We start from the raw sequence: 115343 nt of genomic DNA, 5'->3' as shown, positions 1-115343 counted from the left end.
GCAAAAGTTGTACGATGCTTGCGCAATTGATGGAGCAGATGTATCAATTGGTTCACGATATATTACGGGTGTAAATGTAGTAAACTGGCCTATGAATCGCGTTTTAATGTCGTATATGGCATCAAAATATGTGCGCTTGATTACAGGAATGAGAATACAGGATACTACTGCAGGTTTTGTATGTTATAAACGTGTTGTTCTTGAAACTTTGGATCTAACAAAGGTTAAGTTTATAGGTTATGCATTTCAAATTGAAATGAAATTTAAGGCTTATATCAAGAAATTTAAAATTGTAGAAGTCCCTGTGATTTTTACAGATAGAACAAGAGGGGAATCTAAGTTAAGTTCAGGAATTATTTCTGAAGCTGTATTTGGTGTAATCTCCATGAAGATGAAGAGTTTATTTAAAAAAGAAAAAAATGAAAGTAAAACAGACACTTATAAAAAATGCTAAAATTGTAAACGAAGGTTCAATTTTTAGTGGAGATATATTGATTGAAGGCGAGTTTATCAAAAAAATAGATACATCTATTAGTGCAAAATCTGCCGATGTAAATGTTATAGATGCCGAAGGAAAATATGTTTTACCAGGAGCTATCGATGATCAAGTTCATTTTAGAGAACCTGGCTTGACACACAAAGCAGATATAGAAACTGAATCTAAGGCTGCAATAGCAGGAGGAATTACTTCTTTTATAGAAATGCCTAATACGAGTCCGCAAACCACAACTGTTGAAAAATTAGAAGAGAAATTTGAAATTGCAGCGAAAACTTCATCAGCTAATTATTCATTCATGTTTGGTGGTACTAATGATAATTTAGATGAAATATTAAAGGTAGATGAAACAGCTGTTGCAGGGTTGAAATTATTTTTAGGGTCTTCTACAGGAAATATGTTGGTGGATGATCCAAAAGTATTAAAAAAGATATTTGAAAGTACTAATATGGTAATTTCTGTACATTGTGAAGATGAAGCTACTATAAAAAAGAATTTTCAAGAATACTTAGATGAATATGGTGAAGATATTCCTATTGAGAAACATCCAATTATCAGAAGTGAGGAAGCTTGTTATCTATCATCTTCAAAAGCTATCGAATTAGCTAAAGAAACTGGTGCGAGATTACATGTTTTTCATCTATCAACAGGTAAGGAAACAAATTTATTTTCAAACAAAATCCCCTTAAAAGATAAAAAAATAACTGCCGAAGTTTGTGTACATCATCTTTGGTTTTCTGATAAAGATTATAAACAAAAAGGGACCGCCATTAAGTGGAACCCTGCTGTTAAAACTGAAAAGGATAGAGATCAATTATGGGAAGCTTTGCTAGATGACAGAATAGATGTTATTGCGACCGACCACGCTCCACATACAATAGAGGAGAAGAAAAACGTTTATACTAAAGCGCCATCAGGCGGTCCATTAGTGCAACATGCTTTACCAGCATTGTTAGAAATGTACCATAAAGGTAAAATTTCAATCGAAAAAATAGTTGAAAAAATGTGTCATAATCCATCTATTTTATTTCAAGTAGAGCGCAGGGGGTATGTTAAAGAAGGTTACTTTGCAGATTTGGTTATTGTGGATTTGAATAGCCCATGGACTGTAAAAAAGATAATATTTTATACAAATGTGGTTGGTCTCCTTTTGAAGGGGCAACATTTAAATCAAGAATTACACATACCATTTTAAATGGTAGTTTAGTGTATCAAAATTTTAAATTTCCGAAGGTAAAAGCTGCAAGAAGATTAACATTTAATAGATAATGCTAAAAAAATAAGTTTACTTTTTTGTATTTTGATAGGTTTTACGTCTTGTTACCAATACAATAAACCAGATAAGCCAGATAATCTCATTTCTAAAGATGAAATGGTAAATATTCTTATTGATTTAAGATTGATGGCAGCAGTAACTGGACGTGATAAAAAAATTTTAGATAGTGTTAATGTGATACCTGAACATTATGTATATCAAAAATATAATATAGACAGTACTAGTTTTGCTGAGAGTAATGCATATTACGCTTATTATATGGATGAGTATACTGATATATATGGGCGTGTAAAAGATAGTTTGTCTACACTAAAAACTCATTACAAAGAAATTCTTGAAGAAGAGCGTAAGGCAAAAATTAAGAGAGATTCTTTAAAACGTTTAGAGAATGAATTAGAATTAATTGAACCTAGTGGTCCTATGGAATTAGAAATAGAAGAAGGACTTATACCTCCTGTTACCCATAAAGATTTGACACCCGAGTAATTGTATTAGAAATAGATTCAAATTTATAGCCAAGTTCTTTTTCTATCTTTTTACTACTGTATTCTTTTTTTGTAACTAATGAATTAGCCATGTGTTTAGTTAAAACACGTCGTTTCCCTATAATTTTACGTTTTAACCAATCTAATCGCCATGCAATATTTAGCAACCAAGGTTTTGCGATTTTGTTAGGTGGTTTTACTTTCAAACCTTTGGCTATAGATTGTAAAAATAATTTATAAGACCAGTTTTCGGCAACCAAAATATAGCGTTCATTTTTAATGTCACTTTTTAAAAGAAGTGTCATAATTTCTACCACGTCTTTTACAGAAACAAGTCCAACACTTCCTTCAGTATAGTATTTTAATCCTCTAGATACTTTTTTAAAGATGTTCCCAGAACCATAACGCCAAATGCCAGCTCCTAAAATAACGCCTGGGTTCACAATTACAGTATCTAAACCTTCTTGAGTACCTCTCCAAACTTCAAGTTCAGCACCATATTTTGTGATAGCATAAACGTTATTATCATCTTCTGGATTCCATTTTGTTTCTTCGGTAATCGCTTCATTTTTTATAGGATTACCAATAGTGGCGATAGAACTTACATAACACAATTTCTTTACATTTTTAGAAATACATAAATTAACCATGTTTGCAGTTCCATCAATATTTGTTCGCCTTAGTAGTTGGTATTTATCAGGCTCAAAAGATACAAATGCAGCACAATGGTACACAAAATTTATGTTTTTAAGTGCTTCGTCAAGTGAAGGTATATCTAATAAATCAGCTTTTATCCAATCAATTTTATCAAATAAACTTTTGTAGTTTTCTGTGTAACAAGAAAATACGTTTTTTACGTTTTGAAGTTTCTTTTCATTACGGAAAATAGCCCTAACAGGTTCATCTTCTGAAACCAATTTATAAAGTAAATGCGCACCTACTAAGCCTGTGCCTCCAGTAACTAAAATCATAGAACGAAAGTAAAGAATTATTGAGAATCGCTGCCTATTTGTATGCGTATTTTTATATTTGCGCTAGTTTTCTAAAATTAGATATGATGATAAAGAATTTTGTAGAAGAATTAACTTGGAGAGGCATGATACACACCGTTATGCCAGGAGCTGAAGAACACTTGATGGAAAGCATGCGAAGTGCTTATGTTGGTTTTGATCCTACAGCAGATTCTTTACATATCGGTAATTTAGTGCCTATTATGTTGTTAGCGCATTACCAACGTTGCGGACATAAACCTGTGGCTTTAGTTGGAGGTGCAACAGGTATGATTGGAGATCCGTCAGGAAAATCTAGTGAGCGTAATTTGTTAGATGAAAAAACCTTACGCCATAATCAAGAAGCTATAAAAAATCAATTGGCTCATTTTTTAGATTTTGAAAGTGATGCTGAAAATGCTGCTCTTTTAGTGAATAATTACGATTGGATGAAAGACTTTTCATTCTTAGAATTTATTCGTGATGTTGGAAAGCATATTACTGTGAATTATATGATGGCTAAAGATTCTGTAAAGAATAGAATTTCTTCAGATTCTGATGCATCTACAGAAGGAATGAGTTTTACAGAATTCACATACCAGTTAGTACAGGGGTATGATTTTCTACATTTATACAAAGCTAATAATTGCTCTATCCAGATGGGAGGGAGCGACCAATGGGGAAATATCACAACGGGAACAGAACTTATAAGAAGAGTTGGTGGAGGAAAAGGCTATGCTATTACGTGTCCGTTAATAACTAAATCTGACGGTTCTAAATTTGGAAAGTCAGAAGGTGGTAATGTATGGCTGGATGCGAATAGAACATCGCCTTATAAATTTTACCAATACTGGTTAAATTCAAGTGATGAAGATGCTGAAAAGTATATTAAAATATTTACGTTTTTAAAAGAAGATCAAATCAGCGGATTAATCTCTGAACATAGTGAAGCGCCACATTTACGCATCTTACAAAAGCGTTTAGCTGAAGAAATCACTAAAATGGTACATAGTGAAGCAGATTTAGATAATGCTATTAAAGCTAGTGCTATTCTGTTTGGAAAATCTACAGGGGATGATTTAAAACAACTTAATGAACAAACTTTTTTAGATGTTTTTGAAGGTGTGCCGCAAACTGAAATTGATAAATCAGAAATAGATAACGGATTAGATATGATTGCTGCATTGGCTGAAAAAGGAGGTTTTTTAAAATCTAACGGAGAAGCAAGACGCGCGCTTAAAGAAAACTCAATATCAGTTAATAAAGAAAAGGTAAAAGAAGATTATAAAATTACCCAATTAGATTTAATAAACGATAAGTTTGTACTGTTACAACGTGGTAAAAAAAGCTATTTCGTTTTAATTGTAAAATAAAAAAAAGCCCGATGTAAAAATCGGGCTTTCAAACTAACCAACTTACTAAAATAATCTTTCTTTATTCTTAGCTTCAGTTTTGTCGAGATTGTTTTCAATAACTTTCGGTTGCTGAAAGTTATTTAACAAATTTTATGACTTCCCAGTTGTCGTCAGCTTTCTTTTTTTAGAGCATCATGATTTTCATTTTGCCATAATTCCAAAGTATTAGTGCCCCAAGCATTATAAAACAAATACAATTTATCATCTTTAATTAAAAACGATTTCGGATTAATGGACACTTTATTGTTTTTCAAAGCTACGGCATAAGCACAATAGCCACCATATTGCGGTAAATACTTTTCTGGATTTTTAATAAAGGTGTTGCGGTTTTCTTCCGAAGAAAATTTATAATTCACGCGATCAAAAGTAGATGTGTAGTTTTTATTGCCTTCAATAACTATATTACTAAAATAAGCCACAACATCATAGCCGTTAACTGCGTAGCCTTTTTTTGAGTTGTAATCTATGGTTTGAGAAAAAAGCGATGTTGAATAGAGAAGAACTAGGAGAACAACTATTTTCATACTTAAAGTTTAATGCTAAGTCGAAAAACAATCTATAACTTTACTTTAGAATACCATTAAATTACAACCACGAATATCAGAATTATCAAAGCGTCCAATAACTTCAAATGAATCATCATTGTAAATTTTTCCTAAATCTTGAGTTGCAATAAAGGCACAAGAGTAAGTATTCGCCAAATCGATAACGTTAATACCTCCTGTTTTTCCTTCCTTTTGAATAGTTAGCGGATCCTCAGTATCTCGAGTTAAAATTTTCATCCAACTTGGTGTTTTAAAAATACCATTTCCGTTGGAGTACGCCTGACTTAAAAGTTCAGTCATACCATATTCGCTGTGGATATTATTAACCCCAAATCCGCTTTTTAAAATTTTATGTAATTCTGTTCTAATAAGTTCCTTTCGGCGTCCTTTCATACCACCAGTTTCCATAATAATGGTGTTTTTTAAGTTGAGTGTTCCAGATTCAACTAAATCCAATAGAGCAAAAGAAACACCAATTAAAAGTACTTTTTTTCCTTCGGAATCTAAGCGAACAAGCTTGTTTTTTAATTCTGTTAGGTTGTCCAAATAAAAACCACTTTCAGAAGATTTGGATTTGTTAATTAAAGCATCGACCATGTAAATAAGTGACGAACCTTCTCTTTCTAAATAAGAAGGTAGTAATGCTAAAACCACATAGTCTTCAACGCTACCATAAAATTCTTGAAACCCTTTTTGAAAACTTTTTTTATATAAATTCAAATCAGTAACATGATGTTTACTAGTTATAGAACCAGTAGTTCCAGAACTTGAAAAAATGGTTTCCGTATCTAAATTTTCACAAATTATTTTATGAGATTTAAAAAATTGAATCGGCAGGAAAGGAATGTCTTCAAGCGTTTTTACATCACTTGGATGTCTGTTTATTAAATCGCAAAATGAACGGTAAACGCTATTGTTTTCAAATTGAAATTTAAACAGGTTTAGTGCTGAATTTTCAAATTCAATAGCATCTTTAATATTAAAAATTGCACTATGATCAATCATTCTTTAAAGCAAATTGTACTTGATAATTTAAGAAGTTTAAAATCAAGACAAAAATATGCAAATAAAAAAGCATTGCTTCATGCAATGCTTTAAATTAAATTTTATGTGGAAATTAGCGTATCACTAGCTTTCTAGTTTCACTAATCGAATTTTCAGTAATTTTTAAAATATAGACACCAGAAGTTAAAGAAGAAATGTTCAATTCTTTACGTGTAGAAACAGCCGATGCTATTTGCTTTCCTAAAACATTGTAAATAGTAACTTGTTTTAAAGCGTTACTTTTTGTAGTGATAAATACAACAGATTTACCATTGTTTACTGGGTTTGGGAATACCGAAAGCCCTTCTATACTTTGGTTATTAGGCGTGTTAAAGTCTGTATTCTGCGAAAACCCATTTTGAGTTGTCATGAATAAAAAAGCCAAAAACAAGTAAAAAAAGTAGTGTTTCTTCATAGTAAACTTTGGTTTAATAAAAGTAGTGCATTATCATCAAAAGCCATACCAAAAAGGTGTTAAAAGTTTGCGTTTTTCGTCGAAAAGTTAATTTTTAATAAGTTGTAGTGTTATCATATTGTTATTAATGTTTTTATTTTTTAAGAATTAAAGCTAATAGTTTTATATTTACTTTCGGAATATAAAACCACAGATTCAGCAATGAATAAAAAAGACATAAAAATACTTTTAGTAGATGATGAACCTGATATTTTAGAGATAGTTGGTTATAACTTATCTAATGAAGGTTATCAAGTAATTACTGCTGAAAATGGTGCTGAAGCTGTAAAAAAAGCAAAAGAATTACCACAATTAATTATTCTAGATGTGATGATGCCTGAAATGGATGGTATTGAGGCATGTGAGATTATCAGAAAAAATTCTGATTTAAAAGATGTTGTTATTACGTTTTTAACTGCTAGAGGCGAAGATTATTCTCAAGTAGCTGGATTTGATGCAGGTGCTGACGATTATATTACAAAGCCAATTAAGCCTAAAGGTTTTAGTTAGTAAAGTAAAAGCTTTATTAAGACGTTTCAAAGATGATGTTAAAGATACCATGAAAATTGGAAACCTTGTTATTAATAGAGACGAATATAAAATAATCCTAAAAGGAAAAGAGATAATTTTACCTAGAAAAGAGTTTGAATTATTATCTTTATTGGCGTCGAAACCAGGTAAAGTTTTAAGAGAGACGAGATTTTAGACAAAGTTTGGGGTAATGAGGTTGTTGTAGGTGGCAGAACAATCGATGTACATATCCGTAAACTTCGTGAAAAAATAGGAGATAAAAGCTTTAAAACGGTAAAAGGTGTCGGCTACAAGTTTGTAGACTAATGCAGCAGATAAAATTTAAAAAATCTTATAAGTTTGCGATAAATACATCGCTTTATATTACCTTATTATTTACACTCTTAATGAGTGTTTTTTTGTACTATTATTTCTCATTTAAAAGGTTGCCCGTTTTAGTATTTGCAATTACTTGCTTCACTTTTTCTTTTTTTATTATTCAATATAGAGTACAGCGCCATATATACAGACGCGTAAAAGCTATATATGATGATTTAACGCTTTTAGAATCTACAAGTTTAACAAGAGGTGCTATAACTACCGATATGGCAACACTTACCCAAGAGATTGATAAATTTGCACGTGATAAAAAATTAGAGATTGAAACCTTAAAAGTAAGAGAGCAATACCGTAAAGAGTTTTTAGGGAATGTATCTCACGAGTTAAAAACACCTCTGTTTACAATTCAAGGTTATATTTTAACATTGCTAGATGGTGCAATGAACGATAAAAATATCAGAAAAAAATACTTAGAAAGGGCAAATAGTGCAGTAGAGCGGTTGAGTTATATAGTTAGTGATTTAGATTTAATAACAAAGTTAGAAGCAGGCGATTTAAGACTAAAACCAGAAGTTTTTGATGTAGTTGAATTAGTAAAAGAAGTTTTTGGTATGGTAGAAATGCGTGCCATTGATAAAAAGATAACCTTAACCTTTGATAGAGATTATAATAAAAATGTAATGGTACGTGCCGACAAAGAACGCATACAGCAAGTGCTTGTAAATCTTCTCATCAATTCTTTAAAATATGGACGAGAAAAAGGTACAACTGAGGTAAGTATAGAAAATCTTATTAAAAATAAAGCCATTGTTCGTGTAACTGATAATGGAGAGGGTATCGAGAAAAACCACTTAGCCCGATTATTTGAACGTTTTTACCGTGTAGATAAAAGTGGTTCTAGAAATGAAGGAGGTTCAGGTTTAGGATTGTCAATAGTAAAACATATTATCGAGGCACATGACGAACGTATATATGTAGAAAGCGAATACGGTGTAGGTAGTGAGTTCTCATTTACGCTAGAAAAGGCTAAATAAATCTTTAAAATCTGTTTCAGTATTAAAAGATTTTAAGCCTTTAAATTCTGAAATATCATCTAATAATTTTATAGAAAACTCATCTTGAGTTGCACTTGGTACCAAACCTTCTCCTTTGAATCGCTCAGCTAGATATTCCTGTTCAGCTTGTCCGGGAGTTGGGATAAAAAAGCTTTCTTTTTTAATTTAGCTAAATCCATAATAGTTGTGTAACCCGACCTGCACAGTACTAATTTGCTCTCATTCAGCGTTTTTTCTAATAATTGAGAAGTCATAAAATTATACACGGTTACTCTGTCTTTAAACTCAACAATTTGCTCATTTTCCATGACGCCTCTAACAAACACAATTTTCCCGTTATAGTTTTTAGTTTCCTCAAAAAGTTTTTCTTCAAGTAAAGTACGTTGCGGCTCAGGTCCAGAAAGTAAAACCAGTAAATCAATAGTAATATCTGTGTTTTTGATGTCAAACCTACTCAATGCTCCAATATATTTAATAGGGATTCCAAAACTCGCTTTGTGTCCTAATTTTCCCGAAAAATTTAGAGACCCTTCAAAATCAGGTACCCAACACACATCAAAACGGCTAATGAATTTCTCATGAACTTTTGTACTCAACCATGTTGTGTTTCCGCTTAAAACATTCAATTGGTGCGTCATAAAAACAGAAGGTACATTTTTATTATAAACCCCTAATCGGTTGTCCGAAATAATTCCCGAAATATTATAAGTTTCCAGAATATTTTTAACAGCAAGCTTTTCTGCGGTAAAGGCTTTCAATAATTTCGGGGAGTCTTTCAGAAGTTTTAGCTTAAGGTGTTTCCCTTTTTTGGAATAGGTAATATTGTAAGACGGCAATTCAATAGCGAAAAACTCTGGAAATTCTTTCTTTAATAATAACAATGCAGCTCCGTCACTAGCAATTACCGGTTCAAATCCATTGGTGTATAGTGTCTTTATAATTGGTATGCATCGCGTAGCATGTCCCAATCCCCAATTTAAAGACGCAACTAAAATTCGTTTTTTCATTAGTAATAATTAGGCGTGCCCAAGGGTCGGGCTTTCACTACTCTCCCGATTATCATCGGGATCAAACATGCCGTTCAATCCCCCACGCATATTTTTGCTAAAATCATTATTTTTTCAAAGTTAAATGACTTTTTATCAAAGATAAGATATTAAGGCTCTCATATATTTGTTTAATTTTACCAATTCAAAATTAGAATAAGAAATCTTGGGAAGTAAAAATAAGCTTAAGCGATTTAGAGAAAACGATTCATTTACCAATGTATTCCAACCAACTAGGGAAGAATTAGTGAATTCAGAATTCAATTTAAAAGGAAACTGGAGAACAGAAATATTTAAAAATAATAACCCCTTAGTTTTAGAATTAGGCTGTGGTAAAGGTGAATACGCTATAGCATTAGCCAAAAAATATCCAAACAAAAATTTTATTGGTGTTGATATTAAAGGCGCACGATTTTGGCGTGGTGCAAAAACAGCCATTGAAGAAAATATTCCAAATGTTGCATTTTTACGCACACAAATAGAATTAATAGATCACGCTTTTGCCGAAAACGAAGTAGATGAAATTTGGATTACCTTCCCAGACCCTCAAATAAAATACAAGCGTACCAAACACCGCATGACAAATGCTACTTTTTTAGAGCGTTATAAACTAATATTAAAACCAGACGGCGTGGTGAACCTAAAAACAGATAGTGAGTTTATGCACGGTTATACATTAGGACTTTTGCATGGTGCAGGGCATGAAGTGTTGTATGCAAATCATAATGTGTACAAACAAGAAGGGAGTCCAGAAGAAGTAACCAGTATTCAAACTTATTATGAGTCTCAATATCTAGAACAGAACAAACCAATTACGTATATTCGGTTTAAAATTAAATAAGTGGACATCACCTTTATCTTTTTCTTAGGATTATTTTTTGCTTTAATAGGCGTTATTCCTCCTGGACTGTTGAATATGACGGCTGCAAAAATCAGTTTAAAAGAAGGCCACGTTCGAGGTATTATGTTCTCTTTAGGAGTTTGTGTAGTGGTTTTGATTCAAACGTATTTAGCTGCAATTTTTGCACGTTATTTAAGTAAACATTCAGAAGTTATAGATATACTTAGAATTGTAGCTTTAATCATTTTTATACTAATTACTGTCTATTTTTTATTTATAGCTAAATCTGAACCTAAGCAACAAATAGATCCTAAAATAAAGAGTAAACACAGTCGTTTTTTTCAAGGCATTTTTATGTCGGCAATAAATGTATTTCCAATACCATATCAAGCTTATATGACAATTACTCTTGCATCATTCGGTTGGATGACGTTTGAGAAAACGAGTATTATGGCATATGTTATTGGAGCAGCTACAGGAACATTTGTAACCCTTTACATGTATATTTTCTTCTTTGATAAAATAAAAGGGAAATCATTCACTTCTCAAAAAAACATGAACCGTATTATTGGGGGAATTACAGGTGTTATTTCCATTGTGACTTTAATCAATATCGTTAAAGATTTCTAAGATGAAACCCGAAACACTTAATTTCTTTGATAAAGTTTATGAAGTTGCTAAACAAATTCCCTACGGAAAAGTAACAAGTTATGGCGCTATTGCAAAATATTTGGGAGCGGCAAGAAGCGCAAGAATGGTAGGTTACGCCATGAATGGTTCTAGCGGAAAAGATGTGCCAGCGCATAGAGTTGTGAATAGAAAAGGCTTGTTAACGGGAAAACATCATTTTGATGGTACAAACTTAATGCAACAACTTATAGAAAGTGAAGGTATTGAGGTAGTTGAAAACCAAATTCAGAATTTAGATGAAATTTTTTGGGATCCTTCTAAAGAACTATAGTTGTTGTATTGTCTCAAAGTTCTAGGGGTTTAAATATCTCATCCATTTATCCTAACTATTTCCTAATTTTTGTAAAATTTACAAATATAAACCCTATAACCAAACCCAATATCTGCATCAATAAAACTTCTAACTTCCGCCTTCATTCTTCAAGCTTTATTACCTATCTTTGCCTTTAGAATGATTCTTAATAAAAGAAATGAAGTTAAATAAACAAGATATATATAAAGCGCTTGAAACTATTACTGTTCCTGGCGAAGGACAAAACATGGTAGAAAGTGGCGCTGTTAAAAATATAGTAACATTTGCCGATGAGGTTATTGTAGATATCACGATTAAAAATCCGAGTTTACAAGCTAAAAAACGTACTGAAGTAGATATTCTTAAAACCATTCACGAAAAGGTTTATGCTAAAGCAAAAATCACTATAAATGTTAAGGTAGAAGCTCCTGAGAAGCCAAAAACGAATGTGATAAAAGGAAAGCCAGTTCCAGGTATTCGAAATATAATTGCTGTAGCATCGGGTAAAGGTGGTGTTGGAAAATCTACGGTTACAGCAAATTTAGCAGTAACTCTAGCTAAAATGGGCTTTAAAGTTGGTGTTTTAGATGCCGATATTTACGGGCCATCCATTCCAATTATGTTCGATGTTGCAAAAGAAAAACCATTGGCAGTAAACATCGATGGGAAATCTAAAATGAAACCTATCGAGAATTACGGTGTAAAAGTATTGTCTATAGGATTCTTTACGCAACCCGATCAAGCTGTAGTTTGGAGAGGGCCAATGGCAGCAAAAGCCTTAAATCAAATGATTTTTGATGCACATTGGGGCGAATTGGATTTCTTGCTTTTAGATTTGCCTCCGGGAACGGGAGATATCCATTTAAGTATTATGCAGTCGTTACCAATTACTGGAGCGGTTATAGTTAGTACACCACAAGTTGTTGCATTAGCAGATGCTAAAAAAGGCGTAGCGATGTTTCAACAAGAAAGTATCAATGTTCCTGTTTTAGGAATTATTGAAAATATGGCGTACTTTACACCTGACGAGTTGCCTGATAATAAGTATTACATTTTCGGAAAAGAAGGTGCAAAAAACCTAGCAGAAGATTTAAAAGTACCGTTTATAGGAGATATTCCGTTAGTACAAAGTATTAGAGAGGCTGGAGATGTTGGACGCCCTGCTGCATTACAAACAGCAACACCATTAGAGCAAGCATTCGAGAAAATAACGCAAAATGTTGTACAAGAAGTTGTAAGGCGTAATGATAATTTACCACCAACTGAAGCTATTAAAATTACCACTATGGCTGGATGTTCAGCGGTTAAAAAATAAAATATGACATCAGAAGAATTAAGACTAAATGTTGAAAAAGCCCTAGATGAAATTCGTCCGTTTTTACAAAGTGATGGAGGAGATATTTCATTATTAGCGATAGAAGATGGTAAGTTGGTTAAAGTACAATTACAGGGTGCTTGCGTTGGGTGTAGTGTTAACCAAATGACGTTGAAATCTGGTGTTGAAATGACAATTAAAAAACATGCACCGCAAATAGAGCAAGTTATTAATATAGAAGCATAATTTTTTCTTTATAAAACAGCTTTCTTTCCTATTTTTTAGATTAATACCATAATAAATAATATTTTTGGCACGCAAAATGCAATGCAATTAGCGTAACAATAAATTTCACAATGAGTCAAGACATAAACATAAAAATAACAGATAGAGACGGTGTAAAGCATGAAATTGTAGCACCTACCGATATGGCAATGAATTTAATGGAAGTAGTGCGTTCATACGAGCTAGCTCCAGAAGGTACCATTGGTGTTTGTGGAGGTATGGCTATGTGCGCTTCTTGTCAATGTTATGTGTTAAGCGAAACCGAATTGCCTGAAATGAGTGATGATGAAGAAGCTATGTTATCTGAGGCTTTTGATGTAAAAGATTCAAGTCGCTTAGGTTGCCAAATTCAAATGACTCCAGACATGGAAGGTTTAGAAGTAGAGTTGGCTCCAGAGAGTTAAATTATTATGTGACTTATCGTAAATTAAGTGTCCAATTAATTAATCAAGCAGGTTAATGGCACTTCTAAAAATTTTTCAGGATAAGGATAGTCATTTTAGGTTTTTTTTGAAAACTAAAAATGATATACTATTTTTTAGTGAACCATTTTCTTCATTACAATTATGCTTGAAAAAAGTGAACTATTTTAAAGTTTATTCAAGAGCAGAAAAAAACTTTAAAAGACTAAAAGCTGAATGTGGAAGTTATTATTTCGTTTTTGTAAATTACGGAAATAATGAAATAATAGGCACTAGTAAAAGTTATCTTAATAAAAGTTCAATGGAAAATTCTATTTCATTAATTAAGCTTGGAATTAATAAATTTGAAGTTGATTATGAAGTGTCTTTGGTTTAGGTATTATGGATACTTACCACCAAACCAAAAACACTTTCTTCAGTTCTCCAGTTTTAAATTTCATCCAACACAACGCAGAAAATTTTTGAGCAATATAATCTTTAGTTATTGCTTTAAAACTTTTAAAATTTAACCAGTCTACATTAGTATTTGGTATTAACAACCAATCCTTTTTATTAGGAATGTAAAACTTACATGCTGTAAGAGCATTCAAATCATGGATATTTATATAAAACCCAACAATACAATCGTTATTTAAAGTTTTAAGTTGATGGTCTTGATTTGAAAAAGGCGCAAACAGCTGTGCTTTAAAATAGACTTGTTGAGAAATACCTTCAGGTTTTAAGCCAAGTTCGTCTAAATATGGTTTACAAGCATCAGAATAGAGTAGAGGTAATTGTTTTTCTTTAAGCTTTGTTAGTTTTTCTATTAAAGAGTCTTTTCTGTTAGGACCAATAAAATGTTCTATTTCAGTAGTGCCAACAGAATCATCATACAGGTAAAACTTATAAATAATTTCTAAGTGAATGGGGGTGTTATTTCTCAAAAACAAACAATCTAATTCTCCTAAAGTAATTTTCTCATTTTGAATTTGAATATTTTTAGCTAAAACAGAACTGTTTTCTTGTTGCTCTAATTCAAAGGAAACAAATCGCTCAACATATTTCCCTAAACGCAATGTTTCATCAACTGAAATATCAATTTTTTGAGATTGAGAATGGATTTTAAATGCATGCAAATTAAATACAGCATTGTCTTTCCATAAACAAGATGTTTTTAAAAAGCCTTCGTATCTTTTTTGGAGCATATTTGTCATTCCTGCGAAGTTAGGAGTCTAGTATTTAATTTCAATTAGTTTTATAATCCAGTAACTTTCTGGGGCCTTCCAATAGCACCCTTACAATTTGAAGTGTACCATCATCTTTAGTAGCAATTTGCCATTTAATCAATGAAATTTTACCGTTTTCAATTTCAATGCCTGTAATACTTCTTGGGTGTACACAACTACCATCGTTAAAAAAAGCAATATCTCCAGGTTCAGGAAAACGTGGGCGATGGGTGTGCCCAACAATGGTTAATAGGTTGTTGTTTTCAGTAATCCATTTTTTTGTTCTGCGTTCAACTTTAATAAGTTCTTTATAATTTTTTGCAGGGCTTGTGGGGTCTGCAATTCCCATAACGTTTAGTGGTTTCCATAATACACGCACCATAAATCGGCTCCATTTCCAAAATAAGAAATTCCACCAATCGGCTTGATGACCGTGAGTTAAAAGAGTTCTTGCCCCGTCATGCAATGTTTTAAAACGAGGCCTTCATTGTATTTTATATCTCCAAAAAGTTCAACATCTTCTCCTACTTTTGGATCAAAATAAGTCGATAAATGTTTTTTTACATAGTTTGGGTCTCTGTAAACCATATCATGATTTCCCCATATCATATGTAATCTATCACTTTTATGAAATAACTTCATAAGCATGTAAACATTCTTATGAGCATTCAAAATAGAGTCAAAAGAGAGGTTTTCCCAAAGTTCATCGCCATCACCCAACTCGCAATATTGAAAACCCTCAGCATAATAATGCTTTAAAGCATGAAAGTAGATGTTTCGGTTATTTGCAAAATCATCTGCAAAACTGTTGTCGCCCCGGTGGCAATCGCTAAAAAGTATAAATTTGCTATCGTCATCAAAATCGACAACTTTTGCTTCTTTATAGGCTTTATCTAATCTTTTTTGGAGGAAAACATTTGGTATTACTTTAGGCGAATATAAAAATAATTACTTAGTAGTATATCCTATTTTTTCTAAAGCATCGGGTAGCATTCTGCTAACAAATTGAGTATAAGCCAACGTAGATGGATGTAAACCATCAGATGCCACCAAATCGGGTTTATCTAAACCTTGTCTGGTAATATCAGTAATGTATATATAAGTAATGCTATATTGTTTGCAATACTTTTCGATAAAATCATTGTATTTATCAATATCTTTGGTGATTAAATCGTTGCCATTACCAAAAGGTGTAAAGGCATAATCTGGGATGGAAACTACAATTACGTTTTTAGATTTAAAATTAGTAAATTCTATGGCTTTACTAACAAGTTCTGGGAACTCAATTTCAAAAACATCAAAAGAGCCTTGTTGGTATTGGTTGTTAACACCAATAAGAAGCGTAACTAAATCATAATCTTTAGTGATGGTTTCATTTGCAATTGCTCCTTTAAGAGCACTAGTTGTCCAACCTGTTCTTGCAATTACTTTTAAATCGATATTACTTTGTCCCGTTTTTTGGCTAATACTATCTTTAAGTTGTTCTGGAAACCTACATGCGGAGCAAACGCTCTCTCCAATGGTATAACTATCTCCGAGAGAAAGAATTTTTAACATGTTGTTTGCTGGAGGGGTAATTTCTTTTTCATCGTCTTTAATTTCCATTTCTTTTTCATGCTCATCCATTTGAGAATTAGAGGAGCACCCAAAACATATAAAGAAGCCCAAACTGAGGTATAGCAAAGGTATTTTCAATTTTATTTTTTTATTTTAAAGATACGGTTTTAGACTGAAAACTTAAAATGTATAAAAAAGCATTCCGTTCTAAGAATTATCAGAACGGAACGTTTTCTAAAATAAAACCTAAGAATTGACTCTTCAGTTTTAATAGATGCTATCATTTGGTATAATGTAATTATGGATTAGTAGACCATAAGGCTGCACTTTTAAGCAATGCTCTTCTTGGAAGTTTTAAACCTGCTACTATCAATTCTGCAAAGTCTACTGGTTGTAAAACACTTTCTTGAGAGCCTTTAGTAGCTATTCCAGCATTAATTGACATGTCAGATTCAAATGTACTTGGCGTATAGGTGGAAACTCTAATATTGTCTTTACGAACTTCTTTCATTAGTGATTCTGACATTCCCATGACTGCAAATTTTGAAGCTGAATACGCTGAAGTACTAGCATTTCCATTCAAGCCCGCCGTAGAAGAAATGTTTATGATATCACCTTCATCTAGCTTTAATAAATGGGGTAAAACCTCTTTAGTTACATAATACATGCCCATTAAATTAGTTTGAATAATATTAGTCCAAACAGAAATGGCCATATCTTTAAATAGTCCAAATCCGCCAATACCTGCATTATTTACCAAAATATCAATAGTGCCTAATGTATCTGTAATACTTTTGATACCACTTTTAACGTCTTCATAATTCCCCACATCGAATACCGAATAGATAGCTTTAACTCCAAAGGTTTCTAATTCAGAAATAGTTGCTTTTAATGCTTTTTCGTTTCTACCTGTGATAGCTACATCAACACCTTCTTTGGCAAAGGCTATTGCGATTGCTTTTCCAAGTCCTCGGCTACCTCCTGTTATAATTGCTTTTTTGTTTCCTAAATTATTCATTTTCTTTTTTTTTGGAATTTTATTTTGTCCAATAATCTAACACTAAAACATCGGCAATAATGGGGCCAATTTTACTTACCAAATCTAAATGCGCTTTATGGAATAGGTAGATTTCTCTGGCGTGTTCATCATTAAAAGTTAAAGTGAAGCAATGGGTTAAACCTTTGCTATGACCTTCGGTACTATCATTTAATCCCCATTCAAGGTTTGCAATTTCTGGAATTTCTTTTTTAAGATTTACAAAAGCCTCAACAGCATTATTAACCTGCTCTTGTGTGGCATCTTCTTTATACGTTAGGTTAACCATGTGTCTTAAAACTTTGCCATCTCTATTAATTTTAGGCCCAAGTTTATAGCTAACTATCTTTTTTAAATCAGACCGAAAAGAACCTGCAATCAGGAAGTTGTCTTCGCCTATTTTATGAGACCTTAAACCGTAATAAATAGAGTATCCAGTTTCTAAATAATTTATAGGACTAAGAACACCTTCTTTATTTAATTTAAGTAATTGAATACTTTCGTCGTCTCTTGTGCCTACTGCCAATACGGCTTCGTTATTATCAGTTGAAACCACTTCAATTCTTGTTTGCCCTTGTAGTTTTGTGGTTTCATCATCCTTTAAAACGGAATGAGGAATTAAAGCACCTTTTTTATTCACTTTAAAAATACTTACACCGTCACCGTGATATACAAAATCGGGTCTTTTTATAAAACCTCCTCTTTTGTAATATTTATGATGTCTGTGACCAACGATTACATAATTATTACCGCCAAGAGTGACACCAGTTACAGGGTATGCTCCTGTTAAATATCTATCTGTGGTATTGTCACTTATGTTATTGATATTTTTAAATTTACCATTTTCATAAACCCTGAAACTACTCACGCCATTATCTTGAAATCCGCCTGTATATAAAAAAGTTTTTCCTTTAATCTTATGAGTAAACATCCCTATGATACCATCAGTATGAATGGTTTCATCATCTTTCATAGACTGCACGTGAGTTAGTTTTCCATCGTTTTCAATCTTAAAACTACTTAACCCTGGTGTTTCTTCTAAGCCACCAACAAAGAGATAAGACGATGTTTTCATGTGAACAACTTGCAGCGTAATGGCAGTTCCGAGGTGCGTTTCGTCTGTATCTTCAACTAAAGCAACACGTTCAAGAGACCCATTGTCTAAAATTTTAAAGGTTTCAATAACATTGCCATGCTTGTTTGCTACAAATAGAAAATCTGTACCGTTAATATTATCAGCAACCATACCTCTTGAAGGGCCTTTTTTCATGTGAAGTTCATGATTGCTTATAGGGGTAAGGATACCTTGTTTATCTAAACTATAAACATCAACATTCCCAATACCGCCAGCAAATACATAATGAGAACCGTCTTTTTCATAACTCGTTATAGAAACGGTATTGGTTCCTGATATGTTTTTGAAATCTTGCCTGTAAAGCATCAAGTCATCGGAAACTTGAGCTAAACAAATTTGCGACATAAGTAATGTTATTGCGAGAATTCCTTTTTTTATAGTATTCATAATTTTAGTCTTTTTCAAGTTTAATTAATCTATAATTGCTTTTGCTCCAGCAACAGCTATAGCTCTATCTTGATCTATGGTGCCGCCACTTACGCCAATTGCACCAATAATTTTGCCATCTTTATTTTTAATGGGTATGCCGCCAGGGAAGGATACAAGTCCATTATTGGTCAATTCTATATTATAAATAATACCTCCTGGTTGGGTTAATTCTCCCAATTTTCCCGTGTCAATATTAAAATAGCGTGCTGTTTTTGCTTTTTTAATAGCTACATCAATACTACCTAAATAAGATTCGTCCATTCTTATGAAAGCTTTTAAGTTAGCACCAGCATCCACAACTGCAATGTTTACTAAAACTTTTGAATCTTCTGCAATTTTCTTTGCTGCTAAAAGTGCTTTCAGAGCTTCTTCATGTGTAATGTCGTTAGTTATTTGGGCATTTAATATATTTGAAAATAATGATAGTGTTAATGTAAAAACACAGATTTTTAATAGTTTAATAGAGTTCATAATGTTGTTTATAATTTATAAGCACAAAAATTATAAACCATTTTGAGAAAATAGTTGAACAAGTTCAACTTAATATAAATTTAACTTAATTTAAGACTGTTTCTTGATTTTACTTAAAAATTCGTGGGTAATGCCTAAATAACTAGCAATTTGTTTGTCGGTGAGTTTTGAAGCTATATTCGGATAGGTGTTTGCGAAATATTGGTAACGTTCTTTAGCGGTTTGGCTGTGGTTACGAATTAAGCGACGTTGCCATGCAACTATTGCTTTTTGAGACATGACTCTAAATAGTTTTTCAACAACGGTAACTGATTCGTAAAGGACCAATTTATCTGTTCTATTAATTAAAAGTACTTTACTGTCTTCTAGAGCCTGAATATTTAAGTTTGATGGTGTTTGGTTCATAAAACTATCTATATCCATAAGCCACCAATCTTTAGCTGCAAAATGTAGGGTGTTTTCATTGCCTTTTTTGTCAATTGAAAAAATTCTGAAACAACCTTCTAAAACAAACCCTTCAAATTTACAGATGTCTCCTTGAGAAAGTAAAAACTCTTTTTTATTGATGGATTTTGGACGAAAATAATTGCAAAACGTATCCAGTTCCTCATTAGAAATTCGGATATTTTTTTAATATTTTCTTTTAGTAAATCGTATGACATTTTAGCTTAAAAAATTATAGCAATCTAAAGTATCGCTTTTTTGTGTGATAATGAAGTGTTTTTATTCTGAAATTAGAAAACAAAAAAGCGTTTCAGTTTTGAAACGCTTTTTAAAATTAAGGCAAAAAGGTGTTTAATGTATAGCGTATTGCAGCCCAAACATTAGGTTGTAATTTTGTTTTAATTGAATACCATTTAGGTCTTGATACAGCGGTGTTGAAATTTCGGTTGCAAAACGTAAACCTTTTAATCCTCCATTTGTAACTAAATAATTTAGTCCAAATCCTGAATTTATAATTGTTCCGCCAGAATTTGTAATATCGGCTGTAGTTACCATCATTGGGTTTAATAGCTCACTTGTACCATCAATTTCATCGACAACAATTCCTTCTAATCTTAGAGAAATACTTAAATTGTCGCCTGCTTTTGCTGCTATCCAGTTGTTAAATTTATATCGGTTTCCGAATTTATAGTCTTGGTCATTATCATTAATGTTTATTAGTCCTGTCAATTGATGTCCCCAGGAAAATGTATCGCATTGTCCTAAATACGTCAATCCTAATTTTGCACTAAAAGACCCTGTCCCCAATTGCATAGGGTAAGGCAATTGTACAGCATTACCCATAGAAACTGGAAGTACATTTTTTTCTTCTATACTACCTGTTGGAATAGTTACACCAATCTGAGCATGCATTGCTTGTCTGTTTTTATTAAATAAACTGTATAAAGCGCTTACCATAACATCACCAAACCCAGAGGTGTTTGTTGAAAATTGATTACCATTTCGCATTTGTAAATTCATATCGTTTTCTAGATAATTAGCCATTACCATAATGGTAATCTTATCTGATGGCGCATACATAGCTCCAAGCATGTGCATGTTCATAACCATGTCAATTGGTGCTACCATATAGTTGGCATGAGCATCTGCATTTGTAGCATCATCGGTTCCTTGTCTTAATTGACGCATATCCATTGTCATGTAACGGTAAGAAAACATTATGCCACCTTTATGATGTGTATGATCTCCCATTACAAAAATTGGTGCATGCCCATCTACTCTACTAGAAGACCATTTATTTGAATCTGATTTGTGATCAGCATTATTTTCATGTTGAGCAAAAGTTAATGATGTTGCAACACATAGTATTGCAATGATTATATGTTTCATTGTATAATTTTAAATAATGTGTAATTAATTGTTCTTCTTTTTTTATAAATAAGATTTCAAAAGAAGTTTTTCATTTGTCGTGAAAATTATACGAAATCGGGTGGTTGAAAAGTACTATAATTATAATCGAAATAATATAATATGTGGTATGGGGTATTTGAGTTTTTCCGGTGAGTTATAAAACTATTTGTTGTTTCAATTTTGTAAATGATTACAAATCCAATAGGATAGTTTTCTAATGAAATGGTTAGGGCTGAAAAAGGGTCTTGCTCTTGTTGTTTTTCAATTTCTTTAACCAAATGGCATTTTCCATTACATTGCAATTCTGGTTTGTCTTTATTGATACACAAAAATTCAGCGATGTAATCTTGATTCAAAATATATTCAACATAAGGTTGCACGGGTCTTAACATGGATAAAATGTAGAGGAAAACAAAAAATATGGCAGAAAATTTGTGCAAGACTGATTTTTTTGAGCAAATATAATTGCGTTAGTGATAACAAAAAAATCTGGACGACATTAAATCACCCAGATTTTAAAATAATAATTAAAGACCATTAATTAACTTTTCTGTATAATGGGTCTGCCCCAATTGTGCCAATTAAGCTATTTAGATAAGCATCAGATTTTACATTTTTATAAGATGCTTTTACAGAATCTAACTTACCTTTAATATTCATTTCGTCAACCAAAATTTTGTTTTGTGGATTCGAAATAAAATCTTCTAAATACCCAATTTGCGAATCATAGAAGCTAATATCCTTTTGTTGTTTTAGCTTTAAGCGATCCTTGTACCAATCGCTATTTAAAACATAATCTCTGTCAAAGAATTTACGCAGTTCGGGATCGCTTATGCCTTTACCTTCATAATTACCATAAGCCATAATGTGCAATAAGATTTTTAAAGGAGGAATTGCACTCTCTACGCTGCCGTCTTCAAAATAGTTGAGAGCTACTTTTTGTTGTGCTTCAACAATATTTTTAATACCATCTACATAGTCTTCTAATCCTTGTAGTTCTGGTTTTAACATACGTTCACTAAATACAGCGGTAGGTTCATCAAAAATTCTGTTTAAACATCTGTAGTTAAAAGTTTTCGTGATTCTATAACCTAATCTGCTTGCTAAAATGGTTTCACCTTCAAAATCAAAATCATTAAGTTTTTCTAAAGAACCATTTTCAATTAAAGCTTTAGGATCTCTGTCTACAGGTTCTAACCTTGCCCAAATTTCAGGAATCAATAAACTAACATCATGATCAATCTTATTTTCTGCACCAACATAGCCAGCTGCGAGTGCTAAACCCGTTAGATTCAGTTAGAATATGAGAAAGTAAAGCATTGTTTAAGTCAGTTGTTGGCGTTAACATGTTAAAAGGGGCTTTAGTTAACGCGCCCTCAGAACCTGCTCCAGTAGTTGATGGTGATTTACCCGTAAGACTACAAATAAAATCCATAAACAACTCGGGTGTTTCTTGATAATGAATTGGACTATAAACAGCCAACGGACGAATACCAGCAGCTTTATCCACAGGGTTATTTCGTCGTCCTGGTAATACAGCATTCACAACATGTATTACGGCATCGTCAATTTTTACTTGTCTGAATAACCGAACACCTAAATCTGCCAAGTATGATGCTTCTGTTTCATTATAGAACCTGTTTGGCTCTAAGTAACGTGGGTTTTTTGTAGGTTCCCCATCTACAATTCTTGTATGAGAAGGCACAACAAAATATTCCTCTTCCTTGTTACTTTTTACAATACTTTCTAAAAAGTCTTGTACTGGTTTTGTGTATTTATCAAAGTTGATGGTATCTTCATAAAGTGCAATAGCATCTTCTTTTTTCATTAACTCATAGTTTGTTAAAAAACGACCATCAGTTATCAAATCTAACTCTGCACCTTTATCATAACCTCTAACAACTGCTTCATCTGGTCTTTGAAATAAGTGTGCTTCACAGTTAACCAGTACCTTCAAACTTTTATTTGTAAACTCGGGGTTTTGATTGTTTAATTGCTCTCTTGGTAATGTGATGGATGCGGTAATATCATCTTCTGTTTGTACTTTTTCACAAGGTGAAAAATCTGAACGTAGCTTGTTAAGCATCCAATTGCCTTGTGGATTAAAACCAATACGAACATAACTACCCATTACAGGTGTGTTGTTGTATCTTAATCCAGTACCTTTTTTTCCATTGATAATCTCAACAGACATGTACTCTTTCCAGTTTAGAGTACCGTGTGCTTGGCGGTATAAACGCTTAACAAATAATACCAAAGAGCGAATATGAACAGGGATGCTTTTTAAGAATTCATTGAATTCATCTGAGTTTTCTTCGGAAGGAATTAGTAGCTTCACAGCAGAACTCAAAGTCCTTTTTTCACTAAGAAAGTGTCTTGATTTTGGTCTGTTAGGGTCTTTTACTTTCCAACGTGTTGAGTAATTAAATTCTATAATTTCATCTGCTTTTTTGAAATCTTCTTCAATATCTATAATGTTGAAATTACTGTATGTAATGGCATTTTGCATAGATTTTGAAATCTCAGATTTACCACCACCAGAGACCGTGCATGGTTTGTGGCAAAATACGCCTTCTGCAAAGGTGTCAACAATACGCCATAAGTCTACAGCTTTATGTTTTTCTAATCTGAATTTATTTCCTGTAGGATGCACATAGGTTTTATATGGAGATAAGGTTAACTTCTGATGCTTACCATCATGTTCCCAAGTAATACTATTGGTATTAGTATTTACATAGGCCAATTCTGGAATGTAAATAATATTCGGATATTTTTTATCAATAGCGTAGCCTTCAGGTTGTACTTTAATACTATCTCCTAAAAGTTGTTTTACTTCTTCAAAACTATGTCTGTAATTATGAAATTCAGTATAGTCTTTTCCATCGAGTGTATCACCCATTACTCTTCTTGCAAAAGCAATGGCACCACCAGCATGTTCTTCTTCAACTAAACCAAATAAATTGGCAGAGTAACTAATTTGAGTTTTAATCTCTTTCTTAGAATATCCATAGTAGTTATCGGCAATTAAAGTCACTACAACACCACTATCGTCTCTACATGTAATTTTAAAAGCACCTCCATCGTTGTATAATTCGTTTTCATCTTTCCAACACATGCCATCTCTACGCTGACGTTCTGTAGCATCATCATAATGCGGTAGCCCTACGTCTTTTTTCTTTAATGTTATTAGTTGGGGTGCTAATACTATACAGCCTGTGTGTCCTGTCCAATGCCCCGTGTCTAAAGCAGCGTCGTTTTGAGCTAGGTTTGGGTCACCTGCATTACCAAAAATAGACTCTACAAAATCTAAGTTACTCGCTAAATTACCTGGTGCAAAAAAGCGAACTTCTAAAGATTTTTTTGGTGTTACACCTTTAACTTCAGGGCAAACCGTTGGTCTCAGCAACATTGAAACCATAACTTTTGCTTTGTTTTCTTGGTTTGAAGTGAATGGTAAAACTTTTAAATCATTTGAAGGATTAAATGCTGAATTTAAAAAATGTGCAAATGCAATTTTTGGTACCTCTTTTTTATCTAAAGGCACAGGTAAACCTCCTCCCACAATATGAAATGTACCTTTTGTAGTTCTTTTATCATGTAAAGGATTATTTAAAATACCTTGTTTTACTCTATTTGAAGTTACCAAATCACTCTTGAAAGTATTTCCATCTGGAGGTAAACTTACTTCTCTAGCTTGACCTTTTTTTGATAATACTAAAGTGTTGTTTGGAAGTGTGTAAGACTTGTTAAAAGAAACATCCTTTAAATACTCATTTAAGAAGTTTTGAATTCTAGAATCGGCAGGACAATGATGACTTGCTAAAAGTCGAGATTTTTCTTGGATACTTTTAATTAATCCACTTGTTAACTCCTCAAATTTTGGATTACAAAATTGTACTTCGCTGTTGTTTTTGTCTTTAAATGTAGGTTGTCCGAGGGAAGCTAATTGTAAATTTGTGAATTGGATGATGTCTTTTCTTAATTCTTTCATGATACTTTAAACTGTTGAATGTAATACAACTACATTGTTGTTTAAAGCAAAATTAACCCAAGAATAGTTTAAAAAACCTGTCAAATGTCATTAAATGAGTAGTTTTTAATCTGCAAGACTTCAAGAATTATGGCAAAAATAGATATAAAATTTATCTAATTATTTATCTGTCCAAACAGCTAACTCATTTCCTGATGGATCTAAAAACTGAAATCTTCTACCTCCAGGAAAAGAAAAAGTATCTACAGAAATAATGCCATTGGCACCAATGATTTTACGCTTAATCAAATCCAAATTTACATGATACAGAACCACTAAAACACCGTTTATTATTTGTTCTTCTGTTTTTTCGAAACCACCTTCAAGACCGCTTTCTGAAAATGCAATGTAAGTGTCTCCATAATCTGTAAATACCCAACCAAAACATTCTGAATAAAATTGTTTAATTTTTTTAAGATCATGAGCTTTAAACTCAATGTAATTAATGTGTGTATTGCTCATTTTATTTAAAGGCATTAAGTCCTGTAATATCCAATCCAGTAATTAATAAATGAATGTCATGGGTGCCTTCATAAGTAATCACGCTTTCTAAATTCATTGAATGACGCATTATAGAATACTCTCCTGTGATACCCATGCCTCCTAAAATTTGTCGGGCTTCTCTAGCAATATTAATTGCCATATCCACATTATTGCGTTTAGCCATGGATATTTGAGCTGAGGTTGCTTTACCTTCATTACGTAGTACACCTAATCTCCAAGTTAAAAGCTGTGCTTTAGTAATTTCGGTAATCATTTCTGCAAGTTTTTTTGTTGTAGTTGAAACTGACCAATTGGTTTGCCAAATTGCATACGCTCTTTGCTATATCTTAAAGCTGTATCGTAACAATCCATTGCAGCTCCAATAGCACCTAAGCAATTCCGTACCGAGCAGAATCTAAGCAACCAAGTGGTGCACCTAATCCAGATTTGTTAGGTAATAAGTTTTCTTTAGGGATTTTTACATTATCGAAAATAAGCTCGCCAGTAGCTGAAGCACGAAGTGACCACTTATTATGTGTTTCAGGAGTAGAAAAACCTTCCATTCCACGTTCAACTATAAGTCCGTGAATGCGTCCAGTTTCATCTTTAGCCCAAACTACTGCAATTTGTGCAAATGGGGCGTTACTTATCCACATTTTTGCACCATTTAATAGGTAGTAATCGCCTTTGTCTTTAAAATTAGTTAACATTCCAGAAGGATTACTACCATGATCAGGTTCGGTTAATCCAAAACAGCCTATCGATTCACCAGAAGCGAGTTTTGGTAAATATTTTTGACGTTGCACTTCATCGCCATATTTCCAAATAGGGTACATAACTAAAGATGATTGTACAGATGCTGTAGAACGAACACCAGAATCACCACGCTCTATTTCTTGCATAATTAAGCCATAGCTAATTTGGTCTAAACCAGCTCCTCCATATTCTATAGGTATGTAAGGGCCAAAAGCACCAATTTCTGCTAAACCATCAATAATTTGTTTTGGGAATTCTGCTTTTTGAGCATATTCTTCAATAATAGGAGATACATTACGTTTTACCCATTCACGAGCCACATTACGTACTAATTTATGTTCGTCAGTTAGTAACTCATCTAAGTTGTAATAATCTGGAGCTTCAAATAAATCTGGTCGCATAAAGACTGAATTTAAAGTAATTTAAAGAAAAATAATTAATAAAACGATGATTTTTTTATCAAATCATCAATATAATCCCTCAAATTTAAATAATCTTTATTGATTAAATTACATTTTCAAATAGAAATCTTTAGTTAAGTCTATATAATCTTTGGTGTATTGATGTCTTTTGGTTTCAATAATTAATTCATCACTTTTAATTTCGCTTTCGCTGAAAGAGAATTTAATAAAACTTCGTTTAATTTCTGAAGTTGGATTACCTTTTGCCTGAAGTATTTTGTTTGGGAATAAATTATGCTTTGAAGCTAAAGCAATAAATTTAGCTTCTTCTTTAAAAGGAATAACTACTGAAAATGAACCATTTTCTGAAAGTAATTTTGAAACACTTTCAAGTAAGTGTTCAAAGGGCATCGCATCTTGAAAACGGGCTAAATCTCTTTGTTTATCTTTAGATTTATAATTTTCGTTAAAAAAGGGAGGATTACAAATTATAAGATCGTATTTATCTTCAATTTCATCAACAAATTCATCAAGTGAAGCATGGTAACAAAACAAGCGGTCGCCCCAAAATGATTGCTCAAAATTTTCAACACATTGTTCGTAAGCATCATTATCAATTTCCAAGGCATCAATAACTTCTGCATGACTTCGTTGTGCTAGCATAAGTGAAAGCAGCCCTGTTCCTGCACCAATATCTAAAACAGAAAAAGGGTTTTTATCAAGTGGAGTCCAAGCACCTAATAGAACACCATCAGTTCCAATTTTCATCGCGCATTTATCATGTTCGATTGAAAATTTCTTGAATTTAAAAGTGGGTGATTTTTTAATCATTAAAAAGTGTTATACTTAATTGGAGGTGCATTTTACCGTATATGAAAAGCTAAAATCCGCTATGAAGTAACAAAAATATCCGATAAAATACATTTTTTTAAATTATTTTCTTAAATTGTTGGAGCTTTTCCCATTCTAATTAAACAACTTAAGTCTAATCTACTGAATAAAACATGAAAATTATGGTGCAATTAAAACAAAAAATCGGTCAGCTCAATGAATTGTTAGTAATTAATTATAATGCTGAAAGAGTTTATCTAGAAGCTCTAGAAGCTACTGATAGTGAAGAATTAAAACAATTTTTAGAGCTAGAGCTTTTGAGACGAAATGAGTTTTCTAGATATTTGGGAGCTGAAATAAGGTTGTTGGGAGGAATTCCAGATTTTAATGATGATATAGAATCCCAAACAAAAATTAATTGGCCAGATTTTAAAAAGGCCATTGCATCAAATAACTCACGTACTTTATTTAGTGAAATTAATAGACTCAAAACATTATGTTTAACTCACTATAATAGAGTTTTGAATAATTTTGAATTTTCTGAAGGATTATCAACGTTGTTAGAAAAACAAAGACATATTATAGGAACTTCAATAAGTCTTATGAGATATCAAGACGGCTTATCTTCACAAAAACATGTGGCTTCCAACGGGTAAAATATAAAAAACTAAAATATTTTGAGTAACACTTGTTAAATGTTTAGCAAGTGTTTTTTTATGAATTAAGTTTTTGAAATTTTAATATCTGAGTGTTGTTTATTAGTTAAAAACTCATAAATAGTGCTAAAATATGTTAAAAATCATCTTATGAAGATACTTAATGTGTAATGTTTACGTAGTTGTATTATAACCAACTTTAGTTGATAAATAAAATACGAACACTAGATTATTGCTATATGAAACATTTAGAAAGAAACTTAGACAAAATGAACAGGTTGTTACATTTAAATTTTGAAGTTGAAAAGATATATTTAGATGTATATGAGGATGTTAATGATGAAGATTTAAAAGTATTTTTTAGGAATACCAGTTTTTTAGAAATGAATTTAGTAGGATTTTAAGAGCAGAAATCATCAAATTGAATGGTACTCCAATACATTTTGAAACCTTGAGTAATGAACTAAAAAAATCTTATTTAAGATTTAAAAAACTTCTTGATGCTGACCTTGAGTCAGAATTATTGGATCAAGTATGTATAATTAAAAAATTAAGTATTTCGGCTTACAACGAATTGTTACAACAAAGAAATTTACCATTAAATGTTTGTAAAATATTAATTGAGCAGAGAGACGAAATTCAAAAAACATTAAATACTATTAAAGTAGAGGAGCAGTTGGTTGCATAATGTACCTCTAGTTTGATATATTTAAAAGCTAACCTTTTAAGGTTAGCTTTTTTTATGTTATGAATAAATTAATTCTAATTAAGGTATAAATCAATCAAACCCTGAGGCGTTTCAACAAGAATAGTTTTGTTGTCTCTATCTACTTTTAAAATGAATTCATCATTCATTGGAATTAGAATTTCTATACCATCTCTATCAATTTCAAAAAGAGATTGAGCTGTAGAGTCGTTTATGGCTTTAATAACACCAACCTCTCCAAAGTTTTTATCAGTAATGGTAAACCCAATGACCTCATGGAAGTAAAATTTATCACCATCAAGCTTTGGTAATAAGTCTAAGGGTAAATACAAACCGCTTTTAATGATAGCATCCGCATCAGCTTCCGTATCAACATCTTCAAATTTAATACGAAGTAATTCAGATTTGTGTAATTGAGAACGTTCAACAAAAAAGGGGACAAGGTTGTTTCTTAATTCTAAAAAGATAGCGTCAAGATTTTCGTATAGTTCTGGTTGGTCAGTATCTAGTTTCGCTAAAACCTCGCCTTTAAAACTATATTTTTTTACAATTTTACCTAAGTAAAAGCAATCTTCTTTTTTCATGTTTGAATTTATAATTATCAAATATTATGAATACGACCTTTAAGTTTTCGTCTATTGAAATCACTAACACGCGTTTGGTCTTGTTTGTTTAAAAGAATATAGACAAAAATGGGAACTAGCAAAAAACCACCAACTACATAAATTACATAATGGCTTTTACTAGACTCAAAAATTGGGTTAATGAAAAAGAAAGCTAACGGCGTGCCTACAACTAAGACTAAGCTAGCTATGATTTGAGCTGTCTTAGATGGGTTAGCAAATAAATCATCAACATGGCAATTATTTCGTGTGTTACAATGTTTACAGTTTATTACAATATTTTCTCCATGCTGCATCGCAAATTCAACTCTTGTATTAACATCTGTTTTATATGCTATTTCTGCAGAGCATTTTTTGCATTTACCATAAACTTTCGGCATCATAAATAATGTTTAAATAAAAAACTCCGATATTTCTATCGGAGTTTAAAAGTATAAAAAATTATTTTTTTATTCTTCTTCGTTTGAGGCTTCAGCCTCAGCAGCAGGAGCTTCTTCAGCTACCTCTTCTTCAACAGGAGCAGGAGCAGCCGCAGCTATTCTTGCTTCATTAACAGCTTTTTCAGCAGCTAGAGCATCAGCTTTAGCTTTAGCTTCAGCTGTAGATAAACCATCAGCTTTAGCTTGGATTTTGGCTTCTTTTTCTTCTAACCAAGCAGTAAATTTAGCTTCTGCTTGCTCTTCAGTTAAAGCACCTTTTCTAACACCTCCTGCAAGGTGATTTTTTAACATTGCACCTTTGTAAGACAATAATGTCTTAGCAGTATCAGTTGGTTGTGCACCATTTTGTAACCATTTTACAGCACCATCAACGTTTAATTCAACAGTTGCTGGATTTGTGTTTGGATTGTAAGCACCTAATTTTTCTAGGTATTTACCATCTCTTTTTGAACGTGCATCAGCTGCTACGATCCAGTAGTAAGGTTTTCCTTTTTTACCGTGTCTTTGTAATCTAATTTTTACTGGCATAATAATTAATTATTTGAGGTTCTCGACCTCGGTTATTAATAAGAGCGCAAATATACTATGTTTTTTTGAAAATCAAAGTCTTTTTTAGTGATGAAATTTTATTTTTTAAATACTGATTTTCAGTAGTTTATATGGTTAAAATAATAAACATACCGGACTTGGTAATTCAATGGAATGCATAAAGGTTAATTTACCTGTTCGAGTGTCAATTTTAAATACCGAAATATTTTCGCTGTTTTGGTTGGCAACTAACATGAACTTTCCTGTTGGGTCTAAAGTGAAGTTTCGTGGCCAATCTCCATGAACACTCATGTTTTGAATTTTATCAATCATACCAGTTTCTGTATTTCTTTCAAAAACAGCAATCGTGTTTTCGCCTCGGTTAGAACCGTATAAGAAACGTTCATCTTTAGATAAATGAATGTCTGCACATTTGTTTTTGCCTTTATAATTTTTATCTAAAGTAGAATCAAAATCTATTTGTTCAAATCCTGATGCTACTCTTTTAACTGAAGTTATAGAACCTCCATATTCATTAATATTATAAATAAAATTTCCATTTTTAGAAATAGCAAAATGCCTTGGTCCCGGATTACCTTCAATATTAATTATTGATTTAGATTCTAGTTGATAAGCGTTATTATCGAGTTTGTATTGGTACAATCTGTTTCTACCCAAATCTGAGACAAATAAATCATCTTTATAAAACTGAGCTGAATGTGCTCGTGCTGGTTTTTCGCCTTCTTCATTATGGTCAAAAACTTGAGACGCTTTATTCAAACTTCCATCGGTATTAATATCATAAATTGAAATTGTACCGCCTCCATAATTAGAAACAACAGCTTTATTTCCGGTTGTATTTATAGAAACATGACATGGGCCTTTTCCGTTACTGCTCTCAGAATTTATAAATTCTAACAAGCCATCATCTTTTAATTTAAAGGCTGTAATTGCACTTGTTTGTCCTTCACCTACTGCATATATATAGTTTTTGTTAGGTGAAAAAGTGATGAAAGAGGGGTTTTCAACTTTAACTGCTAATTTTTTATTGGAGAGTTCTCCAGTTTTCGTGTTAAAATCTAACTTATAAATACCTTCACTATTGCCTTTAGTGTATGTGCCCACATAGAGTGATGTGTTTTGAGCTTTACAGTTGAAAAGAAAAAGAACAGGAAAAAATATATATAAGAGGAATTTCATATTGAGTTATTTTTGATTTATAAAAATAGAATAAATTTAAGTAATTACATCAAAAAAAGTTAAAACACTTTTTTGTTTACAACTGTTTATAACTTCATTTTAAAAAAGTACAAATTCTACCTATTTTTATATGCTCGTTATTCTCGAATCAACGAATACACACATCAACAAATAAACTTACTGCATGTACTTAATCTTCGATACTGAAACCACCGGATTACCAAAACGTTGGGATGCGCCAATTACAGATACTGACAACTGGCCAAGGTGTATTCAAATCGCGTGGCAACTCCACGATGGTATGGGTAATTGTATCGAGAGTCAGGATTATTTAGTGCAACCTGAGGGGTTTAATATTCCATATGATGCTGAAAAAATTCACGGTATTTCTACTGAATTGGCAGAGGAACAAGGTGTGCCTTTAGCTGAGGTTTTAGAGAGGTTTAATGAAGCTTTAGGTAAAACCAAATTTGTTGTTGGGCAGAATGTAAAGTTTGATTTAAACATTATGGGTGCGGAGTTTGTGCGTGGTGATGTAGCAAACCCTTTGCAAGAGCTCCCTGTTTTAGATACTTGTACAGAGCATACAGCAAGTTTATGCCAAATTCCAGGAGGGCGTTATGGTAAATTTAAACTGCCTACGCTTACAGAATTACACGAGTTTTTATTTAACGTACCTTTTTCAGAAGCACATAATGCGACTGCCGATGTTGAGGCAACTACACGTTGTTTTTTCGAGTTGGTACGTTTGGGTGAATACACAAAAGAACAGTTAGATGTTCAGCCTGATTATTTTGAAAATTTCAAAAAAGAAAATCCTGATACAGTTCAAACCATTGGTTTAAAGCACATCAATCTTAAAAAAGAAAGTGCTAAAATCCGAGAACGCATTGAAAAGGCGAAATCAGGAATTTCTACTGAAGATATTCAACAAAATGTATCTGATTTAGCAGATGTCAATTTTGTGCATTTGCATAATCATTCTCAGTTTTCGGTATTGCAATCCACAATGAGTGTTTCGGATATTGTTGCAGCAGCAGTAGAACATAACATGTCAGCGGTTGCTTTAACCGATCATGCTAATATGATGGGAGCCTTTCACTTTGTAAATGCCGTAAATAAAGCGAATAAAAGCATTAAAGAAAAAATAGCAGTAGCTGAAGAAAGCGGAGAGGCTACAGATGCAAAATTGATTAAACCTATTGTAGGTTGTGAGTTTTTTGTGTGTGAAAACCATACAGATAAAACCAGAAAAGACAATGGTTACCAAATTGTGCTACTGGCTAAAAATAAAAAAGGCTATCATAATTTGGCGAAGTTATCATCGCATGCTTTTGTTGATGGCTTTTATTATTTACCAAGAATTGATAAAAAACTGATTCAGCAGTACAAAGAAGATTTAATTGTACTCACAGGCAACTTATATGGTGAAGTACCTAGTAAAGTATTAAATATAGGCGAAAATCAAGCTGAAGAAGCTTTATTATGGTGGAAAGAAGAATTTGGAGATGATTTGTATGTAGAGCTCATGCGGCATAATCAAGAGGATGAAAATCGTGTGAATCCAACTTTAATTAAGTTGGCAAAAAAACATGATATTAAGCTAGTAGCATCAAATAATACGTATTACAGAAAACAAGAAGACGCCAACGCACATGATATTTTATTATGTGTTAAAGATGGAGAAAAACAAGCTACACCAATCGGAAGAGGCCGTGGTTATCGTTACGGGTTGCCAAATCAAGAATATTATTTTAAGTCGCCAGACGCCATGAAAAAATTGTTTCAGGATGTTCCTGAAGCGATAAAAAATGTTCAAGAAGTTGTTGATAAAGTGGAAGCATTTCAGTTAGCTCGTGATGTGTTATTACCAGCTTTTGATATTCCTGATGAGTTTAAACATGAAGAAGATGAGCTTGATGGCGGTAAACGAGGCGAAAATGCCTATTTGAAACATTTGGTATATGAAGGCGCAAAGAAACGTTATGGTGAACCACTTTCTGAAGAAGTAACTGAACGTCTAGATTTTGAATTAAGTGTAATTGAAAACACCGGTTATCCGGGGTATTTCTTAATAGTTGAAGATTTTATTCGCGAAGCTAGAAATATGGACGTATCGGTAGGTCCTGGGCGTGGTTCTGCAGCGGGTTCTGTTGCTGCCTATTGCCTTTGGATTACCAATATTGACCCATTAAAGTACGATTTGCTTTTTGAGCGTTTCTTGAATCCAGATCGTATTAGTATGCCTGATATTGATATTGATTTTGATGATGAAGGTAGAAGTCGTGTGATGGACTATGTGATTGAAAAATACGGGTCCAATCAGGTAGCGCAAATTATCACCTATGGTACAATGGCTGCAAAATCGTCTATTCGTGATACAGCACGTGTATTGGATTTACCATTATTTGATGCGGATAGAATTGCGAAATTAATTCCAACGATGTCTAAACTCGGAAAGATTTTTGGTTTAGATGAAAAGGAACTCGGGAAGAAATTTAGGGCTGAAGATTTAGAAAAAGTAAACGAGCTTTTGAATATAGCAGATGGCTCTGATTTACAAGCTGAAACGGTAAACCTCGCTAGAAGTCTTGAAGGTTCAGTAAGAAATACGGGAATTCATGCTTGTGGTGTTATTATCACACCAGATGATATTACCAAATTCGTTCCGGTTTCGGTGGCAAAAGATTCAGATTTGTACGTTACCCAGTTTGATAACTCGGTTGTGGAAGATGCAGGATTACTGAAAATGGATTTCTTGGGTTTAAAAACGCTGACTTTAATTAAAGACACCGTTAAAATTGTAAAAGCAAAACATGGGATTCAATTAGATCCTGAGAGTTTTCCTTTAGATGATGAAGAAACGTATGCGTTATTTCAACGCGGCGAAACGGTAGGGGTGTTCCAATATGAATCTCCTGGGATGCAAAAACACCTTCGGGATTTAAAACCAACGGTTTTTGAAGATTTAATTGCGATGAACGCCTTGTATCGTCCAGGACCTATGGAATATATTCCGAGTTTCGTTCGTAGAAAACATGGCGATGAGGAAATCGAGTATGATTTACTCGCAATGGAAGAATACCTAAAGGAAACTTATGGTATTACGGTATATCAAGAGCAAGTGATGCTGCTCTCTCAGAGTTTAGCAGATTTTACCAAAGGTGAAGCCGATGTACTTCGTAAAGCAATGGGTAAAAAGCAAATTGCTGTACTTGATAAAATGAAGCCTAAGTTTATCGAGCAGGCCAGCGCTAACGGACATGATGCTAAAATTCTAGAAAAAGTTTGGAAAGATTGGGAAGCTTTTGCGAGTTACGCCTTCAACAAATCGCACTCCACATGTTATGCATGGATTGCTTACCAAACGGCTTATTTAAAAGCACATTATCCTGCAGAATATATGGCTGCGGTGCTTTCAAATAACATGAACGATATTAAGCAAGTGACATTCTTTATGGAAGAATGTAAACGCATGAAGTTGGACGTTTTAGGACCAGATGTAAATGAAAGTTACTATAAATTCTCTGTAAATAAAGATGGTGCGGTGCGTTTTGGTATGGGTGCCATAAAGGGTGTTGGTCATGGTGCGGTCATGACGATTGTTGAGAACCGAAAAGAAGATGGACATTACAGTTCCATTTTCGATTTTGCAAAACGTATTGATTTAAGAGCGGCCAATAAAAAAGCCTTTGAAAATTTAGCCTATGCAGGAGGTTTTGATGGCTTCGGCGATATACATCGTGCGCAATATTTTCATGATGATGGCGATGGTATTACCTTTTTAGAAAAGGCGATAAAGTTTGCTCAAAAGTATAAAGAGAATAAAAATTCTGCACAAATAGACATGTTTGGGGAGCAGAGTAGTGTGCAATTTTCTGAACCCGAAGTGCCACCATGTGAAGAATGGGGCACCATGAAAACTTTGAGTAAGGAGCGTGAAGTAGTGGGGGTTTATATTTCTGGTCATCCGTTGGATGATTTTAAAACCGAAATGAAGACCTTTTGTAATGCCACGGTTGGGATGTTTAATAATTTAGAGCCTTATGTGAATCGTGAATTGGTGTTTGGTGGTGTGGTTACTGATGTGCAACATCGTGTGAGTAAACAAGGAAAAGGTTGGGCATTGTTTACTATTGAAGATTACACCGATAGTTATGAGTTTAGAATTTTTGGTGAAGAGTATTTAAAATACAGGCACTTTTTACTGCAAAACAACTTTGTATTTGTAAAAAGCTTTGTGCGCGAGGGGTGGACCAATAAAGACACAGGTAAAAAGAGCGACCCAAGATTGCAGTTTAATAGTTTCCAATTGTTACATGATGTGATGGAGCAGTATGCTAAAAAATTGTCTATACAGGTTGATATAAAAGATTTAACGGAGCAAAAAATAATAGCTTTAAAAGAGTTGTTGCACATGCATCCTGGGAATCAAGCTTTGAATTTTTTAGTGTATGACACAAAAGAAAAAATGAAATTAATTATGCCTAGTCGTAGACAAAAGGTTAAAGTGTCTCAGGAGTTGTTAAATGAGTTGGAGGCGCAGGATGTGAGGTTTAAGTTGAATTAGGTTTACTTTCCCTCAAATTCGGGACAATCAATCCGTATTTCAGAATTCAATAATTCTTTTTCCAACAAATTACAAAAATGTTGATTGTTGTTTTTTTGATAAAACTTACAGGCATAACACGTACGTTGCACCGTTAAAACACCTATTTTATTCAACTTATAAATTAATGTGCTTAAGGTTTTGAAAGTTTGTTCTAAGTCATCATTATCAATTTCATTAAGTTGTTTTTTTAAAGGATGTGCAAAGTTTTCAGTTTCTAAAACTATTACTTTTCCTTGCTCTGATAGTTGAATCGCATAACTTCTACTATCTGAAGAAGAAGTTACTTTTTGAACCAAACCTTTTTTGACCAGCACACGAACCGCATCACTTATCGTGGGTTTGGTAACGTTAAATTCTTTGGCTAAATGGCTCACGTTGCAATACTCCAATTTATGGTATTGGATAAAAATGAGGATTTGAATTTGAATAGGACTTAACCCCAGCAACTTTGCTTTTTCCCAAAGTAAAACTTTGAAAGCTTCAGAAATACGCTCGAGTCCAACTACTATTTTACTTGAAATATCGGTTTCTTGATGATTTGGATTAAAAATACTATCGCTCATAACTAAAAAAGTCCCGCCAATTTTGACGGGACTAAGTTAGTAATCCTAACTATTAAAACCAAAATTAAGCTTTTACATCTGCCATGGAAGCACCAAAGTTGATGTGTAGTACATTACCTGTGGGTGTTACTAATGCCGGTACTGATTTTACTCCTGCGTTTTCGGCTTCGGAAATTCGTGATGAATCCTCGCCAAAGTGGACGATGTCTACATTGTCTTTTCCGATAAGTTCAACGATGTCATGTTCTGCACTAACACATACTGGACATCCTGCGTGATAAAAAACTGATTTACTCATGATTATGTTTTTTTTAGAGATTAAACGATGTGTAAATATAGTAAGGAATCCTAACTAAATAAAATATTTTGAACATTATTTTAAAATTTAGAGAGAATACCAAACTATTTAAATTGGTTTACCATCCAAATAATCCCCTAAGCTACCCAATGTATCATCCCAGAATTGCTCGTAGAACTTAATCCATTTATTAAGGTCTTGAAGTTCTTTGGGGTTGGCATTACAAAAACGTTCTCTACCTTGAGAATTAATGTAAACTAATCCCGCTTCTTCTAAAGTTTTAATGTGTTTGGTGACACCTTGACGCGTCATTTCAAACTGATTTGAGATTTGAGTGATTGATAATGCCGAGGTTGCAATAACCAAGGCGTGAAATATATCACGCCTTGTTGGGTCTGCAATGGCTTTAAAAAGTCTGGTGATTTTATCCTGCATTAACTGATTCTTTTAAATAGTTAGTTAAACCATTAATACAATTGTCCCATCCACCATTAAAGCTTTCGAACATTTCAATAGCAGTTTCGCCTGCGTAGTTTGAAATACCGGTGTGTTCTAGAGTTAGTTTTGTGCCTTCAGCGGTGGATTCTAGTTCCCATTTTACGGTGGTTTCGGTTTCGGTTCCACCAACAATCCATGTGTAAACTAAAACATAAGGATTTGCTTCTAAAATTTCTCCACCAATGGTGGTGCAGCCTTTTTCGTTTGGCGGGGAAGTGAATAGGTATTTATATCCTTTTACGGCTTTGAAATCGGCTGGGATAAACCATGTAGATATTTCTTCGGCTTTTGAAATGGCATTCCAAACTTGGTCTATAGCGTTGTTAAAGGTCACTTCTTTTTTGATTGAATCTTTCATAAGTGTATTCGTTTTTTTGATTAATATGCGACTTTGAGGTTGCTAAATTAAAGTAAATAAATTTAATATGCAACTTTTTAGTTGCGTATTAAATTTCAATTGGTGTTCTGCACCCACGCAAGGGATAGTAGAGGAAAGCTCAAAGCCTGACGAAGTAAGTGCGAGGACTTTAAACGGATAGCCTGACCCTTGTGGTTGCGCCCAAATTATAGAAATAAACCTAACTGATGCCGTTATAGGGAAAACAAATTGACGGTTTGTAAGCTTTGGAATATTTTTTGACTAAATTTGTGTAATTAAAATGAATTAAGAACTTATTAAATAAATATATTATGGCATTAGAGATAACAGATGCGACGTTTGAAGAAACGGTATTAAAGAGTGAAAAACCTGTTTTGGTTGATTTTTGGGCAGCTTGGTGTGGGCCATGTAGAATGGTTGGGCCAATTATTGAACAAATTAGCGATGAATATGACGGGAAAGCTGTTGTAGGAAAGGTTGATGTTGATGCGAACCAAGAGTTTGCTGCTAAATATGGTGTGCGTAATATACCTACTGTTTTGGTGTTTCAGAACGGAGAGGTTGTTGGTAGACAAGTTGGAGTTGCTCCTAAAAATGCATATACTGAGGCGATTGACTCGCTTTTATAGATTTATAAGAAAAGAAAATTGAAAAGGTTTGCCATTATGGTAAACCTTTTTTTATTTTAGACTAAAATTTAAAACATATTATGAGTAAACCAATAAAAGTGCAGGATGCTATTGATAGCAAATTAATTGAAGAACGCAAAGTGTTTTTGTGGGGTCAGGTGGATGATAAGTCGGCTAAACATGTGATTGATAGATTATTGTATTTAGATGCTCTAGAAACTAAGGATATCCAATTGTATATTAATAGTCCTGGAGGTTATGTAACATCTGGATTTGCCATGTACGATTGTATAAAATCTTTAAAAAGTGATGTATCTACTATTTGTACTGGTTTAGCGGCTTCTATGGGGTCTATTTTATTATCGGTTGGTACAAAAGGAAAGCGTTTTATTCAACCTCATGCGCGTGTGATGATTCACCAACCTAGTGGTGGCGCTCGCGGACAAGCTAGTGATATTGAAATTACAGCTCAAGAGATTTTAAAAACCAAAGAGTTAAGTGCTAAAATTTTAGCAGATAACTGTGGACAGGATTATGAAAAAGTAATGAAAGATTTTAATCGTGACCATTGGATGGGTGCTGAAGAGTCTGTGGCTTACGGTATTGTTGATAAAGTGATATAATTGAATCTACAAAACGAACTTAATAAAGCAGAAGGATTTAAAAACCTTGGATTACTTGCAAAACAGGTAGTTGAAGGTTTTATTGCTGGTATGCATAAAAGTCCGTTTCATGGATTTTCAGCAGAATTTGCGGAACATAAAATCTATAATCGGGGTGAAAGTACCCGACATATAGATTGGAAATTGTTTGCAAAAACAGATAAGCTATACACAAAGCGTTATGACGACGAGACAAATTTACGTTGTCATATTATACTGGATAATAGTAGTTCTATGCATTATCCTAAGCTAGATACATTTTCAATTGATAGTTTAAATAAGGTTGGGTTTTCGGTATTGGCAGCGGCTTCTTTAATGCAAATTTTAAAGAAGCAACGTGATGCTGTAGGGTTGAGTATTTATAGTGATAATTATGATTATTATGCACCTGAAAAGGGAAGTGAACGCCATCATCAAATGTTGTTGAGTCATTTGAGTGATGCTGTAGGTTCTATACCTCAAAACAAAAAAACAGAAACGTATAAATATTTACATGAAATAGCTGAAAAGATTCATAGGCGTTCTATGATTTTTTTATTTACAGATATGTTTCAAACTTCTGAAGACGATGTGAAATTGTTTGAAGCATTACAACATTTAAAATACAATAAACATGAAGTGATTTTATTTCATGTGTTTGATAAGCAAAAAGAACTTCAGTTCGATTTCGATAATAAACCCAAACGTTTCATAGACGTTGAAACTGGTGAGTATATTAATTTATATGCAGATACTATAAAAGAGAACTACAGTAAAACGGTTGATGCATATTTTGAAAGCCTACGCCTAAAATGTGCGCAGTATAAAATAAAATATGTTGAAGCTGATATTAATAAAGATTTTAATGCCATCTTAACAACTTATATGGTGGAACGACAGAAGTTTGGTTAAGGTACAATTAAGTTGAAAATTAAACAATTATTAAAGCCTTCCTTTTTAGAGAAAATATAATGGAAATATTATTTAAAAAACTTCAAAAAAGGTTTGACATATAAAAAAAGGCGTGTATATTTGCAACCGCAATAACGCAACGGTCTGGTAGTTCAGTTGGTTAGAATGTCGCCCTGTCACGGCGAAGGTCGCGGGTTCGAGTCCCGTCCAGACCGCAAATATTGCAAAAAAGCTCTGAGAAATTAGAGCTTTTTTAGTATTAAGATGTTGTGTTGTTCACGCCCTTAGGCGTGATGTAGTTTACCAATTTTATTGGTAACCAATGGAAAGCTTTCCTTTTTTCTGAATAAGAAGATTGGGATGCTTTTTTGTTTTGAAGAGGTTTAATCGACATAATCATACCATTTTAAACGTTTCTCCGTTAAACGTTTATATTAGTCATTTCAGCGAAAACTAGTATTGATGAAATGTTAAAACAAAATAATCTCTTACATTTAAACTGCTATTATCAACATAATCAGAACAATACTTATATTTTAAACTGTTTTTATCTGTTTAGAAACTTAAAAATTATTCTCCTCCCTAAAGTAAATTTAATAGTGTTTTTAGTTGATTAATGGTCTTCAACCCAAATTTACACTAACCATGTAACCTGTAAGTGTTTGGTTTAATTGCTAAAACCAATCATTATGCACAATTTTACGTTCTACAAAAACCAGTCTTGTCACTTTTTTCGCAATACATTATTCTCAAAGTTTAAAGTTAAAAGGCAGTTGTTGCTGTTTTTGACTTTTTTGTTTTTAGGAATTCCTAATTCTTTTGCACAATGCCCTGCTAGTTACCGAGTGTATTAATCATATGGGTGATTTGGCATTCACATTTGAGTTTGATGCTGGTAATACAGCAGCCGATCAAAATGTGGCTTGTGATTTCGTGACTCGGAACGGTGGTAATCTCATAGGTGGAAATGAGGAAAATTGTTCAGGAGGATCTATTACTATAAATGGTGTGGTTTTTAGCTTTACTGGAGATGATGGAGGAAGTAATGGGAATAATTCACCAATAACGCTTACATATTCTTCAGGAATACCTCATGATCCAGGGGATTGTCCAACAGATTATGATATTTCTGAAGCCATTGGTTGTGGACAAACTTCTGATAATGGATGCTTAAGTATTATTTTTCAAGATGAAGAAACTGGTCAAAATTGTACTTCTAGTAATAGTTATTTCTCAATGACCTTAAATGACATAGGCGGATGCGGACCTTACACATTACAACAAAGCGGAAATTCAGCTTTAGTTTTTGGAACAAGTAGTTATACAACTGGAACATATGCTACTGCAACTATAAAGGCTGGTATTTATATTTTAATATTTACTGATTCAAATGGTAATGAATCTACATTTATTTATAATCATGTAACAGAGAATGGAACATGTGTTACGCCATCTAATTTATATATAACTAAAACCATAACCTCTGGAGATCCATTTTCTAGTATTGGGGATATTGTAAATTATCAATATGAAGTTACATCAGATGTAGATATTACAAACCCTACCGTTACTGATGATGTTATTGGTTCAGGAACTTATGTGTCTGGTGACGATGGTGATAATATCCTAGAAACTTCAGAGACATGGATATTCACAGGGTCTTACTCGATTCTTCAGGCGGATATAACAAGAGGATTCATAACAAATCAAGCGTTTGCTAAAGGGCAGGATGGTATTGGTCAGGATGTTTTTTCTGACGTTGTTGATGCTACAGCGACTTTAGTTGTGTGTACAGTTCCAAATTTAACTACAGATAATGGCTCAGTTTGTGCAGATAATCAGGGTAATATTGATTTATCAACATTAGTCACAACGAATGGAGTTGTTGTAACTTATCATTCTACTCAAAATGATGCAGATAATGATACAAACCCTATTGCTAATACAACCATAAGTTCAGATGATGCGGGCGATTATTTTGTAAGAAGTGAAGCTGCTGAAGGGTGTTTTGTAACTGGTATGATTACTATTTCGGTTAATCCAACAGTAATCCCAACGTTCAGTTTTGAGACGACTTATTGTGAAGACGCTACGGCAGATGTTTTACCAGGCACTTCAGATAATGGTATTACAGGTACATGGGCAGCATCGAGTATAGACACGAGCATCACGGGAGATACGGACTATGTATTCACACCAGATACAGCGAGTCAATGTGGTGCACCCTTAACAGTAACAGTAACGGTTAATCCAACAGTAATCCCAACGTTCAGTTTTGAGACGACCTATTGTGAAGATGCCACGGCAGATGTTTTACCAGGCACTTCAGATAATGGTATTACAGGTACATGGGCAGCATCGAGTATAGACACGAGCATCACGGGAGATACGGACTATGTATTCACACCAGATACAGCGAGTCAATGTGGTGCACCCTTAACAGTAACAGTAACGGTTAATCCAACAGTAATCCCAACGTTCAGTTTTGAGACGACCTATTGTGAAGATGCCACGGCAGATGTTTTACCAGGCACTTCAGATAATGGTATTACAGGTACATGGGCAGCATCGAGTATAGACACGAGCATCACGGGAGATACGGACTATGTATTCACACCAGATACAGCGAGTCAATGTGGTGCACCCTTAACAGTAACAGTAACGGTTAATCCAACAGTAATCCCAACGTTCAGTTTTGAGACGACCTATTGTGAAGATGCCACGGCAGATGTTTTACCAGGCACTTCAGATAATGGTATTACAGGTACATGGGCAGCATCGAGTATAGACACGAGCATCACGGGAGATACGGACTATGTATTCACACCAGATACAGCGAGTCAATGTGGTGCACCCTTAACAGTAACAGTAACGGTTAATCCAACAGTAATCCCAACGTTCAGTTTTGAGACGACCTATTGTGAAGATGCCACGGCAGATGTTTTACCAGGCACTTCAGATAATGGTATTACAGGTACATGGGCAGCATCGAGTATAGACACGAGCATCACGGGAGATACGGACTATGTATTCACACCAGATACAGCGAGTCAATGTGGTGCACCCTTAACAGTAACAGTAACGGTAGGAGATACAATCATCCCAACGTTCAGTTTTGAGACGACCTATTGTGAAGACGCTACGGCAGATGTTTTACCAGGCACTTCAGATAATGGTATTACAGGTACATGGGCAGCATCGAGTATAGACACGAGCATCACGGGAGATACGGACTATGTATTCACACCAGATACAGCGAGTCAATGTGGTACACCCTTAACAGTAACAGTAACGGTTAATCCAACAGTAATCCCAACGTTCAGTTTTGAGACGACCTATTGTGAAGATGCCACGGCAGATGTTTTACCAGGCACTTCAGATAATGGTATTACAGGTACATGGGCAGCATCGAGTATAGACACGAGCATCACGGGAGATACGGACTATGTATTCACACCAGATACAGCGAGTCAATGTGGTGCACCCTTAACAGTAACAGTAACGGTTAATCCAACAGTAATCCCAACGTTCAGTTTTGAGACGACCTATTGTGAAGATGCCACGGCAGATGTTTTACCAGGCACTTCAGATAATGGTATTACAGGTACATGGGCAGCATCGAGTATAGACACGAGCATCACGGGAGATACGGACTATGTATTCACACCAGATACAGCGAGTCAATGTGGTGCACCCTTAACAGTAACAGTAACGGTTAATCCAACAGTAATCCCAACGTTCAGTTTTGAGACGACCTATTGTGAAGATGCCACGGCAGATGTTTTACCAGGCACTTCAGATAATGGTATTACAGGTACATGGGCAGCATCGAGTATAGACACGAGCATCACGGGAGATACGGACTATGTATTCACACCAGATACAGCGAGTCAATGTGGTGCACCCTTAACAGTAACAGTAACGGTAGGAGATACAATCATCCCAACGTTCAGTTTTGAGACGACCTATTGTGAAGACGCTACGGCAGATGTTTTACCAGGCACTTCAGATAATGGTATTACAGGTACATGGGCAGCATCGAGTATAGACACGAGCATCACGGGAGATACGGACTATGTATTCACACCAGATACAGCGAGTCAATGTGGTGCACCCTTAACAGTAACAGTAACGGTTAATCCAACAGTAATCCCAACGTTCAGTTTTGAGACGACCTATTGTGAAGATGCCACGGCAGATGTTTTACCAGGCACTTCAGATAATGGTATTACAGGTACATGGGCAGCATCGAGTATAGACACGAGCATCACGGGAGATACGGACTATGTATTCACACCAGATACAGCGAGTCAATGTGGTGCACCCTTAACAGTAACAGTAACGGTTAATCCAACAGTAATCCCAACGTTCAGTTTTGAGACGACCTATTGTGAAGATGCCACGGCAGATGTTTTACCAGGCACTTCAGATAATGGTATTACAGGTACATGGGCAGCATCGAGTATAGACACGAGCATCACGGGAGATACGGACTATGTATTCACACCAGATACAGCGAGTCAATGTGGTGCACCCTTAACAGTAACAGTAACGGTAGGAGATACAATCATCCCAACGTTCAGTTTTGAGACGACCTATTGTGAAGACGCTACGGCAGATGTTTTACCAGGCACTTCAGATAATGGTATTACAGGTACATGGGCAGCATCGAGTATAGACACGAGCATCACGGGAGATACGGACTATGTATTCACACCAGATACAGCGAGTCAATGTGGTACACCCTTAACAGTAACAGTAACGGTTAATCCAACAGTAATCCCAACGTTCAGTTTTGAGACGACCTATTGTGAAGATGCCACGGCAGATGTTTTACCAGGCACTTCAGATAATGGTATTACAGGTACATGGGCAGCATCGAGTATAGACACGAGCATCACGGGAGATACGGACTATGTATTCACACCAGATACAGCGAGTCAATGTGGTACACCCTTAACAGTAACAGTAACGGTTAATCCAACAGTAATCCCAACGTTCAGTTTTGAGACGACCTATTGTGAAGATGCCACGGCAGATGTTTTACCAGGCACTTCAGATAATGGTATTACAGGTACATGGGCAGCATCGAGTATAGACACGAGCATCACGGGAGATACGGACTATGTATTCACACCAGATACAGCGAGTCAATGTGGTGCACCCTTAACAGTAACAGTAACGGTTAATCCAACAGTAATCCCAACGTTCAGTTTTGAGACGACCTATTGTGAAGATGCCACGGCAGATGTTTTACCAGGCACTTCAGATAATGGTATTACAGGTACATGGGCAGCATCGAGTATAGACACGAGCATCACGGGAGATACGGACTATGTATTCACACCAGATACAGCGAGTCAATGTGGTGCACCCTTAACAGTAACAGTAACGGTAGGAGATACAATCATCCCAACGTTCAGTTTTGAGACGACCTATTGTGAAGACGCTACGGCAGATGTTTTACCAGGCACTTCAGATAATGGTATTACAGGTACATGGGCAGCATCGAGTATAGACACGAGCATCACGGGAGATACGGACTATGTATTCACACCAGATACAGCGAGTCAATGTGGTACACCCTTAACAGTAACAGTAACGGTTAATCCAACAGTAATCCCAACGTTCAGTTTTGAGACGACCTATTGTGAAGATGCCACGGCAGATGTTTTACCAGGCACTTCAGATAATGGTATTACAGGTACATGGGCAGCATCGAGTATAGACACGAGCATCACGGGAGATACGGACTATGTATTCACACCAGATACAGCGAGTCAATGTGGTGCACCCTTAACAGTAACAGTAACGGTTAATCCAACAGTAATCCCAACGTTCAGTTTTGAGACGACCTATTGTGAAGATGCCACGGCAGATGTTTTACCAGGCACTTCAGATAATGGTATTACAGGTACATGGGCAGCATCGAGTATAGACACGAGCATCACGGGAGATACGGACTATGTATTCACACCAGATACAGCGAGTCAATGTGGTGCACCCTTAACAGTAACAGTAACGGTTAATCCAACAGTAATCCCAACGTTCAGTTTTGAGACGACCTATTGTGAAGATGCCACGGCAGATGTTTTACCAGGCACTTCAGATAATGGTATTACAGGTACATGGGCAGCATCGAGTATAGACACGAGCATCACGGGAGATACGGACTATGTATTCACACCAGATACAGCGAGTCAATGTGGTGCACCCTTAACAGTAACAGTAACGGTTAATCCAACAGTAATCCCAACGTTCAGTTTTGAGACGACCTATTGTGAAGACGCTACGGCAGATGTTTTACCAGGCACTTCAGATAATGGTATTACAGGTACATGGGCAGCATCGAGTATAGACACGAGCATCACGGGAGATACGGACTATGTATTCACACCAGATACAGCGAGTCAATGTGGTACACCCTTAACAGTAACAGTAACGGTTAATCCAACAGTAATCCCAACGTTCAGTTTTGAGACGACCTATTGTGAAGATGCTACGGCAGATGTTTTACCAGGCACTTCAGATAATGGTATTACAGGTACATGGGCAGCATCGAGTATAGACACGAGCATCACGGGAGATACGGACTATGTATTCACACCAGATACAGCGAGTCAATGTGGTGCACCCTTAACAGTAACAGTAACGGTTAATCCAACAGTAATCCCAACGTTCAGTTTTGAGACGACCTATTGTGAAGATGCCACGGCAGATGTTTTACCAGGCACTTCAGATAATGGTATTACAGGTACATGGGCAGCATCGAGCATAGACACGAGCATCACGGGAGATACGGACTATGTATTCACACCAGATACAGCGAGTCAATGTGGTGCACCCTTGACAGTAACAGTAACGGTTAATATATTAATGGTAGACATATCTGGAACAAACATAAGCTGCAACGACGAATTTACTTCATCTGAAGACGGTACAGCAACAGTAAACGTAACAACTGGTAAAGCACCATATACATATAATTGGAGCAACGGTGATACAACACAATCTATTGCAGGATTATCTGTAGGGACTTATAATGTTACAGTAACTGATGCAAATGGCTGTACTGCTACTGGAAGCTATGAAGTACATGCTCCACCAATATTATTAGTAACAGCTACTGGAATTGATGTATCATGTGTTAATGGAGGTGATGATGGATCAATTGATGTGCATATGAGTGGTGGATCTTCACCATATACATTTGCTTGGACAGGTCCAGATGGCTATACAGCTAGTACAGAAGATATTGATAATCTAAAAGCTGGAGATTATAATTTTACAGTAATGTATGGTAGCAACTGTTCGTACACTACAACTTTTACCATAGAAATAGATGAGCCATTATACGCTGGTGGGGATAATGGTACAGAAGTTTGCGAAGGGACAGTTGTTGATCTAAACACTTTAACATCGGTTTCTGGAGGAATGTTCTCTACTTCTGGTAGCGGATTGAACGGTTCAGACTTTGATACTACAGGACTAGCGGCAGGCGATTATGAAATAATCTATACGGTTTCAAATGGTGGCAATTGTCCAGATGATACAGCAACCATTACTGTTAAAGTTATTGAGGATATTATTGATAGAACATGTAATGTAATTGGCGCAGATTTTTGTCATTCAGATGGCATACCATATTATAACTTCTATTGGTTTGAACAACAAAACTTTGATAGCAATTCAGGGTTTTTCTTAAGTGATGTTAGTCAAACAATGACTTTTACCGAATATAATGATGGTACTGCTTTATTAACAGGTACAACCCGAAGAGGAAATTGTGATGTTGAATTATATGTGGTTTTAAAAGATAAAAAAGATTGGAATGCTTGGAGTGCTTCGGGTGGGACACTCAAAGAAGAAGGTTGTTCGGGGATAACAGCAAATCCTTTATCATATTATCTAATAGACGGAGATAAAAGTTTTGCCGTTGCAACGGGAGGAGACTGTTATGATGCAGGCACCTTTAAGATAACACATAGACCAGACCCTACTCCTTCACCAACTTATGGGGTACAAGTTGGTCCAGGAGCAGCACTTTTTGATAGTAATGTTGGTGCAGATGGTGTTTCCGGATGGGGTTGGATGGGACCAGATGGAGATGAACGTAAATGGAAGATAGATTTTAACTTTAGATTAGACTGTCAAGATGAAACGGAGTGTATTATTACAAATCCAAATACACTTGAATGTGAAATAAATAATGTTGTTGATGTTACATGTCATGGAACTGATGATGGATCTGCAACTGTAAATGCTTCTGGAGGAGCAGCACCATATTCTTATATGTGGAGTAATGGAGAAACCAATGCAACAGCTATTGCATTAGTGTCTGGGGAGAATACAGTTGTAATTACGGATGCTAATGGAGCTAAATCATATTGTAGTGTGACTATTTCAGAACCTGATATTTCTATAGATTTAGACTTGAAAGCATTTCTGGAGGTGCATATGACCCCAACTCAGGATTAATGACCGATTATTTAAGAGTTAGTGGTTTATTATCTATAAACAGTCCTTATCTTGATCAAATCAATACTACACTTGATGTGCTTGGTGTTGCAGGGGAGAATGCAATTGTTGATTGGGTATGGATAGAGTTACGTGCAAGTAATAAGATAGACGTTGTTGGTGCGGTTTCTGCATTAATTCAGAGAGATGGAGATATTGTTAGTGCAATAGATGGAATTTCGCCAATTAGTTTTGACGTTCCAGATGATCAATATCATATAATGATAGCGCATCGTAATCACTTAGGAATATTAACTTCTCTAGCGCAAAATTTAAGCTATTGTTTAACGGTTAGTTTAGACTTTACTTATGACCTAGGTTTTATTAACGGAGGTATTAATGGTGCTTGGAAATTTACAAATGGTGCTGTTGCTTTATACTCTGGAGATTGCGATGGAAATGGTCAAATACAAAATTCTGATAAAGTAGATACTCAGGCCTTACTAGGAACAGGTGGCTTATCGGATGCAGATTTGGATATGAATGGACAGGTTCAAAATTCTGATATTCAAAATCAGTTGAATCCTAATTTAGGAAGAGGTTTCCAATCGGGGACTACTTCTAAATCAGTAAATTTACAATTATATGCTAAGCGTAAGAAAAAATAAATTTAAGAATCTCTAAATAAACTAAAATGAAAAAATATAATATATCAATAATGAAGACTTTTATTTTAAGTATCATATTATTTACGGGATTAGTAGGTTTTTCCCAAGAAGATATACTATTTACTTTTGCAAATAGTGAAATTACGAACAATGGTGTTGATAGTTTTTATGAAGTAGACATCATGATTCAAACAGATAATACTGCTATAGGATCATTTAAGTTAGGTTCAGGGCAACTCTATTTTAATTATAATACGGCTGCATTTAATAGTAATATATCTGGAAGTAGTGCTGTTACAGTTACTAGTCCAGATGGTTATATTTGTGATCAAAAAGTTGATTTTTTTGTGCCTGGGTCGCCTCCTACTTATTTTACACTTTATAAGCCTTTTGTTATTGCAGATAATTCTAGTTCAAGGCTGTCAGTAGCTTTTGATCACCAATATAGTTCATCTACTATTGCGAATGATAATGTGTTGCCAAGTTCTAAGCCGTTATTTCATTTGAAGATTAAATTCGATGATGTGAATGAAAATCCTATGTTAACATTTGAAAGTGGGGCAAGCTTCGATGATCAATTTTTTACAGCATGTGGATCTGCTGGAGGAGGCGTTTTGGATAGTGCCGATTGCACAGGGTTTCCAGGAATTCAACTAGTCAATGATTCATTTGATAATGGAGGAGCTACGTTATCAAACGATCAAATAGTTAGTGAAGTAGATTTTAATGTTTATCCAAATCCAACAAAAGGATTACTAAATATAGATATCAATAAGGCAAGTAGTTATGCTTTAATTGATATGCTTGGTAGAGTTGTTAGATCTGGAACTTTTATAGCAGGTAAAAATGAAATGTATCTTAGAGATTATGATTCTGGTGTATATTTTATAAAAATAGAAAAGGATAGAAAAACATACTCAAAAAGAATTATTCTTGATTAATCAAAAATAGTTTTCATTTCATAAAGTAAAGCGCTCTCCATATGAAGAGCGCTTTACTTTTACTTATTCTTCAATGTAATCTCCACTACACCATTTGACCCTTGTATACCCCAATGATCTGCTTGGTTCCCAGTTAAAACTTTAACCGTAGCTATTTGAATAGGTTCGATTCCAGAAATATCGTCTACAACAATATTATCAACAACTAATAAAGCATAAGGACTTGCCATAATAGAGTTAATCCCTTTAGCATTAAGTATTACTTGTCTGCCCGAAACTCCAAAAGTATTAGTTTGGTTTGCATCATTATTTTCAACTGAAGTTACTTTAGCATTAGGGTAAACAAGTTGTATAACATCAAAAACAGTAGGAAGTTCGTCGTAATTATTGTTTTCTTGAATTAAATTAGCAACACAATAATCTAAATCCTGTTGAGTCATATGATTATTTGCAATAATATCTTTGTAAGCATTCTGGTTTTCAATAATGATTAAATTCACTTTAACCGTTTCTTGATTTTTTATTTTGATACTTTTTAGGTTGAATCCCCAGGCATCAAATGTTAATGCGTCCGACTTTTTACGGCATTCAATACTAAAATTCCCTAGTGAGTCCGTAGTTGTTTTTATCTTAGTTTTTTTGAGGTAATAGAAACATTATTCACGGGATATGCTTTAAAAGCAACCACGCGACCTTTTACAGTATGAGTTTTTTGAGCGTAGATATTATTACTAAATAGATATAATAAAAAAGTAAATGTTAGAGCTATATGTTTCATGGGTAATAAGTAATACTGGTTTCCAACCACTAAGATACTCGTAAAAAAAGTGTTTTAAGAAATTAAGTCTTTTAAAATATTGTTTTTAACAGAATTTTAAAAAGAAATCCCTAAAATTTAGGATATTTATCAAAAAAACTTTTAAAACAGGTTGTCTCTATAACCACAAAATAACCTGTCTATTTTAGTCCAAACAATCTTGGTAAATACATCGATATTTCAGGGATAAAACTTATAAACATAAGTACCGTTACCATAATCGCTAAAAATGGTAGTAAGGGTTTTATAACCTGTGTGACCGAAACTTTTGCAACACCACTACCCACAAAGAGCAGCGTGCCTACGGGAGGTGTACAAATACCAATACATAAATTTAGTACGATAACAATTCCAAAATGTACAGGATCCATTCCTAAGGTGGTTACTACAGGAAGAAAAATTGGAGTAAATATTAATACAGCAGGTGTCATATCCATAAATGTTCCAATGACTAGTAAAATAAGATTAATAGCTAAAAAGATGGCGAACTTGTTATTTAAACTTTCTAGTAAAAATGTACTAATCATTTCTGGAATACCTTCAAAAGAAAATAACCATGACATAGCCATAGATGTACAAATTAAAAACATAACAACAGCTGTTGTTTTTGCACTAGTTAATAATACTTCAGGAAAATCTTTTATTTTCATATCACCATAAATCAAAGACAGTACTGCTGCATATAAAACTGCAATTACAGAGGCTTCGGTAGCTGTAAATATGCCTGCTACAATACCACCAACTACAATAACCAATAATAGTAAACTAAAAAAGGCTTTTCTGAAAAAGGTCCAAACTTCAAATAAAGTAGCACGTTTTCCTCTCGCATAACCTTTGCTAATAGCAATAAAGGCCACGTAGCCCATAATTGCAAAACCTAATAAAATACCAGGTAAATATCCCGCAATAAAGAGTGCTGCTACAGATGCTGTTCCTCCACTAGCTAAAGCATATACAATTAAAATATTACTTGGTGGAATTAATAAACCTGTTGTTGATGCGGTAATATTAACAGAAGCACTTAATGTACGTGGATAACCTTCGTCTTCCATTCTGTCGGTCATAATTGAGCCTATAGCTGATGCAGCTGCAAGAGCAGAACCCGATATGGCACCAAATAGCATGGATGCTAATACGTTAACGTAAGCTAATCCTCCGGGAAGACTAGCTACTAAAGATTTTGCAAAATTAATAAGCCTATTGGCGATACCTCCACGTTTCATAATATCTCCTGCTAAAACAAAAAATGGTATTGCTAATAAAGCAAAACTATCAATACCAGTTGTCATGCGTTGAGCAATGGTTGTTAATCCTGGTAGTTTATCGATATTTAGCAATAAACTTAATGTTGTAGCGATACCTATACTGTAAGCTACTGGTACCTTTAATAATAAAAGGCTAAAGAAACTTACAAACAAAACGATAATACTTATAACTTCTATACTCATAATTAATTATTTATTTTGTTTTTGTAAATATTTGAAATGTGATATATCGAAAAGCACATAATTAGAAATCCACTAAAAGGCATAATGGCATAAACATACCCTAAAGGGATACGAAGCGTACCAGAAAGTTGTTCTAAGTGTAAGGTTGTGTAAACTAAATTAAGACCTCCAATTACCATAACTATTAAGGCAAAAAGGAACACAAGTATTTCAATAAGAATAGATGCTTTTCTTTTATTAGAGCTAGATAGTTTTTGGTATATAAAATCCATCGATAGATGTTCTCTTTTTGCATTAAGATATGCTGCGCCTAAGATAGTCATCCAAATAAGAGAGAATCGTGCAAACTCTTCAGTCCAAGTAAAGGATGTTCCTAAAAGATATCTTGAAAATACTTGAAATAACACATCTAGAACTAAAAGAGCGAAAATTGAAATTAAGAAGACCTCAAGAATTTTAGTTACTTTATTAAAGATTACTACAGATTTACTCATAATTACTGTTTTTTAATTTGTTGGATAATAGGAGTCATTTCGGGGTGTTCTTTCATAAACTCTTCAAGTACAGATTTTGATTTTTCTGCGAACAAAGATTTTTCTGGAATAATAATTTCTACACCCGCTTTTTTTGCAATAGCCATAGACTCTTCAACAGATTCATTCCAAAATACTTTTTGTGCTTGTGAAGATTCGTCTGCAGCTTCTTGTACCCAAACCTTTTCATGTTCAGATAAATTTTCCCAATATTTAGTACCTATTAAAAGCACATCAGGAACAGATGAGTGTTGATCTAAAGTATAATATTTACTAATTTCATAATGATTTGACGATACAAACGATGGCGGATTATTTTCGGCACCATCTACAACACCTTGCTGAATAGCAGTATATAATTCGCCATACGCCAATGGCGTAGCAGAACCTCCCATAGAATTAACCATATTAATTGCCATTTGGTTGTTCATCACTCTAATTTTGAGTCCTTGTAAATCATCTGGCGTTCTAATAGCTTTATCGCTGGTGTAAAAACTTCTACTGCCTGCATCATAATAACAGAGACCGCGTAACCAAAACTTAGAGCCTTTTTCTAATATAGATTTCCCTACTGGACCCTCTAAAACATCAAACTGATGTTGTTTGTCTCTAAACAAATACGGTATGCCTAAAACATGATATTCTGGAACAAAATTAGAGAGTGTTGCTGCACTAACTTTAGTGGCTGCAACACTACCAATTTGTAATAATTCTAGGACTTCACGTTCTGAACCTAACTGGGCATCTGGAAAAATTTTAACCTTTAAAGTGCCTTTAGATTTCAACTCTAAAGCTTTCTTAAATTCTAATATACCTTTATGTACGGGGTGTGTTTGAGGTAAAGTATGTCCTAAATATAATACTTTTGTACCATCGTCTTTTTTACAGGATGTGAATGTCAATCCTATCATTAAAATCACTATCAGTAATAGTCTATACTTCATGATACACTTTTTATTTAATTAAATTTAAAATAGTTTACGGCATTATAATAACAAATATCTTGAATCATTTTTCCAAGAAATTTAATATCGTTAGGAATAAGTCCTTTGTTTAAATCTTCAGCAATTAGATTACATAATATACGTCTAAAATATTCATGTCTTGGAAAAGATAAAAAACTCCTGCTATCGGTTAGCATACCTACAAATCTGCTTAAAAGACCTAGGTTTGAAAGTGTATTCATTTGCTTCTCCATACCATCTTTTTGGTCTAAAAACCACCAAGCAGAACCCCATTGCATCTTTCCTGGCACATCACTATTGTTAAAATTACCCATCATGGTTGCAAATACTTCGTTTTGTGACGGGTTTAAATTATAGCTTATTGTTTTTGCTAATTGATTGGTTTCATCTAGTTGACTAAATAACTTAGACATAGCTTCTGCCATAGAATAATCGCCAATAGAATCGCAGCCAGCATCAGCACCAAATTGTTTTTGTAAACGCTTATTATTATTTCTTAGCGGTCCTAAATGGTATTGTTGCACCCAGTTTTTCTCGTGGTATTTTTTTCCTAAATGAATGTAAATACTAGATTTGTACTTGTTTATTTCTGAAGGAGAAAGCGTTTCGTTATTCAATTTTTTATTGAAAATAGAAGTAACTTCTTCCTCGGTATAATCTACAATAGTAAATGCACCACTAACACCATAATCAGATAGTCTACAACCTTGTTCATGGAAGAAATCGATTCGCGTATCTATTGCTTTTATAAATTCTGAATAAGAAGAAATAGTAAAACTTACTGAAGTCCCTAATTTTTTTAAATAAGAATGAAAACTATCTTGATCTATAAAAAACAGATTATCTGAACGAAATGTAGGGAATACTTTGGTGTAAAAATTCTGTTTAGCAATCTGCTGATGGTATTCTAAACTATCGGAAGGGTCATCTGTAGTACAAACCACTTCCACTTTCATCTGTTCCAACAATTGAGCAGGTGTTTTAGTTTCTAAAATAGCATTCGTTTTTTTATAAATTTCTGAAGCGGTATTAGGTTGCAGAATAGCATCTATATTAAAATACCGTTTTAACTCTAGTTGCGTCCAATGAAATAAAGGGTTTCTTAAAGTGTAAGGTACGGTTTCAGCCCATTTTTCAAACTTATCTTCTAATGAAGCACTACCAGTTATGAATTTTTCTTCAATACCATTGGCGCGCATGCCTCGCCATTTGTAATGGTCTTCTTTTAACCATGCCTTGGTAATATTTCCAACAGGTTTGTTTTTAGCAATGAGTTTAGGCGATAAATGATTGTGATAATCTATGATAGGTAAATCTTTGGCATATTCATGATAAAGCGTTTTTGCTGCTTCAGATTCTAACAAAAAATCATCGGTAATAAAGCCTTTTGATGTTATTGAACTCATACAATCCCACTTTTTGAAATCCCAAATTCTAAGCCACGTAATTCTGCTAAACCACGCAAACGACCAATTCCAGAATATCCTGGATTTGTTTTTTGTTTAAATCGTCTAGCATTTGGTGTCCGTGATCTGGACGCATTGGGATAGCAGCGTCTTTTCTACCTTCGTTATGTCTTCGCTTTTGCTCAATAAGCACTTCTTTAACAATGCTGAACATGTCAACATTACCTTCTAAATGATTGGCTTCGTAAAAGTTACCAGCATCATCGCGTTGCGTACTTCTTAAATGTAAAAAGTGAACACGATCTGCAAACCGTTTGAATATTTGTACCAAATTATTATCTGCTCTTACGCCTAAAGATCCTGTGCAAAATGTAATTCCATTAGAAATATTAGGTGCTTTTTCAAATAAATATGCATAATCTTCTTCGCTGCTCACAACTCGTGGCAACCCTAAAATAGGAAATGGTGGATCGTCTGGATGAATACACATCAGCACATCATTTTGAGATGCCGTTGGAATAATTTCTTTTAAGAAAGCAACTAAGTTTTCTTTTAGTTTTTTTGCATCAATATCTTTATAAGTATCTAAAATAGTTTGAAACTGTTCTAGAGTATAGCCTTCTTCAGCACCAGGTAAACCAGCAATAATATTATTTATAAGCTTTGTTTTTTGTACTTCAGAAAGTGTTTCAAAATAGGCTTTCGCTTTAGTTTTTTGCTCATCTGAAAAAGAGTTTTCTGCTCCTGGTCTTTTCAATAAAAACAATTCAAAGGCGGCAAAAGCGGTTACGTCATAGCGTAATGCTTTAGAACCGTCTTCAACTGTATGGTCTAAAGATGTTCGTGTCCAGTCTAAAACAGGCATAAAATTGTAACATACAATGTGAATGCCACAACTGGCTAAATTTTCAATACTGGTTTTGTAGTTTTCTATATATGCTTGAAAATTACCAGAACGTGTTTTTATAGATTCGTGTACTGGGATACTTTCAACAACAGACCAAATAAGACCACTAGCTTCTATAGTCTCTTTACGTTTATTAATTTCTTCTATAGTCCAAATTTCTCCATTCGGAATATGGTGTAAAGCCGAAACGACACCAGTTGCTCCTGCTTGTCTTATGTCTGTTAATGATACAGGATCGTTTGGTCCATACCATCTCCATGTTTGTTGCATTTTCATTTGTAAATTTTTTAATAACTATTATTAAACACCACTAAAAGCACTAAATCCACCATCAATAGGAACAATTGTACCAGTAACGAACGATGCAGCATCACTCATTAACCAATGAATAGTGCCATTTAATTCATCAGCATCACCAAAACGTTTCATAGGAGTATTGCTTATTATTGTATGTCCTCTTTCTGTGAAACTACCATCTTCGTTAGTTAATAATGCACGATTTTGATTGCCTATAAAGAAACCAGGTGCAATAGCATTTACGCGAATTTTATCGCTAAATTTAAGAGCCATTTCTGTGGCCATCCATTTTGTAAAAATATCAATTGCAGCTTTAGAAGCAGAATATCCAACAACTCTTGTAATAGCTCTTGAGGCTGTCATAGAAGAAATATTAATAATACTACCAGCACCTTGTTTTGCAATAGCTTCTCCAAATATTAACGAAGGCAATACAGAACCATCTAAATTTAATTCAGAAACTTTTCTGAAATCTTCCATTTTAAGATCAAAAATAGTTTGATCTACACCAATAGTTGCTCCAGGCATGTTTCCGCCAGCGGCATTAATTAATACGTCAATACGTCCAAAAGTTTCTAATATTTCAGTTTTGGCTTTTTCTAAATTTTCTTTATCCAAAACACTTCCTGAAATTCCTATTACATTATCGTTTATTTGTTTCAATTCCGCAACACGGGTTTTTACCATATCTGGAATTAAATCTAATATTACAATTGTTGCTCCAGAACTTAGTAGGTAAGAAGCCATACTTCCGCCTAAGGCACCGGCACCACCAGTTATTACTATTACTTTTCCTTTAATGTTAAATAGATTTATTGTACTCATTTTTTTGTTATTTTAACTGTTAATGGGGTATTCATTTTTTTAGCAAAGTTGCTTAAATACTGTTCCCATTCATATTGATTTTTAAACTGCTTGCTTTTTTGCCACGTAAAACCTGCGTAATATTCTGTTTTGCCATTAATGACTTTTAAATGCGCAAAAGCATTACTCAAATCTTTTTGTTTGGTATCATATTTTTCATAACCTGTGTAATACATAGGTATAGAAACTATGGCTGTACCAATCTCAGAATCGGCATGTGGCTGCCAATAATTTACCCAAGTTTCATCTTTATGAGAGGTTACCACACCATCTTTTTCATGGAGTGTTAAACCTGCAGAAATAGAATCTACACCTTGAATAGATATTTCAAATTTTGAAAGATTATTACCGTAATCTAAACTGATGGTTTTAGATTCTTTTATTAGTGTACCATCAGCATCCCATACACCATAATCTAAAATGAAGCTGGCGCGTATAGGGCCATTTGTAATTGTTTTATAGTTGATAAAGTTTTTTGAAATATAATACGTACTGTCTTTTTTATAAGCAGTACCACCAACGCCACGACTACTACCTACATGAAAATTATCTAAACCTTCGCCTGTATCTTCATGATAAGTACCTGTTTTTTCGGTGTATTTTTTATACCATTTATCAATTATGGAATAATCTACTCGTTTTAACCAAGCATCAATACCACTAGAAAGTGTGCCTTCTTTTAGCTTGTTTTCAAATCTATATTGCGCATTTGGGCCGTAAGTTCTAAAAGCTACTTTGTTGTTTTCCCAAGCATAATCATCGGTGCGTTCTGGTACAAAACGAGAATAACATATTTTTTCTTCAGCTGAATTTGTGTCTTTAGGAAGAGTTACCAATTGATAATCTGCAGTTGCATTAGCTTCAATACTCGGCTGAAATAACAATACATCATTACTACCGTCGCCATCTGTATCAACCAATTGTGATGTCAATAATTTATTAGTTGAAACATCTTTAACTCCCAAGTTATCGATAGTTTCAACACCCAAATTAGATTTTGAAATTTCAACAGTTTCAAATTGTCTGTCTAAATCCAGAGCATTTGAAATTTTGATCGTAATAGAATTCTCTTTTTGAGAACAGGATAGTATTGAGAGCAAAAGAATGCCGATTGAAAAAATCTTAATTAGTTTCATTTATTGAAAATTTATAATTAGCTTATTCAAGTATTAATTGGTTTATTTGATAAATGCCATTATGGGCTTATCTTAAATCAGGTATGTTAGCAACGTCCATATCAGAATAGTCTAAATTCTCGCCAGCCATTCCCCAAATAAATGTGTAATTACTTGTTCCTGAACCTGAATGGATAGACCATGGAGGAGATATTACAGCTTCATCACTTTGCATCCAAATATGGCGTGTTTCATCAGTTTGTCCCATAAAATGGCATACAGATTGTCCTTCTGGAACTTCAATATAAAGATACACTTCCATACGTCTGTCATGAACATGTGCTGGCATAGTATTCCAACAACTTCCGGATTTTAGTGAGGTCATTCCCATTTGTAATTGGCATACATCTACAACACTATTCACAATATATTTTCTTAAAGTCCTAGCATTTGCAGTTTCTGGCGCACCAAGCTCTACGACTTCAACATCGTTGATTCCTATTTTTTTATTTGGGTAAGCTTTGTGAGCAGGCGTAGAGTTAATGTAAAATTTGGCAGGATTATCTGCTGAATCGCTAGAAAAAGATACATCTTTATTACCTTGGCCTATATATAGTGCTTCTCTATTGTCTAGATTGTATAAAGTACCATCTACCGAAACTATACCACTACCTCCTATATTTATTACGCCTAATTCTCTTCTTTCTAAAAAATAAGATGCTTTTAAGGGATCAATAGTTTCAAGTTTAATATTTTGTTTTACGGGAATAACACCAGCAACAATATATCTGTCGTAATGTGAATAGACAAAATTAAGTTTGTCATTTTCAAATATATTCTGAACTAAAAATTCATCTCTTAATTCTTGAGTGTCCATTTTTTTTACTTCTCTTGGTGAGGCTGCATATCTTACTTCAAAGTTTTGTTCCATTGTATTGATTGTTTTTTATGAAATTTCAGTAAAAATAGTAATTTTATTTTAAAATACAATCGATTGTATTTTTATTTTTTTATATATCTTTACAGAGAATCTCATTATATATTAACTTTAACTTTTAAATAGTTTTAAATGAATTGTTTTTTTATCGTTTGCCAAAACAACTTTTGTTATCTATTCTAGTGACTGTTTGTTTTGTTTTGCCTAGTCTTGGGCAGTCTATTAATTCTAAGTCTGTTAGAAAAGAAATGAAACGTGTTGCAGATTGGCAAATTGAACATTTTAGAGATACTTATAGTGGAAGGGAAAAACCACATCATATTGCAGATTGGACCAATGGTGCACTTTATGTTGGTATGGTTAAGTTTGCTGAAATGGCTAAAGACGACCGATATTATAATTGGTTAAAATCTGTTGGGGATGAACAAAACTGGAAATTACACTACAGGAAATATATGGCAGACGACCATGTTGTTGGACAAATGTATCTAGAATTATTTAGAAAATATGGAGATACAGCCATGGTTAAAGGTGTGCAAAAAGGATTAGATTATATTTTAGAAAACCCAAGTAAGCAACCCATTACTTTAGATAAATATAAGCATTTACAGCGCTGGACATGGTGTGATGCACTATTCATGGGGCCTCCACTTTGGGCGAAATATGCTAAAATTTCTGGAGAGCAGAAATATACCGATTTCATGATGCGTGAATACAAAGCCACTTACGACCATTTGTTTGATGAAGCTGAGAGTTTGTTTTACCGTGATAACAGTTACATTGGAAAACTAGATGGGGGTAAAAAAATATTTTGGTCTAGAGGAAACGGATGGGTTTTTGGCGGTTTAACTTTGTTAATGGATGAGTACGAGCCAGATTCTAAGGAATACAACTATTTTAAGGATATTTATTTAAGAATGGCTAAAAAGTTGATAGAAATACAAACTGAAGACGGGCATTGGGCAATGAGTTTACTGAACGATGATTCGTATCCAACACCAGAAACTAGTGGTACTTCTTTTTTTGCCTTCGGATTAGCATGGGGTGTTAACAATGGTTTATTGGATAAAACCACTTATGAGCCACATGTAAAACGTGCTTGGAATACTTTAAAAAATTATATTACAACAGACGGTATGCTAGGATATGTGCAACCTATTGGTGCTGCGCCCGGAGAAGCTTGGGCAGATAAAAGTGAAGTTTATGGTTCAGGGGCTTTTTTGGCGGCTGGGGCAGAAGTTTATAAACTGTATAAAAAATAGTTGACAATAATATGCACTCAGGAAAAATTACTATTCATGACATTTCAAAAGCACTAGAAATAGATAGCTCTACGGTATCGCGAGCATTAAATGATAGTCCTAGGGTTTCTGAAAAAACAAAAGCAAAAATACTAGCAAAGGCAAGTGAATTAGGGTACCAACGTAATATTTTAGCTTCAAATTTACGAACCAATAAAACCAATACAATTGGTGTTGTGGTACCTAGAATTTCTAGGAATTTCTTTTCTAATGTAATTGCTGGAATTGAAGAAACTGCTTATGAGTCAGGGTATAATGTTTTGATTTGTCAGTCACTTGAAAGTTTAAATCGAGAACAAAAAATAATGGATACATTACTGTCAAACAGGGTTGATGGCGTTTTAATTTCTATTTCAATGCAAACTACGTCTTTTGAGCATTTGAAGCCTTATAAAAGTTTTGGTGCTCCTATAGTTTTTTATGACAGACCATGTGGTTTTGAAAATTGTACCAGTATAAGTATAGATGACTTTGATGCTAGTTTTAAGGCTACTGAGCATCTAATTCATCGAGGTTGTAAAAATATCATTCATTTTGGTGGGCCACAAAACATAGAATTATATCAAAATAGAAAAAAAGGGTATATAGCTGCTTTAGAAAAACATGGATTAAAATATGATGAATCATTTTGTTTGATTTCAAAACTAACGGAACTAGATGGGACTTCAATGGCTAAAAAAGTTTTGAAACTTAAAAATGTTGATGGTATTTATTCAGGAAATGACACATCTGCAATTAGCGCTATTCAATATTTTAAGCAGAAAGGTATAAGAGTTCCTGAGGATATTGCGATAGTTGGATTTAATAACGATCCCATTTCTGCGGTAATAGAACCATCTCTTACAACCATAGATCAACCCGATTTTGAGATGGGAAAAAAGGCAGCTACAGTATTGATCAATCAAATAAAAAATAAAACTATTGTAGTAGAATCTGTGACTTTAAAATCGAAATTAATCATTAGAAATTCAACTAAAACTATATAAAGACAACTATATGAAAACATTTAAAATACTTGCATTCGTAATTATTTCTTTTTGCCTTTCGTGTAAAAAGGAGGTTAAAAATGAAAGTAAAACTGAACGAAATCCGCTAGAAAAAGCGGAACAACAATTTTTGCTATTATTGGCAGAAGCAGAAAAAATAATCGAATTCCGAGAACTGTTAATAAAGAAGGCGAGATGCATTGGACAAACCCTAAATTTGATTGGACTGAAGGGTTTTTCCCAGGAAGTTTATGGTATTTATTTGAACATTCAAAAAATGAAAAATGGAAAGCTGCTGCCGAAAAATTTCAAGCTCAATTTGAAGACCATAAATACAGAACGAACAATCACGATTTAGGATTTATATTTAATTGTTCCTATGGGAATGGTTATCGACTAACAAATAATAATGCGTTTAAAAATGTGATGATAACCGCAGCAGATTCTTTGTTAACAAGGTTTAATCCTATTGTAGGTTGTATTAAAAGTTGGGATGTAGATGGCGGTTGGCAACAAAAAAGAGGGTGGCAATTTCCAGTTATTGTTGATAACATGATGAATTTAGAATTATTGTTTAAAGCAAGTGAATTTACCGGAGATTCTAAATATAAAGAAGCAGCGATTACTCACGCTAATACAACTATGAAAAACCATTTTAGAGCCGATAATAGTTCTGTTCATGTGGTAGATTATAATCCAGAAACTGGAGAGGTAAGAGGAAAACATACGGCGCAAGGTTATGCAGATAATAGTTCTTGGGCTAGAGGACAGGCTTGGGGTGTTTATGGTTACACCGTTTGCTATCGCTATACAAAAGATGAAAGATACTTGCAGCAAGCTGAAAAAATAGCGAAATACATTATGAACTATAAAGGCTTACCTGAAGATGGTATTCCATATTGGGATTATAACGCGCCAAATATTCCAAATGAACCACGAGATGTTTCGGCTGCAACTATAACAGTTTCTGCGTTGTTAGAATTAGATGAATATTCTCAAGAATCGTATACATCATTCATAGATAAAATAATGAATGCGTTAGCCTCTGATGCCTATACTGCAGCATTAGGAGAAAACAATAATTTCATCTTAAAACATAGTGTGGGAAGTATTCCTCATGGAAATGAAATTGATGTGCCACTTAACTATGCCGATTACTATTATTTAGAAGCATTGTTAAGATATAAATCGAATTAATATGAAAAAAATTATAGGATATTTAAGCTTAATTTCAATTTTGATTTTTAGTTGTAACGCACAAAAAAACAGTTTGGGAGGATTTTGTTGCAGCAAAAAAAACTGGAGCAACTCCAATTTTGCCAGATTTCTCTTATGCAGGTTATAAACATAGCGAAGTGGCGATCCCAACTCTAGATTACCCTGTGTTTGATATTACAGACTTTGGTGCAAAACCTAACGATGGTATTTCTGATAAAAACGCTATTAAAAAAGCAATTGTAGCAGCATCAGAAAAAGGAGAGGGCATTATTTATTTTCCAAAAGGCACCTATCATATCAATACAGAAGACGATGATCAAAGTATCATTAGAATATTATCTTCTAAAATAGTGTTTAGAGGAGAAAATCAAAACAATACAGTTCTGTTTTTTGATAGAGATTTACCACCTGCAGATCCTAAAAAATTATGGACATGTCCTTCTGCCATTCAAGTAAAAAGTTTGCAGAAAGATGAGTTTATCACAAAAATAGTAGCCAATTCTAAAAGAGAAACCAAAAGTATCAAGGTAGAAGACGCCACAAAACTAAAAGCTGGAGATTGGATAAGTATAGAAGTTCTCAATACAGATAAAGATTTGGTAGCTTACGATATTAGTCCGTTGGAAGTTGACAAAGCTTGGAAACGGTATTTAAATGAGGGTGTTGGCGTGAAGGAGCGTCATCAAGTAGCCTCAGTAAAAGGTAATACGCTAGTGTTAAAATCTAACATTCATTTCGATATTCAATCAAAGCACAATTGGGAAGTTCATTCTTTTAAAAACGTCAACCATATTGGTTTTGAAAATTTAACATTCGAAGGCAATTGGACCAAAAAATTTGTACATCATAGGTCTGCACAAGACGATGGTGGGTGGAGTATTTTAAAAATAGGAGACGCCGTAAATTCTTGGATTAAAGATTGTAAATTTAAGAATGTAAGTAATGCAGCCAGTTTTTCAAATTCTGCAAATTGTTCAGCATTAAATGTTGTGATTGATGGAAATCTGGGGCATAGTGCCATTCATTCATCACGGTCTACACATATTTTAATTGCTAACTGTAACGACATTGCAGGTATGCACCATTCTTTTGGGGTTGACGGCAATACATCAGGAACGGTAATTTGGCGTTCTAAATATGCAGCACATACCTGTTTTGAAGCACATGCCTCTCAACCAAGATGTACACTTTTTGATAAAGTTGAAGGTGGTTTTTTTCAAGGAAGAGCAGGAGGAGCAAGACAAAATCTTCCCAATCATGGGAGGTATTTAGTACTTTGGAACTATAAAGAAATAGATGAAGGGGAAGAAGACTTTCGGTTTATTGCCACAGATACATGGTATTGGAGAATTGTACCTCCAATTATAGTAGGATTTCATGGTGCTGGAACTACGTTTCATGAAAATGAAGTTCAAATATTAGAGAGTGTAGGTGCTCCTGTAGAGCCAGAATCCTTATTTGAGGAACAGTTAAAATTACGATTAGGAACATTACCAAATTGGATTAAAGACATTAAAAAGTAAAAAATGAATTTTAAACACATCATTTTAATCGTAATTCTAGGGAGTTTTTTCAACTGTAAAAACAAAGCAGAAGTAGTTGAGAGTATTGATGATAGACCAAATATTTTAATCGTCTTTCCAGATCAATTAAGACGGTATAGTGCTGGTTTTTGGTCCGAAGCTCCATACAAGGATTTTGCACAGGGTAAAGGCGACCCTGTGGTTACTCCAAACTTTGATAGGCTTGCTAAAAATGGTATTGTATTTACTAATGCCGTAAGTAATTTTCCGTTGTGTAGTCCGTATAGAGGGATGATGCTTTCTGGAATGTACCCAGAACAAAATGGCATTTGGAACAATTGTAAAGTAGGTAGAAACCATAGCTTAAGAAATGATATAGAAATAATTCCAGATTTGTTTTTTAAAGCAGGTTACAATACTTCTTATTTCGGCAAGTGCCATTGGTTAAAAAACGACCCATTATTTGATGAAAACGGAAATTATATGGGGACAATGGAAGCTCCAGGCGGGCACCATGTTAATCTTTACGACACCTATATTCCGCCAGGAAAAACAAGACATAATATTGAATATTTTTATCAAGCCTTAAAAGATGAACATTTTAATCCGAGAGTTTACTCCAACGACCCAGATGCTATTGAAGGTAAAAAGGATGGAGAATTACATTTGCCAAAGATATTTTCTGCTAAAAATGAAGCTGAAAAAATTATTTCATATTTAAAAAATGAAAAAGGGAAACGAGATAGTAATAAGCCCTTTTGTATGATATGGTCTATGAATCCGCCACATAATCCATGGGATGATGAAAATACAGATATGGAAACGTTGCATAAATATTATGATACAGATAAATTTCCGGAAATAGACAATGATTTTGTGGTCAGAGAGAATGCCAATTTGGAAGTGGCAAACTATGCACGCCATTATTACGCCAATGTTACAAGCGCAGATAAATATATAGGGCAGGTTTTGGATGAGCTTGAAAAAATGGGAGAATTAGATAATACTATTGTGATGTTTAGTTCAGATCATGGCGAGATGATGGGAAGTCATTCCAAAACTGGAAAGAATGCGTTTGAAACGGAATCTTTAGGTATTCCATTTATTGTGCATTGGCCTAAAGGATTAAAGTCTGGAATTGAAGATGTTTTGTTTGGAGCTCCTGATGTTTTACCAACTGTAATGGGTTTAGCGGGATTAAAACATAACATTCCTTCAGTAATTGAAGGAATTGATTATTCATCATTATTACTAAATCCTGAAGGGAATACTATAGAAAAACCAGAAGCAGTTTTATTAATGTTAGGTAATTCAAGAGGCGTTTTAACTCAGAGGTATACACTTTGTCTTAAAGAGAATAAAAAGCCATGGGATAATCATGGCGTAAAAAAATTGATGAAGCCTATTTTTATGACAATCTTAAGGACCCTTATCAGCTCAATAAAATTAAGATTGAGGAGCAACCTGAAGTTTCTAAAGAGTTACTTGTTAATTTAGGAACGCTTTTGAAAAAGACCAATGACCCTTGGTTTAAACAGAAGAAGTATGCTGATTTGATTGGTTATTAAAAGTTAGTATTTGAGTCCATATGTGAGTTAGGTTTTAAATAAAAATCGTATTATTGTATTTTGTATACAAAATACAATAATGTTATTATGATAGAATATACAGATTTAAGTCAACCTATATACAAGCGCTTAAAAGAAATGATTCGCAATGGCGAATTAAAGCAAGGCGAAAAAATAATTCAAGAAAAAATAGCTGAACAATTAGGAGTAAGCAGAACACCTTTAATGAAGGCATTACTAGCTTTAGAAAATGAATATTTAGTAGAAAGTATTCCAAGAAGAGGCATGTATTTGAGGGTTTTAGACTATAAAGAAATTATAGATATTTATGTGTGTAGAGAAGCATTAGAAGGTATGGCAGCGCGATTACTTGCAAATAGAAAAGATCCTTCTATAGTAAAAAAGTTGAAAGGATGTTTTACACCATTTATAAATAATGAAACAATTGATGAAAATGATTATGCAGAAGCTGATGAGGTGTTTCATTCTTTACTAATAAAATTAACAGGAAATGCACCTTTAGATAATATTTATTTTTTCAGCAACATTCATGATAAAGTTGTGGGGCATGGTTTGGTGCGACAACCAGAAGAAACGCTAAATGAACACTTTGAAATTATAGAAGCTATTGAAAAAGGAGAAGCAGATAAAGCGGAAAAATTAATAAGAGCTCATATTAACAGATCAAAAGAATTATTAATAAATCAATATAAAAACCAAGAAAGTGAATAATTACAAAATTGCAGTTGTACCAGGAGATGGTATCGGAAACGAGATTGTACCAGAAGGATTAAAAGTTATAAATGCTGTAGCAAAAAAGCATAATTTTTCAATTGATACTGAAGAGTTTGATTGGGGAGCTGGTTATTATTTAAAAAACGGTAAATTTTTACCAGATAATGGCATGGAAAAACTTAAAAATTTTGATGCTGTTTATTTTGGTGCCGTTGGGTTACCAGCCGTCGACGATACACTTCCTGCAAAAGATTATACTTTTAAAGTAAGAACAGATTTTAATCAGTATGTAAATTACAGACCTGTTAGAACCTATCCTGGTGTTACACGTCCTCTAAGAAGTGAAAAGCATATAGATTTCGTTATTGTTAGAGAAAATACTGAAGGCGAATTTGTACAAGTTGGAAGCCAATATTTGCCAGATTCTGAAAATGGAATGGGTGTAGATACTAGTATTTTTACAAGAAAAGGGATTGAGCGTGTGGCACATTATGCATTTAAATTAGCGCGTACTAGAAGAAAAAATGACTCATATTACAAAGTCAAATACTTTAATTAATAGCTTATCGTATTGGGATAGAGTGATTAAAGAAGTAGCTGTGCAATACCCAGATGTAGAGCACCAACAAATGTATATTGATAATTCTACTGCAATGTTTGTTTTAAAACCTGAACAGTTTGATGTGGTTTTAACAACTAATTTGTTTGGAGATATTTTAAGTGATTTAGGTGGCGCAATTATGGGAAGCCTTGGTTTAGGTGGAAGTGGAAATATCAATCCAGAGAAAGAATTTCCATCAATGTTTGAACCTATTCACGGATCTGCACCAGACATTGCAGGGAAAAATATTGCAAATCCTTACGGGCAAATTTGGTCTGCTGCCATCATGTTAGAACATTTAGGTGAAGTAGAGGCTGCTAATAATATCATGGAAGCAATTGATAAATCTACTTCGGCAGGTGTATTGACTGTTGATTTAGGCGGAAATGCAAGTACTTCAGATGTTGCTGATGCTGTAGTTTCAAACCTATAAATAATATAAAAATGAATAAGGTTGTAGATCTTACAATGTCATATTATAATGGTATTAATGGTTTTTCAAAAGAAATTGCGAAAACCAAAGATAAAGATGGATGGAATGCTAGTACGTTAACCTTCTATTCTCATGTTGGAACTCACATGGATGCACCCTTTCATTTTAATGTTAGTCATCAAACTATTGATGAAATCCCTGTTTCAGATTTTTTAGGACGCGCTTGGGTTGTAGATGCAAGACAAGTTGGTTCTAAAGGATTGATTACGGTTGAACATATTCCAGAAACTATCACTAAGAACTTTGTTCCTGGTGATAGTTTAATTATTTGGACAGATTGGTCGCAATTTGCAGGAACTGCGAAGTATAGAGATGGGTTACCTAGAATAAGTGAAGATTTAGCATATTGGTGTATAGATAATAAAGTGAAAATGATTGCTGTTGAACCACCGTCGGTAGCTGACGTAAATAATCTATCAGAAGTCACTAAAATCCATGAGATTCTACTAAAAAGCGTAGTAATTATTGAAGGGCTTACAAATATCGATAAGCTGGAATCTGAGTGTGTGGAGCTTATAGCACTCCCTTTAAAAATTAAAGACGGCGATGGAGCTCCTGCAAGAGTAATAGCAATTGAAAGGTGTTAATGAGCATAAGTTTAAAACATATTTCCAAAGGTTTTCCAGAAGAGGATAAGTATGATTATCGCACTAAGAATAGGCAACTATTCAAAGAGTTAGATAAGGTGTGCATTGTTATTGATGATGACCCAACTGGAAATCAAACAGTATACGAAATTCCATTACTTGCAAATTGGAGTTTGGAGACATTTATTAAAGAGTTTATTGAAGATACTCCCGTGTTTTTTGTTTTAACTAATTCTAGAAGTTTAGGTACAAAAGAGGTTTCAATAATTTATAAGGAAATCGCGGAAAACATCTTAAAAGCTTCAAAATTAACACAACGGCAATTCTCAATAATTAGTAGAAGTGATTCTACGCTAAGAGGTCATTTCCCTTTAGAGCCATCAACGCTTCAAAAGAATTTAAAATTAGAAGAAGCTATTACCGTATTTATTCCTGTGATGTTTGAAGGAAAGAGGGTTACGGTAAATGATGTTCATTATATTCAGGATGATGATGTACTTACTCCCGTAAACGAAACACCTTTTGCTCAAGACCACTCCTTCAAATATTCAAAAGGAGATTTGAAGGAATATATAGAAGAAAAATCAAAAGGAAAAGTGAATGCTTCTGATGTATTTTCATTTTCATTGAAAGACATTAGAAATTTAGATGTTAATATTTTAGCCGAAAACATTCTAGAAATACCATCGCAATCTTACTGTATTTTCGATAGTTTGAATTATTACGATTTAGATAAAGTGGCACAAGCACTTTTGTTGGCTGAAAAAAACGGTAAAAGCATAATATACAGAACATCAAGCTCTTTTGTGCCTTCATTTATTGGACAAGAACCTCAAGCATTATTAACTGCAGAAGCTATTTTGGATAAAAGAAATACTAATGGAGGTTTAATTATTGTTGGGTCGTATGTAAAAAAATCTTCAGAACAATTGCAAAAAGCGGTGTCTCTTTTTTCAAAAGGAAATACCGTAGAAGTTGATGTTGAAAGAGTTTTATCTGAAGATGCTTCAAATTATATACAATCAATAATTGAAAGTATAGATTATAGTTTAAAACAAGGCCATGATGTGATTGTCTATACCAGTAGAACATTAATAACTGGAAAGAATGAAAATTTAACCATTGAAATTGCTAGTAGAATTTCCCAAACATTAGTTGATTTAGTTAGAGGTATTTCTACTAAACCAAAATACCTTTTAGCAAAAGGAGGCATTACATCACACGATTTGGCGACCAAAGGTTTGGATATGGAAAAGTCTCAAGTTTTGGGGCAAATTCATCCCGGAATTCCATTATGGGAAATGGGTACAGAAACTAAATTTCCTAATTTACCTTACATAGTTTTTCCGGGAAATGTAGGCGATGAAAATACACTTAAAGCAATCATTCAAAAGTTAACCAATTAACGGACTAACCATCCACTAACTAAACTAAAAGAGATATGATTAAAAATTCTAAACGTTACCGATTTTTTAGGTTCCTTTCTTATCACATTACTTCTGTATGTAGATAGGGTTTGACATCTCTTCAGCTAAAGATTCAAATTACAACCGATTTAAGTTTAACCGATATACAGATGGGTTGGGTTTTGAGTGCATTCGCTTTGGGCTATGCTTTATTTCAAGTTCCAGGTGGCGCTTTGGGTGACAAGTATGGCGTTAGAAAAGTAATGACGGTAATTATGGTATTATGGTCTATTTTTACATCTTTAACAGGTGCAGCATGGAATTATATATCAATGCTATTTTTAGGTTTATTTTTGGAGCTGGAGAAGCAGGAGCATTTCCAAATATTTCGAGAGCCGCTTTTTCGTGGGTTCCCACTAAAGAACGTGGCGCATTTCAAGGTATAAATTTTTCAGGTTCTAGATTAGGCGCTGCATTTGCATTACCATTAGTAGCCTATTTAATTGATGCTTGGGGATGGCGAAATATCTTTTACTTTTTGGTGTTGTAGGTATTTTATTTGCTGTTTTATTCTATGCGTTTTTTAGAAATAAACCAGAAGATCATTCAGGATTGTCAGATGTAGAAAAAGACTTTATTGTTAAAAATAGACAACAACAAGTTGAGAAAAAAGGGGGTAATTTAGCTTTAAGTACAATCTTGGGTTCAAAAAATGTTATTCTAATAATGATACAATATATTGGTAGTAACTTTATTTTCTTTTTTATGCTAACATGGTTGTTTCCTTACATAAAAGATAAATACAATTTAAGTTTAGTAGCTACAGGCTTTTATGCAATGTTACCTTTATTGGCTGGTGCACTTGGGAATTGGGTGTCTGGATTTACCGTTGATGCTATTTACAAAACAGGAAAATGGAAATTATCCCGTCAATTACCTGCAACTATTGGATTTATTTTAGTAGTAATTGGTATACTTTCTAGTTTGTACATGGAAACTGCTTTAGGCGCTGTTTTGTGCTTATCTATTGCAATTTTGGTGCAGATATGACCTTGAGTCCTTCTTGGTCATTTTGTATGGATATTGGCGAAGAAAATTCGGGAAAAGTTTCAGGTATGATGAATATGGCAGGAAATATTGGTTCATTTACAACAGCCTTGGCATTCCCGTATTTACAAGAGTGGACAGGGTCTAACGAACCATTTTTCTATGTCGCGGCTGCACTAGGATTTGTGTCAATATTCTGTTGGTCATTTATGAATCCTAATAAAAAATTAAGTGATGCAAACTAAATTGAAAGGGGTAGCTATTGGGGCAGGTTATTTTAGTCAGTTTCAATATGAAGCATGGAATCGTATTCCTGAGGTGGAAATTACAGCCCTTTGTAATTCTAATGCTGAGAGAGCTAATGGGATTATGACGAACTATGGTGTTAAAAATCATTATACGGATTATAAGGAAATGATTCTTAAAGAGAAACCCGATTTTGTGGATATTATAACGCCTCCAGAAACGCATTTTGAAATGTGTAAGTTTGCTGCAGATAATGGAGTCCATATCATTTGCCAGAAACCATTAGCCCCAACTTACGAGGAATCTAAAAAAATTGTGGATTATGTATCCACCAAGAATGTGCGTTTTGTAGTGCATGAAAATTTTAGATTTCAGCCATGGCATAGAGAAATAAAGCAATTAATTAAAAATGATGTTATTGGCAATTTATTCAATTTAAATTTTAGATCTAGAATGGGAGATGGTTGGGGAGAAGATGCCTATTTATCAAGACAACCTTATTTTAGAGATTATAAAAAGTTATTGATTTATGAAACTGGTGTGCATTTTATAGATACATTCAGGTATCACGCAGGCGAAGTAAAAAATGTATTTGCCATTTTAAAGCGATTAAATCCAGTCATAAAAGGAGAAGATTCTGGTTTGATGATTTTGAATTTTGATTCAAATGCAACAGCAATTTGGGATGCTAATCGTTATAATGAGAATAATTTTAAAACCTCTAGGTATACTTTTGGTGAGTACTTGATTGAAGGTTCCAAAGGTACAATTCGCTTATATTCTGATGGAAAAATAACCATTCAAAATTTGGGAAAACCAGAAGCAGAACACAGTTATACTCACAATAATATAGGTTTTGCAGGAGATTGTTGCTATATATTTCAGCGTGATTTCATAGATAATTTAATATCGAATAAGCCCTTTGAAACAGATGGGTTAAATTATTTAAAAACATTACAAGTACAAGAAGCTGTGTATGAATCTGCAGAAAAGAATACATCTATTTCTTTAATTTGATAATACTAAATCTTACAGAGATGTTTTAAGCTCTATTTTTGTAAATTGCGTATTCTTTAAATGAATCGATAACCTCATGGTAACCTTAAAGCAGCTAGCAAAAGAATTAAACGTTTCTATTTCAACAGTTTCTAAAGCGCTAAATGATAGTGAAGAGATTGGAGATGAAACAAGAAAGCGGGTTAAAGAATTAGCTGCTTCATATAATTATAAACCTAATAAAGTTGCGCTGAGTTTAAAACAAAACAAAACCAAAACTATTGGCGTAATTATCCCAGATATTTTAAATCACTTTTTATCTAAAGTTTTGTTTGGTATTGAGCGAGAAGCAAATTTATACGGCTATAATATTATAACTTGCATCTCTAACGAATCGTTGCAAAAAGAAAAAGATAGTTTAGAGCTTTTGGCTAACGGAAGTGTTGATGGTTTTATTATGAGTTTAGCAGAAGAGACTCAAGTTAAAAATGAAATTCAACATTTTAAAGATACTATTGCTCAAGGCCTACCTCTAGTAATGTTTGATAGAGTTGCTCATGATGTTTTGTGCGACAAAGTAATTGTAGATGATTTTGAAGCGACTTATAATGCTACCAAAAGTTTATTTGCAGAGGGCAGAAAGCATATTGTTTTTATAAGTAATATAGATGATATTAGCGTTGGAAAGTTAAGAGAGAGAGGTTATAATAAAGCCATTTTAGAATCTCAAAAGTTTGAACCAATAGTTTTAAAAATAAAGAAAGGAGAAGATACCCAGCAGAAGATAAAAAACTCTTTAAAAAGAATAAGGGAATTGATGGTGTGGTAGCTGCCGATAGTGCATCAGGCGTTATTGCAATAAATACAGCAGTTAATCTAAAACTGAAAGTACCAAAAGACATATCGGTTGTTGGTTTCTCTAGTAAATCAGTTTCAAACCATTCTATTCCAAAATTATCAATAATAAGACAACATGCTAAGAAAATAGGAGCAAAGGCTGCTCAACTTCTCATAAAAAGACTTGAAATGAATTCAGGGGAGGTAATAGATTATTCTACTAAAATTGTAAAAACCAGTTTTGAAAAACATAAATCTACTTTGTAATACTTGCTTGAAAAGTATTATTAGTCTTAGAGTTAAAAACACACTCGATAATAGTTTATAAGCCTAAAATATCGACGAAAAGTAATTTTAAATGTTTTTTATCGATTAAAATGGTATTTCAACGATTTTATTGTTATGTCACTATTCTTTAATACTACTTTAGCACCAGTTATTAGGCACACATTTTTCCCCTCAGCCAAATAACATAATTAATCCTTTTTTGACCCAAGGTCTAATTCCCCTCAAAAGTATAATAGCTTCGTTTGTTTAATAGACATTCGATTTTAAATTAATTATTCCATTTTTCCCTTGTTTAAGATTTAGAAAACTAAATCCTATTCGATTTTACATGTATTTGTAATAAAAAATGAAATATAATTAACCTTTAAAATTGAATATTTATGAAAGCCCTAAAAATTACATTAATCATGGCATTATTGTTTGCATCTTTTACGTCTTGTGTAAAACAAGATTTAAATGAAGATGATTTATTAAAAGATAAAGAAACTGAAACAGCTTATACAGGAGGAGGAGTTGATCAATAATAAATAATTTACTTAAATAGTTAAAAAACTCATTGCCAAACGCAATGAGTTTTTTTATTGATATTATTAAAAATTATAGATACATTTGAAGGAATCGCAAATAGTATTGAGTTTTTGAAATATACAATACCCCTTATAATCGTTTTATTATTCACGCTTTCTTTTTTTGCGCAAGAGAAAACCAATTTGCAGAAAATAGATTCGCTTAAAAAACTAGTTTCTTATAATAAGGTTAACGATTCTTTGTCAATAGCTAAGATTAATTATGATATTGGAGAGTTTTACAGATTTAATTTTTTAGGAGATAGTGCATATTACCACTACTTTAAAGCCGAGAAAGTTTTTAAAAAATTGAGTGATGATTTTCTAACTGCAAAAACACTTTATGGAATAGCGGTAGTCCAAAAAAATGAAAAAGATTTTACCGCTAGCGAAGTAACATCATTTGAGGCTTTGACATTATTAAATCGTTTACAACAGTCGAAAGAAGTTAAAAAATACAAATCGTATGTTTATAATAATCTAGGATTACTCTTTGGAGAATTGGGACAATTTAAGGAGTCAGTATCCTATCATAAAAAAGCAATTGAATTAAAAAAAGAATATGATTCTATTAATTCGTTTAACATTAATATTTCAATAAATAATCTAGCACTTTCTTACAAGAAATCTGGTAATTATGAATTGGCATTGAAATACTACGAGTGAAATTTTATCTAACAGTAGCTTGGTTAAGCTAAATGCAAATTTTTATGCTTTGGTTCTTGATAATTTTGCACATACAAAGTATTTGTCTAAAGATTATAATGAACTTCCTCAATTATATTTCAAAGCCTTAAAGGTTGCAGATAGTGTTAACCCAAAAGGAGGCTACAACTCTATCATAATTAATCAGCATTTGGCTAAATACTTCTACGATAAGGACTTGAAAGATTCAGCTAAAAATTATGCTTATACTGCTAAGCGAATTGCCGAAAAATATTCTAAAGATGAACTATTAACTTCAATGTTTTTATTGTCTGAAATTGAAGAAGGAGAAAAAGCAACACAACATTTAAAAGATTATGTAAAACTTAGTGATAGTTTACAAAAAGCAGAGAGATCAATTAGAAATAAATTTGCAAGAATTCGATTTGAAACGAAACAAATTGAAAATGAGAATATACGTATTGGAAGAGAACGTTTATGGCTTATAATTATCTCTGTTATTTTAATGGTTTCGGCATTACTTATTTATGTAATTATTTCGCAACGCTCAAAAAATAAAGAATTAGTGTTTACCAAACAACAGCAAGAAGCTAATGAAGAGATTTACAATCTTATGCTAGGAGAACACGAAAAAATTGAAGAAGCTCGAGCCTTAGAGAAAAAGCGTATATCTGAAGAGTTGCATGATGGCGTTCTGGGGAGACTATTTGGTACGAGATTAAGTTTGGATAGTTTAAATATGAGCAATTCTAATGAAGCAATTACTACCAGAGGTCAATATATAGCTGAACTTAAAACAATCGAAGATGATATTAGAAAGGTCTCTCATGAATTAAACACCGATTTTATTTCAGGATCAGGATTTATTGATCTAATAAAAACATTAATTAAAACACAAACTACTGTTTATAAGTTAGATTATGATTTTAGTGACGATGATAATATAAATTGGGATGCAGTTTCTAACAAATATAAAATTCATATTTATAGAATGTTACAAGAAACGTTGCATAATATTTATAAACACGCAAATGCTACTATAGTAGATATTAGTTTTAAATTAAAAAATGATGTAATTTGCTTGTTAATAAAAGATGACGGTTCTGGATTTGATGTGAATAAAGCCAAATCTGGAATAGGATTAAAAAATTTGAATTCGAGAATTAATGAGGTAGAAGGTAAACTTCATATTGATTCCGAGAAAGATAAAGGTACAACAGTTATTATTGAAGTACCTATTAATTACCAACAGTATGGCGACTGAAACTATAAAAATATTAATGATAGACGATCACCCTATGATTATTGAAGGGTATCAAAATACATTACTATTCACTAAAAAGGAACACCAAGAATTAAAAATAGATATTGCAAATAATTGTGATGAAGCTGTTACTTATATGGATAAATCTGTTGAGTCAGAAACACCATATGATCTTTTATTTGTAGACATTAGTTTGCCGCCTTCAACTGATGGTAAAATGAGTTCTGGAGAAGATTTAGCTGAGTATGCTCGAAAGGTTTTACCAGATGCTAAAATTGTTATTCTCACAATGTTTAACGAGTCTTTTAGAATTCATAACATCATGAAAAATATTGACCCAGAGGGGTTTTAATAAAGAGTGATTTAACATCTAGTGAATTAGCAAGCGCATTTCAAGCAGTACTTAATAACCCACCATTTTATAGTGGCACAGTTAATAGTTTTATAAGAAAATCTATTACTAGTGATATAGTTATTGATGATAGAAATAGAAAAATTTTGCACTTACTATCTCAGGGTGTTAAAACTAAGAGTTTAGCTACTCATCTAGACATTTCTTTAAGTGCTGTAGAAAAACGAAAAAAACAATTAAAAGAGATATTTTCTATTGAAGATGGCAAAGATGAAACACTATTAAGTGAAGCTAGAAACAAAGGATTTATATAGCTATTATTATTATTCATCTAGTGTAAATTTTAAAATAAATAAAAAAAAGTTGCTTTTTTTTGACTTCAAAAAGGTCTCTTTTAGTACATTCTACCTAGAAACCGTAAACATGTTACGGTTTTTCCACAGTTCAAAAGAGAAACTTATCAGTACATTTGTAATATCAACATATCAGATTAATTAATCCCTCGATTTTTTTGTTGATAATAGCAATTTACAAAAAACCCCGTGGAGGTGAGAGACCCACGGGGTTCTTCTTTTTATAAATTAAATAATGTATTACTATAATCTATAAGTTTACCAATATATAATCCAAAGAAAATTACTGCCACTATAAATTTTAAAAAGGTTGAAGTTAAAAAACCAATAAAAGATCCAAAAGCTGCTTTTACTGCCGTTTTTGAGTCGTTTTTATTTATCAATTCTCCAACAAGTGCTCCAAAAAAAGGACCAATGATTATGCCTCCTGGAATAGGAGCAATTAAACCAATAATCAATCCAATAGTTGTACCAACCATTCCGTATTTAGAGCCTCCAAATCGTTTAGTACCAATAGCAGGAATAATATAATCTAAAATCCATATAAACCCTGCAATTATAAAAGTTATAATTAAAAACGATTTGTTCATGGGGATTGCATCTGTAAAATGCATGATAAGAAGACCAATCCAACTTGTAATTGGTCCTGGTAAAACAGGTAAAAAACTACCTATAATACCAAGTAGCATAAATAATAATGCTATGATAATTAAAATAATATCCATAAAAATGTTTAATGTTTCTACTTTTTAGACGCAATAACCATGCTATTGTTACAGTTTAAACTAAAAAATTAGTTTAAACTAATTTTTTAGTTATATTTGTATAACTAAATATTTAGTTGAATTGGTTAATTAATATTGAAATGAAACAACTTACTAAAGCAGAAGAGGATATTATGCAAATTCTTTGGCAACTGAAAAAAGCCAATGTAAAAGCAATTATAGAGCAGTTTCCAAAACCTAAGCCAGCATATAATACTGTATCTACAATTGTTAGAATTTTAGAACATAAAGGATTTGTAGATTATGAAAAACAGGGCAAGGGGCATATTTACTTTCCTATGGTTAAAAAACAAGATTATAGTAATCAATCTATAAATAAATTGGTTGATAATTATTTTCAAGGGTCGTTTAAGAGTATGGTTTCGTTTTTTGTAAAGAAGAATGATATGAATATTAAAGATTTAGAATCTGTACTAAAAGAGATTAATAAAAAAGACTCATAATTATGATGCATTATGTCATACAGACCATAGCTTATCAGCTTTTTTTATTATTGTTTATGAGATGGTTTTAAAAAGGAGACGTTTTTCAATTGGAATCGTGCATATTTATTAATAACTGTAGCCTTGTCTTTTATTATCCCTTTTATCAAAATATCCAGTTTTAAAACTATTATCCCTCAAGATTATATCATCAAATTACCAGAGGTTTTTATCGGGAAACCTACTGAAATAGCAATCCAACCTGTTAGCTTAAAATCATCAGTAGTTTTAGAAAAATCTTTTTGGTCTTGGGAACTTGTTTTTTATTTAGGTATTGGTATTGCCTCCCTCTTATTCATTTATAAATTGCTAAAATTAATCCAACTCCTTTATAAGAATCAGAAAGAAAGATTAGATGGTGTGTTAGTAGTTAATTTACCAAAAAGCGACGTAGCATTTTCTTTTTTCAATTATATCTTTTTAGGGGAACACCTTAAAAAAGAGCAAAGAGCAGCTGTTTTAAAACACGAACTGGTTCATGTAAAGCATAGACATACTTTAGATTTACTGTTCTTGGAACTTTTAAGAATTTTATTTTGGTTTAATCCTCTAGTTTACATTTATCAAAATAAAATCGTAGCACTTCATGAATTCATTGCAGATAATCAAGCTTTAAAAACCTACAGTAAACCTCAATATTATCAAAGCTTGTTATCTCAAGTTTTTGAGACTAAAAACATTTCATTCATCAATCAATTTTTAAACAATCATTAATCAAAAAACGAATTATTATGTTACAAAAAACAAAATCAAAACAAGTTAATTTATTAAAGTTTGCTCTTTTAATTCCATTATTATTTGTAATGCTTATGTATTCCTCCTGTCAAAATGAAGGAGATGTTCACATAAATAAGGAGCTTTCTTTAACTGATCAAATTAATAATTTAAAAATGGCTATTGAAGCTAAAGGAGAAATTACTTTAGAAGAAGAGAAGCAGGCTATGATAAGTTTATCTGAAGTTCTAAAAAAGTCGAATAAGTATCTTGAATCCGGAGACGTACCATTTGGTGTTATTGAACAAGTGCCATTATTTCCTGGTTGTGAAAACTCAAACGAGCAAAAAAGATGTATGTCTGATAATATAGCAAAACATATCAACAAAAATTTTAACACCAAACTGGCTAGTGAATTTGAGTTAACTGGAAGACAGCGCATCAATGTGATATTTAAAATAGATACTAACGGTAGTATTGTAGATGTAAGAGCAAGAGCACCACATCCAGCTTTAGAAGAAGAAGCAAAAAGAGTTGTTAAAACCTTGCCTAAAATGATTCCTGGAAAACATAAGGGTAAATCGGTAAATGTACCATACTCATTACCAATAATCTTTCAAGTAGCTGAATAAATGATTAGAATTCCAGTTCTATTTTAGTATTTTTTAAAACCGAAGCACAAACTTCGGTTTTAAATATTGTAGATAGTTTATAACCAGTAACTAATACTTTTGTGGTTTACTCAAGGGATAGTTGGCTTCAAGAAATTCTTTTATTTCCAAAAAATTGTACTTTTCGGTTTCAGTTTAACCCATGAAACGAATTTTAGTTTTTTTAGCAGTTTTAAGTCTCACGTCTTGCGAATATTTCAACGTAAAAAAAACATCTTCGGAAGCTATTTTAAAAGAAGAGTTACAAACGTTTAATTGGAATGATGTGGACACCTATCCTACGTTTTCAGTATGTGATAGTATGACTTCTAAAGCAAGTAGAAAAGAATGTTTTCAAAACACATTAACTTCTCATATTACAGATTATCTTCAAAAGCAAGTTATTGTAGTAACTCAAGATGTAAATGATACCTTAATGTTGGACTTTCAGGTGTCTAATAAAGGCGACTTATCATTAATTAAAACTCAAATAGATTCTATTACAAAACAGGAAATTCCTGAAATAGAGTCGTTTTTATTTCAAAGTTTAGATGCGCTTCCAGAAATATTCCCAGCATTAAAACGTGGGCAACAAGTCACTACAAATTTTAAACTACCACTAATAATCAAGGTTAATTAAAACCTAATGGCGAGTTTTCGCATTAGTCTTAAAATTTCGGCATACAGCCAAACTAGGGTTACTAATAATCCCCAAGTAGCTAACCATTCTTTGTATTTAGGAGATTTATTTTTATGGCGTTCAATGTAATCAAAATCCAGAAGTAAGGATAATGCAGCGAAAATTGCAGCCACAATATTAAAGATAATTGCTGGCCATGAAATACCCCAAATAAAAGTTTTAATCCCGAAAAAGCTTAAAATCCAAGACACTATATAAATCACAAAAATACTAGTAGCAGCTGTAATAATTACGCTTCTTAATTTTTTTGTAACTACTATAATCCGGGTTTGGTAAAGTAATAACATTACAAAAAAAGTCACCATGGTTACGCTAATAGCTTGATAAGGTAGGTTTGGGAAATGCGCATGTGCATAGGCACTCATTCCACCAAGAAAAAAACCTTTTGCAATTGCATAAAGCGGTACTAAAATATGTGCCCAATGCTGCCTAACTGAAATAACGATACTTATAATAATGGCAGCCAGCATCCCTCCCATGGAGTACCATTTAATTTCTGCACCTTCACTATACAGTTTCCAAATGCCAATAGAAATTATGATAATGATAGATATTGATACTATAGATTTGATAAAAATACCTGTTACAGTCATTTTATCCGATGGTTTATAGTCGTTATTAAAAAAGTAATCTGTAAACGCAGGGTTTGATGTTTTATCAAGAAGTTTCATGTCAGTAAATCTAGTAAAAATTATTTTTTAAATGTTCGCCCTTTCCAAATATACCCTCCAAATAACGAGTTGAATGCAACATAAACAGTAAAGAAAGGATAGACGAAAAAACTAGTTAGAAAACTTCTAAAAGCACGTCTTTGATTAAAAAATGCAGAGGTTTTGTAGAGTAATAAAAAATCAATAAGCATTTTAATAACCAATATATAAACCCAAATTTTAATGTTAAAAAGATTAAATATTGAGAGAATGGGTGCTAAAATTAAAAGTAGATTCATAAGCAAAACGATAGTTCCAGTAATTTTACCAAACCAATTGTTGTAAGATTTAGTTTTAGCAGCCCAACGTACACGTTGTTGCATTAAACTACCCCATGAGGTTTCTGATAATGTGTGTAAAATTGCCATTTCACATTTTAAATAATGAACTGATTGCGGATAATTTTTCACGATTTTTTCTAATAGAAAAATATCATCGCCACTAGAAATATATGAATTACCATTAAAACCATCAACAGCATTAAAGATAGTTTTAGTATAGGCGAAATTTGCACCGTTACACAAAAAGGTTTGTTTAAACCAAAACCGCCTATTGTTGCGCCTTGTAAACTGAATATGTCTAGTAGTTGAAACCTGTTTAAAAAAGAATCAGTATCATGATAGGTAATAGGGGCGGCAATACAAACTGTATTGGTTTTTTTGATAAATGCATCAAAGCTATCTAACCAAAATTTTGGTAAGATACAATCTGCATCTGTGGTTACAATCCATTCGTATTTAGCTTTGTTTATGGCAGTAGTTATGGCGTCTTTTTTAGGGGAAGTAGTACTTCTTTCATTATTGATAATAGAAATATGTAATGTTGAATCATCAGGCGTTTTTACTTTTTTATTTATAATATTGACAGAATCATCTTCAGAAGCATCATCAACTAAAATAATTTCAAAAAGATGTTTAGGGTAATTTAATTCAAAAATAGAATCTAATAATTTTGCCAAATTTTCTGCTTCATTTCTAAAAGGTATAACAACCGAAAATTTAGTTTTTGAAGACTTATCAATTAATCTAAACTCTCTTACTCTATCAAAACCTAGAATAAAACCTCCAATTAAAATCAAATAAAATAAGGTAATAATAATACCGATTAAAATCATGTTATAGGTTTTTAGGCAGTTTAAAATTGAGCACATAATAACTTCCAAAGATACTTGGTAACACGAAATTTAAAAGCCACATTATTGTTATAATACTCAATATAGTGAGTTCGTTAATGTTTAAAAATGAAAATAGAAATACTGCAACACTTCCTTTTATAATCACATCAAAAATAAAAATCGATGGTAAAATTGAAGCCAAAAGATACATAGAAGTAATAACCATCATAGCATTTATGTAACCAATTTCAATTTTAAATATATAGAGTAGTATAAAAAATTGAAAGGAGAAAATGAAGTACCTTAGCAGAGACAATATAAACCCTAAATAAAGTTTTGTTACGGGATAGTTAACCAAAAAGTTTTTTAACTTTTCAATTGAAAACCCCTTAATACTGAATTTGCTTTTTTTGATACCAAAACCAGTTATGACGACAACGGTTAAAATTATAATCAAAAGTCTTGAAACCTTATAATAATTGATGTTTACATCATATGTATTTATAAAAAAACTGAAACCGATTACGCCAAAAATTACAGTAATACTCATTTGCATTATGTTGCTCAGTAGGTTGATAAATACAATGCGTTTTCTGTAATTTGAAGTGTAATACATCGCCTTTGTGCCATATTCACCAATTCTATTTGGGGTAAATAATGATGATGTAAGTGCTCCTAAACTTTGTTCTAAAGCATTTTTAAGAGTGATTTTTTTAATGGGAAATACTAAATTTTGCCATTTCAATATTTCTAAAAACCAATTGAAAGTGGATAAAAATAGTAGAAAAAGAATGTTTTTTAACAAAAAAACATCATTTTTTGATATAATTTCAACAAAATTACTAAAACCTAAATTACCATTATTGATTAGTTTGGAGTAAATGAAATAACCAGCACCAAATACAATACTTAATTTAATAAGTACAAAAAAGAATTGTTTAGTTTTGTATGGAAGCGAGTAGTGCATGGTTTAAAATGCAAATTAACCATTAAGTTTTTATGAATGTAAAAATAAACAGACTTAAAATAACAAGTGTAATAATTTGCACCATAGTTTTTTGTTTTTCGGCGTTTTCACAAGGGGATACGAGTATGATCAAGGCACAAATTGCTTTGGGTATAAGTAGCCCCTCTAGTAATGGGTTTGTTCAAGGTTTTCAAGGAAAATCAGTCAATTTTCCAACGGTAAATTTGGGTTTACAATATATGTTTAAACCTGTTTTAGGAGGGAAACTAGATTTTGGATTTAGTAGAGTTTCTAATGATAACAATGCTCAAGAATTTAAATTAAATTACTCTCGTATCAATACGCAATTGGTTTATGATGCTTCGAGAGCTATTGCAATATCTAATAAAACTGGTGTGTTTTTACATATGGGGCCCGGAATTTCAATGGTAAAGCCATTAGGAAATTATGGGAAAAACAAACTTTCTTTTTTAAATGCTATGGGAGGTTTAGAGTTACATTATGGCATTTCTGATAGCTTGACATTGTATTTAGATACGGCATATATATTAGGTTTTGGAAAAGATTTTAATCCAGTTTCAAGTGGGTTTGGAGCATTTAACAGAAATTTATTAACTATAACATTTGGAGTATCCATTTCGCTGAGTGGTTGTTATTATTGCGGAGATTAATGAAGGAAAGAATAATTTTAGGAATAGATCCAGGAACAACCATTATGGGTTTTGGACTCATAAGTGTAAAAGGTAAAACCATGGAATTCATGCAACTAAATGAGTTGGATTTAAAAAAATATAGCGATCATTACTTAAAATTGAAGCTAATTTTTGAGCGTACTATCGAATTAATAGATACCCACAACCCAGACGAAATTGCGATTGAAGCTCCTTTTTTGGTAAAAATGTACAAAGTATGTTAAAGTTGGGGAGAGCTCAAGGGGTTGCTATGGCTGCAGGTTTAAGCAGAGAAATACCAATTACTGAATACCTGCCTAAAAAAATAAAAATGGCAATTACTGGCAATGGAAATGCCAGTAAAGAACAGGTTGCTAAAATGTTACAAAGTTTATTGGGCTTAAAAACATTACCTAAGAATTTGGATGCCACAGATGGTTTGGCTGCTGCAGTTTGTCATTTTTATAATTCTGGTAGAATTGAGGTTGGTAAGAGTTATTCTGGATGGGCTAGTTTTGTGAAGCAAAATGAAGATAGGGTTAAAAAGTAGTTTTTTGCCATTACTGCAAGGGCAGGAATCTATTTAATCTGAAATAATATTGGACATCATTAATTTTAATTACACCATAATAATTCTAAGAATAGGGTTTCTTTACTATTTCGGAAGAGAATTATATCTCACTTCATTTAAAAAGAAGAAAAACAAATATATTTGGTTTACTGTAGTTTTAGCTTTTGGTTTCTTCGGCTATTCAATTTATATTGCTTATCGTAGAAATTTTGTGGTTAAAAGGAAGTTTAAACCTAATTTTAATCATCATAATTAGTAAAACTAAAACTGTTAATTATCGCTGGCATCTATATTCATATACCGTTCTGTAAACAAGCCTGTCACTACTGTGATTTCCATTTTTCAACGTCTTTAAAAAGAAAGATGAACTCATTCAATGTGTCATAAAAGAGTTAGAATTGCGACAAGAAGAATTTCAGAATAAAGCTGTAGAGACTATTTATTTCGGAGGAGGTACTCCAAGTTTGTTATCAAATAGTGAATTGCAATTGATTATTGATACTGTTTATAAAAACTATTCGGTTTCTGAAAATCCAGAAATAACTTTAGAAGCCAATCCAGACGATTTATTGCCTGAGCGCATTCAGACTTTGGGAAAATCACAAATAAACCGATTAAGTATTGGTATTCAATCCTTTTTTGAACGTGATTTAAAATTGATGAATCGAGCTCATAATGCTAATGAAGCTAAAAAATGTCTTGAAGAAGCTATTAAATATTTCGATAATATTTCAATAGATTTAATTTACGGTATCCCTGGACTAAATAATGAAGAATGGATAGAAAATATAGAAACTGCATTAGCTTTTAATGTACCGCATATTTCCTGTTATGCCTTAACGGTAGAGCCAAAAACAGTATTAGCATCATTTATAAAAAAAGGTGTTATAGAAAATGTAGATGATGATTTGGCTCAAGAACAATTTACTATTCTTGTTGACAAACTAGAAGCATCGGGATTTGTGAATTATGAATTGTCCAATTTCGGGAAGCCAAACTATTTCAGTAAAAATAATTCAGCCTATTGGCAAGGAAAATCTTATTTAGGAATTGGCCCCTCAGCACACTCTTTTAATAGTGACCAGCGTAGTTGGAATGTGTCTAATAATACACAGTACATTAAAGCAATTCAACAAAATAGATTGCCTTCGGAAACCGAAACACTTTCAGTTACCGATAAGTTTAATGAATATATTATGACTGGTTTACGTACCGTTTGGGGAGTTTCACTAGAAAAAATCCAGAATAATTTTGGAGAGAATTATAAAAAATATCTTTTGCAACAATCCGAAGTTTATATTCAAGAACATTTATTGTATATTGATGATGATAAATTATTAACCACTAAAAAAGGCAAATTTTTAAGTGATGGTATTGCCTCAAATCTTTTTAAAATTAATTTATAGTGATTGCAACAATACAATATAATTCTAGAAAACTTCAAATAGACTTAGAAAAACCCCTAGATATTTCAATTCCATTACGGGCATCAAAAAATAATGTAAACGCTTGGTATGTTGACGAGCCTAAAATAGAAGCAGTAAAGGATGGCGAATGGACTGCAAGTGTAAAAGAAGGTGCTTGCATCAATTTTAATAACATCGTATTCAACCCTCATGCACACGGTACACATACCGAATGTGCTGGACATATTACAGAAAAGCCATATTCAATCAACCAAAATTTAAAGCAGTTTTTCTTTTTGGCAGAAGTGATTACCGTAGCTCCAGAAAAGTATTTAAAAGATAAAGTTATTTCTAAAAAACAGTTGCAATTTGCATTAGGAAATAAAAAAAGAGACGCAGTTGTATTGCGAACCATGCCTAATACAAATGAGAAAATTTCGAGACAATATTCTAACACAAATTGGACGTATTTACTAGAAGAAACAGTAGATTTTTTAGTTAGTAAAGGCATTAAGCATTTACTGATTGATACTCCAAGTATAGATAGAGAAAAAGATGATTGTCAACTTTTAGGACATAATGCATTTTGGAATACAAAAGGGAAATTAAGGATAGATGCTACTATAACAGAGTTGATTTATGTGCCTAATAAAATTGAAGATGGCGAGTATTTTTTAAATTTACAAATAGCTCCGTTTGAAAATGATGCAACACCCAGTAAACCTATTCTGTATAAAATAATTGATTAAATGGAAGTTTTTTTAGCAATAATAATTGGAGCTTTAGTCACTCTAGCAGGCGTTACTTTTGTAAAGACTATTAAGAAAAAGCAATTGGTAAATGCCCAATCTACAATTCTCTTAGATAAGATAAAAAAAGTATGTAAGTTTATAACTGTTGAGGGAGATTTTGCTGAGATTTATCATTATGAAGATGTAAAGCAAAAGTTTCTAAAACTTATTACTAGCAAGAAGAAAGCACTTGTAGTGATAAATGCTAAGGCACATGTGGGGTATGATTTATCAAAAATTGAATTAAAAGCAGACACCGACAAAAAGAAGATTCTTTTAGAGCATTTTCCGCAACCTGAGGTACTGTCAATTGAAACTAACTTAAACTATTATGATAAGTCTGATGGGTATTTTAATAAATTTGAAGCTACAGATTTAACAGGCTTACACAACGAGGCAAAACTTCACATAAAAGATAAAATTCCAGAAAGCGGACTTATAGAAATAGCTCAAAAAGAAGCCTTAGAAACTATTTTGCTTATTGAAACAATAGTGGAAACCATTGGTTGGAAATTAGATTATTCAGCATTAAAAATAGAAGAGAAAAGTACTAAAAAATTGGAGTAATGCTAGAGATTTCAAAAGATAAAAGCAAACTTCAAATTGATGTGATTCACTCTTTTAACACAATCATACTGGGCGAAAGGTAGAACTGTTGAAGAAGTAAAAAATCAATAGACAATTGTCTATGTTTTGGTATTTATCTAGAAGAAACCCAAATTGGTTTTGCAAGAATAGCTACAGACTATGTTGTTTTTGCATATATAATGGATGTGTTTGTATTGCCAAAGTTTAGAGGGAAAGGATATTCCAAACAACTTATGGAGGCAGTTCATTCAGCAGAAGAATTGCAAAATTGTAAAGTCTGGATGTTAAAAACTGCTGATGCTCATGGTCTCTATAAACAATACGGGTATACTGAACTAAAACATCCTGAAAAAGTTATGGAAAGACTCCTTTAGTCTCAAATTAATTCCTTTTTTTAGAGGAAAGCCAGATATTAATATAGACCAAATAATAACTATGAGAACATTAAACGTATACAATAATGTTAAAATAATTATTTTCTCAATTGGTATTTGTTTAACAATTTTTGCCATTCATCAATATGGTTTAGTTGATAGTCATACACCTCCATTAGGTTTTATTCTTCCTTTATTTTTTATGGTTTTAGGTTTATTTTGGATGATAATTGATTGGGGAATATCTTATTTTTCGAAAGCAATTCAAATCAACTATTATATCAATTATGTAAGTGTTTTTATTAATTTTATAATTATTATTTTAATACTAGTGGATGCAATATGAACATAGAACAAATAAGAACATACTGCTTAAGTAAAAAAGGAACTACCGAAGATTTTCCTTTCGATGAAGATACACTAGTATTTAAAGTGCTAGGCAAAATGTTTGCATTGGCTTCACTTAAATGGTGGGAAAGAGGAGAAGCAGCAATAAATTTAAAGGCAGATCCAGAGTACTCTCAAGAATTGCGTGCAGAACACTCCAGCATCCGTCCAGGATATCATATGAGTAAAAAACATTGGAACACACTATATCTTCACGAAGGCGAATTGCAACCTCAACTCATAAAGCAATTGATAGATCATTCATACGATATGGTGGTAAAAGGCATGACCAAAAAAATGAGAGAATCTTTGTTTGATTAAAATACTGATAATCAATTCTTTTTAGTTACATTTATAATCTCTCTAATTCCTTACATATTTTATAGCATAATCATTAAAGCCCTTAAATCTTAAAGTAGTATTTAATTTTAACCAATATATTAACTTTAATTTTTAACAGATTATGAAAACAACTAACCAATTTTTTGTGGCAATTTTTCTATTGCTATTAATTCCATCTGCAATTTTTGCTCAAGATGAAACTCCAGAAAGTCAGCAATTTATGGCTGTAACCACCAACCATTGGAATATGGATAAGGAGGATTTTAAAATGAGTGAGTGGAAAGCTGCAGCAAAAGAGTATCATGAAAAAGTAACCATGAAGAATGAATATATCATGGGTGCTTCCATGTATATTCATAATATGACAGCTGATAATACTGAGTTCCTAACAGTACAAAACTTTGCTTCTGGGAAGATATGGGCAAGTTTGGAAAACGAAACGCAGAGTTAGAAAAAGAAGCATGGCCAGATGAAGCGAAGAGAAAAGCATTTTTAAAAAATCTAAATTCTTATTATAGTAATGAGCATTCTGATGAAATTTACGCACCTATATCAGGCGCTAAGCACATGAAAGAACAACCAACAAAAGATATGCTGTGCTATGTACGAAAAAGTCATTTTGCTTTTCCTGAAGAAGGCTCAATGGAGGAGTTTGAAACTATGAGGAAAAATTTTTTAGAAAACACAGTAAATAAAAACGAATACATAAAAGGATACTATCCAAATGTGCATGCTTGGGGATCAGACAAAACTGAATTTGTTGAAGCATTTTTTCTCGACTCAGTATCAGACTTAGATAAAATGTTTGACAGAACAGATGAGTTAATAAAAGAAGCATGGCCAGATACAGAAGAGAATAAAGCTAAAGGAAAAACTTGGAGCAGCTATTTTACAGGTGTTCATGGCGATTATTTATATACCTTTATTTATGATCTTTCAAAATAAAATAGTTTAAAATTCACAAAAAAAGGATGCTATCTAGTATCCTTTTTTTGTTTCTAAAAACCAAACTTGTTCAACCTCTAATTTAAATGTATTATTGCAAAACAAACATCAGTAGTCATGAGCGTACTCCAAACTTTACAAGATAGAAGCAACAATACATGCGAGTTGTGCGCTTCAACACAAGATTTAAAGCAATACACCATTCCGCCATCACTAAACGAAAATGTGGCTAACGATATTTTAGCATGTAAAACCTGTTTAGATCAAATAAATGGTGATACAGAAATAAATCCCAACCATTGGCGTTGTTTAAACGATAGCATGTGGAGTGAGCATGTAGCAGTTCAAATTATGGCGTGGAGAATGCTCCAAAGACTCCGTAACGAAGGCTGGCCAAAAGATTTATTAGACATGATGTATCTGGACGATGAGTCACTAGTACTAGCAAGAGCAACAGGCGAGCATAAAGATGAAAGCGAAAAAATTATTCACCGAGACACAAACGGTATCATTTTAGAAAATGGTGACAATGTAGTTTTGATAAAAGATCTAAAAGTAAAAGGCTCCAGTATGGTTGCTAAACAAGGTACTGCGGTACGTAATATCCGTTTAGATCGAGAAAATGATAAATACATAGAAGGAAAAGTTGGTGCACAACAAATAGTAATAATAACAGATTATGTAAAGAAAACTTAATATTTGGGCTTTACCCAAGGGTCGGGCTATCTGTTGCAAGTCCTCGCGCCTCCTAAGTCGGGCGGTGGGCTTTTATTCATGGTTTTTCATTTTATATTAATGAATTCATGAACATAAATGTTTCTCTACTATCCCTAACGCACCAGTCCGCAATTGTCATTGCTTAACCCGAAATCGTAATAAGTATATATTGAAGTAAAATGTTAGAAATAAGACCAACTTGCGAAAATTGTAATACCTCATTGCCTTTCAATTCTAAAGAAGCCATAATTTGTTCATTCGAATGTACATTTTGTGAAAACTGTGTAGAAACCATTTTGCAACACGTTTGTCCAAATTGTAAAGGCACGTTTGAAAATCGTCCCATACGTCCTAAGGGTTTACTAGATAAATATCCAGCCTTAAAAAAGGTGGTTTACAAACCTGTAGATATTAAAAAACATCAAAAACTGTTAGAAAAACTTAAAAGTATTAAATAGAATAATTTTGTTTTAGGCTGAGGTATCAGCAATAATCTTCCACTCTCCATTAATTTTCTTAAATACAAGCATAAAAATTCCATCGGCATTACCAATGTCTCTTTTAATATGAAACTCACCTAAAACATAATAAGAGCCTGGAGAGATATTATTAATAGCATTAATTTTGAAACTTAATTTCCCTGTATAAGCAGCAGTAGGATAATAAGTTAAATAATGGTCTAGTGTATTTTCCCAACCATAAGTAACTCCTTTTTTCCGTAAAACGCCAAAGAATCATTTTTCCAATAACTATCCATAAACCCTTCTATATCATTGTTAGACCAAGCAATTCGTGATTTTTTTAAAACTTTATTTATGGCTTTAATGTCAGCAATTTCAGAAGTTTGGGCATAACTAGAGGTAAGTACAAAAAGAGATATAATTATAATTAATTTATTCATAATAGTAGGTTTTTCAAAAGTATTTCTAGGTAAAAGTAATCAAATTTTAGGATAACATAGGAATACAAATGTTACTCACCGATGAAATTTACATCCAAGTATTTTTCAACGAGAGTTAAATTCTATTGGTCGAAAAATTAGAGTGATATTAATATAACATTATATATTTACATCATAATCAGACTATTAATAGCCCAAATTTATTGTCGAACTAAAAATTTATTTATTATGGATTTAAGAATTACCAGTTGTAACAACTTCTTCAAGTTAAAAGGAAACCTCAACAAAAATAATGTTGATATTTTTCAAACAGAATTTAATAAAGCTTTCAAAAGATTTAAAAACCTTACCATTAGTGTAGAAGGTTTGGAAAGCGTTGACCGTTTTGGTGTAAATGCTTTGGCTGATTTACATTCAAATTCTTTAAAAAACAACATACAATTAGCTATAGTTGGTTTAGGTTGTAAAGAACTTTACGATCATTTTAGAGCTAACGAAGCAGCTTAATTTTTCTGAATTCCCCCTTTTTTTAAATGCTATAAATTTTAATAAATTTATGATTATTTTAACATATGGTAGGAAATTTAAATATTTTTTGTATGTTAGCGACATAATTTATCGATTAAATACCAAATTTACCGTTGAACTAAATAATCTAACATGGATTTAAAAATCACAAATTGCAATAATTTCTTTAACCTTAAGGGGGATTTAAATAGAAATACTTCAGAGTTTTTGGAGAAAGAAATTTTTAATGCTTACAAAAAGTTTGATAAACTCACTATCAATATTGAAAACCTAAAGTCAATAGATACTAAAGGTTTAGATGTTCTTGCTAATTTGCATTATCAAGCAGAGAAAAATCAAAAAGAGTTTTCAATTATTGGTTTAGGCTGTAAAGAAATTTATGACCATTTTGAATCAACTGAAGCTGCAGCTTAAATTACAAAACAGTTTTTTGTTTTTTATAAAATGCATCAGCTTGTAGTTGCATCAATTCGCGTGCCTTTTTGTGCTTATAGGCATACAATTCATCATCGTTTTTAATGTTGGTGTAAACACGGTTATTAATTGTGTTTTCCGTATCGATCATTGTTGTTCTTTGGTTTTTATTTTGAAGAATAATACTTCTAACAATATCTTCTTGATCTTCAAGATTAAAATCGTAACTGCCTTTTTGTGCTAATAGTTTGGCAAAAATTGGAGCGGTTTCTATAGCTAAAAACAATAGAAAAATAAAGAAAGAAGGTAGCCAAGGCAATTTGTTTAATGCATTAATTCTTGCCATTAAACCATCAAAATTATTAATTATTGGTTGGGAAGTTATCACTTGTGAGTTGTAATCTCCTTTTAACTCCGCAATTTTTGTTTCGGCAGCTAGAATTTTAGCTTTATTTTCAGTTTTAAGGGTTTGTAAATCTACTAAAGCAGCGTCATGTTTTTCTCGTTTTTCTGCATACACAGGGCCTTTCCCTAAAAGTTTTGTGCCAGCAGTTCCTTCAGCTTCAGAAATATAAGTGCTATATAAATTATTAACTTCGGTTTCTTTGTTGGTGATTTCATTTTGAAGTGCCTTGATTTCTGCGTTTAAAATTTCAATTTCAGGTGTAAACTGTTCTGCTATTTGAGTTTTGTTAGCCAAGGTCATAACATTTTTTTCTTCCAGTAATACCTGATTAATTTCTTTTTCAAAAATTTTCAATTCCAAAGGTTTTGCAATTACAATAGCGATGATTATGGCTAAAATAATTCTAGGAGAAGCTTGCAAAATTTCATCTAACACATTTCCTGTTTTCTTGATGGTAGAAACGATATAGCGGTCTAAATTAAAAATGAGTAACCCCCAAATAAGTCCGAAAAAAATAGAAGAAAACAAATTGTCAAAAACGGTATAAAGTGCATAGCTACCAGCTATAAAAGCCATAACTGCTGTAAAAAACACAGTAGCACCAATGCCTGCATATTTATTTTGCTCTCCTGATGAGCAATTGTTTAAAATAGAAGTATCTGCACCAGAGCAGATGATGAAAAAGCGCTTTAACATAATGTGATTGATTTTGATTGATTGACTATTAGAACGTTAAAAAGCTTAAAATGTTACACTTTTAGGAGGATTTTCTAGACCGAATACTCTCAATAATAACTGTAGAAATAATTAAAGCACCTCCAATAAAGGTGTTTGAAGTAGGAATTTCATTTAAAAATATAAACGCTAAAATAATACCAAAAACAGGTTGTGTGCTTACAATTATACTTGATGTGCTAGCAGAAAAATGCTTTAAACCTCGTATAAACAAGCTATGACCTATGGCAGTTGAAAGTAACGCCAACAAAGTTATGTAAGGCAATTGAATAGTTATTTTTGAATTATCTAAGAAATATAATACTGGAGAAACGGCTATTGTTACAACCAAAAGTTGATACACCATTACCATAATACCATTGTATTTTTTTGCTGACTCTCTAATAATAATATTTCTAATAGAGAACAGTAATGCAGAAAACACACCCCAAAGTACGCCTTTTACATTTGTGTTTTCAATATTAAATTCAGGAACCAATGCATAAATACCTATTAGTACTAAAATTCCTAAAAGAATGTGTACTTTGTTAAATTTTGTTTTTGAAATTAGTGGTTCTAAAATTGAAGTTATGGCTGGAAATGTAAACAGTGATAACATTCCAATTGAGACGTTTGAGATTTTTACTGAATAGAAATAGGTAATCCAATGCCCGCCAAGGAGTAAGGCACTTACTATGAAAGTAGCTTTGTCTTTTTTTGAATTAACTTTTAAGCTTATGCTCTTAATTTTACAATAAATAAATAGCATTATTAAAGCAAAAAAGCACGCCACCATATGATAACAGCAGCAGGCATATCTATATATTTCCCGAATACTGCTGCTGAACTAATCAATAGTGTAGCAAAGCTTAGTTCTAAGATATTTTTTAAATGCGTATTTTTCATGAAATGCCTAGGCTTGTGTTAGGGATTGAACGGTCTGTTTGAGCTCCCCGACGTAGGAGGGAGCGAGTAGTGAAAGCCCGACCCTTGTGGTAACACCCAAATTATTTTGATAGTTCTGTGAAATATTTATAAAAATATGGGATGGTTTCTATGCCTTTTAGGTAATTCCAAATTCCGAAATGTTCATTTGGGGAATGTATGGCATCACTATCTAAGCCAAAGCCCATTAAAATGGTTTTACTTTTTAGTTCTTGCTCGAAAAGCGCAACAATGGGGATGCTGCCTCCGCTACGCTGAGGAATTGGGATTTTACCAAATGTATTCTGGTAGGCTTTACTTGCCGCTTGATAGCCGATGCTATTTATAGGGGTAACATAGCCTTGGCCACCATGATGAGGTGTTACTTTTACGGTTACACCTTTTGGAGCGATACTTTCAAAATGGGTTTTAAACAACTTTGTAATTTCTTCCCAATCTTGATGAGGTACTAAGCGCATAGAAATTTTTGCATAGGCCTTACTAGCGATAACAGTTTTTGCGCCTTCTCCGATATAGCCACCCCAAATTCCGTTAACATCTAAGGTTGGGCGAATGGAGTTGCGTTCATTGGTAGAGTAGCCAGCTTCTCCATATACAGCTTCAATATTTAATGCTTTTTTGTAGTTTTCTAAATTGAAAGGGGCTTTTGCCATTTCTGTACGTTCTTCTTTTGATAATTCTTCTACGTTTTCGTAAAACCCTGGGATTGTGATGTGATTATTTTCATCATGGAGCGATGCAATCATTTTAGTAAGTATGTTGATTGGGTTTGCTACTGCACCACCATAGAGACCTGAGTGTAAATCGCGGTTTGGACCTTTAACTTCTACTTCTACATAGCTTAAGCCTCTAAGTCCGGTTGTAATTGAAGGTACCTGGTTAGCAATCATACCTGTATCAGAAATTAGAATGACATCGTTTTTTAATTTCTCTTGATTACTTTTTACAAATGTTGCGAGGTTTGCGCTTCCAACTTCCTCTTCGCCTTCAATCATAAATTTTACATTACAAGGTAATTGGTTTGTGGATGTCATAAATTCCATGGCTTTTACATGCATGTACATTTGACCTTTATCATCACAAGCACCTCGGGCAAAAATTGCACCCTCTGGGTGTTTTTTTGTTTTTTTTATTACAGGTTCGTAAGGTGGCGAATCCCATAATTCTATAGGGTCAGCGGGTTGTACATCATAATGACCGTAAACCAAAACAGTAGGCAAGTTTTTGTCAATAATTTTTTCACCATAAACTATTGGATAGCCATCTGTTTTGCAAATTTCGACTGAATCACAACCTGCTTTTTCTAGACTTGTTTTAATAGCTTCTGCGGTTTTTAAAACGTCATTTTTATAAGCAGGGTCTGCACTTACAGATGGAATTTTTAAGAGTTCTACAAGTTCATTTAGAAATCTGTCTTTGTGTTCTTTTATGTAAGATTGAATGTGATTCATGAGGTTTTTATAAGGATGCATTCAAAAGTATAAAAAAGAATGTTTTTTGATACTATAAAGTTTGCAATTTAAAAATCTTGTTTATATTTGCAGACCTTTAGCGGGCGTGGTGGAATTGGTAGACACGCTAGACTTAGGATTTAAACAAATAAAAGTTCTTAAAATATTGAAAAAGCGGGCGTGGTGGAATTGGTAGACACGCCAGACTTAGGATCTGGTGCCGCGAGGTGTGGGAGTTCGAGTCTCCCCGCCCGCACAAAAAGTCGAAGAGAAATCTTCGACTTTTTTCGTTTAAAATTACAACCATTTTTTATACAGGTACAACATAGGTACAACATTTTGTTATTTTCTACTACTTAATAGTATTTGATTCAGTTTAACTTTATTTAGTATTTAATTTAAAAGTTTATTATCAATCGAATTTTATGCAAAAGGATACAGATGCTGTGTTAGAAAAAGTCATTGATTTTTAGTCTTCTTATATTTTTCTTTAGGCTCATAACCCAAAGGTCATTTGTTCGAGTCCAGTTCCCGTTACTTGCAATGATAGGAGTTCAAGAAATTGCAGCTCTTTTTTATTTCATCTACTATAGAACAAGTACAGAATTATACTGTTTATCTTCTGCTTAATAATATTTTGTTTTTTAATGGAATGATTAAAACACTTGACGATTGAATCAAATTTAATAGTGTTTAAATATTAAAACGTGGGTGTGGTGTAATTGATAAACCAAGCAAAAAAGGAGTTTGTGCCATGAGAGGGCAGTCTCTCCACAGATTTCTTCAGTAATTATCTTAGTTTTTTCAGAGGTTACTTTCTTCTTATTTTCACCCATTAAATTGATTTCCAGATAACTTGATGGTCATTTAAGTGTTTAGGCTTATGGTAAATTTGAAGTTATTATATTAATTGTGTTTTAAAATTACGGTTATATCAAATTGAAAAATATAACCTATGATAGTTTACAACAATTTGTAGGTATTCTAAAGAACTTTTTAGTTTCAAAATTTGGATATTTTTGATTTGTAAGAACTAAATAAGCTCGAAAATCTATAAGTCCAATTTTTTTCTTGCTAAAAAACTAGTTTGATTTTTGTTTTAAGCACTAATTTGTTGAGAAGAGTATGGCTGGCTCTTTGTAATTTTTTTAGGTTAACCTAAGATTGAGGAAGTAGCATTATAATTCTGTCATTTCTTTTCAGAAGAATTATTTAAATAAATCCACATCAATTTATGATTAAAAAAGTTAATTTCATTTTATTTCTGTGTTTAGCTAACATTATTTGGTCTCAGGATTTTGTTAGAGCCGAAGTCTATGCAAACTTAAATATTCTGGAAGATAACAATGGAGTTGCCGTAGCGGATTACGATAATGATAACGATCTGGATATTTTTGTAGTTGCTAAAAGGCAAGAAAGACATGGTTTTGAAAGATCATTCAGTAGGCTTTTTCGTAATGATAATAATGGGCGATTTACCGATGTAACTGCTCAATCTGGTTTAACCAATCTGTTTGTAGAAGGTGTAGACGATGGTATAGATTTTTTTGGTCTGGACGGTTTTAAGTATTCAGTATCTTGGGGAGATTACAATATCGATGGCTACCCCGATATTTTTTTACCTACGCACACAAAGTTCAACTGTTTACAAATAATGGCAATGGCACTTTTACAGATGTCACACAATCTTCTGGAATAAATCAAAACAACGGTTGCAACAATACAGGGGCAACATGGTTTGATTTTAATAACGATGGCTATTTAGATTTATACATTAACAGTTGGGGCTTATGTTATAATAATACTTTATATCGAAATAATGGTAACGGAACGTTTACTGATGTTACAATAAATACAGGTCTAAAATTAGGTTTGGCCAGACGAAGTTACATGATGGTGCCCTTTGATTTTAATGATGATGGCTATTTGGACATGTATGTGTCTAACGATCTTTCTGATGTAAATTATTTATTCATAAACCAAAATGGGACGAGTTTTATAGATCAAGCCGATGATTATGGATTGGGGAGTCGAGAAAATGTAAACGACATGAGTATAGCCATAAGTGATTATGAAAACGATGGCGATTTTGATGTGTTTACCTCTGGAGTGGACGAAAATAGTTTGTTCGAAAATAATAACAATGGAACGTTCACCATGGTGTCCCCACAAAAAAATATTATGAAATCTGGTTGGGCATGGGGCAGTAATTTTTCAGACTTTGATTTAGATGGCGATGAAGACCTTTTTGTTGCCAATGGCTATTATTTTGTAGAAGCACAACCCAATACGTACTATAAAAATCTAACAATTGAAGGCAACAATACGTTTGTAGATATTTCTGCCAATTCTGGATTAAATGAAATTACAAGAAGTACAGAAGCTACAGATTTTGACTATGATAATGATGGCGATTTGGATATGTTCGTAACCAACCAAAAACAATCATCATTTTTTTATGAAAATAAATTGATAGATACTGGGCAACCTCATAATTTAAATTGGCTACGGGTACAGCTTGAAGGTACAGCTTCCAATCGAGATGCTATTGGTACAACAGTCACCGTTTTTACAACTGGTGGCGTTTATAATAGATATTATTCTGGAGTCGGTTTTTTATCACAAAGTTTACAACCGGTACATTTTGGTTTAGGTAATGCAACACAAGTTTTAGAACTTAAAATAAAATGGCCTTCGGGATTAATTGAAACATATCCTAACTTAAATTCAAATACATTTATTAAAGCTGTTGAAGGGCAAGGTTATGAGGTTTTAAACATTATGCCAAGTATTAAAATACCTGGATGTACAGATGTTAAATCATGTAGTTACAACCCAAATGCTACTTTTAACGATGGTGCAACATGTACTTACATTGAAGCGAAGCCTATTGAGGGAGCTGTAAGTTCAGGTGTTAATAAAATAGAAACATACGCTTATCCTATTGCTGCAAATAGAACAGCTAATTGGTCTGTAGAAGGGGGACATATTATAGATGGTCAAGGTACAGCGCAAATTACGGTGCAATGGGGGTTGGAATCTTCAGGTAAAATAACTGTTATAGAATTGGATACAGAATGCATTAGTGATCCTCAAGAACTTAATGTATCTTTAAATGTTAATAATGCGCCAGATGATATCTCTATTGCGAGAATCTGGAATGAAGCTTTGTTAGAGGCTATTAGAAACGACTTTGCAAGACCAACAGTCCATGCCCGAAATTTGTTTCATACAGCTATAGCGTTTTACGATGTCTGGGCTATTTTTAATGATGAAGCCGAAACTTACTTAATTGGAAAGCAAGTAAATGGTTTTTTAAGAAGTTTTACAGGGTTTACTGCAACCGAAAACAAAGATGTGGCGCAGCGAAAAGCTATAAGTTATGCTGCGTATCGCTTATTGTCAGAGCGTTTTAAAAACTCCCCGGGAGCTCAAGAAACTTTAGAGCGATTTGATTTAATAATGCAACAATTAGGATTTGATATTGGTTTTGATGGTTTAGATTATTCAAACGGAAACGCAGAAGCTTTAGGGAATTTTATTGCTAAAACTATAATTGATTATGGCCATATAGATGGTTCAAATGAAGTTGATCAATATCGTAATTTGAGTTACCAGCCTATTAACCCTCCACTAAAACTAACCATATCTGAAGATCCAACAGGAATTATAGACCCTAACCGATGGCAGCCATTAAGTTTCAATACGTTTATAGACCAAAGCGGTAATTTAATAGCGGGTTCTACACCAGGTTTTTTGGGGCCAGAATGGGGTAATGTTTTCCCATTTGCATTAAACGAAAGCGACAAAACACTCCGCCAAAGGGAGGGCTACAATTATAAAGTTTATTCAGATCCAGGAATACCACCATATTTAAGTGTTACAGACGATACATCATCTAGCGATTTGTATAAATGGAATTTTTCATTAGTGTCTGTTTGGAGCTCTCATTTAGACCCTTCAGATGGTGTGATATGGGATATCTCCCCAAAATCTATTGGGAATATTGATATCGCATCAATTCCAGAATCATTTTCTGACCATGATACGTTTTACGATTTAATTGAGGGTGGAGATATTAGTAAAGGTCATCAAATCAATCCAGTAACTAAACAGCCATACGAAACTCAAATGGTTCCGAGAGCAGATTATGCAAGAGTTTTGGCAGAGTTTTGGGCAGATGGTCCAGATTCTGAAACCCCTCCAGGACATTGGTTTACCATTTTAAATTACGTGAGTGATCATGCGCTTTTTGAAAAGAAATTTAATGGGGAAGGAGAAGTTTTAGATGCTTTAGAGTGGGATGTGAAATCGTATTTTATTTTAGGTGGTGCTATGCATGATGCAGCGGTAACTGCATGGAGTATAAAAGGATGGCATGATTATGTAAGGCCAATATCAGCCATACGCTATATGGCAGAACTAGGGCAGAGTACCGATGAAAATTCACCAAATTATCATATTGGGGGTATACCTCTGATAGATGGCTATATCGAGTTGGTAAAAGAAGGTGACATATTAGCTGGGAAAAACAACGAAAATGTAAATGATATTAAGGTAATGGCATGGAAAGGTCACGATTTTATTCAAAATTCTGATACCGATGTGGCAGGAGTGGGATGGATTCTGGCAAAACATTGGTGGCCTTACCAACGCCCTTCTTTCGTTACGCCGCCATTTGCAGGATTTGTCTCAGGGCATTCAACATTCTCTAGAGCAGCGGCTGAGGTACTAACTTTACTAACTGGAGATGAATTTTTTCCAGGTGGTATGGGTGAGTTTGTGGCAAAAAAAGATGAATTTTTGGTGTTTGAAAAAGGGCCATCGGTTGATGTAAGATTACAATGGGCAACTTACCGTGATGCATCAGATCAAACAAGTTTGAGTAGAATTTGGGGCGGTATTCATCCACCAGCTGATGATTTACCTGGGCGATTAATAGGAGAGAAAATAGGCATTGATGCTTTTAGTTTTGCAGTACCATATTTCTCAAAAAATGAGAGTAAGAATGATAATAATCAAATGGTTGTCTATCCTAATCCTGTGGTAAATAATGAGATTTTTATATCAAACACTAGCATTTCAGATGAAATTTTGTTATTCGATATTCAAGGGCGTCTTATAACTATTTCAAATAAGTCTTATGATGAAACTAATAACATATCAACGGTCAAAATGTTAACTAGTTTAACTCCTGGGGTTTATATTTTAAAAGTGAGAAATACTTCAAAAACAATTATAATTGAATAGATACCAAAATCGGTTCAATGTTGTGATTATCTTTTTATATGATATAGGAAATATATTTAGATTTTCAAGTAATATCCTTTATACCATGCTTTTCTGTAGCATTATACCGTGCTAGTTATATTAGCTATTAGCTTAACTTTAAGGTGCTTAAAAATAGCATAACATGTTTAGTAAAATAAAGGGTCTTTTTGTAGTTCTATCTTTTTTAAGTTTAACGTTTAATACCAGTTGTACAGATCCTGTTGAACCGGAATATGTTTATAAAGAAGGATTGGTGTATGTAGATGCATATGTTTCAACCGCTGTAGGTGGATCATACACTAATATAACAGAGACTACATTTCGATCTAATAAATTAATAGATTTATTTGTTAAAAATGCAACTGTTTCTTACCGGAATATAAACACAAATCTTGAAGTTTTTTTAACAGAGTCTCAAGGAAGTTATATTCCTCCTAGCGATTTTTATGCATCGGTTGGCGAATCATGGGAGCTCATAATTAAGTTTTCAGATGGAAGAGTATACAAATCTAAACCAGAAACCATCATAGGGCCAGTTGGGTTTTCAAATTTAAAAGCTACCTATAATAAAGAATTGTTATTCCGTGAAAGAGAAGAAGCTTTCCTGCCAGGTCACTTTATTTCTTTAGATCTTGATGATCCAGGTGCCGGCAAGAATTATTACCTCTGGAAGTTTCGTTCATTTGAAAAACTAGATATTTGTCAACAATGTCCCGAAACTATTTTTAGAGATGGAAAATGTGTAGCTAGTCCAGTATCTCAACTTAGAAACAAGTTAATGACCTATGGATGCGATACAGATTGTTGGGAAATACGATATAATGAATCAATAAATATATTTTCTGATGATTTTACAAATGGTGTTTTGGTACAGGGTTTACCTGTTGGTAACGTGATATTATATACCAAAAACAATATTGTAGTAGAAATACAACAATTTTCGCTCTCAGCTTCGGCATACAAATATTATAAAGTTTTAAAAGACATTGTAGATAATAATGGAGGTTTTAATGCGCCACCTCCAGCTGCATTAATTGGTAATATGTATAACCCAAGCGATAGTGATGAGTTTGTTTTAGGCAGATTTACGGCGGCATCTGCAGTTGTGAAATCCGTGTTTATTGATAGATCACAAATTGAAGAGCCAGCTGTATTAAGGCCTATCGGTTCGGGTTTTTATGAGAGTTGTCGGGATATTTGCATTCCATTAGAATGTGATATGAGCCCACCGCCAGACCGTTGTATCCCAATTACTAGTGTGCCTTGTGAGGAGTCTAGATTTAGAACAGGCATTAGTCCAAATGGATGGGTAGATTAATTATAACTAGTTAAGGTTACATTTTTATGAAACAACTTTTAATTCTTTTTTTATCAATACTATCAATTTATAGTGTTAAAGCACAATCTGATACATTCCAGCTGTCCATAAAAGTTAAGACAGCAAGTGCTAACGAAAATTTAGAGTTCACTCAAATATATATTACGCCCTGTAGTTGTGGAGGAGTTACCGATAAAAATGGATATTTTAAAATAAATTTACCAAGAGGTAACTATAATTTAAGTATTACTTATGTGGGGTTTAAATCCTATAATCAAAAGGTGGTGTTGGATAAAAATATGCTTTTTAATGTTGCTTTAGAAGAAACTAAAGAACAATTATCAGAAATAATACTAAGAGCAAAAAAGGTAAATGATAATATAGATACCCCACAAATGGGGGCGATACAACTAAAGGCTGAAGAAATCAAAAAATTGCCTTCAGCATTGGGGGAGATTGATGTACTAAAAGGCGTTACATTGTTAGCGGGAGTTAATAATGCAGGCGATGTAAGTAATGGGCTTTCGGTTAGAGGAGGGTCCCTCGATCAAAATCTTATTTTATATGATTATGCCCCAGTATTTAATCCCACACATTTATTTGGTCTTTTTTCAGTTTTTACGCCAGATGTACTATCATCTGTAGATTTATATAGAGCAAATATTCCTTCTAGATATGGAGGTAGAGTGGCTTCAGTTTTAGATGTTAAAGTAAAAAACCCTTATGTAGACAAATTTAAGTTGAGTGGTGGTATAGGTTTGGTATCTACTCGCTTAACTGTTGAAACACCACTAATAAAAGATAAATTAACAGTTGTTGCAGGTGTTAGAGCTGGTTTAACAGATTTTTTACTACCTGTTTTTTCTGAACGATTAAAGAACACAAAAGCAAAATTTGGAGATGCAACAGTTAAATTAATGTATTTACCTACAGATAAAGACCAATTTACCTTTACAGGATTTTATAGTAAGGACTTTTACCAATTAGATTTAATAACCAAAGTACAAAATGTAAATGCAAAAAGTAATCAGTATGATTTTGGAATGCTTAATGGAACACTTAATTGGCAACATGCATTTGATGCTAAAACGAGTTTAAAAACAATTTTAGTACGTAGTAAATACACGCCGCAGATTATTTTTCCTGAATTTGAGAATAATAATAAAATTAGATTTCAATCTAGAATAAATTATTTAAGCCTTATATCAGAATTAAAAAAAATGTAAACAATGAATTTGATTATTATGCTGGAATACAGGTTAATAAATATAAAATTGTACCAGGTAACTTAAATCCTGGTAGCGCAGATAGTGTACTTCCAGTATCGTTAAATTCTGAAACCAGTTATGAGTTATCAGGATACTTAAATGCCAATTGGTCTCCTTCAGCCAATTTGTCTTTATCAGCAGGGTTACGTTATAATCATTTTATGTTGGTAGGACCATATACTTTTGCAAGTTTCGATGAAACAGGAGAAACAATTTTAGATACTAAAGCATTTGAAACAGGAGATTTAGTAAAATCATATGATGATTTTGAACCTAGATTAGGGCTTTCTTACAAGTTAAATGATAAAACATCCGTTAAAGCTAGCTATGCTATAATAAACCAATACCTTCAAAATGTATATAACAGCACAACGCCTATACCCACTTCGCGCTGGAAAATGTCCGACACCAATATTAAACCGCAAAGGGGCGAAACTTATGGTTTAGGCTTTTATCATAATTTTAGAGAAGATGATAGAATGTTTACTATGGGGTTAGAAGGTTATTTTAGAGATACAAAAAATGTATTAAGCTATAAACCAGGTGCCGACTTTTTTCTTCAAGAATATTTAGAGCGAGATGTTGTTCAGGGTATTGGCAAAGCTTATGGCTTAGAGTTTAGTTTAAAAAAACCTCAAGGCGATATTAATGGTTGGATAAATTACACATGGTCTAGAAGTCGATTAAAGTCCTCCAACGAAAATTTAGGAGATAGGGTTAATAATAACCAATGGTATCCATCAGATTTTGATAGGACACATGTTGTTAATGCTACTATTAATTTAGAAGGTGATGAATACAATACCTTTAGTTTTAACTTTACTGGTCAAACTGGTAGGCCATATACGGTTGCTAATGCTGTGGTGCAAGTGGATGATATAGATGTTCCCGTTTTTATTGATCGGAATAATGCGCGTCTTCCATTATATCATCGTTTAGATCTTTCTTGGAATGTTCATTTTAGTGGCAGTAAAAATAATAAAAGGTGGAAAAATGATTGGACATTTACGATTTATAATGTCTACAGTAGAAAAAATCCTTTTAATATTTATTATACACAGCGTACAGGAGAAAGATTCAATTCAACTGTTTTTAGTGATAGTCCCTTAGGCTCGTTTCAGCTTTCAGCCTTAAATAGTCCTTTATTATCTTTAACCTATAATTTCACATTCCAATAGATTAAAAATAAAAGTATTTCCAGTATAATTTATATCTCATTTTTTTACAGATGAAACAATTTGCAGATTACATATAGTATGTCTAATTTTTGACCTTTAAATCACAATTCGCGATAATACTAAAAACCTTTAAATGAAACTTCGAAATATTGTATCGGTATTATTTTATATAGTAATCGTATTTTGTATAAATTATTTTGTGTATGCGCAAGCTCCAAAATATCCTCACACAACATTAAAAAATGATTCACTTGAAGTCATCATTTTATTGCCCAATAAAATGGATGGTTATTATCGTGGTGTAAGGTTCGATTGGTTTGGGATTATTGCACAGGTAACATATGATAATCATACCTATTTTAAGAATTTGGAAGATAATGATTTTGAACACCCCAGTACAAGCCATGATCCAACAAACCCTGGATTAGCAACTGGTACAGCCGAAGAATTTAGGGCGCCTTTGGGCTACAAAGAAGCCCTAGTAGGACGACCTTTTGTAAAAGTAGGTGTTGGTATCTTAGAGAAGGCCAAGGACACGGCATATCACTGGGAATACCCGTATAAAATTTTAGATATTGGTGAGTGGACCACCACCAAAAAAGATAATGAAATAGCATTTACACATAAGCTAAAGACTGATTTTGGTTATGCCTATACCTATACAAAAACCATATCCATTCACGGTACTAAACCAGAAATAAGAGTGGGGCATGAGTTGAAAAATATAGGCGAGAAAACCATTAAAACCAATCCATATTGCCATAACTATTTTAAGTTTGATAATGATACCATTGGGGGTAATTATGTATTAAGTTTTCCGAATGAAATTGAACCAAAATCAGATTTTGGTGAGTTGGCAAATTTTAAGAAGAATAGTTTGTTGTTAAAAAATGAACTTAAAGATGATGTAGTAGTGCAAGGTATTATTGAAACCAATGGCGCAAAGCACTTTACCCTATCCAACAAAAAAGTAAAACAGCTGTAAAGGTTACTTATGATACTGTGCCTGGGTTCTTTTATTTGTATGCTTGGAACATAGCCTACTGTCCAGAACCCATGGTGTTTATGAATATTGAGCCTAATGAATCTTTCAGTTGGAGTTTTAGTTATAATTTTAGTAAAGACTAATTTTTAATACGAATAAAATGAGAAAAGATAATTTAAAATTAACTCATTGTTTATGTGTTGGTTTGCTGGTCATTTTGTCAGTAACAAAGCTTTATGCGCAAGAGCGTCCAAACATAGTATTCATTTTAACAGATGACCAATCTTACGGCTTGATGGGGTGCGATGGTAATACACTTGTGCAAACTCCTAATTTAGACCAACTGGCAAAGGAAGGTACGCTTTTTACAAATGCACACATTACGAGTGCAATATGTACGCCCAGTAGAGTTTCAATTCTGTTAAGTCAGTTTGAGCGCAAACATGGTGTTAATTTTAATTCAGGAACGAGTGTTTCGAATGAGGCATGGGAGCAATCTTATCCTATGATTATGAGACGTGAGGGTTACTATACAGGTTGGATTGGTAAAAATCATGCACCAATAGGAGAAGGAGGTTATCTCAGCGGAGTAATGGAAAAAAGTTTTGATTATTGGTATGCTGGACATGGGCATATCCGTTTTTATCCTAAAGAGGTGCACGCTATTTTTAACGATGCCATTTCTAGCACGCAAGTTGAAATTATTGAGGAAGGTATCAATGATTTTTTAGATCCAAATGAAAGAAAATTGAAAGGAGCCATTACATTTCTAGAAAATAGACCAGAGAATAAGCCTTTTTTGTTGTCTATTAACTTTAATTTACCCCATGATGCTGGTGTTGGTACTATGCAAATGAGACCTGAAGATGATGATATATATAAAGAGCTATACAGAGATGTAGATATTCCTATGCCAAATAATTATATGGTTAAAAGTGATATAAAAATGCCAAAATTACCATCTCACCTGTTAAGGATTGAAGATAGACAAACAGGCTATAATTATGTAGATACGCCAAAGACTAACAAAGAACGCATAATCCGGCAAATGCAAGCCATGACTGGTATTGACAGAATGATTGGGGATCTGAGAGTGAAGCTTAAAGAATTAAACTTACATAAAAACACAATTATTATTTTCACTTCAGATCATGGTTTGTTTATGGGAGAACAAGGTTTGGGTGGTAAAGCATTGTGTTATGAAAAAGACGACCCATATTCCAATGATTGTTTTTGATCCCAAATTGAAAAAGAAATACAGAGGTAAAATCAATGATGCTTTGGTACAAAGTATAGACATTGCACCTACCATGCTTTCTTATTCTGGAATTCAGGCACCTAAAAACTTTCAGGGAAAAGACATTTCAAAACTACTTACCCATACAGATGTTTCTGTTAGAAATTATGTTTTTACAGAAAATTTATGGTCCACGCAATTTGGAAACCCAAGATGTGAAGCGGTTCAAAATAAAGAATGGAAGTATATTAGGTATTATAAAAACAATAATTTTTCAGCTGCAAAAAAAATTGAGGTTGCAAAAACATTGGGGCTACCAGTAAATAAAATGTTATATGCAGTACACGATCCTGATATTGCGATTTATAGAAATTATATAGAAGCTCCATTGGAGGGTGAACAGCCAGTTTACGAGGAATTATATCACTTAGAAAGCGATCCTGATGAATTGATAAATTTAGCTACAAATAAGAAATATCAATCAAAATTGGAAGAACTAAGAAAAGTCTGGAAAACTGAAATTATTAATGCTAGGGGGACAGGTAAACCAATGGTCCTCAGATATACAAACGATAGCCATCCAGACGGTGGGCATTAGCGCATATGGTTGTTAAACATTTTGGAAACGTAAACTTATGAATGGATAATTATATTGCAGTAACGCTAAATATTCCATAATACTAGAGAAAAATAGTATTTTAGGGTAGTTTAGAGAAATTTATAGATATTCTAGAGATATAAAGCCATCAATTGATTTAATACATTTGAACAACCAATTAAACTAAATAAATTTGAGAAGTCTGCTCTCAATTTATTTAAAAAGTATTTCAAGAATTAAATTTTTTATGTAACCATATAGAAGTTTCGGCTAGAGGAAAACTTCCACTTACTGAGCCTTAATACAAACTACATGGCAATGAAATAAAAGAAAACTAATATATGAGTAGAATAATCGAGAATACCAAAGAAAAGGGAGCTAATACTTATTTGTACTTTATTTGTATTGTAGCCGCCTGTGGAGGGCTACTTTTTGGTTACGATGCCGTCGTTGTTTCGGGAACAAATTCACAGGTAGTAGAACAATTTTCTTTTACTAATGCTCAGTTAGGTTTTTACGTAAGTTGTGTACTTTGGGGTTGTGCGATTGGTTCAGGTATTGCAGGCCCATTTTCTGATGCTTACGGAAGAAAGCGTACTTTACTAATTTCATCTGTTCTAATATTTGTTTCTGCAACTTGGAGTGGTTTTGCGCCCAATCCTACAAATTTGATTTTAGCACGGCTTTTAGGTGGGTTGGGTATTGGAGCAGCAACTATGGTTTGCCCGCTATATATTTCTGAAGTCGCCCCAGAGAAGTATCGAGGCCGTATGGTGACACTCTTTCAACTCACTATAACCATAGGAATTGTAATGTGTGTATTTGCAAATTATGGTATTTTCAACTTTGCGACAAATAATGCCACATCAACAACAGTATCTCCATTTTTAAAATGGTTTGCAGTAGATGAAAATTGGCGCGCTATGTTTATGGCAGAAGCGTTCCCAGGCGTATTGTTTTTAGTATGCGCCTTTTTTATACCGGAAAGCCCTAGATGGCTGGTAAAAGAAAATAAGGGTAATCAAGCAGAAAGCATTTTAGCTAGAATAAACGGTACTTTAAGGGCTAAGGAAATAAGAGCTGAAATAGAGGATGCTCTAGCTATTGAGTCTTCCGTAAAATTCTCTAATCTTTTTAAAGGACGTCTTCGTAAACCGTTAATTTTAGCGGTTTTAATTTGTATTCTGTCAGAAGCCTGTGGCGTATCTGTTGTGTTTTATTATGGACCACAAATTTTTGAAAAAGCAGGGTTCGATTTAGGAGGCTCTTTAGGTGGTTTTGCAAGTATTGCTTTGGTAAATCTTGTCGCTACAATTTTTGCTCTAGCTTTTGTGGATTCTGCAGGAAGGCGTAAATTACTTGCAGTCGGTGCAATAGGTGCTTTATTGTCGCATATTGCCATAGGGATATTGTTTATGAAAGAATCTACAGGATGGCCAATTGTTATTGCTATAAATGCGTTTGTAGCGTTTTTTGCCTGTGCCATAGGACCTGTGAAGTTTGTAATTGTTTCTGAGATTTTTCCAAATCAAGTAAGGGGAAAAGCCATAGCGCTGGCTACAGTTTGCATTTGGATAACTAGTGCTTTGGTAGCACAGGTGTTCCCTATCATAGAGGCGGCAACAAAACCAGGAACTATTTACTTTTTCTTTGCCGCAGAATTAGTGTTGCTCTTACTGGTTGTGAAATTTTTAATGCCCGAAACCAAAGGAAGGACTATTGAAGATATTGAACGGTCTTGGTTGAAAGATTAAGCCCATATAGTTTTAGATAATAATATTTAATTTGATAATAAATAATTGAAAGATGAATCTTTGGAAAGATGATAGTGAGTTATTTAAACTCGCAAAGAAAGAGCTTTTTGTTGCGTTGGTAGGAGACGTAATGGATAAAATGGGACTGTTGCACCAGTTTTTACCACAACAAATTAAGCCGTTAAACACAGAAATGATTGTGATTGGTAGAGCAATGCCCGTACTAGAGGCTGATGTTTTTTCGGAAAAATTAGAAGGTACAGCAAACCCTATTATGGCTAAACCTTTTGGGATTATGTTTAGTGCTTTAGATAGTTTAAAGCAAAACGAAGTATATATCTGCTCAGGGTCTTCATATAATTATGCATTATGGGGTGGATTAATGAGTACAAGGGCTATGAAATTAAATGCAGCTGGAGCTGTTGTCAATGGGTATTCAAGGGATACTAACGAAATTTTAAGATTGGAATTTCCAACCTTTTCAGCAGGAACTTTTGCTCAAGACCAAGGCCCTAGAGGTAAGGTAATCGATTATGGGTTACCTATTGAATTTGGGGGCATACCCGTTAACCCTGGAGATGTGGTTTATGGTGATAGAGATGGGGTGGTAATTATTCCAGAAAATGCGGTTAATGAAGCTTTTTCACTAGCTTTAGAAAAGGCAAGAGGTGAGAAAACTGTTCAAAAAGCATTAGAAAATGGAATGAGTACGGTTGAAGCGTTTGATACGTTTGGAATTATGTAATTTTAGAGAATGTCTGTAAATAAACTTATTGTACTCAACCCAAGCGATAATGTTGGTGTTGCCATTTCAAATCTAAGTTTGGGAGAAACTATACAACTTGATGGCAAAATAATTGACATACAGTCAAATATTGAATTTGGCCATAAAGTAGCTTTAAAAAACATTTTGGCTGACGATAAAATTATAAAATACGGTGTGCCCATAGGAAAAGCTACCAAAGCTATAAATTGTGGGGAACATATACATATTCATAATATGGAAAGCTTATACGTTAAACAATTTTCGAAGTAACCATGTTAAAAGGGTATTTAAGGCAAGATGGCAAAAAAGGCATTCGAAACTATGCTTTGGTCGCATATACGGTAGAATGTGCTCATCACGTAGCACGGGAAATTCAGTATCCATACCGTGATAAAGGTGTACATGTAATCGGGTTTCATGGGTGTGCGCCCAACGATTATGCCAATGATATGATGGAGGCACTATGTACACATCCCAATGTTGGTGCTGTACTTATTATGTCTTTAGGCTGTGAAAACTTAAATAAAGAAGCTTTAGAAAAACATATTATTGCTTCTGGAAGACCAGTAAAAACCATAACCATTCAACAGTCTAAAGGAACTAGAACATCTATAGATTTAGGAAGACAATGGATTGAGGAACAATTAGTTTTACTTCAAAATCAACCTACTGTGGAAATGAGTTTGGATGAACTCATTGTGGGAACAATTTGCGGAGGTTCTGACGCTACAAGTGGCATTACAGCAAACCCGGTAATAGGTAAGGTTTTTGATAGTATTTTGCAACAAGGTGCCACAGCTATTTTTGAAGAAACAGGCGAACTAATTGGGTGCGAACATATTATGGCAGAACGTGCTGCATCACCCCAATTGGCCACTCAGCTTGTTCAAGTAGTAGATAAAGCGAGAGACTATTACACAAAAATGGGATTTGGAAGTTTTTCCGATGGCAATGCCAAAGGAGGATTGTCTACTATTGAAGAAAAGTCTATGGGTGCTTACAGTAAAAGTGGTAATTCACAAATAAACGGTATTATAAAACCAACCATTCAACCTCCCACTAAAGGATTGTATTTATTGGATGTAGTTCCAGATGGCGACCCTATGTTTGGATGGCCTAACGCAAATGACAATGCTGAAATAGCAGAATTAATCGCATGTGGTTCGCATGTGGTGCTATTTTCAACAGGAAGAGGCTCTGTTGTAGGCTCTGCGGTGGCACCAGTTATAAAAATCTGCGCAAATCCAGAAACCTATAAAAACCTTGAAGAAGATATGGATATTGACGCTGGTAAAATTTTGAAAGGGGATACAACTTTAAATGATGTTGCAGAAGAATTAGAGCAATGTATCATCCGAATAGGAAACGGCGAATTATCTAAATCTGAGGCATTATTGCATCAAGAATTTCAACTGGCCTACAAAAAGTTTAATGAATTAGAACCTGGTTGTTTACCAGGATAAAAGAAATAGAATGAATTTATCACAATTCAGTTTAAAAGGCAAAACAGCCGTAATTACAGGTGGTGGTTCGGGTATTGGTTTAGGTATTGCCAAATCTTATGTTGAAGCTGGAGGAAAAGTAATTATTATTGGAAGAACAGAAAGTACACTTCAAAAAGCTTGCGAACAGCTTGGTGAAAATTCGGCATATTACGTTTTTGATATTACCAATCAATCAGGCATGAAAGCTTTGGTTGCTGATATGGAAACTGCTCATGGACCTATCCATATTTTGGTGAATAATGCAGGAATCCACCTGAAGGCGCCAGCTTCAAAAACTACAGACAAGGGCTTTTTAAGCGTTATTCAAACCCATTTACTAAGTTCCTTTACGCTGAGTAGAGAGGTTATGGAATCCATGAAACGCAATAGCATCAAAGGGTCGGTGATTATGATAAGTTCCATGACTGGAATTATGGCAATGACCCAAGTTGTAGCTTATACCAGTGCCAAAACAGGTATGTTAGGCTTAATGCGAGGACTTTTAGCAGATAGTGCTGTTGATGGTATTCGCGTTAATTCTATCGCTCCAGGTTGGATAGAGTCTAAAATGTTACACAAAGCATTAGATGGAGATGCGGAGCGAAAAAATAAAATTTTGAACCGAATTCCATTCAAACATTTTGGGCAACCTGAAGACATTGGAAATACGGCCATTTTTTTAGCTTCAGATGCTTCAGCTTATATTAACGGGGTATTGTTACCAGTTGATGGTGGTGCAGCAGTAGGATTCTAAACGAATATTAATTTAATGATATAGCACACATGAAAACAAAATCCACACCTAAAAAAATAGTTACTGGATTGGTAACTGTTATGATTTTATTTTGTTTGGTAAATTGTAAAAAATCAAGAACTAGTGTATCCAGTGATGAAGTTTCTAAAACAGTAAAAACACTGCATCAATTGCAAAGTGAATTTATTGATCAACGCTTTGGGATGTTCATCTGTTATAACATTATGTCGTATGGGGCATATTGGGGAGAGGCAGATTACCCGATAGAATCTTTTAATCCACAACAATTAGATTGTAATCAATGGGCAGATGCAGCAGTTTCTGCAGGCATGCAATATGGGCTTCTAACAACCAAACATCATGAGGGGTTTTGCTTATGGGATAGCAAGTATACCGATTATGACGTGGCATCCACACCCTATAAAAAAGATATTGTGCAGCAGTATGTGGATGCGTTTCGGAAAAAAATCTGGGTATAGGTTTATATTACTCCATTTGGGATAGCACGCATGATGTGGTAAAAGGCAGTATTGATGCTAAAAAGCTTGATTTTATCAAAGGACAACTAACAGAGCTTCTAACCAATTATGGTAAAATAGATTATTTAGTAATCGATGGTTGGTTTTGGCGCATGGGGCATAAAGAAGTACCATATCATGAGATTAGGGATTTAATAAGGGAACTACAACCTGAATGTTTAATTACAGACCATACGCATTTAGAAGCACCATACCACATGGAAATTCCATATTTTGAAGGGCCTCTGGGAGCATATCCGCCTGAGGATAATGCAATGGCTACAACTCTAGGGCATTGTAGTCTTAAAGGTAATGGTTGGTTCTGGAACGAAGAAACACCCAATGGCATGAAACCTAACGATGGTGTAGATGTAGTGGTTGAAAAATTAAAAACTTGCGAAAGCAGATATTGTAATTTTATGTTGAATTGCATGCCTAACAGAGATGGTCTTTTAGATACCATCTACATTGATATGCTAGCTGAGATTGGTAAAAAATGGCAACCTGACGAGAACAGAAAATCATTACCGAACGATAAAGTACAAGTAGCGGTTTCAGTACCTATAGAATCTGTGAGTGCCAGTAGTGGAAATGCTGATTTCCTAATTGACAGCAGACAGATACAGGGAGGCAATTTTAATGTCTGGGAATCAGCACCTAGTTACCCACAAACAATTGTTATGGATTTGGGAAAAGAGCAAAAAGATTTGGATATTTTAATAATTGTTCAAAACCACAGGAGCGAACCACCACCACAAATTGCACTCGCCGAAGGTAATGTTACCAAATGCAAAATATACGCTAGTAATGATAAAGTAAACTTTACAGAAGTTGGTCATCAAATTTGGGAACCAAATGCGAAATATAGGGCTATGGGTTTCAATAAAACTGATGCCCGGTATTTAAAATTAGAAATTCTTGATGCTAATGGGCCATCAGCTATAATTAACGAACTTGAAGTGGGTAGAACCACATATTAATCAAAAAAATAAAAGACATGAAACCAAAAAGATTTATAAAACTTGTCGCTAAATGTATTCTAAGTGCATGTGTATTACTTTCAATGTACATGTGTAAAGATTCAAAAGCAGATAAAATACCTGTAAACCCTGAAACTTCTGAAAAGGCAAACGCCTTAATATCAAATTCCCTTCAAGACCTAAAAGAAGCTTTTATTGAAAAACGCTTCGGAATGTTTATTTGTTACAATATCATGTCTTACGGTGCAGAATGGGGAGAAGCTAATTATCCTATAGAATCTTTTAATCCTCAAAAGTTAGACTGTAACCAATGGGCAGACGCAGCAGTATCTGCGGGTATGAAATTTGGATTGCTAACCACGAAACATCATGAAGGTTTTGCACTTTGGGATAGTAAATATTCAGATTATGATGTTGCCTCAACTCCTTATAAAAAGGATATTGTACGTCAATATGTAGATGCTTTTAGAGCTAAAGGATTAGGCATAGGTTTGTATTATTCTATTTGGGACAGCACTAATGGTGTTGAAAAGAATATGATAAATGAAGAAAAAATAGATTTTATAAAAGGGCAAATTACGGAACTCCTTACTAATTACGGTAAAGTAGATTATTTTGTAATGGACGGATGGTTTTGGAGAATGGGACATAAAGAAGTACCCTATCATGAAATTAGAGCATTAATAAGAGAATTACAACCAGATTGTTTAATCACAGACCATACTCATTTGCAAGCACCTTATCATATGGATATTCCTTATTTTGAAGGGCCTTTTGGAGCATACCCAGCCGAAGATAATACCATGGCATCTGCTTTAGGGCATTGCAGCGTTAAAGGTAATGGTTGGTTTTGGAATGAAAAAACCTCAAAAGGTTTAATAAAAGGAGATGGTGTTGAAACAATCTTGAAAAAGCTTAATGATTGTGAAGATAGGTATTGTAATTTTATGTTGAATTGTATGCCTAATAGAGACGGCCGTTTAGACCCTATATTCATAGATATGCTGAAGGAAATTGGAAATAAATGGCAGCCCAATGCATCCAGACCAAAATTACCTAATCAAGGACCTCAAATAGCGATTACAGCACCTATTCAAAACGTTACTGCAAGTAGCGGGGAATCTGAGAATTTATATGATGCACGTCAAGTTAAGACTGACCATTTTCATTGGGAGTCAGATACAAAGTTTCCACAAACTATTGCAATAGACCTTGGAGAAGTAGTTGAGGGAATTGATGTTCTTACTATTGTACCAAACCATAGATGTAAACCAGCGCCTGAAGCTGCTTTAGCCGAAGGGAACGTAACTCGAGTAAAAGTTTACGCAAGTAATGATAATAAGGATTTCAAGGAAATAGCTTCAGAACAATGGGAGGCCAATGCTAAATATAGAGCGGTTTCTTTTCCAAAGACAGATGTAAGATACCTTAAATTAGAAATACTCGAAGCAAATGGTAAACGTGCTATTATAGCAGAATTGGAAGTGGGGAAATCTTCGGTAGATTAAATTTTAAATAAAAAAACATAGGTGTTACTATGAAATATATTGTTTGTGAAAAACCAGGAGAATTTTTGTTGAAAGAGAAAGAAGCTCCTATAAGAAAAGAGAATGAGGCCTTGTTGCAAATAAATAAAGTTGGTATTTGTGGTACAGATTTACATGCTTACAGCGGTCATCAAGCTTATTTCACCTACCCTAGAATATTAGGGCACGAATTAGCTTCAGAAATATTAGAAATTGGAGACAATGAAAGAGGTCTTAAAGCGGGAGATAAGGTTGTTATTATGCCTTATTTGAGTTGTGGTAAATGTATTGCTTGCAGAAACGAAAAAAACAATTGCTGCACAAAAATTGAAGTTTTAGGTATACACACAGATGGAGGTATGCAAGAACAAATAACGGTGCCTTCAAATATTCTATTACCTGCAAACAACCTCTCGAATGATCAAATGGCTATTGTAGAACCGTTGGCGATTGGTGCACACGCTATAAGGAGAGCAGCAGTTAAAAAAGATGAATTTATTGTTGTAGTAGGATGCGGACCTATAGGAATTGGTATAATGAAACTTGCTCAAATTGCTGGTGCAAAAATTATTGCATTAGATATGAATGAAGATCGTTTAAAATACGCTAAAAATAAAATTGGAGTAGATTACACTGTTAACGTAAGTAAAAATCCTGTTAAGCAAATTGAAGA

113 protein-coding genes, 2 tRNA genes and 10 pseudogenes (2 of these 125 cut by a window edge) are annotated in these 115343 nt (G+C 33.5%); 79 read left to right on the top strand and 46 right to left on the bottom strand.

Annotated features, from left to right (window positions below):
- The 3 genes and pseudogenes from AC0L5U_RS12010 to AC0L5U_RS12000 form a co-directional block, all read left to right on the top strand.
- On the top strand, positions 1-454 hold the 3' portion of the coding sequence (locus tag AC0L5U_RS12010; protein WP_473416639.1) for a polyprenol monophosphomannose synthase. 308 nt of this gene lie to the left of the window's left edge; the window shows 454 of its 762 coding nt (coding positions 309-762); its start codon lies beyond the left edge, outside the window; it ends in the stop codon at positions 452-454.
- Positions 420-1765, top strand: a pseudogene (locus AC0L5U_RS12005) (dihydroorotase). Before AC0L5U_RS12010 ends, AC0L5U_RS12005 begins: the two are co-directional and overlap by 35 nt.
- 31 nt (positions 1766-1796) lie before the next feature.
- Positions 1797-2258: a DUF4296 domain-containing protein gene (locus tag AC0L5U_RS12000; protein ID WP_473416638.1), complete on the top strand. Its 462-nt coding sequence runs from the start codon at positions 1797-1799 to the stop codon at positions 2256-2258.
- Here the strand turns inward: AC0L5U_RS12000 and AC0L5U_RS11995 are convergent.
- Complete coding sequence (locus tag AC0L5U_RS11995; RefSeq protein WP_473416637.1) at positions 2230-3228, bottom strand: NAD-dependent epimerase/dehydratase family protein; 999 nt, start codon at positions 3226-3228, stop codon at positions 2230-2232. The genes AC0L5U_RS12000 and AC0L5U_RS11995 overlap by 29 nt on opposite strands.
- 86 nt (positions 3229-3314) lie before the next feature.
- On the opposite strand from AC0L5U_RS11995, the gene tyrS reads away from it, so the two are divergent.
- The gene (gene tyrS / locus AC0L5U_RS11990) at positions 3315-4619 is read left to right on the top strand and encodes a tyrosine--tRNA ligase (RefSeq protein ID WP_473418283.1); all 1305 of its coding nucleotides are present in this window, start codon (positions 3315-3317) and stop codon (positions 4617-4619) included.
- A gap of 152 nt (positions 4620-4771) precedes the next feature.
- Here tyrS and AC0L5U_RS11985 read toward each other — a convergent pair whose 3' ends face one another.
- The 3 genes from AC0L5U_RS11985 to AC0L5U_RS11975 form a co-directional block, all read right to left on the bottom strand.
- On the bottom strand, positions 4772-5185 hold the full coding sequence (locus AC0L5U_RS11985) for a YHS domain-containing (seleno)protein (protein ID WP_473416636.1): 414 nt from the start codon (positions 5183-5185) through the stop codon (positions 4772-4774).
- Positions 5186-5230: 45 nt separating this feature from the next.
- Positions 5231-6211: a LuxE/PaaK family acyltransferase gene (locus AC0L5U_RS11980; RefSeq protein WP_473416634.1), complete on the bottom strand. Its 981-nt coding sequence runs from the start codon at positions 6209-6211 to the stop codon at positions 5231-5233.
- 112 nt (positions 6212-6323) lie between these two features.
- Positions 6324-6665, bottom strand: coding sequence for a T9SS type A sorting domain-containing protein (locus AC0L5U_RS11975; RefSeq protein ID WP_473416633.1), 342 nt, complete (start codon positions 6663-6665; stop codon positions 6324-6326).
- Between the two features lie 201 nt (positions 6666-6866).
- Between AC0L5U_RS11975 and AC0L5U_RS11970 the strand changes: the two are divergent.
- Positions 6867-7541, top strand: a pseudogene (locus AC0L5U_RS11970) (response regulator transcription factor).
- Complete coding sequence (locus AC0L5U_RS11965; RefSeq protein WP_473416632.1) at positions 7541-8587, top strand: sensor histidine kinase; 1047 nt, start codon at positions 7541-7543, stop codon at positions 8585-8587. The pseudogene AC0L5U_RS11970 and the gene AC0L5U_RS11965 overlap by 1 nt, the downstream one beginning before the upstream one ends.
- Here AC0L5U_RS11965 and AC0L5U_RS11960 read toward each other — a convergent pair.
- Both AC0L5U_RS11960 and AC0L5U_RS11955 read right to left on the bottom strand, forming a co-directional pair.
- Positions 8570-8692, bottom strand: coding sequence for a hypothetical protein (locus tag AC0L5U_RS11960; RefSeq protein ID WP_473416631.1), 123 nt, complete (start codon positions 8690-8692; stop codon positions 8570-8572). The two genes, AC0L5U_RS11965 and AC0L5U_RS11960, sit on opposite strands and share 18 nt — an antisense overlap.
- Before the next feature lie 23 nt (positions 8693-8715).
- Complete coding sequence (locus tag AC0L5U_RS11955) at positions 8716-9615, bottom strand: glycosyltransferase (RefSeq protein WP_473416630.1); 900 nt, start codon at positions 9613-9615, stop codon at positions 8716-8718.
- A 205-nt stretch (positions 9616-9820) separates the two neighbouring features.
- Here AC0L5U_RS11955 and trmB point away from each other — a divergent pair, with 205 nt between their 5' ends.
- The 7 genes from trmB to AC0L5U_RS11920 all read left to right on the top strand — a co-directional run bounded on the left by trmB (position 9821) and on the right by AC0L5U_RS11920 (position 13875).
- On the top strand, positions 9821-10495 hold the full coding sequence (trmB, locus tag AC0L5U_RS11950; protein WP_473416629.1) for a tRNA (guanosine(46)-N7)-methyltransferase TrmB: 675 nt from the start codon (positions 9821-9823) through the stop codon (positions 10493-10495).
- A complete protein-coding gene (locus tag AC0L5U_RS11945; protein ID WP_473416628.1) occupies positions 10496-11125 on the top strand; it encodes a LysE family translocator in 630 nt (209 codons plus the stop codon).
- A gap of 1 nt (position 11126) precedes the next feature.
- A complete protein-coding gene (locus AC0L5U_RS11940) occupies positions 11127-11456 on the top strand; it encodes an MGMT family protein (RefSeq protein ID WP_473416627.1) in 330 nt (109 codons plus the stop codon).
- A 199-nt stretch (positions 11457-11655) separates the two neighbouring features.
- A complete protein-coding gene (locus AC0L5U_RS11935; RefSeq protein WP_473416626.1) occupies positions 11656-12792 on the top strand; it encodes an Mrp/NBP35 family ATP-binding protein in 1137 nt (378 codons plus the stop codon).
- Positions 12793-12795: 3 nt separating this feature from the next.
- Entirely contained in the window at positions 12796-13038 is a 243-nt protein-coding gene (locus AC0L5U_RS11930) for a NifU family protein (RefSeq protein ID WP_473416625.1), read from the top strand.
- 110 nt (positions 13039-13148) lie between these two features.
- Positions 13149-13481 (top strand): 2Fe-2S iron-sulfur cluster-binding family protein, encoded by a 333-nt coding sequence (locus tag AC0L5U_RS11925; RefSeq protein WP_473416624.1) that lies wholly within the window; start codon positions 13149-13151, stop codon positions 13479-13481.
- Between the two features lie 175 nt (positions 13482-13656).
- The gene (locus AC0L5U_RS11920; RefSeq protein WP_473416623.1) at positions 13657-13875 is read left to right on the top strand and encodes a YegP family protein; all 219 of its coding nucleotides are present in this window, start codon (positions 13657-13659) and stop codon (positions 13873-13875) included.
- A gap of 13 nt (positions 13876-13888) precedes the next feature.
- Here the strand turns inward: AC0L5U_RS11920 and AC0L5U_RS11915 are convergent, their stop codons facing one another.
- The 14 genes and pseudogenes from AC0L5U_RS11915 to AC0L5U_RS11850 all read right to left on the bottom strand — a co-directional run bounded on the left by AC0L5U_RS11915 (position 13889) and on the right by AC0L5U_RS11850 (position 27687).
- Complete coding sequence (locus AC0L5U_RS11915) at positions 13889-14692, bottom strand: DUF1853 family protein (protein WP_473416622.1); 804 nt, start codon at positions 14690-14692, stop codon at positions 13889-13891.
- Positions 14693-14723: 31 nt separating this feature from the next.
- Positions 14724-15628 (bottom strand): annotated as a pseudogene (locus AC0L5U_RS11910) (metallophosphoesterase family protein).
- A 24-nt stretch (positions 15629-15652) separates the two neighbouring features.
- The gene (locus AC0L5U_RS11905; RefSeq protein ID WP_473416621.1) at positions 15653-16399 is read right to left on the bottom strand and encodes an SGNH/GDSL hydrolase family protein; all 747 of its coding nucleotides are present in this window, start codon (positions 16397-16399) and stop codon (positions 15653-15655) included.
- Between the two features lie 160 nt (positions 16400-16559).
- The gene (locus AC0L5U_RS11900) at positions 16560-17279 is read right to left on the bottom strand and encodes a 3-ketoacyl-ACP reductase (RefSeq protein ID WP_473416620.1); all 720 of its coding nucleotides are present in this window, start codon (positions 17277-17279) and stop codon (positions 16560-16562) included.
- A gap of 19 nt (positions 17280-17298) precedes the next feature.
- Positions 17299-18819 carry a Dabb family protein gene (locus tag AC0L5U_RS11895; protein WP_473416619.1) on the bottom strand — a complete coding sequence of 507 codons (1521 nt, stop codon included), beginning with the start codon at positions 18817-18819 and terminating at the stop codon, positions 17299-17301.
- A 24-nt stretch (positions 18820-18843) separates the two neighbouring features.
- Entirely contained in the window at positions 18844-19332 is a 489-nt protein-coding gene (locus AC0L5U_RS11890) for a GlcG/HbpS family heme-binding protein (protein WP_473416618.1), read from the bottom strand.
- 90 nt (positions 19333-19422) lie between these two features.
- Entirely contained in the window at positions 19423-19863 is a 441-nt protein-coding gene (locus AC0L5U_RS11885; RefSeq protein WP_473418282.1) for a Crp/Fnr family transcriptional regulator, read from the bottom strand.
- A gap of 264 nt (positions 19864-20127) precedes the next feature.
- A complete protein-coding gene (locus AC0L5U_RS11880; protein WP_473416617.1) occupies positions 20128-21165 on the bottom strand; it encodes a transporter in 1038 nt (345 codons plus the stop codon).
- Between the two features lie 86 nt (positions 21166-21251).
- Entirely contained in the window at positions 21252-21578 is a 327-nt protein-coding gene (locus AC0L5U_RS11875; protein ID WP_473416616.1) for a hypothetical protein, read from the bottom strand.
- A gap of 145 nt (positions 21579-21723) precedes the next feature.
- Positions 21724-22407 (bottom strand): hypothetical protein, encoded by a 684-nt coding sequence (locus AC0L5U_RS11870; protein ID WP_473416615.1) that lies wholly within the window; start codon positions 22405-22407, stop codon positions 21724-21726.
- A 22-nt stretch (positions 22408-22429) separates the two neighbouring features.
- Complete coding sequence (locus AC0L5U_RS11865) at positions 22430-25177, bottom strand: PPi-type phosphoenolpyruvate carboxykinase family protein (RefSeq protein ID WP_473416614.1); 2748 nt, start codon at positions 25175-25177, stop codon at positions 22430-22432.
- Positions 25178-25336: 159 nt separating this feature from the next.
- Positions 25337-25678, bottom strand: a complete 342-nt coding sequence (locus AC0L5U_RS11860; protein WP_473416613.1) for a VOC family protein — start codon at positions 25676-25678, stop codon at positions 25337-25339.
- A gap of 1 nt (position 25679) precedes the next feature.
- Positions 25680-26856: pseudogene (locus AC0L5U_RS11855) on the bottom strand (acyl-CoA dehydrogenase family protein).
- A 108-nt stretch (positions 26857-26964) separates the two neighbouring features.
- A complete protein-coding gene (locus AC0L5U_RS11850; protein ID WP_473416612.1) occupies positions 26965-27687 on the bottom strand; it encodes a tRNA1(Val) (adenine(37)-N6)-methyltransferase in 723 nt (240 codons plus the stop codon).
- 182 nt (positions 27688-27869) lie between these two features.
- On the opposite strand from AC0L5U_RS11850, the gene AC0L5U_RS11845 reads away from it, so the two are divergent.
- The 3 genes from AC0L5U_RS11845 to AC0L5U_RS11835 all read left to right on the top strand — a co-directional run bounded on the left by AC0L5U_RS11845 (position 27870) and on the right by AC0L5U_RS11835 (position 29031).
- The gene (locus AC0L5U_RS11845) at positions 27870-28343 is read left to right on the top strand and encodes a DUF2383 domain-containing protein (protein WP_473416611.1); all 474 of its coding nucleotides are present in this window, start codon (positions 27870-27872) and stop codon (positions 28341-28343) included.
- A 239-nt stretch (positions 28344-28582) separates the two neighbouring features.
- Positions 28583-28747, top strand: a complete 165-nt coding sequence (locus AC0L5U_RS11840; protein ID WP_473416610.1) for a hypothetical protein — start codon at positions 28583-28585, stop codon at positions 28745-28747.
- A gap of 17 nt (positions 28748-28764) precedes the next feature.
- Positions 28765-29031, top strand: a complete 267-nt coding sequence (locus tag AC0L5U_RS11835) for a hypothetical protein (RefSeq protein ID WP_473416609.1) — start codon at positions 28765-28767, stop codon at positions 29029-29031.
- 74 nt (positions 29032-29105) lie between these two features.
- Here the strand turns inward: AC0L5U_RS11835 and rimM are convergent, their stop codons facing one another.
- The 4 genes from rimM to AC0L5U_RS11815 all read right to left on the bottom strand — a co-directional run bounded on the left by rimM (position 29106) and on the right by AC0L5U_RS11815 (position 31840).
- Entirely contained in the window at positions 29106-29633 is a 528-nt protein-coding gene (gene rimM / locus AC0L5U_RS11830) for a ribosome maturation factor RimM (protein WP_473416608.1), read from the bottom strand.
- A gap of 17 nt (positions 29634-29650) precedes the next feature.
- The gene (locus AC0L5U_RS11825) at positions 29651-30055 is read right to left on the bottom strand and encodes a hypothetical protein (protein WP_473416607.1); all 405 of its coding nucleotides are present in this window, start codon (positions 30053-30055) and stop codon (positions 29651-29653) included.
- A 66-nt stretch (positions 30056-30121) separates the two neighbouring features.
- On the bottom strand, positions 30122-30640 hold the full coding sequence (locus AC0L5U_RS11820) for a 30S ribosomal protein S16 (protein WP_473416606.1): 519 nt from the start codon (positions 30638-30640) through the stop codon (positions 30122-30124).
- A 135-nt stretch (positions 30641-30775) separates the two neighbouring features.
- Positions 30776-31840: a lactonase family protein gene (locus AC0L5U_RS11815; RefSeq protein ID WP_473416605.1), complete on the bottom strand. Its 1065-nt coding sequence runs from the start codon at positions 31838-31840 to the stop codon at positions 30776-30778.
- 184 nt (positions 31841-32024) lie between these two features.
- Here AC0L5U_RS11815 and dnaE point away from each other — a divergent pair, with 184 nt between their 5' ends.
- Positions 32025-36410 carry a DNA polymerase III subunit alpha gene (dnaE, locus tag AC0L5U_RS11810; protein WP_473416604.1) on the top strand — a complete coding sequence of 1462 codons (4386 nt, stop codon included), beginning with the start codon at positions 32025-32027 and terminating at the stop codon, positions 36408-36410.
- Between the two features lie 2 nt (positions 36411-36412).
- Here dnaE and AC0L5U_RS11805 read toward each other — a convergent pair whose 3' ends face one another.
- The 4 genes from AC0L5U_RS11805 to AC0L5U_RS11790 all read right to left on the bottom strand — a co-directional run bounded on the left by AC0L5U_RS11805 (position 36413) and on the right by AC0L5U_RS11790 (position 38169).
- Entirely contained in the window at positions 36413-37015 is a 603-nt protein-coding gene (locus AC0L5U_RS11805; RefSeq protein WP_473416603.1) for a MarR family winged helix-turn-helix transcriptional regulator, read from the bottom strand.
- Positions 37016-37079: 64 nt separating this feature from the next.
- Positions 37080-37313 carry a thioredoxin family protein gene (locus AC0L5U_RS11800; protein WP_473416602.1) on the bottom strand — a complete coding sequence of 78 codons (234 nt, stop codon included), beginning with the start codon at positions 37311-37313 and terminating at the stop codon, positions 37080-37082.
- A 108-nt stretch (positions 37314-37421) separates the two neighbouring features.
- Positions 37422-37748, bottom strand: a complete 327-nt coding sequence (locus tag AC0L5U_RS11795; RefSeq protein WP_473416601.1) for an ArsR/SmtB family transcription factor — start codon at positions 37746-37748, stop codon at positions 37422-37424.
- Positions 37738-38169 (bottom strand): SRPBCC family protein, encoded by a 432-nt coding sequence (locus AC0L5U_RS11790; protein WP_473416600.1) that lies wholly within the window; start codon positions 38167-38169, stop codon positions 37738-37740. The genes AC0L5U_RS11795 and AC0L5U_RS11790 overlap by 11 nt, the downstream gene beginning before the upstream one ends.
- 329 nt (positions 38170-38498) lie before the next feature.
- On the opposite strand from AC0L5U_RS11790, the gene trxA reads away from it, so the two are divergent.
- The 7 genes from trxA (at position 38499) to AC0L5U_RS11755 (ending at position 50438) form a co-directional block, all read left to right on the top strand.
- Entirely contained in the window at positions 38499-38819 is a 321-nt protein-coding gene (trxA, locus tag AC0L5U_RS11785) for a thioredoxin (protein WP_473418281.1), read from the top strand.
- 80 nt (positions 38820-38899) lie between these two features.
- Positions 38900-39442, top strand: coding sequence for a ClpP family protease (locus AC0L5U_RS11780; RefSeq protein WP_473416599.1), 543 nt, complete (start codon positions 38900-38902; stop codon positions 39440-39442).
- The gene (locus tag AC0L5U_RS11775) at positions 39443-40372 is read left to right on the top strand and encodes a DUF58 domain-containing protein (protein WP_473416598.1); all 930 of its coding nucleotides are present in this window, start codon (positions 39443-39445) and stop codon (positions 40370-40372) included.
- A 141-nt stretch (positions 40373-40513) separates the two neighbouring features.
- Positions 40514-40587: transfer RNA gene (locus AC0L5U_RS11770), tRNA-Asp, on the top strand.
- 652 nt (positions 40588-41239) lie between these two features.
- Complete coding sequence (locus tag AC0L5U_RS11765; RefSeq protein WP_473416597.1) at positions 41240-48850, top strand: DUF7507 domain-containing protein; 7611 nt, start codon at positions 41240-41242, stop codon at positions 48848-48850.
- The gene (locus AC0L5U_RS11760) at positions 48850-49497 is read left to right on the top strand and encodes a hypothetical protein (RefSeq protein WP_473416596.1); all 648 of its coding nucleotides are present in this window, start codon (positions 48850-48852) and stop codon (positions 49495-49497) included. The genes AC0L5U_RS11765 and AC0L5U_RS11760 overlap by 1 nt, the downstream gene beginning before the upstream one ends.
- A gap of 26 nt (positions 49498-49523) precedes the next feature.
- A complete protein-coding gene (locus AC0L5U_RS11755) occupies positions 49524-50438 on the top strand; it encodes a T9SS type A sorting domain-containing protein (protein ID WP_473416595.1) in 915 nt (304 codons plus the stop codon).
- 59 nt (positions 50439-50497) lie between these two features.
- Here AC0L5U_RS11755 and AC0L5U_RS11750 read toward each other — a convergent pair whose 3' ends face one another.
- The 9 genes and pseudogenes from AC0L5U_RS11750 to kduI form a co-directional block, all read right to left on the bottom strand.
- Positions 50498-50938, bottom strand: a complete 441-nt coding sequence (locus tag AC0L5U_RS11750) for a hypothetical protein (RefSeq protein ID WP_473416594.1) — start codon at positions 50936-50938, stop codon at positions 50498-50500.
- 457 nt (positions 50939-51395) lie between these two features.
- Positions 51396-52703 (bottom strand): TRAP transporter large permease, encoded by a 1308-nt coding sequence (locus AC0L5U_RS11745; RefSeq protein ID WP_473416592.1) that lies wholly within the window; start codon positions 52701-52703, stop codon positions 51396-51398.
- 2 nt (positions 52704-52705) lie between these two features.
- Positions 52706-53197: a TRAP transporter small permease gene (locus AC0L5U_RS11740; RefSeq protein ID WP_473416591.1), complete on the bottom strand. Its 492-nt coding sequence runs from the start codon at positions 53195-53197 to the stop codon at positions 52706-52708.
- A gap of 2 nt (positions 53198-53199) precedes the next feature.
- On the bottom strand, positions 53200-54180 hold the full coding sequence (locus tag AC0L5U_RS11735) for a TRAP transporter substrate-binding protein (RefSeq protein ID WP_473416590.1): 981 nt from the start codon (positions 54178-54180) through the stop codon (positions 53200-53202).
- 14 nt (positions 54181-54194) lie between these two features.
- The gene (gene uxaC, locus AC0L5U_RS11730; RefSeq protein WP_473416589.1) at positions 54195-55607 is read right to left on the bottom strand and encodes a glucuronate isomerase; all 1413 of its coding nucleotides are present in this window, start codon (positions 55605-55607) and stop codon (positions 54195-54197) included.
- Positions 55604-56784 (bottom strand): annotated as a pseudogene (gene uxuA, locus AC0L5U_RS11725) (mannonate dehydratase). Before uxuA ends, uxaC begins: the two are co-directional and overlap by 4 nt.
- Before the next feature lie 30 nt (positions 56785-56814).
- A complete protein-coding gene (locus AC0L5U_RS11720; RefSeq protein ID WP_473416588.1) occupies positions 56815-57636 on the bottom strand; it encodes an SDR family oxidoreductase in 822 nt (273 codons plus the stop codon).
- Entirely contained in the window at positions 57633-58811 is a 1179-nt protein-coding gene (locus AC0L5U_RS11715; RefSeq protein ID WP_473416587.1) for a DUF4861 family protein, read from the bottom strand. Before AC0L5U_RS11715 ends, AC0L5U_RS11720 begins: the two co-directional genes overlap by 4 nt.
- Positions 58812-58878: 67 nt before the next feature.
- Positions 58879-59721, bottom strand: a complete 843-nt coding sequence (kduI, locus tag AC0L5U_RS11710; RefSeq protein ID WP_473416586.1) for a 5-dehydro-4-deoxy-D-glucuronate isomerase — start codon at positions 59719-59721, stop codon at positions 58879-58881.
- A gap of 173 nt (positions 59722-59894) precedes the next feature.
- Here kduI and AC0L5U_RS11705 point away from each other — a divergent pair, with 173 nt between their 5' ends.
- From AC0L5U_RS11705 to AC0L5U_RS11615, 19 genes and pseudogenes are all read left to right on the top strand, one after another.
- Positions 59895-60989 carry a glycoside hydrolase family 88/105 protein gene (locus AC0L5U_RS11705; protein WP_473416585.1) on the top strand — a complete coding sequence of 365 codons (1095 nt, stop codon included), beginning with the start codon at positions 59895-59897 and terminating at the stop codon, positions 60987-60989.
- An 11-nt stretch (positions 60990-61000) separates the two neighbouring features.
- Complete coding sequence (locus AC0L5U_RS11700) at positions 61001-62014, top strand: LacI family DNA-binding transcriptional regulator (RefSeq protein ID WP_473416584.1); 1014 nt, start codon at positions 61001-61003, stop codon at positions 62012-62014.
- 195 nt (positions 62015-62209) lie between these two features.
- The gene (locus AC0L5U_RS11695; RefSeq protein ID WP_473416582.1) at positions 62210-63211 is read left to right on the top strand and encodes a glycoside hydrolase family 88 protein; all 1002 of its coding nucleotides are present in this window, start codon (positions 62210-62212) and stop codon (positions 63209-63211) included.
- A gap of 119 nt (positions 63212-63330) precedes the next feature.
- Entirely contained in the window at positions 63331-64755 is a 1425-nt protein-coding gene (locus tag AC0L5U_RS11690; RefSeq protein WP_473416581.1) for a DUF4955 domain-containing protein, read from the top strand.
- Between the two features lie 3 nt (positions 64756-64758).
- Positions 64759-66252: a sulfatase family protein gene (locus AC0L5U_RS11685; RefSeq protein ID WP_473416580.1), complete on the top strand. Its 1494-nt coding sequence runs from the start codon at positions 64759-64761 to the stop codon at positions 66250-66252.
- 158 nt (positions 66253-66410) lie between these two features.
- On the top strand, positions 66411-67055 hold the full coding sequence (locus tag AC0L5U_RS11680) for a GntR family transcriptional regulator (RefSeq protein ID WP_473416579.1): 645 nt from the start codon (positions 66411-66413) through the stop codon (positions 67053-67055).
- A pseudogene (locus AC0L5U_RS11675) lies at positions 67048-68092 on the top strand (tartrate dehydrogenase). The gene AC0L5U_RS11680 and the pseudogene AC0L5U_RS11675 overlap by 8 nt, the downstream one beginning before the upstream one ends.
- A gap of 11 nt (positions 68093-68103) precedes the next feature.
- A complete protein-coding gene (locus AC0L5U_RS11670) occupies positions 68104-68739 on the top strand; it encodes a cyclase family protein (protein ID WP_473416578.1) in 636 nt (211 codons plus the stop codon).
- Positions 68739-70145, top strand: a complete 1407-nt coding sequence (locus AC0L5U_RS11665) for a four-carbon acid sugar kinase family protein (protein WP_473416577.1) — start codon at positions 68739-68741, stop codon at positions 70143-70145. The genes AC0L5U_RS11670 and AC0L5U_RS11665 overlap by 1 nt, the downstream gene beginning before the upstream one ends.
- A 170-nt stretch (positions 70146-70315) precedes the next feature.
- A pseudogene (locus tag AC0L5U_RS11660) lies at positions 70316-71195 on the top strand (MFS transporter).
- Entirely contained in the window at positions 71162-71437 is a 276-nt protein-coding gene (locus AC0L5U_RS11655; RefSeq protein ID WP_473416576.1) for a hypothetical protein, read from the top strand. The pseudogene AC0L5U_RS11660 and the gene AC0L5U_RS11655 overlap by 34 nt, the downstream one beginning before the upstream one ends.
- Positions 71427-72455, top strand: coding sequence for a Gfo/Idh/MocA family protein (locus AC0L5U_RS11650; protein WP_473416575.1), 1029 nt, complete (start codon positions 71427-71429; stop codon positions 72453-72455). Before AC0L5U_RS11655 ends, AC0L5U_RS11650 begins: the two co-directional genes overlap by 11 nt.
- Before the next feature lie 76 nt (positions 72456-72531).
- Positions 72532-73263 (top strand): LacI family DNA-binding transcriptional regulator, encoded by a 732-nt coding sequence (locus tag AC0L5U_RS11645; RefSeq protein ID WP_473416574.1) that lies wholly within the window; start codon positions 72532-72534, stop codon positions 73261-73263.
- Positions 73257-73538, top strand: coding sequence for a substrate-binding domain-containing protein (locus tag AC0L5U_RS11640; RefSeq protein WP_473416573.1), 282 nt, complete (start codon positions 73257-73259; stop codon positions 73536-73538). Before AC0L5U_RS11645 ends, AC0L5U_RS11640 begins: the two co-directional genes overlap by 7 nt.
- 401 nt (positions 73539-73939) lie before the next feature.
- A complete protein-coding gene (locus tag AC0L5U_RS11635) occupies positions 73940-74083 on the top strand; it encodes a hypothetical protein (RefSeq protein WP_473416572.1) in 144 nt (47 codons plus the stop codon).
- A 186-nt stretch (positions 74084-74269) separates the two neighbouring features.
- Complete coding sequence (locus AC0L5U_RS11630; protein WP_473416571.1) at positions 74270-74791, top strand: tetratricopeptide repeat protein; 522 nt, start codon at positions 74270-74272, stop codon at positions 74789-74791.
- A gap of 49 nt (positions 74792-74840) precedes the next feature.
- A complete protein-coding gene (locus AC0L5U_RS11625) occupies positions 74841-76055 on the top strand; it encodes a sensor histidine kinase (RefSeq protein WP_473416570.1) in 1215 nt (404 codons plus the stop codon).
- The gene (locus AC0L5U_RS11620) at positions 76018-76407 is read left to right on the top strand and encodes a response regulator (RefSeq protein WP_473416569.1); all 390 of its coding nucleotides are present in this window, start codon (positions 76018-76020) and stop codon (positions 76405-76407) included. The genes AC0L5U_RS11625 and AC0L5U_RS11620 overlap by 38 nt, the downstream gene beginning before the upstream one ends.
- Before the next feature lie 146 nt (positions 76408-76553).
- Positions 76554-76721 (top strand): hypothetical protein, encoded by a 168-nt coding sequence (locus tag AC0L5U_RS11615; protein WP_473416568.1) that lies wholly within the window; start codon positions 76554-76556, stop codon positions 76719-76721.
- A gap of 260 nt (positions 76722-76981) precedes the next feature.
- On the opposite strand, the gene AC0L5U_RS11610 is transcribed toward AC0L5U_RS11615, so the two are convergent.
- The gene (locus tag AC0L5U_RS11610; protein WP_473416567.1) at positions 76982-77485 is read right to left on the bottom strand and encodes a DUF456 domain-containing protein; all 504 of its coding nucleotides are present in this window, start codon (positions 77483-77485) and stop codon (positions 76982-76984) included.
- A 140-nt stretch (positions 77486-77625) separates the two neighbouring features.
- On the opposite strand from AC0L5U_RS11610, the gene AC0L5U_RS11605 reads away from it, so the two are divergent.
- From AC0L5U_RS11605 to AC0L5U_RS11590, 4 genes are all read left to right on the top strand, one after another.
- Positions 77626-77988: a BlaI/MecI/CopY family transcriptional regulator gene (locus AC0L5U_RS11605; protein WP_473416566.1), complete on the top strand. Its 363-nt coding sequence runs from the start codon at positions 77626-77628 to the stop codon at positions 77986-77988.
- Between the two features lie 123 nt (positions 77989-78111).
- A complete protein-coding gene (locus AC0L5U_RS11600) occupies positions 78112-78741 on the top strand; it encodes a M56 family metallopeptidase (protein ID WP_473416565.1) in 630 nt (209 codons plus the stop codon).
- Between the two features lie 17 nt (positions 78742-78758).
- Positions 78759-79373, top strand: coding sequence for an energy transducer TonB (locus tag AC0L5U_RS11595; protein ID WP_473416564.1), 615 nt, complete (start codon positions 78759-78761; stop codon positions 79371-79373).
- Positions 79374-79554: 181 nt separating this feature from the next.
- Positions 79555-80031: a hypothetical protein gene (locus AC0L5U_RS11590; protein ID WP_473416563.1), complete on the top strand. Its 477-nt coding sequence runs from the start codon at positions 79555-79557 to the stop codon at positions 80029-80031.
- On the opposite strand, the gene AC0L5U_RS11585 is transcribed toward AC0L5U_RS11590, so the two are convergent.
- Genes AC0L5U_RS11585 through AC0L5U_RS11570 form a run of 4 tightly spaced genes read right to left on the bottom strand, consistent with a single transcriptional unit; the run spans position 80028 to position 82882 of the window.
- Positions 80028-80762 (bottom strand): Bax inhibitor-1/YccA family protein, encoded by a 735-nt coding sequence (locus AC0L5U_RS11585; protein WP_473416562.1) that lies wholly within the window; start codon positions 80760-80762, stop codon positions 80028-80030. The genes AC0L5U_RS11590 and AC0L5U_RS11585 overlap by 4 nt on opposite strands.
- Before the next feature lie 20 nt (positions 80763-80782).
- Positions 80783-81169, bottom strand: coding sequence for a glycosyltransferase family 2 protein (locus AC0L5U_RS11580; protein WP_473416560.1), 387 nt, complete (start codon positions 81167-81169; stop codon positions 80783-80785).
- A gap of 50 nt (positions 81170-81219) precedes the next feature.
- Positions 81220-81915, bottom strand: coding sequence for a glycosyltransferase (locus AC0L5U_RS11575; RefSeq protein WP_473416559.1), 696 nt, complete (start codon positions 81913-81915; stop codon positions 81220-81222).
- 1 nt (position 81916) lies between these two features.
- On the bottom strand, positions 81917-82882 hold the full coding sequence (locus AC0L5U_RS11570) for a lysylphosphatidylglycerol synthase domain-containing protein (protein WP_473416558.1): 966 nt from the start codon (positions 82880-82882) through the stop codon (positions 81917-81919).
- A 125-nt stretch (positions 82883-83007) separates the two neighbouring features.
- Between AC0L5U_RS11570 and AC0L5U_RS11565 the strand changes: the two genes are divergently transcribed.
- The 12 genes and pseudogenes from AC0L5U_RS11565 (at position 83008) to AC0L5U_RS11510 (ending at position 90132) form a co-directional block, all read left to right on the top strand.
- Positions 83008-83553 carry a cell envelope biogenesis protein OmpA gene (locus tag AC0L5U_RS11565; protein WP_473416557.1) on the top strand — a complete coding sequence of 182 codons (546 nt, stop codon included), beginning with the start codon at positions 83008-83010 and terminating at the stop codon, positions 83551-83553.
- Positions 83553-84103: pseudogene (gene ruvC / locus AC0L5U_RS11560) on the top strand (crossover junction endodeoxyribonuclease RuvC). Before AC0L5U_RS11565 ends, ruvC begins: the two are co-directional and overlap by 1 nt.
- Before the next feature lie 297 nt (positions 84104-84400).
- Positions 84401-85530 (top strand): annotated as a pseudogene (gene hemW, locus AC0L5U_RS11555) (radical SAM family heme chaperone HemW).
- Positions 85530-86279 (top strand): cyclase family protein, encoded by a 750-nt coding sequence (locus AC0L5U_RS11550; protein WP_473416556.1) that lies wholly within the window; start codon positions 85530-85532, stop codon positions 86277-86279. Before hemW ends, AC0L5U_RS11550 begins: the two are co-directional and overlap by 1 nt.
- Positions 86280-86888: a DUF4230 domain-containing protein gene (locus tag AC0L5U_RS11545; RefSeq protein WP_473416555.1), complete on the top strand. Its 609-nt coding sequence runs from the start codon at positions 86280-86282 to the stop codon at positions 86886-86888.
- A 107-nt stretch (positions 86889-86995) separates the two neighbouring features.
- Positions 86996-87283: a GNAT family N-acetyltransferase gene (locus AC0L5U_RS11540; RefSeq protein WP_473418280.1), complete on the top strand. Its 288-nt coding sequence runs from the start codon at positions 86996-86998 to the stop codon at positions 87281-87283.
- A 61-nt stretch (positions 87284-87344) separates the two neighbouring features.
- Positions 87345-87629 carry a hypothetical protein gene (locus AC0L5U_RS11535; RefSeq protein WP_473416554.1) on the top strand — a complete coding sequence of 95 codons (285 nt, stop codon included), beginning with the start codon at positions 87345-87347 and terminating at the stop codon, positions 87627-87629.
- Positions 87626-87991 carry an MmcQ/YjbR family DNA-binding protein gene (locus tag AC0L5U_RS11530; RefSeq protein WP_473416553.1) on the top strand — a complete coding sequence of 122 codons (366 nt, stop codon included), beginning with the start codon at positions 87626-87628 and terminating at the stop codon, positions 87989-87991. Before AC0L5U_RS11535 ends, AC0L5U_RS11530 begins: the two co-directional genes overlap by 4 nt.
- Positions 87992-88133: 142 nt before the next feature.
- Positions 88134-88463, top strand: a complete 330-nt coding sequence (locus AC0L5U_RS11525; protein ID WP_473416552.1) for a hypothetical protein — start codon at positions 88134-88136, stop codon at positions 88461-88463.
- Positions 88430-88957 carry a hypothetical protein gene (locus tag AC0L5U_RS11520; protein ID WP_473416551.1) on the top strand — a complete coding sequence of 176 codons (528 nt, stop codon included), beginning with the start codon at positions 88430-88432 and terminating at the stop codon, positions 88955-88957. The genes AC0L5U_RS11525 and AC0L5U_RS11520 overlap by 34 nt, the downstream gene beginning before the upstream one ends.
- 117 nt (positions 88958-89074) lie before the next feature.
- Positions 89075-89653, top strand: a complete 579-nt coding sequence (locus AC0L5U_RS11515) for a PhnA domain-containing protein (protein WP_473416550.1) — start codon at positions 89075-89077, stop codon at positions 89651-89653.
- 200 nt (positions 89654-89853) lie between these two features.
- Complete coding sequence (locus AC0L5U_RS11510; RefSeq protein ID WP_473416549.1) at positions 89854-90132, top strand: DUF1272 domain-containing protein; 279 nt, start codon at positions 89854-89856, stop codon at positions 90130-90132.
- Positions 90133-90353: 221 nt separating this feature from the next.
- On the opposite strand, the gene AC0L5U_RS11505 is transcribed toward AC0L5U_RS11510, so the two are convergent.
- The gene (locus AC0L5U_RS11505) at positions 90354-90575 is read right to left on the bottom strand and encodes a hypothetical protein (protein WP_473416548.1); all 222 of its coding nucleotides are present in this window, start codon (positions 90573-90575) and stop codon (positions 90354-90356) included.
- Between the two features lie 228 nt (positions 90576-90803).
- Between AC0L5U_RS11505 and AC0L5U_RS11500 the strand changes: the two genes are divergently transcribed.
- Positions 90804-91082: an STAS domain-containing protein gene (locus AC0L5U_RS11500; protein WP_473416547.1), complete on the top strand. Its 279-nt coding sequence runs from the start codon at positions 90804-90806 to the stop codon at positions 91080-91082.
- A gap of 153 nt (positions 91083-91235) precedes the next feature.
- Positions 91236-91517 (top strand): STAS domain-containing protein, encoded by a 282-nt coding sequence (locus AC0L5U_RS11495; RefSeq protein ID WP_473416546.1) that lies wholly within the window; start codon positions 91236-91238, stop codon positions 91515-91517.
- A gap of 1 nt (position 91518) precedes the next feature.
- Here AC0L5U_RS11495 and AC0L5U_RS11490 read toward each other — a convergent pair whose 3' ends face one another.
- From AC0L5U_RS11490 to AC0L5U_RS11480, 3 genes are all read right to left on the bottom strand, one after another.
- The gene (locus AC0L5U_RS11490; RefSeq protein WP_473416545.1) at positions 91519-92619 is read right to left on the bottom strand and encodes a DUF4407 domain-containing protein; all 1101 of its coding nucleotides are present in this window, start codon (positions 92617-92619) and stop codon (positions 91519-91521) included.
- A gap of 61 nt (positions 92620-92680) precedes the next feature.
- Positions 92681-93406 carry a DMT family transporter gene (locus AC0L5U_RS11485; RefSeq protein WP_473416544.1) on the bottom strand — a complete coding sequence of 242 codons (726 nt, stop codon included), beginning with the start codon at positions 93404-93406 and terminating at the stop codon, positions 92681-92683.
- Between the two features lie 238 nt (positions 93407-93644).
- A complete protein-coding gene (locus AC0L5U_RS11480) occupies positions 93645-95033 on the bottom strand; it encodes a dipeptidase (protein WP_473416543.1) in 1389 nt (462 codons plus the stop codon).
- A gap of 174 nt (positions 95034-95207) precedes the next feature.
- Between AC0L5U_RS11480 and AC0L5U_RS11475 the strand changes: the two genes are divergently transcribed.
- From AC0L5U_RS11475 to AC0L5U_RS11390, 18 genes and pseudogenes are all read left to right on the top strand, one after another.
- A tRNA-Leu gene (locus AC0L5U_RS11475) sits at positions 95208-95289 on the top strand.
- A 978-nt stretch (positions 95290-96267) separates the two neighbouring features.
- Entirely contained in the window at positions 96268-96732 is a 465-nt protein-coding gene (locus AC0L5U_RS11470) for an FG-GAP repeat domain-containing protein (protein ID WP_473416542.1), read from the top strand.
- Positions 96675-100283, top strand: coding sequence for an FG-GAP-like repeat-containing protein (locus tag AC0L5U_RS11465; protein WP_473418279.1), 3609 nt, complete (start codon positions 96675-96677; stop codon positions 100281-100283). Before AC0L5U_RS11470 ends, AC0L5U_RS11465 begins: the two co-directional genes overlap by 58 nt.
- Before the next feature lie 163 nt (positions 100284-100446).
- Positions 100447-101622 carry a DUF4249 domain-containing protein gene (locus AC0L5U_RS11460; RefSeq protein WP_473416541.1) on the top strand — a complete coding sequence of 392 codons (1176 nt, stop codon included), beginning with the start codon at positions 100447-100449 and terminating at the stop codon, positions 101620-101622.
- A gap of 26 nt (positions 101623-101648) precedes the next feature.
- Complete coding sequence (locus AC0L5U_RS11455; protein WP_473416540.1) at positions 101649-102848, top strand: TonB-dependent receptor; 1200 nt, start codon at positions 101649-101651, stop codon at positions 102846-102848.
- Positions 102827-104068: a TonB-dependent receptor plug domain-containing protein gene (locus AC0L5U_RS11450; RefSeq protein ID WP_473418278.1), complete on the top strand. Its 1242-nt coding sequence runs from the start codon at positions 102827-102829 to the stop codon at positions 104066-104068. The genes AC0L5U_RS11455 and AC0L5U_RS11450 overlap by 22 nt, the downstream gene beginning before the upstream one ends.
- Before the next feature lie 133 nt (positions 104069-104201).
- Positions 104202-105053 (top strand): hypothetical protein, encoded by an 852-nt coding sequence (locus AC0L5U_RS11445; RefSeq protein ID WP_473416539.1) that lies wholly within the window; start codon positions 104202-104204, stop codon positions 105051-105053.
- Between the two features lie 160 nt (positions 105054-105213).
- Positions 105214-106290: a sulfatase-like hydrolase/transferase gene (locus AC0L5U_RS11440; RefSeq protein ID WP_473416538.1), complete on the top strand. Its 1077-nt coding sequence runs from the start codon at positions 105214-105216 to the stop codon at positions 106288-106290.
- A complete protein-coding gene (locus AC0L5U_RS11435; RefSeq protein ID WP_473416536.1) occupies positions 106253-106888 on the top strand; it encodes a sulfatase/phosphatase domain-containing protein in 636 nt (211 codons plus the stop codon). The genes AC0L5U_RS11440 and AC0L5U_RS11435 overlap by 38 nt, the downstream gene beginning before the upstream one ends.
- 341 nt (positions 106889-107229) lie before the next feature.
- Positions 107230-108642 carry a sugar porter family MFS transporter gene (locus AC0L5U_RS11430; protein WP_473416535.1) on the top strand — a complete coding sequence of 471 codons (1413 nt, stop codon included), beginning with the start codon at positions 107230-107232 and terminating at the stop codon, positions 108640-108642.
- A gap of 52 nt (positions 108643-108694) precedes the next feature.
- Positions 108695-109387 (top strand): RraA family protein, encoded by a 693-nt coding sequence (locus tag AC0L5U_RS11425; protein WP_473416534.1) that lies wholly within the window; start codon positions 108695-108697, stop codon positions 109385-109387.
- Between the two features lie 9 nt (positions 109388-109396).
- The gene (locus AC0L5U_RS11420) at positions 109397-109678 is read left to right on the top strand and encodes a UxaA family hydrolase (protein WP_473416533.1); all 282 of its coding nucleotides are present in this window, start codon (positions 109397-109399) and stop codon (positions 109676-109678) included.
- A 2-nt stretch (positions 109679-109680) separates the two neighbouring features.
- Complete coding sequence (locus tag AC0L5U_RS11415) at positions 109681-110871, top strand: UxaA family hydrolase (RefSeq protein ID WP_473416532.1); 1191 nt, start codon at positions 109681-109683, stop codon at positions 110869-110871.
- A 10-nt stretch (positions 110872-110881) separates the two neighbouring features.
- Entirely contained in the window at positions 110882-111646 is a 765-nt protein-coding gene (locus AC0L5U_RS11410) for an SDR family NAD(P)-dependent oxidoreductase (RefSeq protein ID WP_473416531.1), read from the top strand.
- A 29-nt stretch (positions 111647-111675) separates the two neighbouring features.
- Positions 111676-112598, top strand: a pseudogene (locus AC0L5U_RS11405) (alpha-L-fucosidase); the annotation flags it as partial.
- Positions 112584-113144, top strand: a complete 561-nt coding sequence (locus tag AC0L5U_RS11400) for a discoidin domain-containing protein (protein WP_473418277.1) — start codon at positions 112584-112586, stop codon at positions 113142-113144. The pseudogene AC0L5U_RS11405 and the gene AC0L5U_RS11400, both read left to right, overlap by 15 nt.
- 17 nt (positions 113145-113161) lie before the next feature.
- Complete coding sequence (locus AC0L5U_RS11395) at positions 113162-114652, top strand: alpha-L-fucosidase (RefSeq protein WP_473416530.1); 1491 nt, start codon at positions 113162-113164, stop codon at positions 114650-114652.
- A 29-nt stretch (positions 114653-114681) separates the two neighbouring features.
- Positions 114682-115343, top strand: partial view of a zinc-binding alcohol dehydrogenase family protein gene (locus AC0L5U_RS11390; protein WP_473416529.1) — the 5' portion only. Its footprint extends 349 nt past the window's final position; 662 of the gene's 1011 nt are visible here — the first part of the coding sequence; it begins with the start codon at positions 114682-114684; its stop codon lies off the right edge, out of view.

This window comes from Jejuia sp. G7-7 (assembly GCF_055808955.1).
The sequence above is the reverse complement of the archived record's forward strand: the minus strand, read 5'-3'. Positions and strand labels throughout refer to the sequence as shown.

Excerpts from the sequence above, each read along its gene's own strand:
- AC0L5U_RS11995 (WP_473416637.1), bottom strand. The coding sequence starts at position 3,228 with ATGATTTTAGTTACTGGAGGCACAGGCTTAGTAGGTGCGCATTTACTT.
- tyrS (WP_473418283.1), top strand. The coding sequence starts at position 3,315 with ATGATAAAGAATTTTGTAGAAGAATTAACTTGGAGAGGCATGATACAC.
- AC0L5U_RS11985 (WP_473416636.1), bottom strand. The coding sequence starts at position 5,185 with ATGAAAATAGTTGTTCTCCTAGTTCTTCTCTATTCAACATCGCTTTTT.
- AC0L5U_RS11980 (WP_473416634.1), bottom strand. The coding sequence starts at position 6,211 with ATGATTGATCATAGTGCAATTTTTAATATTAAAGATGCTATTGAATTT.
- AC0L5U_RS11975 (WP_473416633.1), bottom strand. The coding sequence starts at position 6,665 with ATGAAGAAACACTACTTTTTTTACTTGTTTTTGGCTTTTTTATTCATG.
- AC0L5U_RS11965 (WP_473416632.1), top strand. The coding sequence starts at position 7,541 with ATGCAGCAGATAAAATTTAAAAAATCTTATAAGTTTGCGATAAATACA.
- AC0L5U_RS11955 (WP_473416630.1), bottom strand. The coding sequence starts at position 9,615 with ATGAAAAAACGAATTTTAGTTGCGTCTTTAAATTGGGGATTGGGACAT.
- AC0L5U_RS11940 (WP_473416627.1), top strand. The coding sequence starts at position 11,127 with ATGAAACCCGAAACACTTAATTTCTTTGATAAAGTTTATGAAGTTGCT.
- AC0L5U_RS11935 (WP_473416626.1), top strand. The coding sequence starts at position 11,656 with ATGAAGTTAAATAAACAAGATATATATAAAGCGCTTGAAACTATTACT.
- AC0L5U_RS11930 (WP_473416625.1), top strand. The coding sequence starts at position 12,796 with ATGACATCAGAAGAATTAAGACTAAATGTTGAAAAAGCCCTAGATGAA.
- AC0L5U_RS11925 (WP_473416624.1), top strand. The coding sequence starts at position 13,149 with ATGAGTCAAGACATAAACATAAAAATAACAGATAGAGACGGTGTAAAG.
- AC0L5U_RS11915 (WP_473416622.1), bottom strand. The coding sequence starts at position 14,692 with ATGACAAATATGCTCCAAAAAAGATACGAAGGCTTTTTAAAAACATCT.
- AC0L5U_RS11900 (WP_473416620.1), bottom strand. The coding sequence starts at position 17,279 with ATGAATAATTTAGGAAACAAAAAAGCAATTATAACAGGAGGTAGCCGA.
- AC0L5U_RS11895 (WP_473416619.1), bottom strand. The coding sequence starts at position 18,819 with ATGAATACTATAAAAAAAGGAATTCTCGCAATAACATTACTTATGTCG.
- AC0L5U_RS11890 (WP_473416618.1), bottom strand. The coding sequence starts at position 19,332 with ATGAACTCTATTAAACTATTAAAAATCTGTGTTTTTACATTAACACTA.
- AC0L5U_RS11880 (WP_473416617.1), bottom strand. The coding sequence starts at position 21,165 with ATGAAACATATAATCATTGCAATACTATGTGTTGCAACATCATTAACT.
- AC0L5U_RS11875 (WP_473416616.1), bottom strand. The coding sequence starts at position 21,578 with ATGTTAAGACCCGTGCAACCTTATGTTGAATATATTTTGAATCAAGAT.
- AC0L5U_RS11865 (WP_473416614.1), bottom strand. The coding sequence starts at position 25,177 with ATGAAAGAATTAAGAAAAGACATCATCCAATTCACAAATTTACAATTA.
- AC0L5U_RS11860 (WP_473416613.1), bottom strand. The coding sequence starts at position 25,678 with ATGAGCAATACACACATTAATTACATTGAGTTTAAAGCTCATGATCTT.
- AC0L5U_RS11850 (WP_473416612.1), bottom strand. The coding sequence starts at position 27,687 with ATGATTAAAAAATCACCCACTTTTAAATTCAAGAAATTTTCAATCGAA.
- AC0L5U_RS11845 (WP_473416611.1), top strand. The coding sequence starts at position 27,870 with ATGGTGCAATTAAAACAAAAAATCGGTCAGCTCAATGAATTGTTAGTA.
- AC0L5U_RS11840 (WP_473416610.1), top strand. The coding sequence starts at position 28,583 with ATGAAACATTTAGAAAGAAACTTAGACAAAATGAACAGGTTGTTACAT.
- rimM (WP_473416608.1), bottom strand. The coding sequence starts at position 29,633 with ATGAAAAAAGAAGATTGCTTTTACTTAGGTAAAATTGTAAAAAAATAT.
- AC0L5U_RS11825 (WP_473416607.1), bottom strand. The coding sequence starts at position 30,055 with ATGATGCCGAAAGTTTATGGTAAATGCAAAAAATGCTCTGCAGAAATA.
- AC0L5U_RS11820 (WP_473416606.1), bottom strand. The coding sequence starts at position 30,640 with ATGCCAGTAAAAATTAGATTACAAAGACACGGTAAAAAAGGAAAACCT.
- AC0L5U_RS11815 (WP_473416605.1), bottom strand. The coding sequence starts at position 31,840 with ATGAAATTCCTCTTATATATATTTTTTCCTGTTCTTTTTCTTTTCAAC.
- dnaE (WP_473416604.1), top strand. The coding sequence starts at position 32,025 with ATGTACTTAATCTTCGATACTGAAACCACCGGATTACCAAAACGTTGG.
- AC0L5U_RS11805 (WP_473416603.1), bottom strand. The coding sequence starts at position 37,015 with ATGAGCGATAGTATTTTTAATCCAAATCATCAAGAAACCGATATTTCA.
- AC0L5U_RS11800 (WP_473416602.1), bottom strand. The coding sequence starts at position 37,313 with ATGAGTAAATCAGTTTTTTATCACGCAGGATGTCCAGTATGTGTTAGT.
- AC0L5U_RS11795 (WP_473416601.1), bottom strand. The coding sequence starts at position 37,748 with ATGCAGGATAAAATCACCAGACTTTTTAAAGCCATTGCAGACCCAACA.
- AC0L5U_RS11790 (WP_473416600.1), bottom strand. The coding sequence starts at position 38,169 with ATGAAAGATTCAATCAAAAAAGAAGTGACCTTTAACAACGCTATAGAC.
- AC0L5U_RS11780 (WP_473416599.1), top strand. The coding sequence starts at position 38,900 with ATGAGTAAACCAATAAAAGTGCAGGATGCTATTGATAGCAAATTAATT.
- AC0L5U_RS11760 (WP_473416596.1), top strand. The coding sequence starts at position 48,850 with ATGACCGATTATTTAAGAGTTAGTGGTTTATTATCTATAAACAGTCCT.
- AC0L5U_RS11755 (WP_473416595.1), top strand. The coding sequence starts at position 49,524 with ATGAAAAAATATAATATATCAATAATGAAGACTTTTATTTTAAGTATC.
- AC0L5U_RS11745 (WP_473416592.1), bottom strand. The coding sequence starts at position 52,703 with ATGAGTATAGAAGTTATAAGTATTATCGTTTTGTTTGTAAGTTTCTTT.
- AC0L5U_RS11740 (WP_473416591.1), bottom strand. The coding sequence starts at position 53,197 with ATGAGTAAATCTGTAGTAATCTTTAATAAAGTAACTAAAATTCTTGAG.
- AC0L5U_RS11735 (WP_473416590.1), bottom strand. The coding sequence starts at position 54,180 with ATGAAGTATAGACTATTACTGATAGTGATTTTAATGATAGGATTGACA.
- uxaC (WP_473416589.1), bottom strand. The coding sequence starts at position 55,607 with ATGAGTTCAATAACATCAAAAGGCTTTATTACCGATGATTTTTTGTTA.
- AC0L5U_RS11720 (WP_473416588.1), bottom strand. The coding sequence starts at position 57,636 with ATGAGTACAATAAATCTATTTAACATTAAAGGAAAAGTAATAGTAATA.
- AC0L5U_RS11715 (WP_473416587.1), bottom strand. The coding sequence starts at position 58,811 with ATGAAACTAATTAAGATTTTTTCAATCGGCATTCTTTTGCTCTCAATA.
- kduI (WP_473416586.1), bottom strand. The coding sequence starts at position 59,721 with ATGGAACAAAACTTTGAAGTAAGATATGCAGCCTCACCAAGAGAAGTA.
- AC0L5U_RS11700 (WP_473416584.1), top strand. The coding sequence starts at position 61,001 with ATGCACTCAGGAAAAATTACTATTCATGACATTTCAAAAGCACTAGAA.
- AC0L5U_RS11695 (WP_473416582.1), top strand. The coding sequence starts at position 62,210 with ATGCATTGGACAAACCCTAAATTTGATTGGACTGAAGGGTTTTTCCCA.
- AC0L5U_RS11685 (WP_473416580.1), top strand. The coding sequence starts at position 64,759 with ATGAATTTTAAACACATCATTTTAATCGTAATTCTAGGGAGTTTTTTC.
- AC0L5U_RS11680 (WP_473416579.1), top strand. The coding sequence starts at position 66,411 with ATGATAGAATATACAGATTTAAGTCAACCTATATACAAGCGCTTAAAA.
- AC0L5U_RS11670 (WP_473416578.1), top strand. The coding sequence starts at position 68,104 with ATGAATAAGGTTGTAGATCTTACAATGTCATATTATAATGGTATTAAT.
- AC0L5U_RS11665 (WP_473416577.1), top strand. The coding sequence starts at position 68,739 with ATGAGCATAAGTTTAAAACATATTTCCAAAGGTTTTCCAGAAGAGGAT.
- AC0L5U_RS11650 (WP_473416575.1), top strand. The coding sequence starts at position 71,427 with ATGCAAACTAAATTGAAAGGGGTAGCTATTGGGGCAGGTTATTTTAGT.
- AC0L5U_RS11645 (WP_473416574.1), top strand. The coding sequence starts at position 72,532 with ATGGTAACCTTAAAGCAGCTAGCAAAAGAATTAAACGTTTCTATTTCA.
- AC0L5U_RS11635 (WP_473416572.1), top strand. The coding sequence starts at position 73,940 with ATGAAAGCCCTAAAAATTACATTAATCATGGCATTATTGTTTGCATCT.
- AC0L5U_RS11610 (WP_473416567.1), bottom strand. The coding sequence starts at position 77,485 with ATGGATATTATTTTAATTATCATAGCATTATTATTTATGCTACTTGGT.
- AC0L5U_RS11605 (WP_473416566.1), top strand. The coding sequence starts at position 77,626 with ATGAAACAACTTACTAAAGCAGAAGAGGATATTATGCAAATTCTTTGG.
- AC0L5U_RS11595 (WP_473416564.1), top strand. The coding sequence starts at position 78,759 with ATGTTACAAAAAACAAAATCAAAACAAGTTAATTTATTAAAGTTTGCT.
- AC0L5U_RS11590 (WP_473416563.1), top strand. The coding sequence starts at position 79,555 with ATGAAACGAATTTTAGTTTTTTTAGCAGTTTTAAGTCTCACGTCTTGC.
- AC0L5U_RS11585 (WP_473416562.1), bottom strand. The coding sequence starts at position 80,762 with ATGAAACTTCTTGATAAAACATCAAACCCTGCGTTTACAGATTACTTT.
- AC0L5U_RS11580 (WP_473416560.1), bottom strand. The coding sequence starts at position 81,169 with ATGGCAATTTTACACACATTATCAGAAACCTCATGGGGTAGTTTAATG.
- AC0L5U_RS11575 (WP_473416559.1), bottom strand. The coding sequence starts at position 81,915 with ATGATTTTAATCGGTATTATTATTACCTTATTTTATTTGATTTTAATT.
- AC0L5U_RS11570 (WP_473416558.1), bottom strand. The coding sequence starts at position 82,882 with ATGCACTACTCGCTTCCATACAAAACTAAACAATTCTTTTTTGTACTT.
- AC0L5U_RS11565 (WP_473416557.1), top strand. The coding sequence starts at position 83,008 with ATGATCAAGGCACAAATTGCTTTGGGTATAAGTAGCCCCTCTAGTAAT.
- AC0L5U_RS11545 (WP_473416555.1), top strand. The coding sequence starts at position 86,280 with ATGGAAGTTTTTTTAGCAATAATAATTGGAGCTTTAGTCACTCTAGCA.
- AC0L5U_RS11535 (WP_473416554.1), top strand. The coding sequence starts at position 87,345 with ATGAGAACATTAAACGTATACAATAATGTTAAAATAATTATTTTCTCA.
- AC0L5U_RS11530 (WP_473416553.1), top strand. The coding sequence starts at position 87,626 with ATGAACATAGAACAAATAAGAACATACTGCTTAAGTAAAAAAGGAACT.
- AC0L5U_RS11525 (WP_473416552.1), top strand. The coding sequence starts at position 88,134 with ATGAAAACAACTAACCAATTTTTTGTGGCAATTTTTCTATTGCTATTA.
- AC0L5U_RS11520 (WP_473416551.1), top strand. The coding sequence starts at position 88,430 with ATGGGCAAGTTTGGAAAACGAAACGCAGAGTTAGAAAAAGAAGCATGG.
- AC0L5U_RS11515 (WP_473416550.1), top strand. The coding sequence starts at position 89,075 with ATGAGCGTACTCCAAACTTTACAAGATAGAAGCAACAATACATGCGAG.
- AC0L5U_RS11510 (WP_473416549.1), top strand. The coding sequence starts at position 89,854 with ATGTTAGAAATAAGACCAACTTGCGAAAATTGTAATACCTCATTGCCT.
- AC0L5U_RS11505 (WP_473416548.1), bottom strand. The coding sequence starts at position 90,575 with ATGAATAAATTAATTATAATTATATCTCTTTTTGTACTTACCTCTAGT.
- AC0L5U_RS11500 (WP_473416547.1), top strand. The coding sequence starts at position 90,804 with ATGGATTTAAGAATTACCAGTTGTAACAACTTCTTCAAGTTAAAAGGA.
- AC0L5U_RS11495 (WP_473416546.1), top strand. The coding sequence starts at position 91,236 with ATGGATTTAAAAATCACAAATTGCAATAATTTCTTTAACCTTAAGGGG.
- AC0L5U_RS11490 (WP_473416545.1), bottom strand. The coding sequence starts at position 92,619 with ATGTTAAAGCGCTTTTTCATCATCTGCTCTGGTGCAGATACTTCTATT.
- AC0L5U_RS11485 (WP_473416544.1), bottom strand. The coding sequence starts at position 93,406 with ATGCTATTTATTTATTGTAAAATTAAGAGCATAAGCTTAAAAGTTAAT.
- AC0L5U_RS11480 (WP_473416543.1), bottom strand. The coding sequence starts at position 95,033 with ATGAATCACATTCAATCTTACATAAAAGAACACAAAGACAGATTTCTA.
- AC0L5U_RS11470 (WP_473416542.1), top strand. The coding sequence starts at position 96,268 with ATGATTAAAAAAGTTAATTTCATTTTATTTCTGTGTTTAGCTAACATT.
- AC0L5U_RS11460 (WP_473416541.1), top strand. The coding sequence starts at position 100,447 with ATGTTTAGTAAAATAAAGGGTCTTTTTGTAGTTCTATCTTTTTTAAGT.
- AC0L5U_RS11455 (WP_473416540.1), top strand. The coding sequence starts at position 101,649 with ATGAAACAACTTTTAATTCTTTTTTTATCAATACTATCAATTTATAGT.
- AC0L5U_RS11445 (WP_473416539.1), top strand. The coding sequence starts at position 104,202 with ATGAAACTTCGAAATATTGTATCGGTATTATTTTATATAGTAATCGTA.
- AC0L5U_RS11440 (WP_473416538.1), top strand. The coding sequence starts at position 105,214 with ATGAGAAAAGATAATTTAAAATTAACTCATTGTTTATGTGTTGGTTTG.
- AC0L5U_RS11435 (WP_473416536.1), top strand. The coding sequence starts at position 106,253 with ATGAAAAAGACGACCCATATTCCAATGATTGTTTTTGATCCCAAATTG.
- AC0L5U_RS11430 (WP_473416535.1), top strand. The coding sequence starts at position 107,230 with ATGAGTAGAATAATCGAGAATACCAAAGAAAAGGGAGCTAATACTTAT.
- AC0L5U_RS11425 (WP_473416534.1), top strand. The coding sequence starts at position 108,695 with ATGAATCTTTGGAAAGATGATAGTGAGTTATTTAAACTCGCAAAGAAA.
- AC0L5U_RS11420 (WP_473416533.1), top strand. The coding sequence starts at position 109,397 with ATGTCTGTAAATAAACTTATTGTACTCAACCCAAGCGATAATGTTGGT.
- AC0L5U_RS11415 (WP_473416532.1), top strand. The coding sequence starts at position 109,681 with ATGTTAAAAGGGTATTTAAGGCAAGATGGCAAAAAAGGCATTCGAAAC.
- AC0L5U_RS11410 (WP_473416531.1), top strand. The coding sequence starts at position 110,882 with ATGAATTTATCACAATTCAGTTTAAAAGGCAAAACAGCCGTAATTACA.
- AC0L5U_RS11400 (WP_473418277.1), top strand. The coding sequence starts at position 112,584 with ATGTTGAATTGCATGCCTAACAGAGATGGTCTTTTAGATACCATCTAC.
- AC0L5U_RS11395 (WP_473416530.1), top strand. The coding sequence starts at position 113,162 with ATGAAACCAAAAAGATTTATAAAACTTGTCGCTAAATGTATTCTAAGT.